The organism is Caballeronia sp. LZ003, from assembly GCF_031451465.1.
GTDB lineage: Bacteria > Pseudomonadota > Gammaproteobacteria > Burkholderiales > Burkholderiaceae > Caballeronia.
Genome location: NZ_JARUXJ010000004.1, coordinates 1337619 through 1452961, shown reverse-complemented (window position 1 = coordinate 1452961; position 115343 = coordinate 1337619). Strand labels below are relative to the sequence as shown.

Here is a 115343-nt window from a genome sequence, read left to right as displayed (position 1 = left end):
TGGCGGCTGGTCCAACTAAGACCGGCCGCTGCGTTTTCAACCTTTGCATTTCGAAACACGAGGATCTATTCAGATGAAGCTGCTTCGTTACGGCCCCAAGGGTCAGGAAAAACCGGGTTTGCTGGATGCCGAAGGCAAGATTCGCGATCTGTCGAAGGTCGTGGACGACATCTCCGGCGCTACGCTGACCGATGCGGGCCTGGCCAAGCTGCGCGCGACCGACCCGGCGTCGCTGCCGGTGGTGGATGGCAATCCGCGTATCGGGCCGTGTGTCGGACGTGTGGGCAAGTTCGTGTGTATTGGCCTCAACTACGCGGATCACGCCGCCGAATCGAATCTGCCCGTGCCGACCGAGCCGGTCATTTTCGGCAAGTGGACGAGTGCCATTTGCGGCCCGAACGACGACGTGGAAATTCCGCGCAATTCGAAGAAGACCGACTGGGAAGTCGAACTCGGCGTGGTGATCGGCAAGGAAGCCAAGTATGTCGATGAAGCCAACGCGCTCGACTACGTGGCCGGTTACTGCGTGATCAACGACGTCTCCGAGCGCGAATGGCAGCTCGAACATGGCACGCAATGGGACAAGGGCAAGGGCTTCGACACGTTCGGCCCGCTCGGCCCGTGGCTCGTGACGAAGGACGAAGTCGCCGATCCGCAGAAGCTCGATCTCTGGCTCGAAGTGGACGGTCATCGTTACCAGAACGGCAACACGAAGACCATGGTCTTCACCGTCGCGCAACTGGTCGCATATCTGTCGAAGACGATGAGCCTGCAGCCCGGCGATGTCATCTCGACCGGCACGCCGCCGGGCGTCGGCATGGGCGTGAAGCCCAGCGCGGTGTACCTGAAGTCTGGGCAGACCATTCGCCTTGGTATCGAAGGTCTCGGCGAGCAGCAGCAGAAGACGGTCGACGCGTAATAGCTTCGCGCCGTGAAAGTAAAAAACCTCGCTGCGGCGAGGTTTTTCGTCTTCAGGACGGAAGGTTGAATTCAGGCGTTATAGAGCGCTTCGGCCGCGCTTTCGCTGATGCGCGTGATCGTGCCTTGCGCCACCGCGACGAGCGTTTCGGCGTTGCCGTCGGTGACGAAGACATCGCACTGGCAGGTTGCCTGCGTCATGCCGGCATGCACCACGCGCGCCCGCGCCATTAGCGTGCCGGAAACCGCCGGGCGCAGATAGTTGATCTTGTATTCGCCGGTGACGACCTTCGGACCGAGCCTCAGCGCGCCTGCGAACGTCAGCGCGTTGTCCACGAGATAACTCACCACCCCGCCGTGCACGAAACCGTGTTGTTGCCTCAGCTCATCGCGGATCTGCAGACACAGCGTGAGACTCGCTGCATCGACCTGCATCAGTTTCGTTCCGAGCAAGGCGCTAAACGGTTGCGCATTCAGCGCACCGCGCGCGATATCGACTAATTCGGCCATTCGGACACTCCTTGGGGTGGGTTCGGCGCCGTCCTGCAAAGACAATAGGTAGGGTTTCTTCGCACTGCAAGGACGTTCGACAAAAATCGTGCGAACGCAGCATGCGCGCGCCCGCCGTTTCGGCAAGCGCGCCGGTCATCCCGCTCGCGCAAAGCGGCATCGACGCAAAACAATTCAAGCTGGCGCGCTTCATTGCCGTAAACCCGGACTTCCGCCGTAGTCATACGGCTCATTCGTTAGTTCGGGTTCTTGAGAAATGTTTGCAAAGATCAAGGTTTCATCCGGTTTGCTCGCCGTGCTGGTGGTGTTTTGCCTATTCCAACTGGTCACCGAAGGGCTTGGCTTCTGGTCGCTTTCGCGCACGCATGACGATGTGGGCAACCTGTCCGATATCGCGCTCAAGCAAGTCAACGCGGTCAATAAGACCACGCAGCATCTGATGGATGCGCGCATCAACCTGTCTCGCGCCGGCACGCGCATGGTGCGCGGCGGCACGGAGCCGGTCGAGATCGTGCAGCACGCGCGTGAGCAGATCGCGCAGGCGGACAAGTCGTTCGCGGCCTTCCTCGACGCGCCGAAGACCGGCGATGAGAACAAGGAGCGCATGGCCGCGCTTCAGGCCAAATACGCAGAGTATTCGAAGGCGCTCGGCGAGCTCGTCCAGTATCTGGATGCGGGCAACATTCAGGCGTTCCTCGATCAGCCGACACAGGGCTTTCAGGATCGCTATCTCGCCGAACAGCAGAACTTCGTCAACTTCGGCAATGCGGCGAGCAGTGCGTATCTCGAATCGATCGATACGCGCTACGCCTGGTTCCGCGCGGTCGGCATCGCCATTTTCGTGGCGCTGGTCGCGGGTGTCGCGGCGGTGCATTTTGCGCTGCGCCGTGGCGTGATCGCGCCGCTGGAAGAAGCGGGACGCCATTTCGAGCGCATTGCGCAAGGCCGCCTCGACGAACGTATCGCGGATCGCGGCAGCAATGAAATCGGCAGGCTCTTCGCGGGACTCGCGACGATGCAAGCAAGCGTCGCCACGACGGTAAAGACGGTGCGCGAGACGTCCGATTCGATCAACTTGGGCGCCGATGAAATCGCGAGCGGCAACGCCGATCTGTCCGCGCGCACGGAGAATCAGGCGGCATCGCTCGAGGAAACGGCGTCGAGCATGGAAGAATTGACGGCGACGGTGCGTCAGAACGCCGAGCACGCGCGCGAGGCCAACACGCTGGCGGGCGTGGCGCTCGAAGCGACTTCGCGCGGTTCCGGCGTGGTGGATGACGTCGTGGAGAAGATGCGCGGCATCGCGAAAAGCTCGGACAAGATCGCGGAAATCATCTCGGTCATCGACGGCATCGCGTTTCAGACCAACATCCTCGCGCTGAACGCGGCCGTCGAAGCGGCGCGCGCCGGTGAGCAAGGGCGCGGGTTTGCAGTCGTCGCGGGCGAAGTGCGCGGCCTCGCGCAACGCTCGGCGCAATCGGCGAAGGAAATCAAGGAACTGATCGGCGAATCGGTCGCGCAGGTCAGCGACGGCTCGACGCTGGTCGAACGCGCGGGCACGGCGATGCGCGAGGTATCGACCTCGATTTCACGCGTCACGCAGATGATGGCGGAGATCAGCGCGTCGTCGCTGGAGCAGAGCGTGGGAATCGAGCAGGTGAACCAGGCCGTGACGCAAATGGACGAGATGACTCAGCAGAACGCCGCGCTCGTGGAGCAGGCCGCGGCTGCCGCGCAGTCGCTCCATGAACAGACGCGGCAGTTGAAGGATGCGGTTTCGGTGTTTCAGGTGGCTTGACGAGTGGATGACTTCGGCGTCTGTCGGGCGCCTGAATTTTCACGGCCCTGACGCTTTCGCTCGTCGAATGCGCAGGGCGGCTATCGATTGCAGCCGTAAGCAATGCCGTGATGCGAAGGCGATCCAACCGCTCAATCCGGCAACGCCGCGTATGCCGTCGCCAAATGATACGGCGTGGTCGAAGGCATCTCCGACCTTGTGATCGCGCCGTCAGCCGAGCGGCACTCGATCCACCCGCGCGCATGTAGGAACCGTGCGCCGAAGCGTTCGATCTGTTCGCCGACGGCTTCGCCGCGCGTTGCCAGCGCGCGTAGATATTCGGTTTGCGCCCAGATGCGCTGCGTGCCGTCGATCACGCGTCCCGCTTCGTCCAGCGCGGCGCTCACGCCGCCAGTCGACTTGTCGACGCCATGTTCCCGCGCGAAGTCGAACGCCCGTTCGAGCCGCGCGTTCAGTCCCGCCGCCTCGAATGCGGGATGGCCGCTGCCGATTGCCAGGAAATACCACTCGAATTGATGTCCCGGCTCCAGGCGATTGCCCGGCGCGCCAATCGGCAATTCGGCGATACTGCCGGTCGCCTCGTGCACGAACGTGCGCGCGACCGATTGCGCCAGCACGGCGAGCCGCTCGTCGAAAGCGATGTTGCCCGTGGCATCGCGCGCGGCGAGCCACGCTTCGCTCAAATGCATGAGCGGATTTTGCAGCGGACCTTCGAGCATCGCGCCGAAGTCTTCGCTGTACGCGGCGTTCAGCAAGCCGCCATCGCTACCCGCGAACTTCGTTTCGATGAGCCGCGCGGTTTCATCGAGCAAGGCGAATGCGTCCGCCGATCCGCTCTTTTGCGCGAAATGCGCGCACGCATACGCCACGAACGCGTGCGTATAAAGGTCCTTCTGGCGCTCGTAGGGCGCGCCGTTTGCATCGACGCTATAGAACCATCCGCCGTTTTGCTTGTCCTGAAAATAGTGTCGCAACGATTCGAACAACACCGACGCGTGCGCGAGATCGCCTGCATCCGTGAAAGCGAACAACTGACGGGCGCATGCCATCGCGCGATAACGCTTGGGTGGCAACGGCGCGTGATCGTCGGGCGTAACGGCTTCGAATGGCAGGTGAAGCGCTGTGTTGAAGCCGGGACCGCGCCAAATGGGCAGCACGATGCTCGTGTAGTGTTCGCGCAATGAAGTGCCGTTTGAGTGCTGTTGCTGCATAAGACAAGTTCCAGCCTGATGGTTCGGAAGAGATGAGCCCTTTGAAAACGGCTCGGCACAGCCGGATAAGCATAGCAAAAGCGCTCCGGCAGGAGACCGGCCACGACGACAGGAGGTCAAAGATGTTGGGCAACGTAGAACTCGTTTCACGACTCATCATGGCCGCGGCGCTCGGCAGCGTGATCGGTTTCGAGCGCGAACGGCTTTCATGGGCGGCGGGCTTGCGCACGCACATGCTGGTGTGCGTTGGCTCCGCGCTCATCATGATCGTGTCTGCCTACGGTTTCGAAGAGGCGCTCAAGGCGGACCACGTCGTGCTCGATCCATCGCGGATCGCGGCGCAGGTCGTGTCCGGCATCGGCTTTCTCGGCGCGGGATCCATTCTGCTGCGCGGCGAGATCGTGCGCGGGCTGACCACCGCCGCGAGCTTGTGGTCGGTCGCCGCCATCGGGCTGGCGGTAGGCGGCGGGCTGTACACGGCATCGATCGCGGCGACGGCCATCATCCTCGTCATTCTGGCGGGACTCAAACCGCTGGAGCGGCGCTTCATCAGCGTCAAGCAGCAGCGGCAATTGACGATGCTGGTCGATCGCGGCTCGCTGTCCTTTCACGGCCTGCACGAAGCGCTCGGGCCAGGCAGCGTGCGCGTGAAGCAGTTCGTCGTGCAGCAAAGCGACGAATCGCCGGAACTCGATGAAGTGCAGGTCGTGCTTTCGCGGCTTTCGACGCAGGAATATCGGTCGATTTGCGAGCGGCTCAAGCATCTGAGCGTGGTGCGGGAATTCCACGAAGAGGATGGAAGCTGACGGCATCGCCCGCGCGACGCAAGACATGCACGAACACGATGTGGGATAAGCCGCCGCGCCGTGCGACAATGCCGCCTCTCGAAAATCATTGCCGAACCGCATGTGCGCGTTTCGCGCCGGTTGTCCCGGTCACCGCCTTTCGACCTATGCCAGATCCTGCTGTTAAGCGTCACCGCCATACCTTCGATACACCCGCCGACGCCGTCGCTCCTCTCACGCGACCGCGCCGTGGCCGCGCCGCCGAGGCGTCATCGGCCGACAGCGCCGACACCGAAAAGAAACTCGCGCGCGCCGTGCGTTCGGCGCAGCGTCTTGCCCAGTTGAGCGCAACGCAGCGCTGCGCGGGCGAGACGCTCGATCTCTTCGCCGAAGACGCCGAGCGCGCCAACCTTCAGGCGCTGAACACCGACATTCGCCAGGGCACGTTCGAAGGCTTCGAACTGCCGGACGTGTTTTTGGCGGCGGTGCAATCGAATGGCGCATTGGCCGTGAACAAGCGGACGGCGCCGCGTTCGGAAGCCGCGCCGCATCCGGCATCGGTTCAGGACGAGCTTCTCGTTGTGGCCGAAGGCGATGAAACCGACGCTGCGCCGCCAACTCATGCGCCAGGCGAACTTGCTGCATCGATCGACTCGCATTCCGCGGATATCGTCGCAGGTTCATTGAGCGCCGCGCTCGTTGATGCACGCATTGGGCTAGAGGACGCGTCCTTCGACCCGGTGCTGGATCGCGCACGCGTGACGGCGTTCACCGACACAATCGACGCGTTACGCGCCGTGATCTCGGAGCAGCGCGGATCGACTGCCGCGCACGCCCGCCGCATGAAGACGCTGCTGACGATCATCGTGTGCGTCACGCTGCTGACGGTGGCGACCGGCGTCGTGCAAACGGTCGTGCTGATGCGTATGGGTCGCGACACCACGTTGCAGCAGGAGCGCATGGAGCAACTCATGCTCAATCAGCAGGCGACACTTGCTTCTCTCTTCGATGCGCATTCCGAAACCGCCGCCATTAACGGCCCTACGAATAGAACGATGGCGCCTACGGTCCACTCGCAACGTCACACGCGCTGATTCCCGCCAAAAACTGTTACTTTGACGCGACATTCCGTCTCAAGACGGACTGTCGCGTAATTTTTTCCGTCACTTTCTGCGTGCTTGCTGGAAGGCCGTCTCCGAGCTGTCCCCGTTTTCGCGAGAAACAGTCACACTAAAGAATGTAGAAAAACTACCAATTTGTTCGGTCGTAAATGTTGCATTGCACTAGGAATAGCTAAGGGCAAACCCTATAATCGGTCCTAAAACCCTCTTATCACCAACCGGAGTTTGACATGAGCTACCTCTTCGCCTTGCTGCAAAAATTCGCTTCGCTGTTCGAATCGCCGCACCTGCCGATGGACAGCGACTACTCGTATCAAGCGCGTTTCCGTGAATCCGAGCGTCAACGCAAGTCACGCGGTACCGCTTTCGGCGTTCGTCTGTAATGCGTAACTAATGGCGGTGCGGGACAACCACAACTAGCAATGCGAGACGGCCTGACGCCGTAGACCCCGCCCGCCGATTAGTCTTAAGTTTGTAGTTTTTCTAGCAGATTCCCTCTAACTTTCCGCCTTTAAGATCGCCCCGACCGAGCAATTTGGCCGCACGATCATCCTTCTTCCCCGCATCTGCATTGCAAACGCGCGAACACTTGTTCTTGCGCGACACGCGCAATTCGCCGAATCTTGGCCATTCGACGCCAAAAAATCCTTGCGTCACAAGGGCTTACCCGCGCCCGTCCAGAATCCTCCTTATTCCATTGTCGTATTTCGACATGCAGTTGTCGCAAATAGTCGGCTAGCGATACTTTTTTCTGGCAACTATGTATGCACAGCGCGGACGCACGTCCGCCACGCTATGGAGATTTCGATGAATTCCCCAAAGGTAGTAGTCGAAGGGCTATGCAAGGTGTTCGGCAACAGCCCCAAGCAGGCGATCGACATGCTCGCCGGCGGCGCGACGAAAGAAGAAGTCTTTGCGCGCACCGGGCAGATCGTCGGCGTACATAACGTTTCCTTCGACGTCAAGGAAGGCGAGATCTTCGTGCTCATGGGCCTTTCCGGTTCCGGCAAATCGACGCTGATCCGTTTGATCAACCGTCTCGTCGATCCCACCGCCGGCAAGGTGCTGATCGATGGCCGCGACGTGGCGGCCGTGCCGCGCTCGGAACTCACGGCGCTGCGCCGCAAGGACATGAGCATGGTGTTTCAGTCCTTCGCGCTGATGCCGCAGCGCACCGTGCTTTCGAACGCCGCATTCGGTCTGGAAGTCGCGGGCGTCGGCAAGAAGGAACGCGAGAAGCGCGCGATGACCGTGCTCGAACAAGTCGGCCTTGCATCGTTCGCGCAGAAGTTGCCAGCGCAACTATCGGGCGGGATGCAGCAGCGCGTGGGGCTTGCGCGGGCGCTGGCGGTGAATCCCTCGCTGATGATCATGGACGAAGCGTTCTCCGCGCTCGATCCGCTCAAACGCAAGGAAATGCAGAACGTCCTGCTCGACTTGCAACGCGAGCAGCAGCGCACGATTCTCTTTGTCTCGCACGATCTCGAAGAAGCCATGCGTATCGGCACGCGCATCGCGATCATGGAAGGCGGCCGCGTGGTGCAGATCGGCACGCCGCAGGAAATCATCCAGAACCCCGCCGACGACTACGTGCAAGCGTTCTTCGACGGCATCGATACCAGCCGCTATCTAACCGCCGGCGACCTCATGCAGACCGATGTCGTGCCGCTCATGAAGCATTCGCCGCAGATCGACGCATCGAGCGTGGCGGAGACGCTCAACGGCAGCGCGGACTATGCGTTCGTGCTTGACGGCGAGCGGCGCATTCGCGGTTTCGTCGGCCGCGATTCGAACGGCAATCCAGTGCCGCAGATCAATCACATCGAGTGTATCGAGCGCAACATGACGCTCGATGACGTCGTGCACCGCGTGGTCGCGAGTCCCGCGCCGCTGCCGGTGGTCGACGCCGAGGGTTTCTATTGCGGTTCGGTCAACAAGTCGAACGTCCTGAAGGTCTTAACCCGCCATCGAGGTTCCCATGTCTGAAATCATTCCGCTCGGTAGCTGGGTCGATCACGGCGTCCATTACCTGCTCGACCACGACGCCAAGACGTTCGATTCAATCGGCAAGGTCATCGAGAGCTTCGCCGCTTTCATCGAACACAGCCTGCAGGCCGTCCCGATGTGGGCGCTCATGGCCATCTTCGTCGGCATCGGCTTGTGGCGCGTGGGCTGGCGCTTTGCCGCCTTCACGTTGCTCTCGCTGTTGCTGATCTACGCGACCGGCTTCTGGGATCAGATGGTCATCACGCTCGGTCTCACACTCTCGTCGACCTTCATCAGCCTGTTGCTCGGAATTCCGCTCGGTATCTGGACGGGGAAGAGCAAGGTCGTGGAGATGGCCGTTCGTCCCGTGCTCGACTTGATGCAGACGATGCCCGCCTTCGTGTATCTGATTCCCGCCGCGATGCTGTTCGGCCTCGGCCGCGTGCCCGGCATTCTTTCGACCGTGATCTTCGCGATGCCGCCCGCCGTCCGTCTTACGTCGCTCGGTATCAAGCACGTGAACCGCGAGATCGTGGAAGCGGGTCAGGCGTTCGGCTGCACGCCGTGGCAACTGCTCTACAAGGTGCAGATTCCCAACGCGCTGCCTTCGATCATGACAGGCGTGAACCAGACGATCATGATGGCGCTGTCGATGGTCATCATCGCGTCGATGGTGGGTGCGGGCGGTCTCGGCAACGACGTGCTCGCGAGCATTCAGCGTCTGGATATCGGCCTCGGCTTCGAGAGCGGCTTGTCCGTCGTGTTGCTGGCGATCATTCTGGACCGTATCACCGAGAGCTTCGGCCGTTCGCCCGGCATGGCGCGCGCCCCGCTTCTTTCGGGCATTCGCAGCGTCATGAAGGTGCGCCGCGCACCGGCCGCGCAACAAGGCTGATGCACTCATGAAACGCGACGCGCTCGTTCCGGCTGCCTCGGAATCGCCGTTGTCCAACCTCGCGCACTTCGGCTTCCTCACGCTGCCGAATTTCTCGATGATCGCGTTCACGAGCGCGGTCGAAGTGCTGCGCATGGCCAACTACGTCGGCCGCGCGCAGCACTACACGTGGTCGGTCATCACACCGGATGGCGAGCCTGCTCGAGCAAGCAATGGCATCACCGTGAAGCCGACCACGACGCTCGACGAAGCCGGCATGCCCGATGTGCTCATCGTCTGCGCGGGCTGGCACGTGACGGATCACGTGGACGATACGATCATCGAGCTATTGCAGCGCGTGCACGAAGCGGGCGTTCCGCTCGGCGGCATTTGCACCGGGCCTTATGCGTTGCTCGCGGCCAAGCTGCTCGACGGCTATCGCTGCACCGTGCACTGGGAAGACATGTCGCCGCTCAACAAGCGCTTCCCGCATGTGCGTTTTGCCGATGAGCTCTTCGTGATCGACCGCGACCGCATGACTTGCACGGGTGGCACGGCGCCGCTCGATCTCATGCTCAATCTCGTGAGCTTGCGGCTTGGCCAGGCGCATGCGTCGCAAGTGTCGGAGCAGTTCATCGTCGAACGCATTCGCTCTTCGACGGACTATCAGCACATTCCCGTCGATGCGCGCGTCGGCTTCTCGCGTGCCGAACTCGTCGAAGTGGTGCGCCTGATGGAAGCGAATATCGAAGAGCCGCTTTCGCTCGAAGAACTCGCGCGGCTCGTGCATCTGTCGCAACGACACTTGCAACGCATGTTCAAGATGTTCCTCAACGTATCGCCGACGCATTACTACTTGACGCTTCGCTTGCGGCGCGCACGCGAGTTGTTGCGCAACACGGATGCATCGATTGCACGCGTCACCAGCATCTGCGGATTCCATTCGCCTTGTCATTTCAGCAAGGCGTATCGCGCGCAATTCGGGCACGCGCCGAGTGTGGAGCGGCGTCTGTCTGCTTGACCTAATCGACATCGTTCTGGCTTCGCGCGTTCTTCATGGACCGCGCGTGAGCCTCTCATCGTCAATTGAAAACAGCAACGGGAGATAAGGCATGAATCGTTCGTGGATCGCATCGTTTGCTTTCGCGGTAACTTGCGCTGCGAATGCGGCAGAACCCGCTGCATGTAAGAACGTGCGTTTCGCCGATGTCGGATGGACCGACATTGCCGCGACCACCGGGCTTGCATCGACGGTCCTGCAGGGACTTGGTTATAGCCCGACGAAAACGATCGCATCGGTGCCGATCACCTTCGCTGGCGTGAAGAGCAAGCAGATCGACGTGTTCCTCGGCTACTGGTCGCCGACCATGGATCCGATGATCGATTCGTTCAAAAAAGCGAATCAGGTGAAGGTGCTGCCGACGCCGAATCTCATCGGTGCAAAGTACACGCTCGCGGTGCCGGAATACGCGTACAACGGCGGCATCAAGACGTTCAGCGATATCGCGAAGAACTACGACGAGCTCGACGGCAAGATCTATGGTATCGAGCCGGGCAACGACGGTAACGCGCTCATCAAGAAGATGATCGACAGCAATCAGTACGGGCTCGGAAAGTTCAAGCTGGTTGAATCGAGCGAGGCGGGGATGCTTGTCGAAGTGAATCGCGCCATTCGCGACAAGAAGCCGATAGTGTTTCTGGGCTGGGAACCGCATCCCATGAACGTCCAGATGAAGATCGATTATCTCTCGGGCGGCGACGATGTCTTCGGCCCCAACTACGGTGAAGCGCGCGTGCTGACCGTGACGCCGACCGATTACGACACACGTTGCCCGAATGTCGCGAAGTTCGTATCGAACCTGCGGTTCACGACGGACATTGAGAATCACGTCATGCTGCCGATCGTGAACAAAACCGACGCCAACAAGGCCGCGCGCGAGTGGTTGAAGCAGAATCCCGCGGTGCTCGATAAATGGCTCGCAGGTGTCAAAACCTTCGATGGCAAGGACGGGTTGCCGGCGGTGAAGGCTTATGTCGCCGGCAACTGAAGGTCAGGTGCGATAGTCCGTCTTGCCGCCCTCGATCATGCGCAAGGCGGCTTGCCATTGCAGCGCGATGATCCCTTCCGACTCGTCCCTGCGATACTGCGCGGCAGTCGTTTCGCAAACCTTCTGCGAAGGCAGATTCAGCTCGCCGCCGCCCGCGAGCGCACGCAATTGAATCTCGCAGGCGCGTTCGAGGAAATACATCTCCTGAAACGCCGAGGGAATCGACGGGCCGCAAGTGAGCAGCCCGTGATTGCGCAAGATCATCGCGTTATGCAGGCCGAGATCGTTGACGAGCCGGTCACGTTCCGCGAGATCGAGCGCAATGCCTTCATAGTCATGGTAAGCAATGTGCCCGTAGTACTTGAGCGCATGCTGGCTGATCGGCAAAAGCCCTTGTTTCTGCGCCGATACCGCCGCGCCCGCCGCCGTATGCGTATGCACGACGCACACGACATCGTGACGCGCCATATGAATGGCCGAGTGAATGGTGAAGCCCGCCGGATTGACGAGAAACCGCTCCGGATAATCCCGCGCCGCCGGATCCACCGCGCGTCCTTCGCTATCGATCAACACGAGGTCCGACGCGCGCATCTCGTCGAAGAGCACGCCGTATTTGTTGATGAGGAAGTGATGCTCCGGCCCCGGCACGCGCGCACTGATGTGCGTGAAGATCATGTCGGTCCAGCGAAAATGCGCAATCACGCGGTAGAGCGCCGCCAGATCGCAACGCAGCGCCCATTCTTCCTTCGAATAACCGTGGTTCTCCATGCCGTTCCTCCTTGGGTTGTAAGCCGCGGATAACGTGGATAGATCGTGTTAGATCGCCTGTGCGCGGCCCGGGAAAGTCTCGTCGTAGTCCAGCGTCTGATTCTCTTCTTCGGCGTTGCCAGAGCCGCCTTGTTCACGATACATCATCGGCGGAAGACCGTATTGCTTGCGGAATTCGCGGCCGAGATGCGAGGCATCGGAAAAGCCGCAACTCGATGCAATATCCGCTACCGTCTTGTCCGAACTCGTGAGCAGCCACGCCGCCGTGCGCAAACGCACTTGCTTTGCGTAGGCTTGCGGCGCCTTGCCGGTTTCCGCCTTGAACAGACGTTCAAGCTGACGCGTTGAAAGGTCAAGCTTGTGCGCGAGTTCGTCGAGCGTGAGCGAGCGTCCCACGTGCTGTTCCATCAGCAGAATGGCGCGCTTGACCTTGGGATGCGTCGCCGGCGCAAGTCCCGGCGGATGCGGCTGCGGCGCGTTGCCCTTCTGCATGTCGTCGACGAGGAGAATGCGCAATGCCTTTTGCACCGTCGCGGTCTCGAAGTGACGCAGCAGGATGGCCGCCGCGACATCGATGGATGCGCGTCCGCCCGAACACGTAATGCGCCGCCTGTCGATCACGAAGAGCCGGTCCGCCACGAGCGCCTGCTCATCGACGTGCGGAAAGCGTTCGACGAAATCCCAGTAGTGAAACCAGCTCACGCAGATTCGATGCCCTTCCAGCACGCCCGCACGCATCAGCGAGAAAACGCCCGTGCACATGCCGACGATGGTTGCATCGAGCGCGGCGGCGCGGCGGATGAACTGCAAGGTGGCATCGCTTGCGGAGGGCCCCGAGTGCAAGAGACCGCCGACCACGACGACGTAATCGAAGTGCTCGGCCTGATCGAAAGTCTCCCACGGCGTGATCTGGATGCCGCAGCTTGCGCGCACGGGTGCGAGCGTCTCGCCAATCACGCTCCACGAACAGCGCACGGGGCGGCTGAAATCGCCTTCATCGGCGGAAAGGCGCAAGAGATCGACGAAACCGGAGAACGCGGTCAGCGTGAAGTTCGGCAACAGCACGATGCCGAAGCGAATACGCGATTTGGATTGACCGTCGATGGAAAGCGGCGGAAGCGATTCTGCGGGGTTCATGCGCGTGAAGTGCGGCGGCCTGGAAGTATGCCGCGAGCATATCACTCGTGCGTGGAGCACGGGCGCATGGTCAGAAATGAGAAGGGCCGCAATACGGCGGCCCTGAAGGAAGACTAGTTGCCCAGCACGGCGATGGCCCAGGCGAACGCCGAGCCGACGAGTGCGCCGGTGGTTCGACCGAGCAGGCTTGCGACGGTGTAGTCGGCCCAGCGCTGTTCGACTTCGGCCTTCAATACGCCGAAGTAACGCAAGGCGGGATCGACGCAACACGCGATCATCAACGCGGCCCAGGTGGGCGCTTCGCGCGTGAGAACGTGTTCGGGAGAAATGATGTCGATGGCCTGAAGCAAGCCGACCACCGCGGCGCCGATAATGAAAGCAAGAGTCCAGGATTTGAAGAACTGATCGGGAAGAGCAGAGCTTTGCATGGATACAGAAGACGAAGGAACAACAGAGAAACGAGCGACGCGTCAAGCTTGAAGGGTGGCCGCTCACGGACCTAGGGAATATACCGAGACGTCCTCTTTCGGCCCGTAGGATCAGTCTCAAAAATCCCGCGATCTGCAACGAAGCTGCGCAAAAACGCGCCAACCTCGAAATGCTCTGCTACCGCCGCGTTCGCGTGGCGGACTCATGCGGCGACTTTCGATCAAACGTCATGAACCTTGGTAAATCCGTCATCGGGGCGAGCGTTCCCGCGCGCTGACGCCGCCATCCCATTTCGATGCCGCTTTTGTTCTATCGGACGGATTTGCGGTTTGGTGCAATGAGCACAGTCGCGAAAGGTGGGCAAGCGGCCCATGATCCAACCAGGAATGCACATGAACGTCAGCGTTTTCGATCTGTTCAAGATCGGCATCGGTCCTTCCAGCTCGCATACCGTCGGGCCGATGATCGCGGCGTGCCGCTTCGCCTCGCACATCGAGGACGCGAATCTGCTTGGCTTCGTCACGCGGGTGCGCGCTGAACTGTTCGGCTCGCTCGGCGCCACCGGCAAGGGCCACGGCACCGACAAGGCCGTGCTGCTCGGCCTGGAAGGCAATCTGCCCGATCTGATCGATCCCGACCTGATCGCGCCGCGCCTCAAAGAAATTCGCGAAACGAAGCGCCTGATGTTGCTCGGCAAGCATGCGGTCGCGTTCGAAGAGCGCGAACACATCGGCTTTTATCGCAAGCTGATGCCGGGCGCGCCGGGATCGAGCATCGTGCATCCGAACGGCATGCGCTTTCAGGCGTTCGACGAGAACGGCCAGCTGCTCGTCGAGAAAGAATACTTCTCGGTCGGCGGCGGTTTCGTCGTGAATCGCGAAGGCGATCGCGTCAACGGACTGCGCGCGGGCGGCAGCGTGCCGTATCCGTTTCGCACCGGCGACGATCTCATGCGCGTGTGCAAGGAGACAGGTCTGTCTATCGCCGAGATCACGCTGCAGAACGAATGCGCGAATCGCAGCGAACAGGAAGTGCGCGAGGGCATGCTCGCCGTGTGGCGCGTAATGGCGGCATGCGTCGAGCGCGGCTGCAAGGAGCGCGGCGAGTTGCCGGGACCGATGCACGTCAAGCGTCGCGCGGCGGATCTTTCGTCGCAACTGCGCTTTCGTTCCGAAGAGTCGTTGCGCGATCCGCTTTCGATGCTCGACTGGGTCAACCTCTATGCAATGGCCGTCAACGAAGAGAACGCGGCGGGCGGCCGCGTCGTCACCGCGCCGACCAATGGCGCAGCGGGCGTGATCCCCGCCGTGCTGCACTACTACGTGAAGTTCATGCACGGCTCGAACGACGATGGCATCGTGCGCTTCCTTCTTACGGCAGCCGCCATCGGCATCATCTACAAGGAAACGGCTTCGATCTCGGGTGCCGAAGTGGGCTGCCAGGGCGAAGTGGGCGTGGCCTGCTCGATGGCCGCCGCCGCGCTGGCATCGGTCATGGGTGGCACGCCCGCGCAAGTCGAAAACGCCGCCGAAATCGGCATGGAACATAACCTTGGCATGACCTGCGACCCGGTGGGCGGCCTCGTGCAGATTCCCTGCATCGAGCGCAACGCGATGGGCGCGATCAAGGCCATCAATGCCGCGCGCATGGCGATGAAGGGCGACGGCCAGCATTACGTCTCGCTCGATTCGGTCATCAAGACCATGCGAGAAACCGGTGCCGATATGAAAACGAAATACAAGGAGACGTCGCGCGGCGGACTGGCCGTCAACGTCATCGAATGCTGAATTCAGTACGTCACGAAGGAAAGGAAACACCATGACCCGCTATTCGATCTTCAGCCTCTTGCGCAACGGCATGTCGTATCACGAGAACTGGGAGCGCCAGTGGCGAAGCCCCGAGCCCAAGCGCGAATACGACGTGGTGATCGTCGGCGGCGGCGGGCATGGTCTTGCGACGGCGTATTACCTTGCGAAGGAACACGGCATCACGAATGTCGCGATTCTGGAGAAGGGATGGATAGGCGGCGGCAATACCGCGCGCAATACGACGATCGTGCGCTCGAACTATCTGTGGGACGAATCTGCGGCTTTATACGAAAAGGCAATGAAGCTGTGGGAAGGCCTTTCGCAAGACCTCAACTACAACGTCATGTTCAGCCAGCGCGGCGTGATGAATCTCGCGCATACGCTGCAGGACGTGCGCGATACCGAACGCCGCGTGAACGCCAACCGTCTCAATGGCGTCGATGCCGAGTTCCTCACGCCCGCGCAGATCAAGGAAATCGAACCGACTATCAATCTCAATAGCCGCTATCCGGTGCTGGGTGCGTCGATTCAACGGCGCGGCGGCGTCGCGCGTCACGATGCCGTGGCGTGGGGCTTCGCGCGCGGCGCGGATCAGGCGGGCGTGGACATCATCCAGAACTGTCAGGTCACGGGAATTCGGCGCGACGGCAGCCGAGTCACGGGCGTCGATACCACCAAGGGTTTCATCAAGGCGAAGAAGGTCGCGGTGGTCGCGGCGGGCAATACGACATCGCTTGCGGATATGGCCGGCGTGCGTCTGCCGCTCGAAAGCCATCCGCTGCAGGCGCTCGTGTCCGAGCCCATCAAGCCGGTAGTCAACACGGTCGTCATGTCGAACGCGGTGCACGCTTACATCAGCCAGTCCGACAAGGGCGATCTCGTGATCGGCGCGGGCGTCGATCAATACACGGGCTTCGGGCAGCGCGGCAGTTTTCAGATTATCGAAGGCACGCTGGAGGCTATCGTCGAAATGTTCCCGGTGTTCTCGCGCGTGCGCATGAATCGCCAGTGGGGCGGCATTGTCGATGTCTCGCCGGATGCTTGCCCGATCATCAGCAAGACGGATGTGAAGGGCCTCTATTTCAATTGCGGCTGGGGCACGGGCGGCTTCAAGGCGACGCCGGGCTCGGGCTGGGCGTACGCGCACACCATCGCGAAAGACGAGCCGCATGCGCTGAATGCGCCGTTCTCGCTGGAGCGCTTCTACACGGGTCATCTGATCGACGAACACGGCGCGGCTGCCGTGGCGCACTAATTGCACTTTAGGGAGTTAGGAACATGTTGCTGATCGAATGCCCCTGGTGCGGCCCGCGCGCCGAAAGCGAATTTTCCTGCGGCGGCGAAGCGGATATCGCGCGCCCGCTCGAAACGGACAAGCTCACCGACAAGGAATGGGGCGATTACCTCTTCATGCGCAAGAACTCGCGCGGCAAGCATCGCGAACAATGGATGCATGCGCAAGGCTGCCGTCGCTGGTTCAAGGCGCAGCGCGATACGGTTTCATACGAGATTCAGGGCTACGAGACGTTCGACCGTCCGCTTGCCGTGATGGACACGAATAACGGAGGCACGTCGAAATGAGCCAGAAAGACCGACTCGGCGCGGGTGGACGCATCAACCGCGCGATTGCGTTGACGTTCACCTTCAACGGCAAGACGTATCAGGGTTTTCAAGGCGATACGCTCGCCTCCGCGCTGCTCGCCAACGGCCAGCATTTCGTTGCGCGTAGCTGGAAGTATCACCGGCCCCGCGGCATCGTCACGGCAGGTGTGGAAGAGCCGAATGCCGTCGTGCAGCTCGAAACCGGCGCGTACACGGTGCCCAATGCGCGTGCCACCGAAATTGAGCTGTATCAGGGACTCGTCGCGACGAGTGTGAATGCGAAGCCGAGCATCGAGAACGATCGCATGGCCGTGAATCAGAAGATCGCGCGCTTCATTCCAGCGGGCTTCTACTACAAGACCTTCATGTGGCCGCGCAAATTCTGGCCGAAGTACGAAGAAGTGATTCGCGATGCAGCGGGTCTCGGCAAGGCGCCCGAGCAACGCGACGCGGATCGTTACGACAAGTGCTTCGCGCATTGCGACGTGCTCGTGGTCGGCGGCGGTCCTTCGGGACTCGCGGCGGCGCATGCGGCGGGTTTGTCGGGCGCGCGCGTTATTCTCGTCGACGATCAAAGCGAACTCGGCGGCTCGTTGCTCTCGTGCCGCGCGGAGATCGATGGCAAGCCCGCGCTGCAATGGGTGCAGAAGATCGAAGCCGAACTGCGCAAAATGCCCGACGTGAAGGTACTTTCGCGCAGCACGGCGTTCGGCTATCAGGATCACAACCTCGTGACCATCACGCAGCGTCTGACCGAGCATCTGCCGGTGTCGTTGCGCAAGGGCACGCGTGAACTGCTGTGGAAGGTGCGCGCCAAGCGCGTGATTCTCGCGACGGGCGCGCACGAGCGGCCTATCGTGTTCGGCAACAACGATTTGCCGGGCGTGATGATGGCTTCCGCCATATCGACGTATCTGCATCGCTATGCGGTGTTGCCGGGACGTCGCGCGGTCGTGTTCACCAACAACGATGACGCGTATCAGTGCGCGCTCGATCTGAAGGCGGCCGGCGCGGACGTCACGGTCGTCGATCCGCGGCCGGCGGAAACGAAAGGCGCGTTGCCTGCTGCCGCGCGTCGCTATGGCGTGCGCGTCATCAACGATGCGGTCATCACGGCGGCGCACGGCAAGCTGCGCGTGTCGTCAGTGGAAGTCGCGGCTTATGCGAAGGGGCAAGTCGGCGCGAAGCAGTCCGACCTGCAATGCGACCTCGTGGCGATGTCGGGCGGCTGGAGTCCCGTGTTGCATCTCTTCGCGCAATCGGGCGGCAAGGCGCACTGGCACGAGGATAAAGCCTGCTTCGTCCCCGGCAAGGCCATGCAACTGGAAAGCAGCGTGGGCGCGTGCGCGGGCGAGTTCTCGCTGGCGCGCGGCATCCGCTTCGCACTCGATGCGGGCGCCGACGCAGCGCGCGCGGCAGGGCTTATCGTCGCGCGGCCGAATCCGGTGCAAGTGGCCGAGATCACGGAAGCGCCGTTGTTGCCGTTGTGGCTCGTCGGTGGACGCGAACTCGCGACGCGCGGCCCCAAGCAGTTCATCGACTTCCAGAACGACGTCTCTGCTGCCGACATCTTTCTCGCGGCGCGTGAAGGCTTCGAATCGGTCGAGCACGTGAAGCGTTATACGGCGATGGGCTTCGGCACCGATCAAGGCAAGCTCGGCAACATCAACGGCATGGCGATTCTCGCGCAAGCTCTGAACAAGACGATTCCCGAGACCGGCACGACGACCTTCCGCCCGAACTACACGCCGGTTTCATTCGGCACGTTCGCGGGCCGCGAACTGGGCGAGTTTCTCGATCCGGTGCGCAAGACGGCGGTTCACGAATGGCACGTTCAGAACGGCGCCGCGTTCGAGGATGTCGGCAACTGGAAGCGTCCCTGGTACTACCCGAAGGCGGGCGAGGATATGTACGCGGCAGTCGCGCGCGAATCGCTCGCAGTGCGCGAAAGCGTCGGCATTCTCGATGCATCGACGCTCGGCAAGATCGACATTCAAGGCCCGGATGCGGCTCAGTTGCTGAACTGGGTCTATACGAATCCGTGGAGCAAGCTCGAAGTCGGCAAGTGCCGCTACGGTCTCATGCTCGACGAAAACGGCATGATCTTCGACGACGGCGTGACCGTGCGCCTGGCCGACCAGCATTACATGATGACGACCACCACGGGCGGCGCGGCGCGCGTACTCACGTGGCTCGAACGCTGGCTGCAAACCGAATGGCCCGACATGCGCGTGCGGCTTGCCTCCGTGACGGATCACTGGGCCACGTTCGCGGTCGTGGGACCGAACAGCCGCAAGGTGCTGCAAAAGGTGTGTCACGACATCGACTTCGCGAATGCCGCGTTCCCGTTCATGAGCTATCGCGAGGGCACGGTGGCGGGTGCATCGGCGCGTGTGATGCGCATCAGCTTCTCGGGCGAACTCGCGTATGAAGTGAACGTGCCGGCCAATGTCGGACGCGCGGTGTGGGAAGCCATCATGGAAGCGGGCGCGGAATTCGACATCACGCCCTACGGCACCGAAACCATGCACGTGGTGCGTGCGGAGAAGGGCTACATCATCGTCGGCCAGGATACGGACGGCTCGATGACGCCTTACGACCTCGGCATGGGCGGGCTAGTCGCGAAGTCGAAGGACTTCATCGGCAAGCGTTCGCTCACGCGTTCGGACACCGCCAAGCCGGGACGCAAGCAGTTCGTCGGTCTGCTCTCGGACGATCCTTCGTTTGTCATTCCGGAAGGCTCGCAGATCGTCGCGGGTCCGTTCCAGGGCGACTCGGCGCCAATGCTCGGTCATGTCACATCGAGCTATTTCAGCCCTATTTTGAAGCGCTCGATTGCGCTTGCCGTGGTGAAGGGCGGTCTCGACAAGATCGGCGAGGCGGTCACCATTCCGCTTTCGAGCGGCAAGCAGATCAACGCAAAAATCACCAGTTCGGTGTTCTACGACAGCGAAGGAGCACGTCAGCATGTGGAATGAAACCAGAGGTTCCTCGACGGTCGTCGATCGCGTCACGGTTGGACAAGGGGTGTGGCAGGAGTCACCGCTCGTCGGCGCGGATGCGTTGCTGAAGGCACATCAGGCGGGCTCGCCGAAAGCGTTTCGTCTTTCCGAGCGGCCGTTTCTCCAACTCGTCAACGTGCGTGGCGATACGCGCGATGCGGCCTTCGTGCAGGCCGTGCAAAGCGTGATTGGCTGCGCGCCGCCCGACAAACCGAACACCACCGCGCGCGGCAATGGCTACGACATGCTGTGGCTCGGCCCCGATGAATGGCTCGTGCGCTCACTGACCGCGCACGATGCCGCACGCCCCGCGCCGCTCGAAGCGAAGTTGCGCGACGCGTTCAAGGGCGCGTTCGCGGCAGCGGTGGATATCGGCAGCGGTTATACGGTGCTCGAAATCGATGGGCCGCGCACGCGCGATGTCCTTTCACGCGGATGCCCGCTCGACCTGCATCCGAAAGTATTCGGCGAAGGCCAGTGCGCGCAGAGTCATTACTTCAAGGCTTCGCTCACGCTCGTGCCGTTGGGCGGTGACCGCTTCGAACTGATCATCCGCCGCAGCTTCGCGGACTACTTCGTGAAGATCATGCTCGATGCCGCCGAGCCCTTGCTCGCATGAAGCCGTTCGAACTGCTTGCCATGGGCGGACAGGGCTGGCGCGTCGTCGTCGATGAACTGATGGTGACGACGCGCGTCGGCTTGTACGAACATGAGCATCGTGCGCCGCAGCCGGTTGCTATCGATGCAAGCCTGCGCTATCGAAGCACGCCGCATGAATCGACGGATGGTCTTATCGATTACGAAGCGTGGTGCGATCGCGTGAGTGCGTTTCTCGAAACGAAGCCGCATACGCGTTTGCTCGAAACGCTCGCGATGGAAATCGCCGCGTTCTCCTTCGATGAATGGCCCGCGCTCGACGGTCTCACGCTCGCGTTGCATAAGCCCAAGATTCGTGAAGGCACGCGCCGTCTTGCGTTGGAACTCGACTGGCGTCGTGCCGATTTCGACGCGTGGCGCGCACAGAACGCAGCCGCGCTTCAAGCTTCCTGACCTTCACGACGATGACTTCATCGCGCGACACGGCGGCGTTGCTTTCCGAGCGCGCGGTCAAGGAGCGCGATGCGAACGCGGCGCTCGCGCTTCTCGAACGCAGCATTGCGTTGAAGCATCGGCGGATTGCGTTGATTCGCTATCTGCATGCGCAGTATCTCGACGCGCCGCTCGATGCGCGTCACCACGAGTACGTGAAGAACATCGCTGCAAGGCTCAGCGTGGATGCGCTCATGCGTATTGCCGCGGCGGCGCGCGCACGCTATGACGCATGACGCGTACGTTCCATCCCGATGACGCGAATCTTCTATGTTGCGGATTTATGTCGGCGTCTACTGAAAACGCTTTGACTTCTGTACGCCACGTCCACGCGGTTAGCGCCGCATCGAGAGAGGGATGACATGTCCACCGCCACGCAATCGCGCGCGAGCGCTGCTGCACGGCTAGAACGCCTGCCGTTCTCCGGGTATCACCGCACCATTTTCATCATCATTGCCGTTGCGTTTTTCTTCGATTCGGTGGACCTCGGCACGATGACCTTCGTGCTCGGTTCGATCAAGACGGAGTTCGGTTTGTCGACCGCGACTGCGGGCCTCGTTGCAAGCGCAAGCTTCTTCGGCATGGTGCTCGGCGCGGCCGTCGCGGGCTTGCTTGCGGACCGCTTCGGACGCCGGCCCGTGTTCCAGTGGAGCATGGTGCTGTGGGGACTGGCGTCGTACCTGTGCTCGACGGCGCATTCCGTCGATGCGTTGATCTTCTATCGCGTGCTGCTTGGTATCGGCATGGGAATGGAGTTTCCTATCGCGCAGACGTTGCTCTCCGAGTTCGTGCCGACGGCTTCACGCGGCAGGCTGATTGCGTTGATGGATGGCTTCTGGCCGCTGGGATTCATCGCGTCGGGCGTGGTGTCGTACTTCGTGTTGCCGCAGTTTGGCTGGCGCACCGAGTTTGCGTTGCTCGCAATACCCGCGGTGTTCGTGCTGATCGTGCGGCGCGTGGTGCCCGAGTCGCCGCGATGGCTCGAACATCACGGACGTATCGAAGAAGCGGATCGCGTGCTCGATGAAGTCGAGGCGAAGGTCATGAGGGCTAGCGGCTTGCGTGCGTTGCCTGCGCCTTCGATGCTGGCGGAACCGCCTGTCAGGAAGGGATCTGGAGCGTTTCGTGAGATCTGGAGTGCGGCATACAGGCGTCGCACGATCATGGTTTGGGCGCTTTGGTTCTTTGCGTTGCTTGGCTTCTATGGATTGACGTCGTGGCTCGGCGCGTTGATGCAACAGGCCGGTTTTGCCGTCACGAAGTCCGTGCTTTATACGGTGCTGATCTCGCTTGGCGGCGTGCCGGGTTTCTTGTGTGCGGCGTGGCTCGTGGAACGGTGGGGACGCAAGCCGACTTGCATTGCATCACTTTTGGGTAGCGGGTTGATGGCGTACTTGTATGGCCAGACCGCGTTGCATGCCGAAACGCCGACGCTCCTGATCTGCGCGGGACTTGCCATGCAGTTCTTCCTCTTCGCGATGTGGGCCGTGCTTTATACCTATACGCCAGAGTTGTATGGGACCGGCGCGCGCGCGACGGGGTCGGGGTTTGCATCGGCGATCGGGCGTGTCGGGTCGTTGATCGGGCCTTATGTCGTTGGCGTCGTGTTGCCGGTCTTCGGACAGGGCGGAGTCTTTTCGCTGGGCGCCGCCTGTTTTGTGGTGGCGGCGTCGGCGGTTTGGATTCTTGGGATCGAGACGCGCGGGCTCGCGCTGGAGACGCTGGTTTCGGAGGCGGAGGTGGTGGAAGGGAGCGGGGTGCTGGTTTCGGCTCGGGAGTGAGGGATCGCGGCGTGGCCCACACCGATGATCCCGAAGGCCGATGGTACGATGTAAAAAAACGAACATCTCACTTCAAAACGAAAATCGGCGAGAGACGGGACAAAGCCAGCGTATGACACGTTTATTCTTGCCCGGACCCAAGCGGCAACCAGTCCCGCGCCATGTTGTTCGATCGACCTCGCGCGCGGGATTTCCCCGATGAACAAGCATCCCGCGCAGCCTGACATGCAGGCAATCACGCCGCCCGATCGCGCGACGCTCCTTCGCGAAATCGACCGGACCGCGTGCTGGGATATCGTGGTGATCGGCGGCGGCGCGAGCGGTCTAGGCACGGCTGTCGATGCCGCGTCGCGCGGCTATCGCACCTTGCTGCTCGAAGCGCGGGACTTCGCGAAGGGCACGTCGAGTAAGGCGACCAAGCTCGTGCACGGCGGCGTGCGTTATCTCGCGCAAGGCAACATCCCGCTCGTGCGCGAGGCTTTGCATGAACGAGGGCTGCTTGCACGCAATGCGCCGCATCTGGTGAACGCGCTGGGTTTCGTCGTGCCCGCTTACCGCTTAACCGACAAGCTGTTCTACGGCGCCGGCTTGAAGGTCTACGACTGGCTTGCGGGCGCATTGAATCTCGCGCCGAGTCGTGGTCTCGGTCTGCGCGAAACGCACGACAAGGCGCCCATGCTCGCCGGCAATCTGCAGGGCCGCGCGCTCCGTGGCGGCACGCTCTACTATGACGGCCAGTTCGACGACGCGCGCCTCGCCATTGCACTCGCGCGCACGGTTTTCGATCTCGGCGGCATCGCACTGAACAATGCGGCAGTGCGCGGTATCGAGGTGGATCGCGCGGACAGGACGCATCGGATTGCCTTCGAAGACACCGAAACGGGCGATGCCTTCTCAGTGCGCGCCCGCTGCGTGGTCAACGCAACCGGCGTCTGGGTGGATGCCATTCGCGCAATGGACGATCCCCGCGCGCGTCCCATCGTGGCGCCGAGTCAGGGCGTGCATCTCACGTTGCCCGGCCGCTTCCTCAAAAGCGATAACGCCATTCTCGTGCCGAAGACGAAAGACGGCCGTGTGCTGTTCGTGGTGCCGTGGCATGGGCAGACTATCGTCGGCACGACGGATACACCGCAGAGCGACGTGCCGCTCGAACCGCGTGCAAGCGACGCGGAGATCGACTTCATCCTGAGTTCGGCGGCAGATTATCTCTCGCTCAAACCGACGCGCGACGATGTCTTGAGCGTGTGGGCCGGCCTGCGTCCGCTCGTGAAGGGCGATAGCGGCGCGTCGACGGCGGCGCTGTCGCGCGAGCATACGATCGAATCGAGTTCCACCGGAATGATCACGGTGACGGGCGGCAAGTGGACGACGTATCGACTGATGGCGGAACAAGTGGTCGATCTGGCCATTGCAAACGGTCTGTTGGCGGCTGCGCCATGCCGCACGCGCTCGTTGCCCTTGCATGGCGCAACGGGCGTGCAAAGCGGGTACTACGGTTCGGATGCGGGGATCATTGAACGATTGCCGGGCGCGGACACGTTGCTCGTCGAAGCAGGCGGCCTGACCGAAGCGCAAACGCGTTTCGCGGTGCGCGCGGAGCTGGCGCGTTCGGTCGAAGACGTGCTTGCGCGCCGTAATCGCGCGCTCTTTCTGGATGCCGCCGCAGCACGTGCGGCGGCGCCCGAAGTGGCGCGCATCATGGCTCAGGAACTCGGCCGCGACGCTGCGTGGCAGTCCGCGCAAGTTGCCAGTTTCGAAGCCTTCGCCCGAAACTGGACCTTGCGTTGATGCGCTGAAGTGAGCGTCAGAACGCGTGCCGCATGCCGATCATCGCGATGAACTGCGACGGCCCGGACGACGGCGTGGTGTTCTGCGAATCGCCGACCACCGCGACTGCATCCGAAATTCTCACACGGCCCGCGCCATTTGCGATCAAAGACTGACCGCTCGCGTGCTGATAAGCCTGCAACGCGTAGAACGTGGTGCGCGCGGACAAAGCATACGTCTGCTCCAGCGAAATCTGTTGATAACGCGCCGGGTCATTCACGCCGTTCGACTTGCTGGCCCGTGTGTAGCTGTAGCCCGCCGCTGCGGCGAAAGCAGGCGTGAAACGATACGACGCAATCGCGCCGTACGAGTTGAACACGGCTTCGTCCGAGAACAATGAGTGCGCGCCCGGTGCGTATTGCACGTTCGAATAGTTCAGACCCACCATCAGGTCCTTGAGCGTGTAGCGCGCGGCAGCGGCGATCATCTGCACGCCGCCCGACGTGGCGTAGCCGTTGTTGATCGGCGAATTGTTGGCGAAGCTGCCGATGGCGCTGCTCGTCGCGACGTCTTTGAGGTGCACATAACCCGCCGCGATCGAGACGGGCTTGAAGTCGTAGCGCAACGCCGCGCTGAGGTTGGAGCCGCTCGCAATGCTGCCGGCTTCGCCGCCGAGCCCGGCTTGTGCGGCGAGCGTCAGACCCGCGACGTTTGGCGAGACATACGAGACCGAGTTATTGAAGCGCAGTGTGGTGTCGAGCGCATCGACATCGCCGGGATGTGCGCCGGTCGCGCCCGTGAGCGCGCTGGTCGGACCGAGCGCACCGACGAGATTGAAGTAGGGCGTGTATTGCCGCCCGAGCGTCAGCGTGCCGTAACGGTCGTTGGAGAGACCGGCATAGGCTTGTCGATTGAACATGCCCGCGGAGCTTGCCGCTGCGCCGTTCAGGGAATTGAAGCCGCTCTCCAGACGAAACACGGCTTTTGTGCCGCCGCCGAGATCTTCCGCGCCCAGCAGGCCAAACTTGCTCGCCTGCAAACTGCCTTGCGACATATACACGTTCGACGAGCCGCGCTGATTGCTGGCATAGGCGAAGGCATTATCGACTACGCCGTACAACGTGACGCTGCTCTGCGCTGCCGCCGATGCGGACACGACCGCCGCTGCGAGCGGCAGACACGCGATGGCAAGCGCGCGCGTGGATTGAAGCTTTGAGACTTGCATTGCTACTTCGGTCCTTCAGTTCAAAAGTGTTGATCAAATGTTGATGTTCAAGGTCAGATGTAGCCAACCCTGTTCGGTGCGCTCACTGATCACCGTGCCATTCGTGCATGAAGCACGGCGCGCGTCGGAAGCGGGCACGCTGATGCGCACTTCGTTCTGCGAGCGCGGCATGTTACCTGCTCGTTCGACGGCGATTCGCAACGTTTCGTGGTCGCTGTGTATTCGCACGCGCCAGCGGCCTTGTTCGCCGCGACGCCCTTCGCTTTAGCCGTCACATTTATTTCATTCGGTACGGCGACGGGAACGCTTCGGAATACGAATGGGCTGCGATCGTAATAATTGAGATGAAGACGAGGCACTAGGGAAAACCATGCGTCGGATGCAAAGGTCGCCGCCGGTTATCGAGCCGAAGAGTTCGGCTCGGAGGAGGTTTCTCTGGAAATGCTCAGATGCGCGAGGTGGCGGAGTCGCTCGTCACGTCACTTTTCGCACGCTCGACCAGTTCCTTCTGCAACCAGCCGCTGTCGCGCGCGCGCTTGCCGTTCGCCACGAAGTACGGCGTCTCGACGCGTGGCAAGGCTTCGCGCCCGCGAATGCGATCCGCGATCTTTTCCGCGAGCATGATGGTCGGCGCGTTGAGATTGCCCGTCGTGATCTGCGGCATGATCGACGCATCCACTACGCGCAAGCCTTCCATGCCGTGCACGCGTCCTTCGGCATCGACCACGGCCATATCGTCGTAACCCATCTTGCACGAGCACGACGGGTGATATGCGGTCTCCGCTTTCGCGCGGATGAAGGCATCCAGATCCCGGTCGCTCATGCGCTTTGCGCCGGGATTCAACTCGCGTCCGCGATACTTGCTGAGCGCCGGCTGCTGCATGATTTCGCGCGTGATGCGAAGCGCATCGCGGAACTCGCGCCAGTCGAGCGGATCGGCCATGTAGTTGAAGAGGATGCCCGGATGCGCGTGCGGGTCGCGTGACGTGAGCTTGACGCGTCCACGGCTGGGCGATCGCATCGACCCGACATGCGCCTGAAACCCATGCATCTCGATGGCGTTCGAACCGTTGTAATTGATCGCCACCGGCAGAAAGTGATACTGGATGTTCGGCCACGGATCGTCATCGCGCGTGCGGATGAAACCGCCCGCCTCGAACTGATTGCTCGCGCCTATGCCCGTGCCCTTCAGAAGCCATTCGAGCCCAATAGCAGGCTGATTACGCAGTTGCAGCGCAGGATAAAGCGAGACCGGCTCCTTGCATTCGTATTGCATGTACATCTCGAGGTGATCCTGCAGATTCTCACCGACTCCCGGCAGATCGTGCACCACGGGAATCTCGAGTTCCCTGAGCCAGCTCGAACGCCCGACACCGGAACGCTGCAGCAATTGCGGCGAAGCAATGGCGCCGCTGCATATGAGCACTTCACGCCGCGCATGCGCGCGCACGCGTTGCGCGCCATGCAGATAAGCCACGCCAGACGCGCGCTTGCCCGCGAACAACACACGGTCAGTAGTTGCATGCGTAACTATCGTGAGATTGCCGCGATGCTTCGCGTGATCCAGATAACCACGCGCCGTGCTCGCGCGCCTTCCGTTCGGCGTGACGGTACGATCCATCGGTCCAAAGCCTTCTTGCCGATAGCCGTTGAGATCGTCCGTACGCGGATAACCCGCCTGCACGCCTGCTTCGACCATCGCCGCGAAGAGTGGATTGTTGCCGGGTTTGCTGGTCGTGACATAAACGGGACCGTCGCCACCGTGATAATCGTTCGCACCGATATCGCGTGTCTCCGCTTTGCGGAAATACGGCAGACAGTCGAGATAGCTCCAGTTTGCAAGACCCGGCCGCGTGGCCCAGTTGTCGTAGTCGAGCGCATTGCCGCGTATGTAGCACATGCCGTTGATGAGCGACGATCCGCCGAGTCCCTTGCCGCGTCCGCATTCCATGCGACGATCGTTCATATGCGGTTCGGGCTCGGTTTCATACGCCCAGTTGTAGCGCCGCCCTTGCAGCGGATACGCAAGCGCCGCCGGCATCTGCGTGCGAAAGTCGAAGCGATAATCCGGGCCGCCCGCTTCGAGCAGCAGCACCGTCACGTCCTCGTCTTCGGTAAGACGCGAGGCAAGCACGTTGCCCGCCGATCCCGCGCCCACGATGATGTAGTCGTATTCCATCGCGCTCATCGAAAGCTCCTTAAAACACGGGCTGATAAGGCCCGAGCTCGACCTGCACGGACTTGATGCGCGTGTAGGCATTGAGCGTCACGATGCCGTTTTCGCGCCCCACGCCCGATTGCTTGTAGCCGCCCACGGGCATTTCCGCGGGCGATTCGCCCCATGTGTTGATCCAGCAGATACCCGCTTGCAACCGATGAATCACGCGATGCGCACGCGATATGTTCTCCGTGACCACGCCCGCCGCAAGTCCGTATTCGGTATCGTTTGCGCGCGCGATGACTTCGTCTTCGTCGTCGAAGGCAAGAATGCTCATCACCGGTCCGAAGATTTCCTCGCGCACGATACGCATGTCGTCGCGGCAATCGGCAAACACGGTCGGTGCGACATACTGGCCGCGCGCGAATGCACCATCGCTCATGCGCGCGCCGCCGGCGATGAGTCGCGCGCCTTCGCGCTTGCCGCTTTCGATAAAGCCGAGCACTTTATGCAGTTGCGCCGCGCTTGCAAGCGGGCCGAAGTTGGTGAGCGGATCATCCGGCGCGCCAATGCGAATGCGCTTTACGCGCTCCAGCACCAGCGCTTCGAAGCGTTCGATCACGCCGCGCTCGACGAACACGCGCGTGCCGTTCGTGCATACCTGTCCCGAGCTAAAGAAGTTCGCGCTCATGGCAATGTCGGCGGCGCGTTCGAGATTGGCGTCGTGAAATACGATGAGCGGCGACTTGCCACCCAGTTCCATCGTCACTTCCTTGAGCGTCGAGCCGCCCGCATGCGCCATGACCTTCTTGCCGGTTTGCACCCCGCCCGTGAACGATATCTTCTCGATACCCGCATGTTCCGCGAGCATGGCACCCACGCGGCCATCGCCTTGAACCACATTGAAGACGCCGGCGGGCACGCCCGCTTCGGTATAAATCTCCGCGAGCTTCAGCGCGGTGAGTGGCGTGATCTCGCTTGGCTTGAAGATCATCGCGTTGCCGGCCGCGAGCGCGGGCGCAGACTTCCAGCAAGCTATCTGGATCGGATAATTCCATGCGCCGATGCCCGCGCACACGCCAAGCGGCTCGCGTCGCGTATAGATGAACGACGATTCGCGCAGCGGTATCTGCGTGCCTTCGATGGCCGTCGCGAGTCCCGCGTAATACTCGATCACATCCGCGCCGGTGACGATATCCACGGCGCGCGTCTCCGCAATCGGCTTGCCGGTGTCGCGCGTTTCGAGCGCGGCGAGTTCGTCGTTGCGCGCGCGTAGCAGGTCGACGGTGCGTCGCAGGATGCGGGAGCGCTGCATCGCGGTCATGGCGGCCCATTCGCGTTGCCCTTCGTGTGCTGCGTGCACGGCGCGATCGACATCCGCTTGCGACGCCTGCTGCACATGCGCGATGGATTCACCGGTGGCGGGATCGAGCGTGACGAAGGTTTCGCCGCTCGTGGCATCGACGTATGCGCCGCCGATGTAAAGGCGTTGCTCTTCCAAGTCGTGCTCCTTTGAGGATGGAGGGTTTTAGCCGCGCGCTTCGAGCACCAGGTCGATGTAGTCGTAAGCGAGGCGCAACGCCGACTTCGTATCGAACGGTTCGCCTGCAAGCGCGCCGCGCAGCCAGAGACCGTCGATAAGCGCGGCAAGACCGCTGGCCGCACGGCGCGCGGCGGGCTTCGTCAAGGCGCGCGAGAAGTCCGCGCATAGATTCGAATAGAGTCGCCGCGTGTTGACACGCTGCAAACGCCGCAACTCGGGCTTGTGCATGCTTTCGGACCAGAACGCGAGCCATGTCTTCATGGCGGGGCCGTTCACCTGTTCGACATCGAAATTCGCGGCGACCACTGCGCGCAACTTCGCACGCGGCTCGGCTTTCGCGGCCTTGCGGCGACGCGACGTGGCCTGCCAGAGATTGCGCAGCACATGACGCATGGTGGCTTCAAGCAGCCCGTCCTTGTCGCCGAAATAGTGACTGACGATTCCCGTCGATGTACTCGCGCGCTGCGCCACCGAGGTGAGCGTCGCACCGCCGAGGCCCGCTTCGTCGATGGTCTGCAAGGTCGCGTCGATGAGTTGCGCGCGACGAATCTCGCGCATTCCGAGTTTGGGCATTGGTCGCTTCTGCTGTCAGTTCGATTCGATGTTAGGCGTTTTTATATTGAACGGTCAATCAATAAAAACCGCCGAGGAACGTCATGTCGGTTTGAGTCAAACCCGCGTCGCATTGGAGATCGGTCGTGCGCGACTAGCGGCGCTACGCTCGACGAACGGGCGCGATGAACCGTGACGGTGCATCGCGCGAGCCGTCCACGAGACATGGAGACGATCAATGAGCAGCAATCGCGGCGTCGTATATCTGGGGCAGGGCAAGGTGGAAGTGCAGTCCATCGACTATCCGAAGATGGTCGATCCACGCGGGCGCGACATCGGCCACGGCGTCATTCTTCGCGTAGTCAGTACCAATATCTGCGGCTCGGATCAGCATATGGTGCGCGGCCGCACGACGGCGGAAGTCGGCCTCGTGCTCGGGCACGAGATCACGGGCGAAGTGATCGAAATCGGCCGCGATGTGGAGACGCTTGCCATTGGCGATCTCGTTTCGGTGCCGTTCAACGTGGCATGCGGGCGCTGCCCGACCTGCAAGGCGCAACATACGGGCGTGTGTTTGAACGTGAACCCGTCGCGTGCTGGCGGCGCGTATGGTTATGTCGATATGGGCGGCTGGATAGGCGGCCAGGCGGAATACGTGATGGTGCCGTATGCCGATTTCAATCTGCTGAAGTTTCCGGACAAGGCACAGGCCATGTCGAAGATACGCGACCTCACGTGTCTCTCCGACATCTTGCCGACGGGTTATCACGGCGCGGTGATGGCGGGCGTGAAGCCGGGTGCGACGGTCTATATCGCGGGCGCGGGACCGGTTGGAATGGCGGCGGCGGCATCGGCGCGCATCTTGGGCGCGGCGTGCACCATCGTCGGCGACATGAACGAAGAGCGCCTGGCGCACGCGCGCAAGATGGGTTTCGAGACCATCGATCTCTCGAAGGACGCGACGCTCGGCGAGCAGATCGAGCAGATTCTCGGTAAGCCGGAAGTGGATTGCGCGGTCGATTGCGTGGGCTTCGAGGCACACGGTCACGGCAGCGGCAGCGGCGAGGAAGCGCCGGCCACCGTGCTCAATTCGCTGATGGAGATCACGAAGGCAGCGGGCGCCATTGGCATTCCCGGCCTCTATGTCACCGATGACCCCGGCGCCGCCGATGCCGCCGCGCGCAAGGGCAGTCTCAGCATTCGCTTCGGCCTTGGCTGGGCGAAGTCGCATTCGTTCCACACGGGACAGACGCCGGTGATGAAGTACAACCGCAATCTGATGCAGGCCATCTTGTGGGATCGTTTGCCGATTGCGGATATCGTCAACGTGTCCGTGATTTCGCTCGATGAAGCGCCCGAAGGCTACAGAAAGTTCGATGGCGGCGCGCCGAGGAAGTTCGTGCTCGATCCGCACGGATTGTTGAAAGCGGCGTAATCGGCCTGGAATGAAGAGAGCCGTTGGCTGTTGCAAGCCAACGGCTCTTTTTGTTCGAACCGATATCAGGCAACCAGCGCCGAAGGTGCAACCGCCGCAAGTGAAGGCGCTTGCTTGCGGCGTTCGCGCGTGGGCGCGGTTCCGAAGGCATCGCGATAACTCTTCGAGAAGTGGCACGCCGACTGGAAGCCGCAAGCCATGGTGATATGCATGATCGACATATCGGTTTGCAGCAGCAGTTCGCGCGCGCGCCGCAGACGCAGCGTGAGATAGTAGTGCGTCGGCGTCATGCCGAGATGCTCGCGAAAGAGCCGCTGCAATTGCCGTTGCGACATGCCGGCAAGGCGCGCCAGTTCCTCGCGCGACAGCGGCTCCTCGATGTTGTTCTCCATGAGCGAGATCACTTCGAAGAGCGACTTGTTGGCCGATCCGAGTCGTGCAACGAGCGGCATGCGCTGCTGCGCGCTCGTATCGCGTACATGTTCGACGATGAATTGCTCGGCGATCTGCGTCACGCGCGCCGTACCCACGCGGGATGCGATGAGATTGAGCATCATGTCGAGCGGCGCGACGCCGCCGGTACACGTGACGCGATCGCGGTCGATCACGAACAGTTCCTTCAGGAAGCGCGTGTCGGGAAACTCTTCCTTGAGCGCCGACATGTTCTCCCAGTGGATGGCGCACGCATAGCCCGCGAGTAAGCCCGCACGAGCCAGTGCATAAGTGCCGGTGCAGAGGCTGCCGAGCACGCTGCCCATGCGGGCGAAGCGGCGCAGCGCGGCGAGATGTGCGGGCGTGGTCGCGCGCTGCACATCGATGCCGCCGACCACGAACACGATATCGGGTTGTCCCACGCATTCCACCGGACCTGTATCGACGGACAAGCCGTTGCTCGCGGTGACGGGACCGCCATCGGGACTCACGATCGACCAGCGATACAACGGCTGCCCCGTCAGATAGTTCGCCATGCGCAGGACTTCGATCGCGTTGGTGAAAGCGATCATGGTGAAGTTGGGAAGCGGCATGAAAGCGAAGTGCGACAGCGACGCCGTGCGATCGGGGGACATGTGAGGGATGATTCCTTCGAATCTATTGTTTGACGCCGTCAGATGCGGCGCTTTGCCACTTTTGCATTTTGGTTTCGTTTGCAACTACCATGCCATCAGGCTAAACCCTGAGCCTCGCGAGGCATCGTGCATGCTTCATATAGACGCGATTTCCTCGCCGACCCTCCACGAGCAAGGGCGCGCACCTTCGAAGCGCACGGGCGTTCCGCGACAGTGCAGCGGCGCACCGAATAAATCGCTACACCGAAATCCATCGGGCCACTTGTCGAAAAAAGACGCGCATGTCGGAAAAGGCCAAGAACACGTCTAAATTCGTAAATTGACCGGCAGGACGAAAGTCAAGAATAGACGCAACGATTACGGCCGCGACGGCAAACGGAAAAGTATCCGAAGAGCCACCCGCACCGCCGTCGAACGACCGTCACACTTGACCCACGGACCTGCCAATGTCGAACTCGAATCCCTTCTTCGAAGCCCCGCTTGCATCCAGCGACGCTTCGGTGCGCGGCGCGATCCTGAAAGAACTGGAGCGCCAGCAATCGCAAATCGAACTGATCGCGTCGGAAAACATCGTGTCGCGCGCCGTACTGGAAGCGCAAGGCTCGGTGCTCACGAACAAGTACGCGGAAGGGTATCCGGGCAAGCGCTATTACGGCGGCTGTGAATTCGTCGATGAAGTCGAGGCGCTCGCCATCGATCGCATCAAGCAGCTCTTCAACGCGAAGTTCGCCAACGTGCAGCCGCATTCGGGCGCGCAGGCCAACGGCGCCGTGATGCTTGCGCTCGCCAAACCCGGCGACACCATTCTCGGCATGTCGCTCGATGCGGGCGGTCACCTCACGCATGGCGCGAAGCCCGCGCTTTCGGGCAAGTGGTTCAACGCGGTGCAATACGGTGTGAACCGCGACACCATGCTGATCGATTACGAGCAGATCGAGGAACTCGCGAAGCAACACAAGCCGTCATTGCTGATCGCGGGATTCTCGGCGTATCCGCGCAAGCTGGACTTCGCGCGTCTGCGCAAGATCGCCGATAGCGTCGATGCGAAGCTCATGGTCGATATGGCGCATATCGCGGGCATCATCGCGGCGGGGCGTCACGATAACCCCGTGGATCATGCGCACGTGGTCACGTCCACCACGCACAAGACCTTGCGCGGTCCGCGCGGCGGTTTCATCCTCACGAACGACGAAGACATCGCCAAGAAGATCAACTCGGCCGTGTTCCCCGGCCTGCAAGGCGGCCCGCTGATGCATGTGATAGCAGGCAAGGCGGTGGCCTTCGGCGAAGCGCTGCGGCCGGACTTCAAGACGTACATCGACAACGTGCTCGCAAATGCGCAAGCGCTCGGCGAAGTGCTCAAGAAAGGCGGCGTCGATCTCGTCACCGGCGGCACGGACAACCATCTGCTGCTCGTCGATCTGCGCCCGAAAGGCCTCAAGGGCAATCAGGTCGAGCATGCGCTGGAACGCGCGGGCATCACCTGCAACAAGAACGGCATTCCCTTCGATACCGAAAAGCCGACCGTCACCTCGGGCATTCGCTTAGGCACGCCGGCAGGCACGACGCGCGGCTTCGGCGTCAACGAGTTCCGCGAGACCGGCCGCCTGATTCTCGAAGTCTTCGAATCGCTGCGCGAGCATCCGGAAGGCGATCCGCAAACCGAACAACGCGTGCGCCGCGAGATCTTCGCGCTGTGCGAACGCTTCCCCATCTACTAAGCACACGGAGTTATAAACGATGAGCACTCTGCACGACAACAGCATCATCATCGACGGCCTGAACATCTCCAAGTTCGAGCGCTCCGTGTTCGAGGACATGCGCAAAGGTAACGTCACCGCGGTGAACTGCACGGTTTCGGTCTGGGAAGACTTCCAGAAGACGATCGACAACATCGCCGAGATGAAGCAACAGATTCGCGAGTACAGCGAGATTCTCACGCTCGTGCGCACGACCGACGACATCCTGCGCGCGAAGAAGGAAAACAAGACAGGCATCATCTTCGGCTTCCAGAACTCGTATGCGTTCGAGGACAACCTCGGCTATATCGAAGTGTTCAAGGAGCTCGGCGTGAACGTGGTGCAACTCTGCTACAACACGCAGAACCTGGTCGGCACGGGCTGCTATGAACCGGACGGCGGACTCTCGGGTTATGGCAAGGAAGTGATCCACGAGATGAATCGCGTCGGCATCATGGTCGATCTTTCCCACGTGGGCGCGAAGACTTCTTCCGATGCCATCGCCTGCTCGAAGAAGCCTGTCACGTACTCGCACTGCTGTCCCTCAGGACTCAAGGACCATCCGCGCAACAAGACCGACGATCAGCTGAGAGAGATCGCGGACGCCAACGGCTTCGTCGGCGTGACCATGTTCTCGCCGTTCCTGAAGAAAGGCCCGGACGCGACCGTCGACGATTATCTCGAAGCCATCGATTACGTGATCAACGTGATCGGCGAAGACAAGGTGGGCATCGGCACGGACTTCACGCAAGGCTACAGCACCGAGTTCTTCGACTGGATCACGCACGACAAGGGCCGTTATCGCCGTCTGACGAACTTCGGCAAGGTCGTGAATCCGGAAGGCATTCGCACGATCGGCGAGTTCCCGAACCTCACGGCCGCGATGGAAAAAGCGGGCTGGGGCGAGACGCGTATCAAGAAGGTGATGGGCGAGAACTGGATGCGCTTCTTCGGCGAAGTTTGGAGCGTCTGACTCCAACAAGAACAGGGAACCCGCGATGCAACCGCAACTGCCTATCGACGTCGATCAAGAAACGGGCGTCTGGACTACCGACGCGCTGCCCATGCTGTATGTGCCGCGCCACTTCTTCACTAACAACCACGTGGCCGTGGAAGAAGCGCTCGGCCGCGAAGCTTACGCCGCGATTCTCTACAAGGCGGGCTACAAGTCCGCTTATCACTGGTGCGACAAGGAGGCGGACAAGCACGGCATAGCGGGCATGGCGGTGTTCGAGCATTACCTGAAGCGCCTGTCGCAACGCGGCTGGGGTCTCTTCGATATCGTCGAATCCGACCCGCAGAGCGCCATGGCGCGCGTGCATCTGCGTCACTCGTCCTTCGTGCTCGCGCAACCGGGCAAGCACGGCAAGCTCTGCTACATGTTCGCCGGATGGTTCGCCGGCGCGCTGGACTGGGTCAACGACACCGCACCCGACAGCACGAAGAAGGGGCCGCGTTCGCACTCGGTCGAAACGCAATGCGCCGCGGAAGGCTGCGAGCATTGTGTGTTCGAAGTGTCGCCGCTCGCATCGAAATAAAGGCTTCAAAGCAAAACCTTTCCGAGGTCGCCCGCAATGCGTTACCCGAACCTTTTCAAGCCACTCACGCTGAACAAGCTGACCTTGCGTAACCGTATCGTCAGTACCGCGCATGCCGAGGTCTATGCCGAGCCCGGCGGTCTGCCCGGCGACCGGTATATCCGCTATTACGAAGAGAAGGCGAAGGGCGGCGTGGCGCTAGCCGTTTGCGGAGGTTCGAGCCCGGTGTCGATCGACAGCCCGCAAGGCTGGTGGAAGTCGGTGAACCTGTCGACCGACAAGGTCATCGACCCGCTCTCGCAGCTGGCCGAAGCGATGCATCGGCATGGCGCGAAGATCATGATCCAGGCAACGCACATGGGCCGGCGTTCGGCGTGGCACGGCGAGAGCTGGCCGCATCTGATGTCGCCTTCGGGCGTGCGGGAGCCAGTGCATCGCGGCAACGCGAAGATCATCGAAGTGGAAGAGATCAAGCGCATCATTCAGGATTTCGCGGCGGCCGCGAAGCGCGTGAAGGATGCGGGCATGGATGGCGTCGAGATCTCGGCGGCGCATCAGCATTTGATCGATCAGTTCTGGAGTCCGCGCACTAACTTTCGTACGGACGAATGGGGCGGTTCGCTCGAAAACCGTCTGCGCTTCGGTAAGGAAGTGCTGCAGGCCGTGCGCGAAGCCGTGGGCGCCGACTTCGCAATTGGCTTGCGCATGTGCGGCGACGAATTCCATGAAGACGGTCTCGATCACGAACAATTGAAAGAGATCGCTCAAGCGATGGCTGAAACGGGCCTCATCGATTACGTCGGCGTGATCGGTTCGGGCGCGGATACGCATAACACGCTCGCCAACTGCATGCCGCCGATGGCGCTGCCACCCGAGCCTTTCGTGCATCTCGCGGCGGGCATCAAGTCGGTCGTGAAGCTGCCGATCATGCATGCGCAAAGCATTCGCGATGCGGGTCAGGCGGAACGTCTGCTCGCCAACGGCATGGTCGATCTGGTCGGCATGACGCGTGCGCAGATTGCGGACCCGCATATGGTGATCAAGATTCGCGATGGCCGCGAGGACGAGATCAAGCAGTGCGTCGGCGCGAACTACTGCATCGACCGGCAGTACAACGGACTCGATGTGTTGTGCGTGCAGAACGCGGCGACATCGCGTGAAGCGACCATGCCGCATGTCATCGAAAAGACGCGCGGGCCGAAGCGCAAAGTCGTGGTGGTCGGCGCAGGGCCCGCGGGACTCGAAGCGGCGCGCGTGGCGAAGTCGCGCGGTCACGATGTCGTGCTGTTCGAGAAGAACGATTACGTCGGCGGTCAGATCATGCTTGCCGCGAAGGCACCGCAGCGCGAGCAGATGGCGGGCATCGTGCGCTGGTTCGACATGGAAACGAAGCGGCTCGGCGTGGATCGTCGTCTCGGTGTCGCCGCCGACGACAAGGCCATCATGGCCGAGAAGCCGGACATCGTCGTGCTCGCGACGGGCGGCTCGTCGTTCACGGATCAAGTGCCTTCATGGGGCGTCGAACGAGGTCTCGCGGTGAGCGCCTGGGACATTCTCTCGGGCAAGGTCGAGCCGGGCAAGAACGTGCTCGTTTATGACGGCGTGAGCACGCATGCGGGCGCGGGCGTCGCGGACTTCATCTCGAGCCGTGGCGGCAATGTCGAGATCGTGACGCCGGACGTGAAGGTCGCCGATGACGTCGGCGGCACCACGTTCCCCATCTTTTATAGAAGGCTCTACGCGCAAGGCGTGATCCATACGCCGAACTACTGGCTCGACAAGGTGTACGAGGAAGACGGGAAGAAGATTGCCGTGATCCGCAACGAGTACACGGAAGAACAGGAAGAGCGCGCGGTGGATCAGGTCGTGATCGAGAACGGCAGCACGCCCAACGATTCCCTGTACTGGAAGCTGAAGCCCGAATCGCTCAATCGCGGCCAGGTGGATGTGCACAAGCTCTTTGCATCGGAAGCGCAGCCGTGTCTTTCGGAGGAGCTTGGAAACGGGCGTTTCCTCTTGTTCCGCGTCGGCGACTGCATCTCCATGCACAACATCCACGGCGCGATCTACGACGCGCTGCGTCTTTGCAAAGACTTCTGACGAGGGCTCTAGACGATGAACCCCGTGTTTGTCATCACCGTCTTGCTGTGGGTATCGGTGGCGGGTCTCGCCTTCGCCGTGGTGAAGCGCGCGGCCTATTGGCGAGAAGGACGCGCCACGACTGCCGGTGCTTATGGCTGGGCTAACCTGCTGACCATCCCGAAGCGTTACTTCGTGGACTTGCATCATGTGGTCGCGCGTGATCCGTATATCGCAAAGACGCACGTTGCAACCGCTGGCGGCGCCATTCTCGCGATGGCGCTCGTATTCCTCAACTACGGCCTCGCCATTTATTCGCCGTGGCTCGACAAGCTGATCTTCCTCGCGGCTATCGTCATGCTGGTGGGCGCGGTGTTCGTGTACCGTCGCAGACACGGCGCGAAGGAAGTGCCCGCGCGTTTGTCACGCGGACCGTGGGACAGCCTGCCTTTACTGCTCGGTTCATTCGCGCTTGGTCTTGCATTGTTCATGCTGTTGCCGGCTTCGTGGATGTCGGGTGCACTCGCGATCATCGTTGCATTGCTGATCGCGGCGGGCGCATACACGATGACCTTCGGCGCGGCGCAAGGCGGCCCGATGAAGCATGCGATGGCGGGCTTGCTGCATCTCGCGTTTCATCCGCGTCAGGAGCGCTTTGCAGCGAAGAACGAGCATGATGTCGTGCCACCCACCGCGCTCAAAGTGCCCGTACTCGATGCGCAGGAATATGGCGTGAGCAAGCCCATCGAGTTTCGCTGGAACCAGTTGCTGAGTTTCGATGCCTGCGTGCAATGCGGCAAATGCGAAGCGGCGTGCCCTGCATTCGCATCGGGACAACCGCTCAATCCGAAGAAGCTGATTCAGGATCTCGTCGTCGGCATGGTCGGCGGTTCGGATGCGCTCTACGCCGGCAGCCCGACCCCCGGCATTTCGGTTGGCAGGCATTCGGGCGCACCGGGCAAGCCGCTCATCTCCACGATGATCGAAGCCGATACCATCTGGTCCTGCACCACGTGCCGCGCCTGCGTGCAAGAATGCCCGATGCTGATCGAACACGTCGATGCCATCGTCGATATGCGCCGCAATCAGACGCTCGTGGAAGGCAACGTCCCGGGGAAAGGTCCGATCACGCTTGCGAATCTGCGTGAAACGGGCAGCGCGAACGGGTTTGACATCGGCGCGCGTTACGACTGGTCGGTGGATCTGCAAGTGCAGGTCGCGCAACCGGGTCGTCCCGTCGATGTCTTGTTGATCGCGGGCGAAGGCGCGTTCGACATGCGTTATCAACGCACGCTGCGTGCGTTGGCGAAGGTGCTGAACAAGGCAGGCGTGGATTACGCGGTGCTCGGCGGCATTGAAACGGACACCGGCGATACGGCGCGTCGTCTCGGCGACGAAGCCACCTTTCAAGCATGCGCGAAGAAGCTCATAGGCACACTTTCGCAGTATTCGTTCCGGCGCATCGTGACGGCGGACCCGCATGTGCTGCATAGCTTGCGCAACGAGTATCGCGCGCTTGGCGGCTTCTATGAAGTGCAGCATCACACGGCGTTGATGGCAGAACTCGTCGCGAACGGCAAGCTCTCGCCGAAGGCCGCGACCGTGCTCGCCGACAAGAAGATCACGTATCACGATCCGTGCTATCTCGGCCGCTATAACGGCGAAACCGAAGCGCCGCGCAAGCTGCTGAAGTCCATCGGCATCAAGGTGGTGGAAATGGAGCGTAACGGCATGCGCGGACGGTGCTGCGGCGGTGGCGGCGGCGCGCCCCTGACCGACATTCCCGGCAAGCAGCGCATTCCCGATATCCGCATTGCCGATGCCCGCACGATAGGCGCGGAAGTGGTCGCCGTGGGTTGCCCGAATTGCACCGCGATGCTCGAAGGCGTGGTCGGCGCGCGTCCCGAAGTGCTCGACGTGGCGGAGCTGGTCGCCGCGGCGCTGGAGTAACACGATGAACGACAACATCAAACGAATCGATCCGCGCAGGCCGTTTATCGTCACGAGCGCGGGGCTCAAGCGCATCACGCTCGGCGAGATCGGCAGCGGCGCGCTGCTTGACTTCGTAGCAACACACCATGATGCAGCGAAGCCGCGCCGCACGGCGAAAGCGTCGCGTCGCGCGGTGCTGGTGGCGGCGCATACGGATCGCGGCGCGCTCGACGATCACGGCCGTCAGGCACTGGCCGCCGCCGCGTTGCTCGCGGACGATGAAACGGAAGTCGTGTTGATCGCGTTCGGCGCGTTCAGTGACGATGCGGCGTCGCTCGGCGCGGATCGTTATATCGAGCTGCCCGGCTTCGATCGCCGCCATTTCGCACCGGATGAAGAACTGCGCGCGCTCGCTGCCTGCGTCGCGGCGTTCACGCCCGTGCATGTCTTCATGCCCGACAACGCAACCGGCGACGGCGATCTCGGCCGGCGTTACGCGGCGCGCGCCGGTGCGAGTATCGCCACACACGTGGTGGAACTCGACCTTCAGCACGTCGCTGCGTATGCGCATGCTGGCCGCGCGGTGGCATTGCGTGCGCTACCCGATGTGATCTTGCTCGCACCGAATGCGGTCGATGCCAAGCTGCCTTACGTCGGCGCAGGCGCGCGCGTGAATAGCGAAGACGTCGTGCCCGCGACGATGCCGAGCGCGTATGTCGATCTCGGCATCGAGGAAATGGACGCGGCCCAAGTCGCGCTCGAAGAAGCGGACTTCATCATCTCGGCGGGCAACGGCGTGACGGACGTGCCCGCATTCGAAGCGTTGGCAAGCACCTTGGGCGCGGCTATCGGCGCGAGCCGGGTGGCCGTCGACGACGGCAAGTTCTCGCGCGACAAGCAGATCGGCGCCACGGGCAAGACGGTGGAAGCTAGCGTGTATATCGCGTTCGGCATCTCGGGCGCGGTGCAGCACCTGCAAGGCATCAAGGATTGCCGGCATGTCATCGCGGTCAATCTCGATGCGAGCGCGCCCATTGCCAAGCGTGCGGATCTGACCATCGTCGCGGATACGCAAGAGACCATCAAGGCGCTGACGGACGCGGCGTCGGCCGCGCGTGCATCGCGTACCAATGGCAGCCCGATCCTGCAGACGGCGACGCTTGCCGAAGGAGCGTACGCATGAAAATAGCCGTTCTCGTTTCTACTGGCCGGCATCCTATTAGCGGCACGGCGCGTTATAGCCGCAACGACGCGGCCGCGCTCGCCCTCGGTATCGACATTGCAAAGGAACACGGCGCGCAACTCGATGTGCTGCATGCAGGCGACCCCGCCAATCCCGCGCTTGCCGAATATCTCGCACTGGGCGCGCCGCGCGTCGAAGTGCTCAACACACCGGGCGATGCCTGCGCGGCACTCGCGCAACGTCTCGCGGGTTATCGACTCGTCTTGACCGGCACGCGTGCCGAAGGCGCGTTCGATAGCGGCACGTTGCCGTATCGGCTTGCCGATGCGTTGAACGTCGCGCTAGTCGGCTCGGCTGTCGATATCGACGTGACGAACGAAGGCGTCGAAGTGCGCCAGTTCATGCCGAAGGGCTTGCGTCGCCGTGTGCGCGTGCAGTTGCCCGCGCTCATCGCCGTGCATCCGCTCGCCAACGCGACACCGCGCTACGCGTATGCGCGTATGCGCGAAGGACGCGTCGCACCGGTTGCAGCGGCCGCGCCTGTCGATCCGGAAGCGAGCGCATGGAGCGTCGGCCCCGTGAGCGCGAAGCCCAAGCGCCTCGCCGCGCCCGAAAAGCGCACCGGCCATGCCCGCATGCTTTCCGCGACCACGACCGAAAGCCGTGGCGGAAGCGTCGTAATTGAAGGGAGTTCCGTCGAAAAAGCACAAGTGATCCTGGCGTATTTGCGCGAGCATCAACTGGTGGATTATTAAGTTCAAAGCGCAGCAAGCCCGCATTTCAGGGGTGTTGGCGGGGCACCAGACGTGACGCACAACGGAGCACACGATGAAAGTTTCGGCAGACGTTCGCGCAATGATCGAACGCCGCAAAAAGGGCCACACGCTCGAAGCGCCGTTCTACACGAGCGACGAGATTCACGCGCTCGACCTGGACGCGATCTTCCGGCAGCACTGGATACAGGTTGCGATCGAGCCGGACGTGCCGGAGCCGGGCGACTATACGACCGTCGATATCGGCCACGATTCGATCCTGATCGTGCGCGACGACGACATGCAGATTCGCGCGTTCCACAACGTCTGCCGTCATCGCGGCGCGCGTCTTTGCAATCAGGAGAAAGGCTCGCTCGGCAATATCGTGTGCCCGTATCACAGCTGGACCTATAACCTCAACGGCGACCTCATGTTCGCCGAACACATGGGCGAACAGTTCGACCGCTGCAAACATAGCCTCAAGAAGGTTCATGTGCAGAACCTCGCGGGCCTGATCTTCATCTGTCTCGCCGATGAACCGCCCGCCGATTTCTCCGTGCTGCGCGAGTCGATGGAGCCGTATCTTTTGCCGCACGGTCTCGCCGATTGCAAGATCGCGGCGAGCATCGACATCGTGGAAAAGGGCAACTGGAAGCTCACGATGGAGAACAACCGCGAGTGCTATCACTGCGTGGCAAACCATCCCGAGTTGACCATTTCGCTCTATGAATACGGCTTCGGTTATCAACGCACCCCTGCGAACGAGGACGGCATGGCCGCGTTCGAACGCACGGTGAGCGAACGCACGAAGCAATGGGAAGCAATGAACCTGCCTTCCGCCGAGATCGAACGTCTGGCGGATCTCGTCACCGGTTTTCGCACGCAACGTCTGCCACTCGACCGCGATGGCGAATCGCAGACGCTCGACGCGAAGGTGGCATCGAAGAAGCTGCTTGGCGGATTCGAGCGCGCGGACCTGGGCGGCTTGTCGTTCTGGACGCAACCGAATTCGTGGCATCACTTCATGAGCGATCACATCGTCACGTTCAGCGTGATTCCGCTGTCCGCGGGCGAAACGCTCGTGCGCACCAAGTGGCTCGTGCATAGGGACGCGCGCGAAGGTATCGATTACGACGTCGACAATCTCACCGCCGTGTGGCGCGCAACGAACGAACAGGACCGCACGTTGGTCGAGTATTCGCAGCTGGGTGCAACGAGCAGCGCTTACGAGCCGGGCCCGTATTCGCCGTTCACCGAAGGGCTCGTGGAGAAGTTCTGCGAGTGGTATATCGGCCGCCTCGATAACTATGCGAACACGCCCGACAAGGACGTGGTCACGCATGGCGAGAAAGTCGTTTCCTTCATGCGCTAAGCGCGTTCGAGAGGCAAAACATGATGCGCGATCAGGCCACGTTCGAGCCGACTGCAAGCCGTGTCACCCAGCCGCGGTTCTGGGGGGCGCTGCCCGCGCGCTGGAATAGCGATACCGACGACACACTCGTCTGCTGTCACGTCCGGCAGGAAACGCACGACGTGAAGAGTTTTTTCTTCAAGGCGCCGAGCGAACGCAGCTTCGTGTTCGAACCGGGGCAGTTCATTACACTGGAACTCGATATCGACGGCGAGCAGATCAATCGCTGCTATACGATTTCCTCTTCGCCCACGCGGCCGCACACCATTTCGATCACGGTCAAGCGTGTACCGGGCGGAAAGGTTTCGAACTGGCTGCATGACAACGTAATTGCGGGATCGCGCGTGCGTGTGCTCGGACCTTCGGGCGAGTTCACCTGTGCGCGGCATCCGGCGCGCAAGTTCCTGTTTCTTTCGGCGGGGTCGGGTATCACGCCGCTCATGTCGATGAGCCGCGCGCATCACGAACTCGGCGAGGACGCGGATATCGTTTTCGTGCACAGCGCGCGCACGCCCGACGACATCATCTTCTCGCGCGAGCTGGATCTCATTGCATCGAATCAGACGAACTTTCGCACGGCCTTCGTTTGCGAGCGCGTGGGCACGCGCACGAACTGGGCCGGTGTGACGGGCTTTCTCAGCTTGCCGCTACTGAAGCTGATTGCACCGGACTATCTCGAACGCGAAATCTTCACGTGCGGTCCAGCGCCTTATATGAAGGCGGTCCGCGATCTTCTCGATGAAGGCGGTTTCGATCGCAAGCATTATCACGAAGAGAGCTTTTCGTTCGAGACCATTGCGGAGGTCGCATCGCAGTTGACGACCGCGCACGTTGCCGACGCCATCGCCACACAGACCGATTTCGTCGAAGCGCGTGAAGAGGCAGTCGGCTTTGCGCCTCGACCAGCGGCGCCTGTCGATACGACATACAAAGTCAGCTTCGCCAAGATCCGGCGCGACATCGAATGCGGTAGCAACGAGAACGTGCTCGATGCCGCGAAGAAAGCCGGGGTGCGTTTACCCTCATCGTGCACGCAAGGCATGTGCGGCACATGCAAGGTCAAGCTCGTATCGGGCGAAGTGAGCATGAAGCACGCAGGCGGCATTCGTCAGCGCGAAATCGATCAGGGCATGGTGCTGTTGTGCTGCAGCAAGCCCTTGAGCGACCTCGTGGTGGATAAATAAAACTCGGCGTCGCTTCTGGACAATTGAGTGTCGGAAAAGTGCGTTACTGGCCAATTCTGGCTGGTGATTCTGGACGCTACGGCGTGGGGCCGCAAAGGGGAAATCAAATGAAAGCGATGAGAAGACTGTTCGTGCTGAGCGCCATGGCTGCGGCACTGGCCACCAGCATGGGCGCAAACGCCGAAGATAAACCGACCATCAAGATTGGCTACGTCGAAGGCTGGGACGACAGCGTGGCAACGTCGAACGTGGCGGCGCGCATCATCGAAAAGAAGCTGGGCTATCAGGTGCAACTCGTGCCGGTGGCGGCAGGCGTGATGTGGCAGGGCGTGGCGCGCGGCGATCTGGATGCGACGCTGTCCGCGTGGCTGCCGGTGACGCACGGTGCGTATTGGAACAACTTCAAGACGAAGGTCGTCGACCTCGGACCCAACTTCAATGATGCGAAGATTGGTCTGATCGTCCCTGAAAACGTCGATGCCAACAGCCTGACCGACCTCGAAGCGAAGAAGGCCGAATTCGATTCGCGCATCGTCGGTATCGATGCGGGCGCGGGCGTGATGCAAAAGACGAGCGAAGCCATCAAGGCTTATAACCTCGACTACAGGCTGATGCCGAGTTCGGGCAGCGCGATGACCGCTGAACTTGCGCGTTCGGAAGCGGCGAAGAAGCCGATCATCGTGACGGGCTGGAAGCCGCACTGGATGTTCGCGAAGTACAAGCTGAAATTTCTCGAAGATCCGAAGAAGGTCTTCGGCGAAGCGGAACACGTCGATAGCGTGGTGAATCCGGAACTCGAAAAGAAGGCTCCGCCGGTCGTGGCCTTCCTGAAGAAATTCCAGTGGAAGCCGGGTGAAATCGACAGCGTGATGCTCGCGACGCAAAACGGTGAGAAGCCGCAAGCCGCCGCCGATGCATGGATCGGCGCGCATGGCGATCGCGTGGACAGCTGGGTGAAGTAAGTCTCAGCGCCTGGATCAAGAAGGGGTGCCGCGAATCCGCGGCACCCCTTTTTTGTGCTTACCGTAGAACGACAGTGCGTTCGCCGTTGATGAACACGCGCCGTTCCGTGAACGCCTTGATGGCGCGCGCAAGCGTGATGCATTCGACATCGCGTCCCGTTGCAAGCAGGCGCTCGGGGCTATAGGAGTGATCCACGCGCTCCACTTCCTGTTCGATGATCGGGCCTTCGTCGAGATCGTCGGTGACGAAGTGCGCAGTGGCGCCAATCAGTTTTACGCCGCGCGTATGCGCCTGGTGATAGGGCTTTGCGCCCTTGAAGCCAGGCAAGAACGAATGATGGATGTTGATCGCGCGGCCTTTGAGTTTGCGGCTCGTATCGCCGGAAAGAATCTGCATGTAGCGCGCGAGAATCATCAGTTCCGCACCGGATGTCTCGAAGAGATCGAGCAGACGCGCTTCCTGCTGCGCCTTGGTATCGGCCGCGATCGGCAGATGATGAAAGCGCAGACCGTGTTGTTCCGCAAGCGGCGCCAGGTCCGGATGATTCGACGCAATGCCGACAATATCCATCTTCAGTTCGCCCATGCGCCAGCGGAACAGCAGGTCCGCGAGGCAGTGTTCGAGCTTCGACACCATGATGAGCACCTTGGGCCGCGCGTTGAGATCGTGCATCGACCAGTTCATCGAGAAGCGTTGGGCGATGGGTTCAAACTCGCGCTGCAGCATCGGCAGATCGAGCGTGTCGTCTCGGCTTGCGCCATGAAACACGCAGCGCACGAAGAAGCGTTCGCTCAGGTCGTCGTCGAACACGGTGAGTTCGTCGATATAACCATGATGGCGTTCGAGAAAGCCGACGATGGCGGCGACTTGCCCCGCCGCGCTCGGACACGCAACGGTCAGCACCAGTTGATTGGGACGGGTTTCAGCGGACATGCACGCTCCACATTCGATAAAGGTCGCCACGCCGCTCGTGCGGCGAACGTTATCGCTAGTAGAGCAAATGCGCGGGCACGACGGATAGAAGCGAAGCGCCGTCGCGCTGGTATGCAAGCGTCAGGCGATCACGTCGCATTCATCGAGCAGCCAGTTGCTGAACGCGCGCACGACGGCAGACGGCTCGCGTTGCGTGACGAGCACGTAGCCGCGATCGGTGACGAGCGGAGTATCGTCTAGCGCGATGAGATGACCTTTGGCGATGAGGTCATCGACGAGCGGCGCCCAGCCAAGCGCGACGCCCTGGCCCATTACGGCCGCATGCGTGACGAGCGCGTAACTGTTGAAGGTGAAGCCGCCTTGCGCCGGCGGCGCGCTCAGCCCATGCGCCTCGAACCAGCCGGCCCATGAAAGCCAGCGTTCGGGCAACGTAGCCTGCAGATGCAAGAGCGGCAAGTCGAGCAGATCGGCGGCACTCGACGGCTTGTTGCGTGCCACGAGCGCCGGGCTGCATACCGGCACGACGCTTTCAGGAAAGAGCCGGATGGCGTGCGGCGAACTCCACTGCGCGCGCGAGCTGCCGAATGCGATCACCACGTCCGCCGGTTCGCCGTCGGCATCGGATACATTTTGCGAGGTGACGATCTTCACATCGACATCGGGCATCAGCGCCTTGAATTGCGGCAGGCGCGGCATGAGCCAGTAAGTCGCGAAGCCGAAATCGGTCAACAGCGTGAGCGTGCGCTGAGCGTTACGCGCGCGAATCTCGCCGGTAGCCGTGCGGATGATATCGAGGCCTTGACGGACCGCTTCGAAGAGACGCGCGCCGTCTTCAGTCAAGGTGACGCCCCGGTGCCCGCGCTCGAAAAGCGGCACGCCGAGCGCTTCTTCGAGTTGCACCACGCGCTGGCTCACGGCGGGCTGTGTCGAGCCGAGTTCACGCGCGGCGGCAGTGAAGCTCGCGAGACGCGCGGCGGACTCGAACATCGAGAGCGCCTGCATGGGCGGTAGACGGTCCTGGCGCGGCATAAATCCCCCTTATGGGCGCATAACGATTTGCTCTCTTCACAGCGGCCATTTGAACGGCAATAGTCACATGAAGCGAACCTGCGTCGCCATGCGCGTGTCCGCTGTCGATTCTATTCGAGGTATGCATTCATGCTTGAGACAAAACAAAATATCCTTATTCTCATGGCCGATCAGCTCACGCCGTTCGCGCTTGCGGCATACGGCAACGGAGTGACGAAGACGCCGTGCATCGACGCGCTCGCGCGTGAAGGCGTGGTGTTCGAATCGGCCTACTGCGCGAGTCCGCTCTGCGCGCCGTCACGCTTTTCGTTGCTCGCGGGTAAGCTGCCTTCGCAAATCGGCGCTTATGACAACGCGGCCGAGTTCCCTTCGGAGACGCTCACGTTCGCGCACTACTTGCGTGCCGAGGGATATCGCACGATTCTTTCCGGCAAGATGCATTTCTGCGGCGCGGACCAGTTGCACGGCTTCGAGGAGCGGCTGACGACCGACATCTATCCCGCCGATTTCGGCTGGACGCCCGACTGGGAGAATTTCGAGGCGCGTCCCTCGTGGTATCACAACATGAGTTCCGTGATCGACGCAGGTCCGTGCGTGCGCACGAATCAACTCGACTTCGACGACGAAGTGACCTTCACCACGCTTCAGAAGCTGTTCGATATCGCGCGCGAGCGCAATGCGGGCAAAGACGTACGACCGTTCATGATGGTCGCGTCGCTGACGCATCCGCATGACCCGTATGCCATTCCGAAAAGATATTGGGACCTGTATGGCGATGACGACATCGACATGCCTTCGTATCGCGATTCGCTCGAAGCCAGCGATCCGCATTCGCAGCGCCTGCGTCATGTCTGCGAGACGGATCGCACGCCGCCAACCGAGAGACAGATTCGCAATGCTCGCCGTGCGTATTACGGCGCGGTGTCGTACGTGGACGATCAATTCGCATCGATACTCGAAGCGCTGGAACAGGCGGGTCTCGCAAATGACACAACCATCGTCGTGACGTCGGATCACGGCGAGATGCTCGGCGAGCGCGGCCTCTGGTACAAGATGACGTTTTTCGAGGGCGGCTGCCGTGTGCCCTTGATCGTGCATGCGCCGAAGCGTTTCGATGCGCATCGCGTGAGCGCTTCGGTATCGCATCTCGATGTGTTGCCCACGCTCGTCGAACTTGCGCGCGGCGATGCGCCTTCAGCGTGGCCGGATAGCATCGACGGGCAAAGCCTCGTGCCACATCTCGCGGGCGCGGACGGCCATGACGAAGCCATCGGCGAGTTCCTCGCGGAAGGTGCAATCGCGCCTATCGTGATGATCCGGCGGGGGCGCTACAAGTTCATCCATACGAGTGTCGATCCCGATCAACTCTACGATGTCGCCGCCGATCCCCTCGAACGCAATAACCTCGCGAGCGATGCGCGGCACGCGTCGCAGGTCACCGCGTTCCGCGATGAGATCGCGCGACGCTGGGACCTGGAAGCGCTGCATCGCGATGTGCTCAAGAGTCAGCGCCGCCGCCATTTCCATTTCGCCGCGACCACGCAAGGTGCGATCCAGTCGTGGGACTGGCAGCCGCATGTCGATGCGAGCCAGCGCTACATGCGCAATCACATCGACCTCGATACGCTCGAAGCCATGGCGCGCTTTCCAGCGGTCGAGCGCTAGTCCCGCGCTAGTCACCAGCAACTCCAACGACAGGAACGCCCCATGAAAAAGCCCTTGTTTCATGCGCTCATTGTTGCCGCGCTCGTCGCCGTGGTCTCGCCCACATTCGCCGCCGATCCCTCGACCTGCACGCAGGTGCGCATGGCAGGTCCGGGATGGACCGACATCGACGCCACCAATGCGATGAGCGGCGTCATTCTGAAAGCGCTCGGCTACAGGCAGAACGTGGCGAACCTGTCTGTGCCGATCACGTATCAAGGCCTCAAGAACGGCCAGATCGACGTGTTCCTTGGCAACTGGATGCCGGCGCAGGCGCCGCTCGTGAAGCCGTTCATCGACGACAAATCGGTGCAGGTGTTGCGCGCCAATCTATCCAACGCGAAGTTCACGTTGGCCGTGCCCGACTATGTCGCCGCAGCCGGCGTGCATTCGTTCGCCGATCTCGCGAAGAACGCCGACAAGTTCGATGACCGCGTCTACGGTATCGAGCCGGGCGCGCCCGCGAATCAGAACATCAAACGCATGATCGACGACAAAGCCTTTGGGCTGGGCGGATGGAAGCTCGTGGAATCGAGCGAGACGGGCATGCTCACGCAAGTGGATCGCGCGGTGCGGGACAAGAAGTGGATCGTGTTTCTGGGCTGGGAGCCGCATCTCATGAACACCAAGTTCAAGCTCGCCTACCTCGATGGCGGGGATCGATACTTCGGCCCGAACTTCGGCGGCGCGACGGTCAACACGGTGGCTCGTAACGGCTACGAGCAGCAATGCCCGAACGTCGGCCGCCTGTTCAAGCAGATGGCGTTCAACGTAGATCTGGAAAACGGCGTGATAACCGACGTGCTGGAGAAGGAGACGCGCGTCGATACAGCCGCCACGGACGCATTGAAACGGCATCCGGAACTGCTGAAGACGTGGCTCGATGGTGTGACGACTGCGAGCGGCGGGAACGGCCTGGAAGCCGTTCAGACCGCGCTCGGGGTGAAGTGATCGAAAACGATCAGTTGAGTTGCAAGCTGACGCGTTCCTGCTGCGACATCAGCATGGCGCGCATGGGCGACTGGATGGCGAGGAAGTGGACCATCAGGCTGGAAGGCTGCTGAAAATACCACGGCGTATTGATGCCGATGCAGTCCAGTCCGTCCTCGAGCGCCCAGTCGAGACGTTCGCGCAAGAGGTTTGCAATGATCGTCTGATCGCCGCCGTTCGCATACGTGCTCGACTTGTCGGGCGCGGCGCTCACGGCGCGATAGATCTCTTCGACGAACTCGACATTGTGGTCCGTGCGTTTGAAACCGAGCACGCCTGCATTGATGATCCAAGGACCGATGTCGTGCGCGGCGAGAAGATCGCGATTCGCGAAGAGCGGTTCTAGCGGCTTGGATTGATCGACGAAAAGAATGTCGGCATCGACCCACATGACCCATTCGTGATGCGGCAGATATTTGCGCAGGAACCACGGCTTGAGCCAGGTGCCCGTCGTGCCTGGTTCCACCTCGGCGGGCGTATCGCGATAGACGTAGAGCGTGTAGCCGTGACGCTCGCAATAACGCTTGAAGTTCAATTCGGCGATTGCGCCGTACTCGCGCACGTTAGCCGTGTAGTAGGTCACGAGCGCGATGGGCTGGCCGGGGTTGTAGACGCTGAAGGGTTCGGCGGGCACATTCGCATGGGCTGAAAAATCGAGCAGGCGCGCGCCTTTTTGCTGGCAATCGTTGATGTGCTCGGCGAGCGCGTTGCGAAAGCTCGGATGAATGTAGCCGTACATCTTCTCTTCGTCCATCACGATGGTCCACAGATTCGGATACGTAGCCCAGACAGGCGTGAAGCGTGGATTGCAGAACATGGCGCACGTGACACCACCGCGCTCGCCCATCGGTTCGATGACGTCGAGCGGGGCGAGCAAGGTTTCTTCGTCATCGGTTGCGCCGCCGATCTTGCATTCGCCGATGCAACGAACGATGAAGTTGCGAATGTCCTTCGTGTTACGCCAGACCTGCACGGCGGCCTGATGACTGCCCGTGTTGCCGTTGAGCGAAGGAAGCAGATGTTGCCTTCCTTCGGCCATGGGTTCGACGGGATACATGTTCAGCACGAGGCAGTCTTCGCTGAAGCAGACGAGCAAAGCCATTTCAGGCATCTGCCGCAAGTGATGCAGCACGAGTTCGTACTTGAGAAGCGTTCGTTGGGCTTTGCCCTGCATACCCGCCATGGAAACAGCGGTGTGCTCATAGCCCATGCGAGAGCTGTAGTGCTTGTGATTGGCAAGAACGTGAGGGGCGTCGACGTGGAAGATGCTCAGGCAGCGAGTGGTCATGTTCGATCAGTGGTTGATGCAGATGGTGCGATGTAGCGCTTTTTTACAGATTCGGAAGTATGGGTAGGGACAGAGGAATCCGATATCGGGCATGTCCGAAATAGAAGGGCTGCAAATGAGCGCGAGTCGCAACTGGACATGTTTGCGTCGCACCGGGTCGAGCCGTGGCTTATATGTGGCCTTACTTTTACGACGTTGGCGCACGCACGCCGATGCATCGAAATGCAGCGTTTCAGCGGCAGTCTTTAGCACTTTCAGCAGGACACGACGAACGATCAGCAACCTTCAACGACACGACAATCCACAAGAAGAGGAGCAGCAGATGAGAAGAGGACATGCCGCACGAAGCGTTTCGAGACTCGCCCGCGGCCGTCGTGCCAGTCTTGCGGGACTCGCGCTCGCGGCGAGCGCGGCAGGCGCGCCGGCCCTATCGCACGCGCAGAGCAGCGTGACGCTCTACGGCATTCTCGATGCAGGCATCACCTATGTGAACAACACCGGTGGCTCGCATGTCGTGAAGTTCGACGATGGCGTGTCCTACGGCAACCGCATCGGCTTTCGTGGCGTGGAAGATTTGGGCGGCGGACTGCAGGCGATCTTCGCGCTGGAATCGGGCTTCCGCCTCGGGACCGGGCGCTATGCATTCGGTGGCGCGGAGTTCGGACGGCAAGCCTATGTGGGCCTCAAGAACCCGTGGGGGCAAATCTCGTTCGGTAATCAGCTAGATATGACCGAGGAGATGGTCTACCTCTACAACATCTCGGCATGGGGAAGCGGCTATGCCATCCATCAGGGCGACTTCGATCGGATGAACGGCGACCGCTTGCCGAACTCGGTCAAGTTCCTCTCGAACAATATCGCGGGCTTCACCTTCGGCGGCATGTATTCGTTCGGCAATAACGCGGGCGACTTTCATCGCAACAGCGCGTGGAGCGTGGGCGCGCACTATGCGGCCAACACCTTTAGCGTGGGCGCGGCCTATACGCAACTGAACAACCCGTTCGGCATTTACGCGTTCGATCCCTACGCGATGATCGGCGCGCGCACGTTCTTGGGCCAGCCGACGGTATCGGTCGATCCGGCCACGGGCGCAGTCACGGACCTCTACAGCACGAATTCGTTTCCCGTCGATAAACAAGGCGCCTTTGCAGTCGGCGGCGCGTGGACGCTCGGCGACCTGATGCTCTCGGGCAACTTCACGTACACGACCATCAAGGGCCTCGGCGTGACCTCGCATATGCAAGTCTACGAAGGCGGCGCGTCGTATTCGTTCAGGCCGGATCTCGCGCTTTACGGCGGTTATCAGCACACGCGCTTCGAAGGCAATCACTGGAACCAGGGTTCGCTCGGACTGCACTATCTGCTTTCGAAGCGTACCGACGTCTATGTATCCGGCGATTATCTGCGTGCGTCGGGTCCGATCGATGCCGTAATCGGTTATAGCTTCACGCCGTCGACTTCGAATACGCAGTCGGATGTGCGCATCGGCATGCGGCACTCGTTTTAGGCGAGACGAAGATCATGCGGCGGCAGGCACGGCGCGCAACGCGCTGCGGTCCTGCCGCGGACTTGCATTGAAGCGCGCGCGATACGTCCGCGAAAAGTGCGACGGCGATTCGAACCCGCACGCGACACACACGGCAAGTATCGACATATCGGTTTGCTGCAGTAGTTCGCGTGCGCGCGTGAGACGCAGCCCGAGATAAAAATGCGTCGGCGTGTCCTTTAGCGCGGTGCAGAACAGGCGTTCGAGCTGACGTCGCGTGACGCTGATGGATTGCGCGAGCTCATCGGGCGAGAGCGGCTCTTCCATATGCTGCTCCATCACGCCGATCACCTGAATCAACTTGCGATTGTGAATGCCATAGCGCGCCGCGATCTTCATGCGCTGATGGTCCGAGCGCTGCCTGATGCGCCCCAGCACGAACTGCTCCGACACTTGCGCCGCGAGTTCCGCGCCATGATCGCGCGCGATCAGATCCAGCATGAGGTCGATGGACGCAGTGCCGCCCGCGCACGTAATGCGCCGCGTATCGATCTCGAACAACTCCTGGCTCGTTTCTATCGCGGGATAGCGCTCGGCGAAGGCCGCCGCCGCTTCCCAGTGCAACGTCGCGCGCTTGTCCGCGAGCAGGCCGGCTTCGGCGAGTATGAAGCTGCCCGTATCGATGCCGCCAAGCGTCGCGCCCGCGCGATCCAGCCGCTTCAACCACTCGCCGATGCCGCGTGTATAGCGCGCGAGCGGCTCGAATCCCGATACGACGAACACGGTATCCGCATGTGTCACGCTGTCGAACGCGCTTTCCGCATTCAGCGAGATGCCGTTGCTCGCGGCCACCGGCCCGCCATCGGGCGACAGGATATGCCAGCGATACAACTCGCCGCTGAAGCGATTCGCAACCCGCAAGGGCTCGATCGCCGACATGAAGCCAATGGACGAGAACTCGGGCAGCAGCAGGAAGTGGAAGTCTTGGGGAACGGGCATCGAATGGCGTGTGGCGCTTTGGACGAACGCTCCACGCTAGCAAGCACAAAAAGCCCGCGCAATCCGGCGTGGCCCGTATTCGCAGGCCTTTCTTCTAGCACGTCGCATGCGGTCAAGTCGCGGTCGCAAGCGGTCGTTCGTTCGCCTTTATGCGGCGTTACTTTTGATGCACGCCGGCACGACGAACCGGCATCCAATGAACCCTCACCGGAACAGCACGCCATGAGACATCGCCTGGTTTCGAAACTGCTCCTGACCGGCGTCTGTGCCGCGACCGCACTGACTCACGGCGCCTTCGCGCTTGCCGCCGATGATGCGAGCTGCCGCAACGTGCGCTTCGTGGATATCGGCTGGACCGACATCACGTCGACGACCGCGCTCGCTTCCGTCGTCTTCGAAGGGCTCGGTTATGCGCCGAAGACCACGGTCGCCTCCGTGCCCATTTCGCTCGCGGGTCTGAAGAGCAAGCAGATCGACGTGTCGCTCGGCTACTGGTGGCCGGTGCAGGAAAAGGCGGTCGAGCCGTTCCTCGAATCGAAGAGCATTCAGAAGCTCGATCCGCCGAATCTCTCTGGCGCGAAGGCCACGCTTGCCGTGCCGAGCTATGCGTATGACGCGGGCATCAAGTCGTTCGCGGATATCGCCAAGCATCGCGATGAGCTCGACGGCAAGATCTACGGCATCGAACCGGGCAGCAGCGCAAACGCCAAGATTCAGAAGATGATCGACACGAATCAGTTCGGGCTCGGCGGATTCAAGCTCGTGCAATCGAGCGAGGCGGGCATGCTGGTGACGGTGGAACGCGCCATTCGCGACAAGAAGCCGGTCGTGTTTCTTGGCTGGGAGCCTCATCCTATGAACATTCAGATGAAGATCAACTATCTCGCTGGCGGCGATGAAGTCTTCGGCCCCAACTATGGCGAAGCGCGCGTCTACACGCTCACGAATACCGACTTCCTCACACGCTGCCCGAACGCCGGCAAGTTCGTATCGAACCTCAAGTTCAATACCGATCTCGAAAACCGTCTCATGGAACCGGTGATGAAGAAGGAACGCCCCGCCGAAGCGGCAAAGGCGTATCTCAAGAAGAATCCGCAGGTGCTCGATTCATGGCTTGCGGGCGTGAAGACCGTCGATGGCAAGGATGGTCTGCCAGCGGTGAAGCAATACCTCGGACTTTGAACTGAATAAGGACAAGCGCCACCATGAACCATGACGTGATCGTGACCTGCGCGGTAACGGGAGCAGGCGACACAACGGCCAGACATCCGGCAATACCCGTCACGCCCAGGCAGATTGCCGAAGCGGCTATCGAGGCCGCGCGTGCGGGCGCGACCGTGGCGCATTGCCATGTGCGCGATCCGCAAACCGGGCGCGGCAGCCGCGACCCGGCGCTGTATCGCGAAGTAGTGGATCGCATTCGTTCATCGGATGTCGATGTCATCATCAACTTGACGGCGGGCATGGGCGGCGATCTGGAAATCGGCGCGGGCGAAGAGCCGATGCGCTTCGGCAAGGGCACCGATCTCGTCGGCGGTCTCACGCGTCTTGCGCATGTCGAGGAACTGCTTCCGGAAATCTGCACGCTCGATTGCGGCACCCTCAATTTCGGCGATGGCGACTACATCTACGTCTCGACGCCCGCGCAACTCCGAGCCGGGGCAAAGCGCATCCAGCAGCTTGGCGTGAAGCCGGAACTCGAGATTTTCGATACCGGTCATCTCTGGTTCGCGAATCAGTTGCTGAAGGAAGGCCTGCTCGATGCGCCGCCGCTTTTTCAGCTTTGCATGGGCATTCCTTGGGGCGCGCCGCCCGACACGGGCACCATGAAGGCCATGGTCGATAACCTGCCGCCTGGCGCGCATTGGGCGGCCTTCGGCATCGGCCGCATGCAGATGCCGATGGTCGCGCAAGCCATGCTACTCGGCGGTCATGTGCGCGTGGGTCTCGAAGACAATCTGTGGCTCGATCGCGGCGTGCATGCGAGCAACGGTTCGCTCGTGCAGCGCGCGGTGGAGATCATCGAACGTCTTGGCGGACGCGCGCTCACGCCGGCGGAAGGGCGTCGCAAGCTCGGTTTGCCGGCGCGCGGCGAACGCTTGCTGGAGCGTCGCGCGCTCGGGCAGTTGGCATAGGATCAGGATCACTACATTCGGATGGACGATATGCAAGTCAGGCAATTCGCCGCGCTCGGCGCGGGTGTGATCGGCAGCGGCTGGGTGGCGCGCGCGCTTGCGCATGGGCTAGATGTCACCGCGTGGGACCCGGCGCCTGGCGCTCAAGCGCAGTTACGCGCGAACGTCGCCAATGCGTGGCCGGCGCTGGAACGCGTGGGACTGGCGAAAGGCGCGTCGCAGGATCGCCTGCGCGTGGTGGAAACTGTCGAGGAGTGCGTCGCCGATGCGGATTTCATTCAGGAGAGCGCGCCCGAACGCGAGGAACTGAAGCTCGCGCTGCACGAACGCGTGAGCCGCGCGGCGAAGGCCGATGCGATTATCGCGTCATCCACTTCGGGCCTTCTGCCCAGCGATTTTTACGCACGCGCCGTACATCCCGAGCGCTGCGTGGTCGGGCATCCGTTCAATCCGGTTTATCTTTTGCCGCTCGTCGAAGTGCTTGGCGGCGAGTTGACTTCCGGCGACGCGATCGATACCGCGATGAGCTTCTACGCATCCATCGGCATGAGGCCGCTTCGCGTAAAGAAGGAAGTGCCGGGCTTTATCGCGGACAGATTGCTCGAAGCGTTGTGGCGCGAGGCGTTGCATCTGGTGAACGAAGGCGTGGCGACGACCGGCGAGATCGACGATGCAATTCGGTACGGCGCGGGCATTCGCTGGTCGTTCATGGGCACGTTCCTGACCTATACGCTGGCGGGCGGCGAAGCGGGCATGCGACACTTCATGCAGCAATTCGGCCCCGCGCTCGAATTGCCATGGACGAAGCTCGTTGCGCCGACGCTCACCGATGAACTCATCGACCGCGTGGTGGACGGCACGTCGCGGCAGACGAACGGACGCGGCATCAAGGAACTGGAGCGGTATCGCGACGACTGCATCACGAGCGTGATCGAGGCGATTGCGCAGGCGAAGGCACGGCACGGTATCGAAGACTAACGGGGCGAGATTCATGAGCACGATTTATCGCGACACCGTGAAGGCCGAATGGGTCGATTACAACGGCCATCTGCGTGACGCGTACTACATGCTGATCTTTAGCCTCGCGACCGATGCGTTCATGGACGGCATCGGTCTGGACGACGCGGGCAGGCGCGCGCGGCAGCGCACGCTCTACACGCTCGAAGCCCATGTGAGCTATCTGCGCGAGATCAAGGAAGGCGCGGCGGTGCGAGTGGACGCGTGGGTCGTCGCGCGCGACAAGAAGCGCGTGCATCTTTATCTGGAGATGTTCGAAGCGGACGAGGCGGAGCCGGTATCGGCGTGCGAGCAGATGATGATGCACATCGATTCGAGCGGCGCGCCGAAGTCGGCTTCGTTCGATGAAGACGTGGCGCGAAGTATCGATATGCACGCGGTGATTGCCGCGTGCGATGCGCGTTATGCGGGGCGGGTGATTGGTTTGCCCGCGCGTTCCGCTGGCACCTCGGTTCCCGCCTGAGCACGCCAGCGCCGCAACAACAACGCGTTCGCCACCACGCTCACGCTCGAAAACGCCATCGCCGCGCCGGCGAACATTGGGTCGAGCATGCCGAATGCGGCAAGCGGAATGCCGATCAGGTTGTACACAAACGCCCAGAAAAGATTCTGCTGAATCTTGCGATACGTCCGGCGCGAAATGTCGATGGCATCCGCCACGAGCGCCGGGTCGCCACGCATGAGCGTGATGCCCGCCGCTTCGATCGCCACGTCCGTGCCGCTGCCCATCGCGATGCCGACATCGGCGGCGGCGAGCGCGGGTGCGTCGTTGATGCCGTCGCCCGCCATCGCCACGATGCCGTGGTTCGATGCCTTCAATTCCGCGATCACGCGCGCCTTGTCCGCGGGCAAGGTCTGCGAGAAAACCAGCGCCGACGGAATGCCCAGCGCGCGCGCAACCGCCTGCGCGCTACCCGCGTTATCGCCCGTAACGAGCGCGGCCTTCACGCCCAGTTGCGCGAGTCTTTCGATGGCGGCCCGCGCCGTCGGCTTGATCGTGTCGCCGAACGCGAGCAGGGCAAGGACGGTCGCCTTGCCGTCAGCGCGGTCCAAGAGCCATGACACCGTGTTGCCCTGCGCTTCGAGGTTGCGCGCCTCGACGGCAAGCGCTTCGGGCACGGCCGCATGCAATTCCTCGACCCAGCGCGCACTGCCTATCGCCACGTTGCGCGCGCCGATGAAAGCCTCCGCGCCGCGTCCGGCAATTGCTTTCGCCGACGTCGCCTCGTATCGCGCAATGTCCGGCGTGCTATCGGCGAAACCGACTACCGCTTTCGCCAATGGATGCTCGCTCATTCTTTGCACCGCCGCCGCCAGCGCGAGTGCTTCCGCGCGCTCGAATCCCGGCGCGGCTTCGAACGCGACGGGACTCGGTTGGCCGGCCGTCAGCGTGCCGGTCTTATCGAACGCAACGACGCTAATGGCATGCGCCTGTTCCAACGCCTCCGCGTCCTTGATCAGGATGCCGTGACGCGCCGCGACGCCCGTGCCGGCCATGATGGCGGTCGGCGTGGCGAGGCCGAGCGCGCACGGGCAGGCGATCACGAGCACGGCGACCGCGTTGAGCCAGGCGGTCTCGGCATCCGCGCCATGCAGAAGCCAGCCCGCCAGCGTGATGAGCGCGATAACCAGAATTGCCGGTACGAAAACGGCGGACACGCGATCGACCAGGCGCTGGATCGGCGCTTTTTCCGCTTGCGCCGATTCGACCAGCCGGATGATCCGCGCGAGCGTCGTTTCCGCGCCAATGGCCGTCGTTTCGATCGCGATCGCGCCTTCGCCGTTGATCGATCCGCCCGTCGCGCGCGCGCCCGGCTCTTTCGCAACCGGCAGACTCTCGCCCGTGATCAGCGATTCGTCGACATGCGTGCGTCCCTCGCGCACGATGCCATCCACCGGCACGCGCTCGCCCGGCCGCACGATGGCGATGTCGCCCACGCGCACATCGGCGAGCGCAATCTCGCTTTCATGCGAAGGATCGGCGCGATCGCGCACGCGCGCCGTGGTCGGACGCAGCGCATTCAGGGCGCGGATGGCGTCGGTGGTCTGGCGTTTGGCGCGCGTCTCCAGCCATTTGCCAAAGCGCACCAGCGTGATGACGACCGCCGATGCCTCGAAGAACAGATGCATCGGCATGCCGCCGTGCGCGAACATCTGATAGACACTCAGCGCCCACGCCGCCGATGTCCCCAGCGCCACGAGCAAATCCATGTTGCCCGCGAACGCCCGCAGCGCGCGATAACCGCCGACGTAGAAACGCGCGCCGAAGCCAAACTGGACGATGCTCGCGAGCGCCAGTTGCAGCCACGGCGAGAGCGCTGCGCCGAACATCGGCGCAAGCAAGGGCAGCGTGACGAGCGCGCTCGCGACCACCGCGACGAGTTCGGCATCGAGCGCTTGCGGCGTTTTCGCATCGACAGGCGGCGCGTCCGGCTCAACCTTCGCCGCTTCATAACCGGCTTTCGTAATGGCCTCGACCAGTTGTTGGTCGGTGACGGCATCGTTCGTATGGACGGTGGCTTTTTCGGTCGCGAGATTCACGGCGACCGATTCCACGCCCGGCACGCGTCCGAGCATTTTCTCGACGCGCGCGACGCACGACGCGCACGTCATGCCGCTCACGGCGAATACCGCGGTTCTGGTTTGATTGACTGGTCCCGATGACATGATGAAACGCTCCTTCTGGCCACGCATGAAGCCAGTATCGACCTTCCAACGATTGGAAGGTCAAGAGCGCATTTCAGTCGCGAGGCGGTTCGATCGAGCCGAACATGGCGTCGGCGAGCGCGCCGGCTTCCTCGCCGCCGCGCTGACGCAAGCCCTCGACCGTGCCGATGCGGTCTGCTTCAGCCTTGTTCTGCGAAAGCTTTGCCTTGCCGACCAGCCGCGTCACCTCGATTTCGATGCCGACGATCGCGCCCAGCAATTGATCGATGAAATCGCGCGGCGCGTCGCCCATTTTCCACGGCATTGCTTCGCCCGCTTCCATCTTGCGCGTGAGTTTCGCAACGACGCCGCGCACGTAGGCTTCGTCGTCACGCACGGTGATTCGGCCATGCGCATGCACGACGAGGTAATTCCACGTCGGCACTTGACGGTGGGTTTCCTGCTTGCTCGGATAGAAAGTCGGCGAGATATAACCTTCCGCGCCCTGAAAGATCACCAGCACGTCCTCGCGCGCCCCGACTTCGCGCCACACGGGATTTGCACGTGCCACGTGCGCGCGCAAGGTGCCGTGTTCGCCGATGGCGGGATCGAGTTCGAAAGGAATGTGATTGGCGTCGAGCCCATTCGGGCCATGCGTGACCAATGCGCCAAAAGGATGCGCGGCGATCAGCGCGCGCAGGGCTTCCGGGCGGTTTTCCTCGAAATGGGCGGGAATATACATGCGTCGGACTCGTTCGAAAGGTTCTAAAACATTCATGTTACGCGATGCCGTGAAGCGAGTCTCGACGAGTGGTCAGACGTATTTGCGCGACGAGTAGCGCCTTTTATGCGTGTTGTCTTGCCTATCATCAGCGGATACGTTAAAACCCCAATTTCGAGATCGAATTTTCGGCGCGCTACCTCGGGGATCAGGACGGCGGCGGGCTGCTCGTCTGCGAACCCATCGAAATAAAACCGGATTTCCATTCGAATGAATAAGCACCGACGCTGGACGCTTCCGCTCAACGCCGCTTTATGGGTCAGCACGAGCCTTTCTGCCGCGGCCTTGCTCGCCGGCTGCGCGGGAACCGCGACGCCCGAGGCGGCAAATACGGGCGGCTGGGTAAAAAACCAGGTCGTCGATGCCTACACGTTCGGCTTTCCGCTCGTCGCGTCGGACATCGCGCGGGAACGTGCAAGCGGGGCGGCGCGGCCGGGTCAGGCGCCGCTCAACACGTTCCGCCACGCCATCGCGTTGCCGCCCGCGGGCGCGACCGGCTGGCCGAGCGTCGATACACTCGATTCCTCCGCATGGCTCGATGTCTCCGCCGATCCCGTGATCGTGACCGTGCCCGCCGCGCCGCGCGCACGCTATCTCGATACCCGCGCGTTCGATGCATGGAGCAACGCGCTGTATTCGAGCGCCGACACGACGCCGTTTCCGAAGGCGCAGCTCATCGCCTTCGTGCCCGCCGGCTTTACGGGCACGTTGCCCGCCGGTGCAACGCGCGTCGAAACGCGCACGCGCTACGTCTGGCTTTCGGTGCGCGTGCGGGTGAACGGCATGCGCGACGTGCGCGAAGTCAGAAAGCTGCAGACGTCGATGCGCATCGATACGCTTACGCCCACCAAGGGCTCGCTCGCCGATCCTACTTCGACCGTGACGGGCGCGTGGCCGGGCAATGCCACGGGCCAGACGCCTAGCGTGCCGCCTTTGCCGAGCGCGGCGCCGACGGCATCGCCCGGCGCGCAGGCCGAAGCGCTCGATGCCAACGCGTTTTTCGCGCGCCTTGCCCGCTCGCTCGACGACAATCCGCCCGCCGCCGACGATGCGCCCGCGATGTCCCGCCTCGCCGATCTCGGCGTGAAGCCGGGCGAACCGGTGCAGTTCAAGAAGGCCGACGCGCCGCTTCTGGCGTCCGGTGTCGCGGATGGCCGCGCGCATCTCGCGACGGCGCCATCGAACGCGATCACGAAGAACGGCTGGACGTGGTTCGGCGACGATGTCGGCAACTACGGCACGGATTACATTCTGCGGGCTTATCTCGCGCGCTATCAGCCGTTTTCGGGGACGAAGGCCGGCGAAGCGAAGCCGGTTGCGCGCGTGGACAGCGACGGCCATCCGCTCAACGGCGCGAACACCTACGTGCTGCACTTCGCGCCCAATCAGTTGCCGCCGGTGCGCGGTTTCTGGACGCTCGCGGCCTACACGAAGGATGGCGCGTTCGCCAACGGCAAGCTGCCGCGTCTGTCGCTAAGCGACCGCGACCGCCTCAAGAAAAACCGCGACGGTTCGGTCGATGTCACCGTATCGGCCGAAGCACCGCCGCGTGCGCGCGCATCGAACTGGCTGCCCGCGCCCGACGGCGACTTTCAGCTGACGATGCGCCTCTACGCGCCCAAACCGCAGGCAAGCGACGGCACGTGGACGCCGCCAGCCGTCGAACGGCAGTGAAGCATTTGATGAACGTTTGCGCGATGCCTCGTCGTATACTTGAAGCATCCTCTATCTGACAGGGCGATGCGCCGCCGCGCGTCGCAGCGCGCATCGAATGGCAAGCGTCACCAAGTCTTCACTGGCCTCGGCCGGGCAAACCCTGCGCGGCGTCGTGCATGCACGGCGTACGCGGCGAATCGCGATTGGCCTGATCGTCTTCGTGGTGGTCATCGGCCTTCTCGGCTTCTTCGTCGCGCCGCCGGTCATTCGTCATATCGCCGAGCAACAGCTTGGCAAGCAACTCGACCGGCCGGTGACCATCCGGCGCATTTGGCTCAATCCCTATTCGCTCGATTTCGAAGCTGATGACGTGCATATCGGCGAAGCGCCCGCGAATCTCGCGAAAGCGCCCGGCGCGGCGGCCGGTTTCGTCGATGTGTCGCGGCTCGTCGTGCGCACGTCGTGGTCGTCCATCTTCCGGCTCGCGCCCGTCGTCAATGAACTGAAGATCGATTCGCCGCGCATCAGCATTGTGCGTTTCGACGGCGAGCATTTCAATTTCTCCGATCTGATCGAGAAATTCTCGAAGCCTTCGTCGCCGCCATCGGACAAGCCGGCGCGCTTCTCCGTGTCGAACATTCGCGTGGAGAACGGCCGGATCGTGTTCGACGACCGGCTCCTGAAGGCGAAGCACACCATCGACCAGTTCGCGCTCGGTATCCCCTTCATTGCGACGCTGCCCTCGGCCACCGATATTTTCGTGACGCCGTTATTGCAGGCGCACATCGACGGCTCGCCGCTCGTCGTGAAGGGCCGTACGAAGCCGTTTTCGGAGTCGCGCGAGTCGGAGATCGCGCTCACGCTCGACGGGCTCGACGTGCCGCAGATGGCGTCTTACGCCCCGGCTTCCGTGCCCGTCGCGGTGAAGAGCGGCAAGCTCACGACCGACCTCAACGTGCGCTTTGCCATTGCCGGCGATGCACCGACCATTCGTATCGACGGCACTGCGGATCTGGCCGATCTCGCCGTCACCGATAAAGCGAACGCACCGCTCGTCGCCGCGCGCGCGTTGCATGTGAAGATTGCCAACGCCGAGCCGTTGCGCGATATCTATCATCTCGACGAAGTGACGCTTGCGGGCCCGGATGTACGGCTCGCGCGCGATCCGTCCGGCACGCTCAACGTGCAGAAACTCGCGCCGCCGCCCGCGAAGGCCGAGGTGAAGAAGCCCGAAGCGAAGGACGCGCCGCCGCTCGATCTGGCCATCAAGCACGTTGCCATCGACCACGGCAAGATCGCGTTCGACGACCAGTTGATGAAGCAGCGCGTGCAGGAAACGCTGACAGGTCTAGCCGTCACGCTCGATGGTTTTTCGACGCTCGACAAGACGCCCGCGCGCTACACGCTCAAGACGGCGTTCGGTCACGGCGGTTCGCTCGGCGCTTCCGGCAACGTCGCGCTCGCCGCCAAGACCGCCGACGTCAAGTTGGCGCTCGAAGCATTGGCGCTGCCGCCGTTGCAGCCTTATATCGCGAATTCGCTGGCGGCGCGCGTGACGAGCGGCACGCTCGGCGCGAATCTGCCGGTGTCGGTCGATTGGTCGAAGCCGGATGCCAACGTGCAGGTCGGCGCGGGCGATGTGAAACTCGACGCGCTCACGCTTGTGCCGAATGCATCGAATGGCGCGGATGCCGCCGCGCCCATCAAGCTCGATGCCGCGCTCGCGAAGATCGTCAAGGTGGATGTGCCCGCGCGTCAGATCGCGCTCGACAGCGTGCAGTTGAAGGGACTTTCGCTCGATGCCACGCGCCGCAAGGACGGCAGTATCGACCTGGCCGCGCTCGCTGGAGCGCATGAGGTTGCGCCGGAGCCGAGCGCCACGCGCAAGATTCAGAAGGCGCAGGAAGCGGGACCGGCGTGGCGCTATCAAATTGGCCAGATCGCGCTCGATAACGCCTCGGCTAATGTCACCGACTTGACGCCCACGACGCCCGTGAAGCTGCGCATTGCGCCGATGTCGGTTGCCGTGAAGCAGTTCAGCGACGATCTCTCGAAACCGCTCGATGTTACCGGCAAGCTCACGCTCAACGGGCGTGGCGCGCTCGATATAAATGGCACGGTCACGGTCACACCGCTCAAGCTCGCGCTGCATGTGAAGGGCGATCAGGTCGATGCCGCCGCCTTCGAACCGTATTTCGGCGACAAACTCAACGTCGATATCGCAAGCGCGTTCCTCAACGCCAATGGCGATGTCGGCTTGTCGGGCAGTGGCAAGACGCTCGCGGCTTCCTACAAGGGCGATGTTTCGCTGACAGACGTGCGCATGCAGGACAAAGCGACGTCCGACCGTTTCGCCGGCTGGAAACTGCTCGGCCTCACTAACGTAAAGGTGAACTATGGCGAGCGCGGCACGGACGTTGACGCGGCGCGCGTGACCTTCGCGAACTTCTACGGCCGCGTGTTGCTCGACGCGCAAGGCAAGCTGAACCTGAAGAGCGTCGTGGCAAGCGACAACGGCCCGCGGCAATCGGTGACGCGCGATCAGTCGAAGCCCGAGGCCTCGGCGGCGGCATCCGCGCCGGTCGCGGCGAGTGCGCCGGTCAAGACGGCGGCTGCCTCCGGTCCTCCGGTGAACATGCGCTTCGGCCAGCTCGTTCTGCAGAACGGCCGTGTGACCTACACCGACAACTTCATCAAGCCCAACTTCACGGCGAATCTCGTGTCGATCAACGGGACCATCGGCGCATTCGGCACACATTCGACGACGCCCGCGCCCGTCGATGTCGCCGCCAAGCTCGCCGCGAACGGACCGGTTTCGATCAAGGGACAGGTGAATCCGCTCATCGAAAAGCCCGCGCTCGACTTGACCGCGAGCGCGCACGACGTCGAACTCACCAACCTCACGCCGTATTCGTCGAAGTACGCGGGCTATCCGATCACGAAGGGCAAGCTCAACGTCGATCTGCATTACATGCTCGGCGACGACAAGCTCACGGCGAACAACCACCTGTTCATCGACCAGTTGACGTTCGGCGATCACGTCGACAATTCGACGGCGACGAAGCTGCCGGTGCGGCTCGCCGTGTCGTTGCTAAAGAATTCGCGCGGCGAGATCGACGTGAACATTCCCATTTCGGGATCGCTTTCGAATCCGGAGTTTTCTATTGGCGGGCTCGTCTGGCAAGCCATATTGAATCTGGTGCAAAAGGCGGTGACCGCGCCGTTCTCGCTGCTCGCGCATGCGTTCGGCGGCAGTGGCGAGGAGTTGAATTACGTCGAATTCGACGCAGGCTCGGCGACGCTCAACGATGCCGCGCAGAAGAAGCTGGAGACGATTTCGAAGGCGCTCGCGGATAAGCCGTCGATCAGGCTGGATGTGACGGGGCGAGTCGATCCGAAAGTCGATGAGCCCGCGTTACGCAGCGCTTGGCTGGATGGCCAAATCAAACGCGCGAAGGTCCGCGACATGTCGGATGGCGGCGAGAATGTGGACTGGCAGTCGGTGAAGGTATCGGATGCGGATTACGACAAGTATCTGACGAAGGTTTATAAGTCGGCGGATTTCAAGAAGCCGAAGAACTTCATCGGCTTGACGAAGTCGGTGCCGGACGCGGACATGAAGAGCGCGCTGACTGAAAACGCACCGGTCGATGAAGGCGCGTTGCGCGATCTGGCGCAGCGCCGCGCGCAGGCGGTGAAGGAGTACTTCGACGGAAAGATCGACAGCAGCCGGATTTTTGTCGTCGCGCCCAAGCTGAACGCGGACGGGATCAAGGATAAGGGCGCGGGGGAGCGGGTGGAGTTGGGGTTGAAGGGTTGAAGTGAGCGTGCTTTAGAATCGGCGTGCCTCGCGTAATGAATTTCAACAGTCGTGTCTCGACACAGGTAGACAATTGCAGGTTTGCACCGGTGTGTGTGCGCTACTCAGAAATTGCAATGGCCGAAACATCACGACAGCGCATGGGCGAACTGTTAAGGAAACTGTTTGAGATTCTGAAGGCGCAACCGGAGGGCTTAGGCGCAGCCCAAGCACTCAAGACGCTCGCTTCTAGCGTGACTCTTTCTCCATATGAAGCGAGCTTCTATGAGAACTCCGGCGCAAGACGCTTCGAGAAGACGGTGCGCTTTGCGACTATCGCCTGCGTAAAAGCTGGGTGGCTCACCAAGCACAAAGGCATTTGGTCTATCACTGACGAGGGCTTGTCCGCGTATGACCGTATTAAAGAGCCCGCTGCGTTTCGTCGCGAATCGGATCGACTCTACGCCCAATGGAAAGCGGCTCAACTGCGTGATCCGAGCGGGTTGAGTTATGCATCGGCCAAACTCAGCGAGCAGTCCGACTTGACGTTTGATGTTGACGCCGAAACTGCGAGCATGACTTACGAGCAGGCAGAGGAGCAGGCTTGGGGCGAGATTGAGCAGCATCTTCTGAAAATGCCGCCTTACGATTTTCAAGATCTTGTTTCAGACCTGCTGCGAGCAATGAGCTATCACATCGGCTGGGTATCGCCACCGGGCAAAGATGATGGTGTTGACATTATCGCAAACAATGACCCTCTTGGCACTCGGCCACCACGCATTAAGGTGCAAGTGAAGCGCGTCGCACATCGGGTAGATACGGACGGCCTCAAATCCTTTATTGCGATTATCAACGAGGACGACGTCGGCTTATTCATCTCCACCGGCGGCTTTACTCGCGACGCCCAATCTTTTGCACGAAATCAAGAGCGCCGCAAGATTACGTTGATCGACTCCGAACGATTGATCGAATTATGGATTCAGTTTTACAGCAAGCTTGATGATAAGGCGCGCGCCCGTATGCCGCTGACGCCCATTTACTTTTTGACGCCGCAAAGTTGAGTACCGCGTGCCGTCCATTAGTAACGGCACGCGAAAAATCTCAATGCGCCCCCGCCGCCGCCCCACCGCCGCCACCCTTCGCCACCTTCGTAATCCAGATCAGCGGAATGATCAGAATGAAGATGACCGCTGAAATGAGGAAGATATCGTTGAGCCCCATCATCGCGGCTTGAGTGTTGACGGTGAAGTTGAACATCCCACGCGCCTGGGCTTCACCGATATTCAGCGTCGATTGCGACATGCCGAGCGACTGCAAGAACGCCGGGTTATAAATATTCGCCTGCTCCGTCAGCCGCTCGTGATGCAGCGCGATCCGATGATCCCACTCGTTGCCCGCAAGCGATGTCCCCACCGCGCCGCAAAACACCCGCGCGAAATTCGACAAGCCTGCCGCCGCCGGTATTTTCGATGGCGGCAAGCCCGACAGCACGATGGCCGTGAGCGGCACGAAGAACATCGCCATCGGAATGCCTTGCAGGAGCGTCGGCAGCACGAGATGCCAGGTATCGATCTCGATCACATACTTCGAGCGCAGCCAGAATACGAACGCGAAGCCCACGAACGCCATGGTCGCGATCACGCGTGCGTCGCTGCGCGGCAGCACCTTGCCCATTACCGGCGCAAGAATCACGGCGAAGATGCCGAGCGGCGCGGTGACGAGACCCGCGTCGACGGAACGGTAGTTCAAATACTGCTGCATCCATTGCGGCAACAACACGAGATTGCCGAAAAACACGCCATAAGCGACCGAAATGGCCACCGTGCCGCCGAAGAAATTGCGTCCCGCGAAGAGCCGCAAATCGACGACCGGATTCTCCGCCGTCAGCTCCCACACGACGAAAAACGCGAATGAAATGGCTGCCGTTATCGCGAGAATGACGATGACCGGCGACTGGAACCAGTCGAGATCGCGTCCCTTGTCGAGCATGATCTGCAAGGACGCGACCCACGCGATCAGCAGCCCGAGCCCGACGATATCGATAGGCGCCTTGCGGCTCGGCGACTCGCGGTTGCGGTAGATGATCCACGTCACGCCCGCCGCGAAAATGCCGACCGGGATGTTGATATAGAAGATCCACGACCAAGAATAACTATCCGTGATCCAGCCGCCGAGCGCGGGACCGGCGATCGGGCCGACGGTCGCGGTCATCGCCCAGAGCGAGAGCGCCATCGACGATTTCTCTTTCGGATACGAGCCGAGCAGAATGGCTTGCGAGAGCGGAATCAGCGGCCCGGCCACCGCGCCCTGCAAGACGCGCGCGAAAAGCAGCACAGGCAAATTGGGCGCAAGACCGCACAACCACGAGGAGAGCACGAACATGAGGATCGCGCCGACGAACAGATGAATTTGCCCGAGTCGCTGCGTGAGCCAGCCGGTTAGCGGAATGGAAACCGCGTTCGACGCGGCGAACACCGTAATGACCCAGGTGCCTTCGTTGACCGAGACGCCGAGATTGCCGGAGATGGTCGGAATCGCGACGTTGGCGATCGACGAATCCAACACGTTCATGAACGTAGCGAGCGCCACGGCGAAAGTGGCGAGCACCAGTTGCCCGCCTTGCAGTGGTGCGGGCGCGGCCGGTTGTCCAGGGGCGGCGGGGTTCGTTCGAGGCGGCGTGCTCAATGCTTTTCCTGTGAGGGCGCCGCGGCGCTTCAACTCGCCGCGGTGGTGAATCAAGCCGCCAGTGTGCCTGTGCCGTGGGAAAGTTGCTGAACGCCCGCTCATCCCTCATTTCGCCGAAATATCGATTTCCCCCAAATACTTCTTCGCGAACTTGTCGATCGTGCCGTCGGCCTTCACCTTCGCGATGGCCGCGTTGAGTTTGCTCTTCAGCGCATCGTCGCCCTTGCGCACGCCGTACGCAATGCCGCTGCCGAGAATCTTGTCGTCCCGCACCGGCGCGCCGACGAACGCAAAGCCGTTGCCGTCGGGCTTCGACAGAAAGCCGGTTTGTCCCGCAGGCGCGAGCACCAGCGTGGCATCGAGGCGGCCGGACTTGAGGTCCGTGTAGACCTGGTTCTGATCTTGATACGGCACGACCTTCACGCCTTCGTTTTCCCAATGCGCCTTGGCAAAGGTCTCCTGGATCGAACCCTGCAACACGCCCACGCTCTTGCCCTTTAGCGACGCGGGCGTCGGTTCGAGTCCACTGCCCGTTTTCGCGATGAGTTGCGTCGGCACGCGATACACCACCGTCGTGAAGTCGATGGCCTGACGGCGCTGGTCGGTCGCGTTCATCGCCGAATTGATGGCGTCGAACTTGCGGCCCTGCAGCGCGGGAATCAACCCGTCGAAAGAGGTCTCGACCCACTTGCAGCTCATCTGCGCCGCCACGCACACGGCGTTGCCGACATCGATATCGAGTCCTTGCAATTCGCCCGTCGACGCCTTCGACTCGAACGGCGGGTACTGCGCTTCGAGCCCGAAACGCAAGGTATCGGCGGCGAACGCCGCGCCGCTCGCGAACGAGCAGGCAAGGAATAGGGCGGTGGCGGCGTATTTGATCTTCATCGTGTCGTGTCTCGAATGTTTTTAGATGGAGCAAAGGCGGCGCGCGCCTTCGATCAGCGTGTCGTCGTCCTTCGCGAACGAAAGCCGGATCACGCGGTTGTCGGTGCCGTCGGTATAAAACGCGGACAACGGAATGGTCGCCACGCGCGCCTCGCGAATGAGGCGCAGCACGAAGTCGCTGTCGCTTTCATCCGAAATCGCGCTGTAGCGTGCGAGCATGAAGAAACTGCCCGCGCTCGGCAGCAATTCGAAGCGCGATCCCGCGAGCGATGTCGCCAGCAAATCGCGCTTGTGCTGATAGAACGGTCCGAGGTTGAGATAGCTCGATTCGTCGGCGAGCGCTTCGGCGAAAGCCATTTGCATCGGCGTATCGGCGGAAAACGTCATGAACTGGTGAATCTTGCGGATCTCGGCAGTCAACGCGGCGGGCGCGAGACAGTAGCCAACGCGCCAGCCCGTCACGTGATACGACTTGCCGAACGACGACACGATCACGCTGCGCTCGGCCAGTTCCGGGTAGCGCGCCATGCCGTGATGCGGCGCGCCGTCGAACACTACGTGCTCGTAGACTTCGTCCGACAGCACGATGATCTTCGTGTCGCGCGTGAGCGCCGTGAGACGCGCGATGTCTTCATCGGCGAAGGCGCTGCCGGTCGGATTGTGCGGCGTGTTGACGAGGATCATGCGCGTTTTCGGCGTGATGGCCGCCGCGACTTCGTCCCAGTCGATCTGAAAATTCTCCGCCGATAGCTGGATGGCGATAGGCGTCGCACCCTGAAGCTGCACGATCGGCGCGTAACTGTCGAACGACGGCTCGAAGTAAATTACCTCGTCGCCGGGATGCACGAGCGCGCTGATGGTCGCGTAAAGCCCCTCGCTCGCGCTCGCCACGACCGTCACTTCCGTGCCCGGATCGTACTGCGCGCCATACAGCTTGTGCGTCTTGTCGGCGATGGCTTCACGCAGCGCCAGCACGCCCGACATCGGCGAATATTGGTTATGTCCTGCTCGCATGGCTCGCTCGACGCCTTCGATCAGGCGCGGATCGCATGCGAAGTTCGGCGCGCCTTGAGAAAGATTGAGCGCGTGATGTTCGTCGGCAAGCTGGCCGATCACGGTGAAAATAGTCGTGCCGACGCTCGGCAGCTTCGACTCGGGGATGCAGGCGCTTTGCACGGCAAATGTCTCCGGTATTGCAGTTCGTCGATTGAACCGCGGCAATAAAGCCGGAACAATCGAAACTTTGTCATACTAGCCATGCTTCGAATTCATGGCTACGTAGATAAACCCGCGAACGACCACATGAAACCCTTGCCATCCCTGGACGTGCTGAAAACCTTCCTCGTGGTCGCGCGCAAGCTCAATTTCACGCGCGCCGCCGATGTGTTGAACGTGACGCAAGGCGCGGTGAGCCGCCAGATTGCCGGACTGGAGGCGCATCTCGGCTATGCGCTCTTCGTGCGGCAGGCGCGCGGCCTCGCGCTCACGCATCATGGCGCGTTGCTCATTGCGCCGTTGCAGCAGGCTTTCGAACAGATCGCCGATGCGCTCGCGAAAGGTGGCGCACAGTCCGGAACACTGCGTCTGAAGTGTCCGACCTGCGCCATGCGCTGGGTCTTGCCGCGTGTCATTCGTCTGCAGAACGAGCGTCCGGAGCTGGTGATCGAAGTGACAGCAGCCGTGTCGCACAGTGTCGAGTTCAACGCCGAACAGTTCGATGCAGCCATCGTGTTTGGCGCGCCGGCGCCAGCGCAGAAGGGTGTTAGCTCGCACCATCTGTTCGATGAAGTGTTGACTCCCGTCTGTGCGCCCGAGCAGTTCAAGGTTCGGCGGGACCGCGCGCCGACGCCCGACGATCTGGCCGGCAAGACGCTTTTGCATCCCACACGCGACCGGCGCGACTGGCTCTTGTGGCTCGGCGCTTATGGTTACGCCGGCCTGCCTTCGATGAAGGCGCAGCATTTCGACACGCTCGATCTCGCCATCACATCGGCGATGCAGGGTCTCGGCGTAACCATCGGCGACTTGTCGCTGATCGAGGACGACTTGCGCGCGAAACGCGTGATCGCGCCGTTTTCGCTGTGTGTGCCGAGCGGCGCGGCGTACTACCTCGTCTACCCCGAGCGGCCCGCGCCGTCGCCGACCTTGCAGCAGTTCGCGAAATGGCTGGAAGGGGAGGCGGCACAGACGCGTGAGACGCTCCAGGCTTACACGAACGCCGTGCAAGCCTGAGCACGTGCAACGCTTACATGCCGTGCTTCGTCACCACGGTGTCCCACTGGCCGTTCTTCACCTGATAGAGCGTCGATGACGCGTTCTTCAACGCGCCGTTGTCATCGAATGCGATCGGGCCGGTGATGCCATCGAAGGAGATCTTCTTCAACGCCGGCCGATACACCTTGGGATCGGCGGAACCGGCCTTCTCCATTGCGTTGATCGCGGCCCACGCGGCGTCGTAGCCGAACGGCGCATACGAGAGAATCGCCACCCCGAAGCGTTTCTGGAACTTGTCGCTGAACGCCTTGCCTTGCGGCAGCTTGTCGAGCGGGCTGCCGTATTCCCACGCCTGCGCGCCTTCGGCCGCATCGCCGGCGAGCTTGAGGAAGTCGGCATCCATCACGCCGCCGCCGCCCACGAACTGCGCGGTCATGCCGAGCTGCTTCATGCGCTTGACCACGGCTGCCGCTTGCCGATCCAGTCCGCCGAAGAAAATCAGATCGGCGTTGGCCGCCTTCAGACGCGTGAGCTGCGCGCTGAAGTCGACCGTCTGGTTGTCGCTGAATTCGCGCGCGACGATCGTGCCGCCTTTCGCTTTCACCGCTTTCTCGAACTCGTCGGCTTCGCCCTGACCGAAGGCCGTGCGGTCGTCGATGATGCCGATCTTCTTCGCCTTCGTCGTCGTCACCGCGTAGGCGCCGGCGTTGCCCGCGTTCTGCGCATCGCTCGAAATGACCGTGAAGACGTTTTCCAGGCCACGCGTGGTAATGGTCGGGTTAGTCGCCGCGGGGTCGATCAGCGGAATGCCGGCGGTGTTGTAGATCGGCGATGCAGGCAGCGTCGTGCCCGAGTTGAAGTGTCCGACGACCACGGCCACGCCGTCATCCACGAGCTTCTGCGCGGCCTGCACGCCGATGCGCGGGTCGGCCTGATCGTCTTCCGCCGCGATTTCGAACTTCGCCGTCTTGCCGCCGATGCTGATCTTTTTGGCGTTCGCTTCATCGAGCGCGAGTTGCACGCCGTTCTGGAGATCTTTGCCGTAGCCCGCGTTTGCGCCGGTGAGCGGCGCGGCAAAGCCGACTTTCACCGTCATGTCCTCGGCGGCCGCGGCGAACGGCAGCGCGGCAAGCGCGACGGCGGCGCAGACTAGCTTGAGGCTCGTGTGGATACGCATGGTTTCCTCTCCTTGTTGGTCTGACTGACTGTTTCGACTATCGAATGGGACATCGCCACAAGTGCGCCGGCAAGAAGGGCTTTCCCCTCGCGCGCATCCGGCGCACGGTGAACGAGGCGGGACATGCGCAATTTAGGGAGCCAAATTCGCCGCGTCTTGTTGTTAAGTCGCGTGACGGATGCGGATTTCGGCATAGCGTCGGCGGACCGAATACCCAAGCGGGATGCGGCACTGCGGGATTTGAAGCAACTAGCGCCACGACGATTCGCGCCGCGTCCCGAGAGCCTCCTGTCGCGTCGATGAAAACGCGGCCCTTGACAGAGTGCATATGCACAAATATGCTAAACGGCATGGCTACGAATCCGAACTCTTCTCTCTTCGATTGCAACTGCTTTGCTATCCGTCAGGCCGCGCGCTATGTCTCGCAGTTGTACGAGCGGCATCTGAACGTGGCCGGCATCACGGCCGCGCAATACACGCTCATGTTGGCTATCGCGCGCCGGCCCGATGTGTCGATGGCGGATCTCGCCGACGCCATGGTCATGGACCGCACCACGCTCGTTCGCGCGCTCAAGCCTTTGCAACGCGATGGCATCGTCGAAGCGGAGCAGCAGGCGGCGAGTTCGCGTGCAGTCGGGCTGCGGCTGACGTCGCAAGGCAAGGAGACGCTCAAGAAAGCGGTCGAGCAATGGCGCATCGCGCAGGCCGAGTTCGAAGCGAAGTTCGGCGAGAAGCGCGCGAAGGCCTTGCGTCAATCGCTATTCGAACTGACCGCGTCGGCTTGAGGCGAAAGCACGAATGCTCCGCGTCTGGCTCAAGAGCGCGGCTTGTTCTGCGCTTCATCGAAGCCCGCCGCCGCTTCCTGCACGTCGGGCGGAAAGTCGCCGAACTCCATGACTTGCCGCACTTCGATCACCTCGTTGTCCGACGCGGGACAACGCTTCGCCCATTCGATCGCCTCTTCGCGCGATTTGACCTGCAGCATCCAGTAACCGCCTAGCACTTCCTTGGCTTCGGCGAAAGGGCCGTCGACGACGCGCGGCTTGCCGCCTTCGAACGAAACGCGCGCGCCCATCGAAGGGGGATGCAGTCCGTCGAGCGCGAGCAACACGCCTGCCTTCTGCAGTTCTTCGTTGTACTTCATCATTGAGGCGACGGCTTCGGCGGAGGGCAGCGTGCCCGGTTGCGCGCTTTCGTAGCCGCGCGGGATCATCAGCATCATGAAACGCATGGAATGCTCCTCGATAAGTTGCAAGCGTGGCCTTTCCCCGCTCACACCCTACGACGAGCCAGCCGCAAGCAAATCGACAGACGCGCGCCTTAAGCGTTTATCCCTAGCCGATTCCGGTTGCTTTAAGCGCGTCTCGCGCCGAATAATGTAATCCATTACATCCCGTTCGCCGCGGTGGCGCGCAGCATGTCGGATACGGTTCGTACACGCGAGGAAGTATCGATAGCGGATGTCGCCGAGCGCGCGGGCGTGTCCGTGGCGACGGTATCGCGCGTGCTCAATGGCCATGCGAACGTGCGCGATACGACGCGCGAAAAAGTGCGCGTGGCGGTCGCTGCGAGCGGTTATCGCATCAACGAACTTGCGCGCAATCTTCGCACGGCGGAAAGCCGTCTGCTGCTCACCATGGTGCCGGACTTCGGCAATCCGTTTTATGCGGCTATCGTACGTGGCATCGACAGCGTGGCGCGACAAAACGGCTATTTCATGCTGATGTGCGATACCGGCGCCGACCCCTTGCGCGAGCGCAGTTACTTCGACCTGTTACGCGGACGCCGCGCGGATGGCGCAATCTGTCTCGACCCCGCCGCCGTGCAAAAGGCGCTTGCCGAAGAGGCCTCGACCTTGCCGTGGGTAGCGTGCTGCGAATTCGATCCGGGCGCGGGCGTGCCTTACGTGGGCATCGACAATCATCTTGCAGCGGGCGATGTCGTGCGGTATCTGCTTGGCAAGGGACACGAACGCATCGCGCTCATCAACTCGGGACACGGCTATCTGTACGGACGCCAGCGGCTGGCCGGTTATCGCGATGCGCTTCGGGACGCGGGTATCGAAGCCAATCCGGCGTGGCAGGTCGAACTCGAAAGCCTCGATTACGACGCCGGCGAACGCGCGGCCACGCAGCTGGCCTCGCTTGGCGAGCGCACAAGACCGACCGCGATCTTCGCCGTTTCTGACACGCTCGCCATCGGCGTTATGAACGGTTTGCGCGGCGTCGGCCTGCGCGTACCGGAAGATGTCGCGGTAGTGGGCTTCGACGATATCGCGGTGGCCGCGCATGTCTATCCGCCGCTTACCACTGTCTCGCAGCCCATGCAGGCGCTCGGTGAAACGGCGGCGGAACTGCTGCTCAAGCGCCTGCGCGATCCACGCGCGGACGTGCCGGGCGTGCTGCTGCCGCATCGACTCATTCAACGAAGGAGCGCGTGAAAATGAGCCTTGCCGTGCGCTTCGAGGGAATCGAAAAACAGTTCGGGCCGGTGCGCGTGCTGCACGGCGTGAGCTTCGATCTGAAGCCGGGACGCATCCACGGCTTGCTTGGCGAAAACGGCGCGGGCAAGTCCACGCTCATGAAAATCCTCGCTGGCTACGAGCGCGCCAACGCAGGCGAGATGGTGATCGACGGAAGACGAGCCGACTTCAGAAGTTCGCGTGAAGCGGAACATGCCGGCATCGTGCTGATCCACCAGGAACTGAACCTCGCGGATCATCTCAGCATCACGCAGAACATGTTTCTCGGGCACGAGTTGCGGCGCGGCTTCTTTCTCGATGAACCGGCCATGCGCGATGCCGCCCGCGACGCGCTCACCGAAGTCGGCCTGCACAAGAACCCGGACACGCGCGTGCGCGACTTGATCGTCGCGGAAAAGCAGTTGGTCGAGATTGCCAAGGCGATGCTGCGCAATGCGCGCCTGCTCATCATGGACGAGCCCACCGCGACGCTCACGCCTTCGGAAACGCAGCGTCTTTTTGCGCTGATGGCACGGCTGAAGGAAGCGGGCGTGACCATCGTCTATATCTCGCACAAGCTCGACGAAGTGGAGCGCGTGACCGACGAAGTGATCGTCATGCGCGATGGCCGCTTCGTCGCGCGCTCGCCGACCGATGAAATCACGCGTCATCAAATGGCGAACCTGATGGTCGGCCGCGAAGTCTCTGACATGTTCCCGGACAAGCCGCCGCTCGCCGCCGATGCGCCCGTCGCCTTCAAGGTCGATCAAGCGTCGGTGCCGGGCTGGGCGGAAGGCGTGAGCTTCTCGGTGCGCGCGGGCGAAGTGTTCGGCTTCGCGGGTCTCGTCGGCGCGGGACGCACGGAACTCTTCGAAGCGCTCGTGGGTTTGCGGCCGCTGAGCGCGGGAACCATCGCGATTAAAAATGGCACCGTGAAGCTCAAAAGCCCGCGCGACGCCATGCGTCACGGCATCACTTACTTGAGCGAAGACCGCAAGGGACGCGGCCTGCATGTCGACATGGCGTTGAAAGACAATCTCACGATGATGACGCTGGAACGCTACGCGCATCCCCTCGTCGACATGCACGCGGAACGCGTGGCGCTCGATGTCGCCGTGAAGGACTTCGGCATACGCACGGGCAATGCGAAGAGCCGCGCGCGCATGCTCTCGGGCGGCAATCAGCAGAAGCTCGCGCTCGCCAAGTTCCTGCATCCCGATCCGCGCGTGATCGTGCTCGACGAACCGACGCGCGGCGTCGATGTCGGCGCCAAACGCGACATCTATTTCCTGATCCATCGCCTGGCCGCCGAAGGCCGCGCGGTGATCGTGATCTCTTCCGAGCTGATCGAACTCATCGGGCTTTGTCATCGCGTCGCGGTGATGCGCGCGGGCGAGCTCGTCGCGACGCTCGGCATGGAACTCCTGACCGAAGAGAGGTTGATCGCGCATGCGACCGGCACACACTGAAGACACCGCGCAGGAAAGCCGCCTCGCCGCCTACTCACGCATACTGTTCGGCGTCGGGCCGCTGATCGGGCTGATCGCGCTTTGCGTCGGCGGAACCATGCTCAACGGCGACTTCGCCACTTTCGACAACGCCATGAACGTGCTTACGCGCACATCGTTCATCGGCATCATCGCGGTGGGGATGACCTTCGTCATCATCTCGGGCGGGATCGACCTGTCGGTCGGGTCAATGGCCGCGCTCATCGCGGGCAGCATGATCTACATGATGAACGGGCTGCTGCAGGGCGTGCGCGGACATGCCGTGCCGCCGCTCGCGATTCTCGCGCTCGGCATCGTGCTGGCGCTCGTGCTCGGTGCGTTGTTCGGGCTCGCGCATGGCTTGCTCGTGACCAAGGGGCGCATCGAGCCGTTCATCGTCACGCTGGGAACGCTCGGCGTGTTTCGCGCGCTTCTGACATGGCTCGCGGATGGCGGCGCGCTCACGCTCGACAATTCGCTCGTCGATCTCTACGGCCCGGTCTATTACGCGAGTCTCTTCGGCGTGCCCGTGCCGATCTGGGTGTTCCTGATCGTCGCGGCGGGCGGCGCTATCGTGCTCAATCGCACGGTGTTCGGGCGTCACGTGCAGGCTATCGGCTCGAACGAACAGGTTGCGCGTTATGCGGCCATTCGCGTGGATCAGGTGAAGATCGCGACCTACGTGCTGCTTGGACTGTGCGTCGCGGTCGCGACCGTGCTCTACGTGCCGCGGCTCGGTTCGGCCACGCCGACCACCGGCCTCTTATGGGAGCTCGAAGCCATCGCGGCCGTGGTGGTGGGCGGCACCGCGCTCAGAGGCGGCGAAGGGCGCGTGATCGGCACGGTCATCGGCGCGATTCTGCTTTCGGTCATCAACAACATCTTGAACCTGACGAGCATCATCAGCGTGTATCTGAATGCGGCGGTGCAGGGCGCCGTGATCATTTTCGTGGCCTTCCTGCAGCGTGGACGTCGATAGAAGTATCTAAAACACAGGAGACATCGTCATGAAACTCGTGCTTCGCGCGCTCGCCGCGCTTACCTTGACGGCGAGCGCGTTCGCCGTTTCCACGTCCGTATCCGCCGCCGATAAAGTCGTGCTCGGCGTCGCCATTCCGACCGCGACGCACGGCTTCACGGGCGGTATCGTCTGGTGGGCCAACGAAGCGAAGAAGGAACTGGAGAAGGCGCATCCCGACCTCAAGGTGATCGTGAAGACGGCGGCCGGCGCGCCCGAACAGGCCAACCAGTTGCAGGATCTCGTGACGGTCAACAAGATCAATGCGCTCGTGATTTTCCCGTTCGAATCGGCGTCGCTCACGCAGCCGGTCGCGCAGGTGAAGAAGAAAGGCGTGTACGTGACGGTCGTGGATCGCGGCTTGACCGACACCAGCGCGCAGGACGCGTACGTCGCCGGCGACAACACTGCGTTCGGCAAGCTGCCCGCCGAATATCTCGCGAAGACGCTGGACAACAAGGGCGATATCGTCGCGTTGCGCGGCATTCCGACGACCCTCGACAATGAACGCTGGGCCGCGTTCGAAGGCGTGATCAAGCAGCATCCGGACATGAAGATTCTCGATGCGAAATACGCCAATTGGAATCGCGACGACGCCTTCAAGACCATGCAGGACTATCTCACGCGCTTCAAGCACATCGACGCCGTGTGGGCCGCCGACGACGACATGATGATCGGCGTACTGAAGGCGATCGAGCAGGCAAAGCGCACCGATATCAAGGAAGTGTTCGGCGGCGCGGGATCGAAGGAAGCGGTCAAGCGCATCATGGATGGCGACAAGCTCGTAAAGGCCGACGTCTCGTACTCGCCGAAGTTCATCTACGACGCAATCAAGCTCACCGCCGAAGCGCGCCTGAAGGGCGACAAGCTGCCGCCGACCACGATCATTCCCTCGGTGCTCATCACGAAGGAGAACGCCAAGCAGTTCTATTACCCGAACTCGCCGTTCTGAGTGGCGGGCCGGTTTCGACCGGCCCTTCGCGTTGTTCAAATATCGAGGCGAAAGATGAAGACCATCAAGGGCCCCGCGATCTTTCTCGCGCAATTCATGGGCGACGACGTGCCGTTCGACTCGCTCGCGCATCTCGCGTCGTGGGCGAAAGGACTCGGCTACGCGGGCATTCAGGTGCCGGCGGACCCGCGTCTCATCGATCTGGAGAAGGCCGCATCCAGCGATGCCTATTGCGACGACATTCGCCGCACCGTCGAGGATGCGGGCGTCGCGATCACCGAACTGTCTACGCATCTGCAAGGGCAACTGGTCGCGGTGCATCCGGCCTACGACACCTTGTTCGATGGCTTCGCCGCGCCCCATGTGCGAGGCAATCCGGCCGCGCGCACCGAATGGGCGACCGGGCAATTGAAGTACGCGGCGGCGGCATCGAAACGGCTCGGGCTTGCTGCGCATGTGACCTTTTCGGGCGCGCTCGCGTGGCCGTATTTCTATCCGTGGCCGCAGCGTCCGGCGGGTCTCGTCGAAGCCGCATTCGAGGAACTTGCCGCGCGCTGGCGACCGATTCTCGATGAGTTCGAGCACGCGGGCGTCGACGTGTGTTACGAACCGCACCCCGGCGAAGACCTGCACGATGGCGTGACCTTCGAGCGCTTTCTCGCGGCGGTGGATGACCATCCGCGCGCGAATATCCTGTTCGATCCGAGTCACTTCGTTTTGCAGCAACTCGATTATCTGGCGTTCATCGACATCTATCACGCGCGCATCAAGGCGTTTCATGTGAAGGACGCGGAGTTCCGGCCGAATGGCCGCCAAGGCGTGTACGGCGGATATTCGGGATGGGTCGAGCGCGCCGGGCGCTTTCGCTCGTTAGGCGACGGGCAGATCGACTTCAAGGCGATCTTCTCGAAGATGGCGCAATACGATTTCCCAGGCTGGGCCGTGCTTGAATGGGAATGCGCGTTGAAGCATCCGGAAGACGGCGCGCGCGAAGGCGCGGTGTTTATCCGCGATCACATCATCCGCGTGGCCGAACGCGCCTTCGACGACTTCGCGGGCAGCGGCGCGAATCGCGAGCAGTTGCGCGGCGTGCTCGGCATGGGAGAAACGCGATGAAGCGCGTGCGGCTGGGCATGGTAGGCGGCGGCGAGGGCGCGTTCATCGGCGCGGTGCACCGGATCGCGGCGCGGCTCGACGACCGTTATGAGTTGGTGGCGGGCGCGTTGTCATCGGACCCGCAGCGCGCGGCGGCGAGCGCATCGGCAATCGGTTTGCCGCGCAGCTATGGCGATTATCGCGAAATGGCGCGAGTCGAGGCGGGGCGTTCGGACGGCGTGGAAGCGGTGGCTATCGTCACGCCGAATCATCTGCATGCGCCCATTGCCACGGCGTTTCTCGAAGCCGGCATCCACGTGATCTGCGACAAGCCGCTCGCGGTATCGCTGGCCGAAGGCGAGGCGCTGCAAAAGCTCGCGCGCGACAAGGGGCTGGTGTTCGCGGTGACATACACGTACACGGGCTATCCGCTCGTGCGGCATGCGCGCGGCATGGTGCGGCAGGGATTGCTCGGCGATATCCGCGTGGTGCAGGTCGAATATGCGCAGGACTGGCTTTCGTTGCCGGTGGAAACGCAGGCGAACCGTCAGGCCGTGTGGCGCACCGATCCCGCGCTCGCGGGGCCGGCGGGATGCCTCGGCGATATCGGCACGCACGCGTATCAGCTTGCCGACTACGTGACGGGGATGCGGCCGTCGGAGTTGGCGGCGGAAGTGACGACGTTCGTGCCGGGGCGGCGTATCGACGATCACGTGCAAGCGATGCTGCGCTACGCGAACGGCGCGCGCGGCATGTTGTGGGCGAGCCAGGTCGCGGCGGGCGAAGAGAACGCGTTGCGCCTGCGCGTTTATGGCACGAAGGCCGGTTTGATGTTCGATCAGCAGGAGCCGAACGAATTGTGGTTCACGGCGGTGGGCGGCGCGTCGCAGCGAATCACGCGCGGACGCGTGCAAAGCGCCGAGGCGCTGCACGCGACGCGGGTTCCGGCGGGGCATCCGGAAGGGTATCTAGAGGCGTTCGCGCAGCTTTATACGGATGCGGCGGCGTGTATCGCTAGCGGGACGACGCAGGGGGATGACTGGTTGACCACGGTCGAGGATGGCGTCGCGGGGTTGAGGTTCGTGGAGGCGGTGTTGAGGAGTAGTGGGAGGGATGGGGCTTGGGTGGGGCTCGATTGAATCCGTTGCGCAAAAAAAAAGCGGCTCCAAAAGAGCCGCCCCGCTTCAACTCAAACCAGCACCCTCAAGCCCAGTTAGCGTGAAAGCTTCCCGGCTTATCCGTGCGCTCGAACGTATGCGCACCGAAAAAGTCCCGCTGCGCCTGCACGAGATTCGCCGGCAGTGTTTCCGACCGGTAGCTGTCGAAATACGCCACCGCCGATGAAAACGCCGGCACCGGCACGCCCGCCTTCACCGCCGCCACGACGACATCGCGCAATGCGTCCTGGTACTTCGCGGCGATATCGCTGAAATACGGATCGAGCAGCAAATTGGCTAGCCCCGCGTCCTTCTCATATGCGTCCGTGATCTTTTGCAGGAAGCGCGCGCGGATAATGCAACCCGCCCGGAAAATCTTGGCGATGGTGCCGTACTGCAAGTTCCAGTCGTATTCGTCCGATGCCGCGCGCAACTGCGCAAAGCCCTGCGCGTAGGAAACGATCTTGCTCAGATACAGCGCGCGCCGCACCGATTCGATAAATGCTTCACGGTCGCCGTCGAACTTCGGCGACGGACCGGTGAGGACCTTGCTCGCCTTCACGCGCTGATCCTTCAGCGACGACAAAACACGCGCGAACACCGCTTCGGTAATCAGCGGCAACGGTGCGCCGAGATCGAGCGCGTTCTGGCTCGTCCACTTGCCCGTGCCTTTCTGCGCCGCGCGATCCAGAATGACATCGACGAGATCCTTGCCGGTTTCGTCGTCTTTCTTCGAGAAAATCTTCGACGTGATTTCGATCAGGTAGCTGTCCAGCTCGCCCTGATTCCACTCGACATACACCTTGCCGAGTTCTTCGTTCGACAGACCCGCCACGCGCTTCAGCACGTCGTAGCTTTCGGCGATCAATTGCATATCGCCATACTCGATGCCGTTGTGCACCATCTTCACGAAGTGACCCGCGCCGTCCGGGCCCATGTACGCGACGCACGGTTCGCCGTCCGGCGCCTTCGCGGCGATCTCGGTGAGGATCGGTGCGACGAGTTCGTAGGCTTCCTTCTGGCCGCCCGGCATGATCGACGGGCCCTTGAGCGCGCCTTCCTCACCGCCCGACACGCCCGTGCCGATGAAATGCAGCCCCGACTTCGCGAGGTCCTGATTGCGGCGGATGGTATCGGTGAAATGCGTATTGCCGCCGTCGATGAGAATGTCGCCCTTGTCCAGCAGCGGACGCAGCGCGTCGATGGTGGCATCCGTGCCGGCACCGGCCTTGACCATCAACAGAATGCGGCGCGGGGTTTCGAGCGACTGGACGAACTCTTCGAGCGTGTACGCGGGCACGAGCTTCTTGTCGGGATGTTCGGCAATCAGTTCATCGGTTTTTTCGCGGCTGCGGTTGTAGACCGAAACGGCGTGGCCGCGGCTCTCGATATTCAAGGCCAGGTTGCGGCCCATGACGGCGAGGCCCACTACGCCGATAGCTTGCTTGCTCATTGCTTGATCTCCGGATGGCCGAAGCCCGCGGCTCGTGGCGCAAGGCTTCGGGGATGAAACGTATCGATAAATGCGGCGTTCGCAGGATGAAGAGATCGTCTTCACGCGCGGATCGCGCCGGGGCCGGCTGAAGGCCCGGTGCGACGCGCTGCGGCGCGGCCGGAATTTTACCGGCGGCGCGGCCGCTGACGCGAACGCAGACCGACCCGAATTTACCACTTTGAGCGCCATCCGGCAGGGAAAGCGCGCTCTCGGCAGGGCGTTCGGGCAGCGCACGCGGCGCCGTCATAGAATGACCAGCCCAACGAGCACGCCGCGAGGCAATTCATTCATGGCGCAGGCCCGGCGCGCGCGAGCGCATCATTATTCGGTCTACGTCGTCGAGCTGGCGGACGCAGTCTGGAACGAGGCGCGCTTTCGTCGTGCGAATCCGGATTATGTGTTGGGCAAGCCGTTCGTCTATGTCGGCATGACGGGAATCGATCCCGACGTGCGCTTCGACAAGCACAAGGCGGGCATTCAGTCGAACCGCTTCGTGCGCGATTTCGGCTTGCGGCTCTTGCCGCAACTGTATGAGATGTACAACCCGATGCCCTACGAGGGCGCGCGCGAGATGGAAGTGGAACTTGCAATCGGCTTGCGCGAAGCGGGTTATGGCGTCTGGCAGGCGTGAAGACCGATCACGAACACGAGCACCATCAACGACACGGAGCGTGACATGCGGATTCTGGTAGTGGGCGCGGGCGCCATCGGCGGATACTTCGGCGCGCGGTTACTCGAAGCAGGCAGGGACGTGACCTTTCTGGTGCGCGAACGCCGCGCGCAAAAGCTGCGCGAGAGTGGCCTCGTGGTGAAAAGTCCGGCCGGCGATCTCCATTTCGACGCGCCGCCGCTCGTGCTGGCAAAGGACATCGATAAGCCGTTCGATCTCGTCATCTTGAGCTGCAAGGCTTATGACCTGGCCAACGCCATCGATTCGTTCGCGCCCGCGGTCGGACCGGACACCGCCATCCTGCCGCTTTTGAACGGCATGGGCCATCTCGACGTGCTCGATGCGCGCTTCGGCACGGCAAAAGTGCTCGGCGGGCAGTGCGTGATCGGCGCGACGCTCGGCGCTGAAGGCGAAGTGCTCCATCTGAACGACATGCAGTCGATGACCATCGGCGAGCGCGCGGGCGGGCGTTCGGCGCGCATCGACACAATCGCCGCGCAATTGAGCGACGCGCGGTTCGATCTGCAGGTGAGCGAGGACATTCTCCAGGCGATGTGGGAGAAGTGGGTCTTCCTGGCGACGCTCGCTACGGGAACGTGCCTGATGCGCGCGCCCGTTGGCGACATCGTGAGCGCGCCGGGTGGCGATGATGTGTTGCGTCGTCTCTTCGACGAATGCAGAGGGATCGCGGCCGATAACGGTCATTCGCCGGGCGAGGCGCTCGTCACGCGTGCACGCGGTTACTTCACGGACCGCGGTTCGCTGATGACGGCGTCGATGCTGCGCGATCTGGAAAACGGCGCGCGGATCGAAGCGGATCATATCGTCGGCGACTTGCTGGCGCGGCGCAAGACGCCGGTGGATGGCGCTTCCGTGCTGGCAATCGCGTTTGCGAATCTGAAGGCTTACGAAGCGCGGCGGGCGCGGCTGGCTGGCTGAGGACGGCGATGCGCCGCGTTCGCCTTCGCCTTCGCAGCGGCGAACCGCCATGCGTACCGCATCGCTTTCAATCAACCCACAACGATAAACACCTCTTCTGGCGCACATCGGGACGCTGTACCCTTTCGGCTTTCCCGATGAACGTTCACGCCCGCGCCTCATGTCATCCGATCCCGCTCTCACCGGCCGCACCGCCGCGCCGCCCACCGTCTCGCAGATCTTCACCGGCTTTCTCACGCTCGGCCTCACCGCGTTCGGCGGCGCGTTGCCGCTCGCGCGGCGCGAGATCGTCGAACGCCGCAAATGGCTGACTGCCGACGAGTTCACCGATCTCCTCGGCCTCTGCCAGTTCCTGCCGGGCGGCAACGTGATCAACCTGTCGGTGGCTATCGGCATGCGCTTTCGTGGCCTGGCCGGCGCGTTCGCGGGCCTGCTCGGGCTGATCGGCGGGCCGTCGCTGATCGTGATCGCGCTGGGCGTGATCTATCAGCGCACGCATCAGGACCCTCGTATCGCGCATCTGTTCGCGGGGCTTGCGGCGGCGGCGGCCGGGCTGCTGATCGCGATGGCCATCAAGATCATGTGGCCGCTGCGCAAGAAGCCCGAGGCGGCAGTCATCGCGCTCGTCATGCTCGCGGCCATCGCGTTCCTGCGCACGCCCTTGCTTCCGTCGATGCTCGTGCTCACGCCGATCTCGGTCCTCATTGCGTGGAAGGTGCGCCGATGATCGCGAATCTGCTTTCGCTCGCCGCCATCTTCAGCCAGCTCTCGCTGCTCGCGTTCGGCGGCGGCAACACCATTCTTCCCGAGATGCAGCGGCAGGTCGTGCAAGTACACGACTGGATGACGAAGGCCGACTTTTCCGCGCTCTTTGCACTGGCGCAGGCGGCGCCCGGGCCGAACATGATGGTCGTCACGCTGATCGGCTGGCATGTCGCGGGCTGGCCGGGCGTGCTGGTCACGTCGATCGCGAAGTTCGGGCCGTCATCGCTCGTGACGATTGCCGCGCTGCACGCGTGGGAGCGGTTCAAGGACCGGCCGTGGCGGCGCTATGTGCAACTCGGTCTCGTGCCGATCACGGCGGGCCTCGTGGCGGCGAGCGCGCTGCTGATCGCCGAGGCATCCGATCAGACGTGGATGCTGGTCGCGATCACCGCTGTCGTGGCGGTCGTGTCGTACAAGACGAAACTGCATCCGCTGTGGTTGCTGGCGGGCGGAGCGCTGATCGGGCTGACGGGGATCGGGCAGTGAACGGGCTGTAAGCGCGATCCGCGAAGGCCGGCTCAAGCACGCGGGCGCACTTTCTGCTGAAATCGAACCGGACAAGACAGCCAGGACGAAGCCATGACCATGACCACCGAATACGCGAAGACCGCGCCGGAACGCGCTGAACTCGATGCATCGACGGCGCCCGTCGTCATCGAATTCGGCACCGACTGGTGCGGCTTCTGCCGCGCCGCGCAGCCGCTGATCGCGCAGGCGTTCCAGGATCATCGCGATATCCGTCACATGAAGATCGAGGACGGCAGCGGCCGACCGCTCGGCCGCTCGTTTCGCGTCAAGCTTTGGCCGACGCTCATTTTCATGACAGGCGGCAAGGAAGTCGCGCGGCTGGTCCGTCCCGGCGACGCGTCCGAAATACGCGATGCGCTGGCGCTGATCGACGATCCTTTGGAGCAGTAGCCGCTTCCCGGCTAGGGGTTAAAGCTGATACGATCTCGGCCACGCAAACTTGTATGATGACCCGATGACCGTACAAGAGCCGTCCATCCGCATGTTCGAAAAGATTCCGTCCCGCGCACTGAGCGATACGGTCGCGCAGCAATTGCAAAAGCTTATCGAGAAAGGCAGTTTCACTGCCACCGGCAAGCTACCGACCGAAGCCGTGCTCGCGCAGGAGTTCGGCGTGAGCCGCACGGTGATCCGCGAGGCCATTTCGCGGCTGAAGAACGAAGGCATGGTCGAACCTCGGCAAGGCAGTGGCGTCTTCATCGTCGAGCGCGCGGGCATTCGGCCGTTGCGGATCGACTACGCGCAGGCCGTCGAGCCGGGCTCCGTGCTGCATATCCTCGCGCTGCGCCGGGCGATCGAAGCCGAAGTCGCGTCCGAAGCCGCGATGCGCCGCACCGACGAACAAATGGCCGCCATCGACGCCGCGCTCGTTCGTATCGACGAAGCCGTGCGCGACGGCCAGAACGGCGTGGCGGAAGACGTGGCGTTCCATCGCGAGATCGCGACCGCCACGGGCAATCCTTATTTCCTCAAGACGCTCGCTTTCCTGAGCCAGTACCTCGAAGCCGGAACCATCGTCACGCGCGGCAACGAAGCGCTGCGCGAAGACTTCTCGCGACAAGTGCGCGAGGAACACGCCGCCATCGCCGAAGCCATTCGCGCCGGCGACCCCATGGCCGCGCGCAACGCCGCTCAGACACATCTCTACAACGCCGCGCGCCGACTGGCGGAAGCGGGCCTTTGCTAACCGCTTCATCGAAAATCAAGAGAACGCTATGTCAAGAAACGTGGGAGTCATCGGGCTGGGCGCAATGGGTCTGGGCGTCGCGCGCTCGCTATTGCGCGCGGGCTTCGCCGTGCATGCATGCGATGTCCGCCAGCAAGCGCTCGATTCGTTCGCGGCCGAAGGCGGCATTGCATGCGCGTCGCCGGCCGAAATGGGCGGCAAGTGTGAGGTCGTCGTCACGCTGGTCGTGAACGCCGCGCAAACCGAAGCCGTTCTGTTCGGCGATAACGGCGCGGTCCCGGCGATGAAACCGGGCAGCGTCGTGCTCGCCTGCGCGACGGTCGCGCCGGGTTTCGCGGTGGAGCTCGGCAAGCGCGTCGCGGCAACCGGCGTGCTGATGCTGGACTCGCCGGTATCGGGCGGCGCCGCCAAGGCCGCATCCGGCGAAATGACGATGATGACCTCCGGCCCCGCCGATGCCTACGCCGCCTGCGAAGACGTGCTCGATGCCATCGCGGGCAAGGTGTATCGGCTGTCGGAGGAGCACGGCGCGGGCTCGAAGGTAAAGATCATCAACCAATTGCTGGCGGGCGTGCATATCGCCGCCGCCGCCGAGGCCATGGCGCTCGGCCTGCGCGAAGGCGTGGACCCGGACGCGCTCTACGACGTCATCACGCACAGCGCGGGCAATTCGTGGATGTTCGAGAACCGCGTGCCGCACATTCTCTCGGGCGACTACACGCCGCTATCCGCCGTCGATATCTTCGTGAAGGACTTGGGCCTCGTGCTCGATACGGCCCGCACGTCGAAGTTTCCGCTGCCGCTTTCGGCGGCCGCGCATCAGATGTTCATGATGGCCTCGACTGCCGGACACGGCGGCGAGGACGATTCCGCAGTCATCAAAATTTTTCCGGGCATCGAAGTCCCGAAGGGAGCGAAATAATGGCGCAGGCCTTGCTTGGCTGCATCGCAGACGATTTCACCGGCGCGACCGATCTCGCCAACATGCTCGTGCGCGGCGGCATGCGCACGGTGCAAAGCATCGGCGTTCCGGCAGCCGGGACGAAGATCGAAGCCGACGCGTTGATCGTCGCGCTGAAATCGCGCACGATTCCCGCCGAGGACGCCGTGCGTCAGTCGCTCGAAGCGCTCGAATGGCTGCGCGCGCAAGGCTGCCGCCAGTTCATCTTCAAGTATTGCTCGACCTTCGATTCCACCGACAAGGGCAATATCGGCCCGGTCGCGGACGCCTTGCTCGAAGCGCTGAACGACGACTTCACCATTGCCTGCCCCGCGTTTCCAGAGAACGGCCGCACGATCTTTCGCGGCAACCTCTTCGTCGGCGACGTGCTGCTGAATGAATCGGGCATGGAGAACCATCCGCTCACGCCAATGACCGATCCCAACCTCGTGCGCGTGCTGCAACGGCAAACGAAGTCGAAGGTCGGCCTGATTCGCTACGACACGGTCATGAAGGGCGCGGATGCGGTACGCGCGCGCATCGCCGAACTGAAGAAGGATGGCGTGCGCCTGGCTATCGCGGATGCCATTTCCGACGCCGATCTCTTCGTACTCGGCGACGCCCTCGGCGACCTCAAACTCATCACGGGCGGCTCGGGTATCGCGCTTGGACTGCCGGAAAATTATCGCGCGGCGAATTTGCTTGCTCATGCGGAAGATGCGGGCGAGCTGCCGAAGATCGAAGGCAGGTCGGTGGTGCTCGCGGGCAGCGCGTCGAAGGCCACGAATGCGCAGGTCGCGGAGTGGCGCGCGTCGAAGCCGAGTTTTCGCGTCGATCCGCTGGCGCTGTCGCGCGGCGAAGCGGTCGTCGATCAGGCGCTGGAATTCGCGCGCAGTCATGGCGATGAAACCGTGCTCATCTACGCAACGTCTTCGCCGGATGACGTAAAGGCCGTGCAGAAGGAACTGGGCGTGGAGAAGGCGGGACAGCTGGTTGAAGACGCGCTCGCCGCGATTGCGCGGCAACTGCGCGACGCAGGCGTGCGCAAGTTCGTGGTCGCGGGCGGCGAGACATCGGGCGCGGTCGTGCAGGCGCTCGACGTGCGTTCGTTGCGTATCGGACCGCAGATCGATCCGGGTGTGCCCGCGACGCAATCCATCGGCGCCAATGCAGACGATGCGCCGCTCGCGCTTGCGCTCAAGTCGGGCAACTTCGGCACGACGGATTTCTTCGCGAAGGCCTTGAAGGCGCTGGACGGGGTGGCGTGATGTCGTCGAACGAAAACCGTATCCGCGAGGAAATCTGCGTGACGGGCGCGAGCCTGTACGAACGTCGCTATACCGTGGGCAGCGCGGGCAATATCAGCGCGCGTCTCGACGATGGCTGGCTCATCACGCCGACCGACGCGTGCCTCGGCCGGCTCGATCCGGTGGATATCGCGAAGGTGGATCTGGAAGGCAAGCATGTGTCGGGCGGACGTCCATCCAAGACGCTGGCGCTGCATCGGCGCATCTACGAGAACAATGCGGATGCGCACGGCGTCGTGCATACGCATTCGACGCATCTCGTCGCGCTGACGCTCGCGGGCGTCTGGAAAAACGAGGACGTGTTGCCGCCGATCACGCCGTACTACGTCATGAAAGTCGGCCATGTGCCGCTGATTCGCTATCGACGTCCGGGCGATCCGGCCGTGGCGGAAGAAGTGGCGGCGCTGGCATCGACGGTGCGCGCGGTCTTGCTTGAGCGGCTCGGACCGGTGGTGTGGGAAAAGTCGGTGGCGCATGCGTCGTATGCGCTGGAGGAACTGGAGGAGACGGCGCAGCTTTACTTATCGACGATGCCGAGGCCTGCGCCGTTGCCCGACAGCGCGCTCGAGGATTTGCGCACGACGTTCGGTGCGCGTTGGTGAGAGCCGTGCGACGTTGCGAAGGCCGCGCGCGGTAACGACGCCGCAGCGGCACTCGGCGACCGCAACCAAGAGCAATTAACGCGCTGACTTTAGTGGTCAAGACCCGGAATCGAACGCATTGAAAAGGAGACAACCGCAATGCCCCGCTTTGCAGCCAACCTCACGATGATGTACCCGGAACACGAGTTCCTCGACCGCTTCGGCGCAGCCGCGAAAGACGGCTTCAAGGCGGTCGAATTCCTGTTTCCCTATGACTTTTCGGCATCGGACATCAAAGCCCGATTGCAGGACAACAACCTCACGCAAGCGCTTTTCAACGCGCCGCCGGGCGACTGGGCCGCGGGCGAACGCGGCATCGCGTCCTTGCCGGGCCGCGAGGACGAATTTAAGAAGAGCGTGGACAAGGCGCTCGAATACACCGCCGCGCTCGGCAATAAGAAACTGCACTTCATGGCGGGACTCATCAAGCCCGGCGAGTCGCGCGAGGAGCGCAAGGCGATCTACCTGAAAAATCTCGCGTATGCGGCGAAGCAGGCGGAATCGGCGAACGTGGATGTCGTGATCGAGCCGATCAACACGCGCGACATTCCCGGCTTCTTCCTCAATCGTCAGGACGAAGCACAGGCTATCTGCGATGAAATCGGCGCGCCGAATCTGCAAGTGCAATTCGACATCTATCACTGTCAGATCGTGGAAGGCGATGTCGCGGTCAAACTCAAGCGCGACATGAAACGCGGGAACGCGGGCATCGGCCATATTCAGATTGCGGGCGTGCCGGATCGACACGAGCCGGATCTGGGCGAACTCAACTACCCGTATCTGTTCGATCTCATCGATTCGCTGGGCTACGAAGGCTACATTGGCTGCGAGTATCGCCCGAAAGCGGGTACGTCCGCGGGCCTCGGCTGGCTCAAGCCTTACCTATAAAAAAGGAGACGACATGAAGGTTCTGATCACGGGAGGCGCAGGCTTCCTCGGGCAAAAGCTCGCCAAACGTCTGCTGGAAAAAGGCGAACTCGACGGCAAGCCGGTCACCGAGCTCGTACTGCTCGATGTCGCGCGCCCGAGCGATGCCGCGCTTCTCGACGACAAGCGCGTCAAAGCCGAAACCGGCGACATCTCGGACAAGGCCACGCTCGAGCGCTACATCGATACGAAGACGGAGGCGATTTTTCATCTCGCGGCCATCGTGAGCGGCCAGGCGGAAGCCGACTTCGACCTCGGCATGAAGATCAATCTCGATGCCTCGCGCGCGCTGCTCGAAGTGTGCCGCGCGCGGGGCCACGTGCCGCGCGTCGTGTTCACGAGTTCGGTCGCGGTGTATGGCGGAACGCTGCCGGAAGTCGTGCAGGACGACACCGCGCTCAACCCGCAATCGTCGTATGGAACGCAAAAGGCCATCGCGGAATTGCTGCTGTCCGATTTCTCACGGCGCGGTTTCGTCGATGGCCGCGTGCTGCGCCTACCGACCATCAGCGTGCGGCCGGGCAAGCCGAACGCGGCGGCGTCGTCGTTTGCGAGCGGCATCATCCGCGAGCCGCTCAATGGCGAGCGCTCGGTATGTCCCGTCGATGGCGACACGCGCGTCTGGCTGCTCTCGCCGAAAAGCGCGGTGGATGCGCTCATCGCCGGATGCGAGATCGAGCGCGCGAAGCTGGGTCTTCGGCCGGTGATCAATCTGCCGGGGCTTTCGGTGAGCGTGAACGAGATGGTCGCGGCGCTGCGTGAAGTCGCGGGCGATGAAGTCGTGGCGCGCATCGACTTCGAGCCGGAGCCGCGCATCGAGAAGATCGTGGGAAGCTGGCCGGGCGCGTGGAATCCAGCGCGCGCTGAAGAACTCGGGCTCACGGGCGACAAGTCTTTCGCCGATGTGATTCGCGCGTATATCGCCGATCAGCGCGTTTGAATGAGGCAGGGCGCCGTGTTTTCACGGCGTCCGCGCGAGCCAACCCGCAGCGCACCCGGCAACCGCCCCAAAGGTTGCACGATGCAAGCTTGTATCCCCTTTCCGCGCTACACTCCTCCCTTAAATGTGACGAACGCCGGTCCGGCGCCGCGTGCACCGCAGTGAACCACGAGCGGTAGCCTGCTCGTTTCTCATTCCAGCGCCGATCCGCGCTGCCGCCACGCGCAAAACCCGTCGTCTCGTCAGGCTGCCCCTTGCGCGGAGAATCCCATGTTGCTCCACCAGCTCGTCGATCGATTCGGCCCGTTGATCGTATTCGTCAATGTGATGGGCGCGGCGCTCGGGCTGCCCGTGCCCGCCATGCCAACGATGATCGTCGTCGGCGCGTCCATCGCGCTAATGGCGGTGAATGGCGCGGCGTTCTGGCCACCGCTCATCGGTGTTCTGTGCGTGGCGGTCGCGGGCGGCGTGATCGGCGATCTCGTCTGGTTCCAAGGCGGCCGCAAATACGGCGACCGCACGCTCAAGACCATCTGCAAGCTCTCGCTGTCGCGCGATACCTGCGTCAAGAAAACCGAGCGCTTCTTCGGCCGGTGGGGCGTGCGCATTCTGCTCGTGGCGAAGTTCATTCCCGGTTTGTCGCTCGTGTCCGTGCCGCTCGCGGGCGCCATGGGCGTGAAGCTGCGCAGCTTCATTACCTGGGACGGTCTTGGCATTGCGTTGTGGGGCACAGTTGGCCTTACGGTCGGCGTGCTGTTCGCGGCCGAACTGGAAATGGTCTTCGCCATGATTTCGCAGCTCGGCCGGCAGGCCATCATGGTCGTCGCGGTGCTGCTCGCGGTGTATGTGGCGTATCGCTGGTGGCGTCGCCGCGCGCTCATGGCGACGCTGGAAAAAGCGCGCATCAGCGTGGACACGCTTTACACGATGATGCGCGACGAACCCGTGCCGGTGATCTTCGATATCCGCTCGCCGGAAAAGCGCATGCTCGATCCGTTCACGATTCCCGGCTCCGTGTTCGCCGATGAACGCGAGCTGGCGAAGATCATTGAAAACTACGACAAGTCGCGCAAGATCGTCATCTACTGTTCGTGCCCGAATGAAGTGTCCGCTGCGTGGATGGCGAAGACCATGCGCAACGCGGGCTTCAACGATGTCGTGCCGCTCACGGGCGGGCTCGATGCCTGGCGTCTCGCCGGCTTCGATGTCGCGAAGCTGACCGAGTTCGGCCAGATCGTCGCGGCCACGCCGGAAGAAGTCGCCGAGATGGCGGCAATGTGCCCGTGGCCCGTGAAACAGGCGTCGGGCGCATCGGCTGCGGCGTCTTCCGCGACGGCGGCATCCACGGGCTCCGCATCCTTGCATGAAGCTGGTTTTCCACACGGAGATCGCGCATGAGTACAACCCCGAACAACGAGCACGGCGCGGATATGCCCAATGTCGTGGCATGGAGCGCGCGCGTGCCGTCGTCGGAAGATCCGAACGTCGTTCCGTCGACGACCGTCGTCGAGCCTGCGGCAGCGGATGAAAACGCGCCATATTCGCCGCTGAATTCGCGCATGCATCAGATGTTCCCCATTCTCACGGCGAACGAGATCGAACGCATGAGCCGCTTCGGCAGCGCGGCGCGCTGGCGCAAGGGCGAGTGGCTCTTTCGCACGGGCGATCTCGGGCGCGGCATGGTGATCGTGCTGAGCGGTTCGGTGCGCGTGACGCGGCGCGATGCGCTCGACCGCGTGCATTTGGTTGTCGAGCATGGTCCGGGCAATTTTCTGGCGGAAGTGGCGCAGCTTTCGGGCAAGCCATGTCTCGTCGATGGCATGGCCGCCGAGGATGTCGAAGGCGTGGTGATCCCGCCCGAGCGTCTGCGCGCGCTGCTCGTCGCGGAAGCGGAACTGGGCGAGCGCATCATGCGGGCGCTGATTCTGCGGCGCGTCGGCTTGATCGAAAAAGGCAGCGGACCGGTGCTGCTCGGCCAGTCCGACGATGGGCGTCTGGTTTCGCTGCAAGGTTTCTTGCGGCGCAACGGCCATCCGCACACGGTAATCGACGCGTGTACCGATCCCGATGCCATCGCGCTGCTCGAACGCATCTCGGCTTCGAAAGCCGACTTTCCCCTGGTGATCTGCCCGGACGGCACCGTATTGCGCGCGCCGTCCGAGAACCAGGTGGCGACGCAACTCGGCTGGCTGCCGGAATTCGATCCGAGTCATGTCTACGATGTCGCGATCGTCGGCGCGGGACCGGCCGGGCTCGCCACGGCGGTGTATGCGGCGTCGGAGGGATTATCGGTTGCCGTGTTCGACTGTCGCGCGCCGGGCGGACAAGCGGGCGCGAGTTCGCGTATCGAAAACTATCTCGGTTTTCCGACCGGTATTTCAGGGCAAGCGCTTGCCGGACGCGCGTTCGTGCAGGCGCAGAAGTTCGGCGCGCATATCGCCATTCCCACGCGCATCAAGGCGCTGCATTGCGGTGCGACGCCCATTCGGATCGAACTCGAGAACGGCACGTGCGTGGCGACGCAGACGGTGGTGATTGCATCGGGCGCGGCATATCGGCGGCCGGCCATCGCCGGGCTCGAAAAGTACGAAGGGCATGGCACGTATTACTGGGCGTCGCCGGTCGAGGCCAAGTTGTGCAAGAACTCGGAAGTGGTGCTGGTCGGCGGCGGTAACTCGGCGGGACAGGCGGCCGTGTATCTCGCTTCGCACGCAAAGCACGTGGATGTGCTGATTCGCGGCGCGGGGCTCGCGGCCAGCATGTCGCATTATCTGATCGAGCGCATTGCGTCCTTGCCGAACGTGACGGTGCGCACGCATACGGAGATTACCTCGCTCGAAGGCGACGATCGCATGTTGAGCGCCGTCGTCTGCAAGACGCCGGAGGGGCCGTTGCGGCTCGAATCGCGGCATCTGTTTCTCTTCACGGGCGCGGACCCGAACACGGACTGGCTGACCAATTGCAACGTCAACACGGACGAAAAGGGTTTCGTGCTGACCGGGCCGGAAGCGCACGAGGGCCGCACGCAAGGCGTGATGATGCTGGAGACGAGCGTGCAGGGCGTGTTCGCCATCGGCGATGTCCGCTCGAGTTCGACCAAGCGCGTGGCGGCCGCGGTCGGCGAGGGTGCGGCGGTCGTCGCGCAGATACACGGCTTGCTCGCACGGCGACAGGCGGTGCCTGCACCGGTTGCTTGATGAAAAAGCCCCGCATTCGCGGGGCTTTTCGTTTGAGGCAGGCTCGAAAGCCGGTCAGAACCGATGCCGCAAGCCGACGCGCGTGACGAACTGCGTGTTCGCTCCGGCACTCTGGCCGATAAAGGCCGTCGACGAGGCAATTTCCGCTTGCACCGGCACATTGCGGCCGGCAACCGTGTTGCTGCCCGACGCCTTCTGATAGATGCCGAGCAAATACACATCGGTGCGCTTGGACAACGCGTAATCCACCGCGCCGTTGATCTGATGCCATTTGCCTTCGAAGTTGTCGTCGAGCTTTGAGAACGTATAGCCGAGACCCGCGCTGAACGCCGGCGTGATGTTGTACTTGCCGCCGATTTCGTAGTTGTTCAACTTCGACGATGCCGCGACCAGCGGTTCGAACGTCGTATGCGTCCAGTTCGCCCAGACCGTGGCCGCGGAGAACGTGTAGCGCGCGCCGACGCCATAGGTTTCGAGATCGCGCAGGCCGCCCGTGGCGATGTTCGCGATGTTCGTGCTGAATGCAGGCGTCGCGCCATTCGGGAAGCGGATGTTGGTGTACGCCGCGCCGATGCCGAACGGTCCCTGGTTGTAGTTCAAACCGAAGCTGTACGTGCTCGACGAACCTTGCGTCGCGCCCGCGCCCGTGGTGGTCGGCGTGCCTGCGAATTGCGTTGAATTGGAGAAGCCGTACATGGCGCCGAAGGTTACGCCATAGAAGCTCGCGCTGTTGAACTTCACCGAGTTGTTGATACGGCTCGAAGTCAACTGATCCAGATCGTTGATGTGGTACGCATAGTTGCCGGCGGGCGTTTGGCTACCCATCGTGTAATTGCCGCCGATGACATCGGTGGAGAACGAATACTGGCGACCGAAGGTCAGCGCGCCGACATCGTTCTTCGACAGACCGACGAAGGCTTGCCGGCCGAATTCCGCGCCGCCTTGGCCGAGCGTGCCATCGCCGCTATTGAAGCCGCTTTCCAGGACGAAGATGGCCTTGAGCCCGCCGCCCAGGTCTTCCTGTCCGCGCAAACCCCAGCGGCTGCCTGATGCAACGCCGTCGCCGTATTTCACGAGGCTGTCGTGGCTGTTCGGTCCGGTCGAAACCTTGTTCGCATAGGTGATACCGGCGTCGATCAGGCCGTAAAGCGTGACGCTGCTTTGCGCATGCGCGGCCATGCCGAAGGTCCCGAGGATGGCGAGCGCCAGGATTTTCTGCTTCATCGATCTTTCCTTGTTATTTGCTGTTCGCGAGTGACGATTTGCCACGCGAAGCGGCGCCGCTTGTGCGGCTGTTGTGTTCACGCCGAAGGGTTTCGTCGGACATACCGTTGCGCGATGAACGCCATCGTTATGTCGCGTGGAATATAGCGAAATGTCAGCTAGCGGTAAACGCTTCGAGGGGAAGCTGTAGCCTTTCTTCCACAATACTTGCTATAAGAATTTTTATAGCTTGAGCAAGGATGAGGCAGGAAAGCGCAGTTCGAATTCGATCCAGCCGTTCTGCGTGCAACGCGCCGACGCGCTGCCGCCATGCATGCGCATGATTGCCTGGACGATGGAAAGGCCCAGCCCGCTGGACTCCGTGAACTCGCTACGAGCCGCATCGCCACGATAGAAGCGGTCGAAGAGACGCGTCAGTTCGGCGTCTTCTATACGCGCGCCGCGATTGCCCACGACGATGCATGCGTCGTCCGCATCCGCGTGACCTGACAGGCGCACGACCGTGCCTGCGCTCGCGTAACGCACCGCATTGACGACCACATTGCCGATCGCGCGGCGGCACATGATTGCGTTTGCAACTATCTGGCCGCTTGCCTCGATATCGAAGCTGATGTGCCGTTCTTCCGCGATGCCTTCGAAGTAAGCGGCGAGGTTGTCGAGTTCGTCGCGGATATCGAGCTTCTCGCATTCGATGCGTTGCGTTTCGTGATCCGCTTGCGCCAGAAACAGAATGTTCTGCGCAATGCGCGCGATTCGCTCCAGTTCCTCCAGATGCGATTCGAGCACGGTGCGATACTCCGCCACGCTGCGTTCATGCGCGAGCGTTACCTGCGTCTCGCCGATCAACACGCCAATCGGCGTACGCAGTTCGTGCGCGAGATCGGCGGAAAACTGCACGAGGCGCGCATAGCCGTGTTCGAGCCGGTCGAGCATGGCGTTGAACGAAGCCGCGAGGCTTTGGAGTTCCTGCGGCGCGTGCGCGACGTCGAGTCTCGCCGACATGCTGTCCGGCGCGATCTCGGCGGCTTTGTCCGCCATGAGCCTGAGCGGCATCAACCCGCGGCTCGTGACCCAGTAAGCGAGCAGCATCGTGACGAGCACGGCGGCGATCATGGTGATCCAAACGCGCACGAGATACGCCGACAACACGTGCGCTTCCTGCGTCATCACGTGCGCGGCCATGATCTCAACCACTTCACCGCTTTCGCCGATACGCGCCTGCGCACCGAGCCAGCGCATGCGCACGCCATCGGCGCGCGTGCCTTCGTAGAGATCGTCGAGCGCGACTGCGCGTGTCACGGGCACGGTCTGCAGCGGCGGCAGCGGCATGTTCTCGGGATTGACGGCGATGAACGGCGCCGCGCCCGCACGCCGGAAGATGATCACGTCCTGCCGGTCGCCGAGCATGGTTTCGAAAAGCCGCGGCCGCGCTTCGATTTCCTTGATCGTGTAGAGGTCGTGCAGCAGCGCGCGATAGTGTTCTACACGGGCGATCAACTGATAATCCGCACGCGTGGAGAGGGCGGAGTTGGTCGCGTGATAGAGCGATGCGCCGACCATGCCGACCACCACGCACACGATCAGCACGAACGACACGGCAATACGTACGGCAAGCGAGCGCGACGGCTGCGGCGGCAGCCAGCGCAAGACGGCGTCGTTCAAGGCTCTTCCCCAAACGAATAGCCGATACTGCGCACCGTATGAATCAGCTTCGGTTCGAACGGATTGTCGATCTTCGCGCGCAGACGCTTGATGGCGACATCGACCACGTTGGTGTCGCTATCGAAATTCATGTCCCACACTTCCGAGGCAATCTGCGTGCGCGACAACGCCTCGCCCTGATGCTTGCAAAAGAGATGCAGCAGCGCGAATTCCTTGTTCGTCAACGCGATATCCATGCCCTTGCGCGTCACCTTGCGGCGCAGCACATCGACGTGGAGATCGGCAATCTGGAACATGTCCGATTCGCGCATCACGCCGCGACGCAAGAGCGTGCGAATACGCAGCACGAGTTCGGTGAAGGAAAAGGGCTTGACGAGATAGTCGTCCGCGCCGAGTTCGAGACCGTGGATACGGTCCGTGACGTGGTCGCGGGCCGTGAGAAAGATGACAGGCAAGTCACGTTTCGCGCGCAACGCCGACATGACCTGCCATCCGTCGATGCCGGGCAGCATCACGTCGAGCACGATCAGCTCGTAAGAGTTCGCCAGCGCCTGATGCAGACCGTCGGTGCCGTTGCGCACGAGATCGACCTGATACCCGGACTCGATCAGCCCTTTTTTCAGGTAGTCTCCGGTCTTGCGATCGTCTTCTATAACGAGGATGGTCATGCGCGGCATTCTTGCTTTGTATTGCCGTCATTTTGCCAGTGCGCTTGAACGGTCCGTCGAAAATGACAAAAAAGTCATCGATGCGTCATGGATCGATCAGAGCGGGCTGGCTACCATCGGTCCTGTGTTTGCTCCGTGAGAAAGACGTGCAGAACAATTCGCGACATTCCGTGCAGCCGCTTTGGCTTCGCATCACACATTGGGTCAATGCCTTCGCCATACTCATCATGGTGACGAGCGGCTGGCAAATCTACAACGCATCGCCGATCTTCAAAGCGTTCACGTTTTATCCGGCCATCACGCTCGGCGGCTGGCTCGGCGGTGCGCTGCAATGGCATTTCGCGGCCATGTGGCTGCTCGTGGCGAACTTCATCGTCTATGTCGGGATGAACGTTGCGACGGGCCGTCTGCGCGAGCGCATGTTTCCGCTCAGCATCAAAAGCATCATTGCCGATGGCATTGCCGCCGTGCGCGGCAAGCTCGGTCACGACGATCTCACGCGCTACAACGCCGTGCAGAAGTTCGCGTATCTCGCGGTCATGGTGGATATCGTCGTCATCATTCTGTCGGGCCTCGTCGTGTGGAAGTCGGTGCAGTTCCCGCTTTTGCGCGCGCTGATGGGCGGCTACGACAACGCACGCGTCGTGCATTTCCTCGGCATGAGCTTTCTGGTGGCGTTCTTCGTCGTGCATGTCGCCATGGTCGCGCTCGTGCCGCGTTCGCTCGTGTTGATGATCAAGGGACGTTGATTCATGTCGCTCAAGCTTTTTAAAACACGAACGGACGCCGAACTTATCGTTAAAGATGCGGCGAAGGAATTAAAAGCCCCCGCGCGCCGTTTATTCGGCAAGCGCATTCTTTCGCTCGGCGGTCTCGCGATGCTGTCCGGCTGCAACATCACCGACGACAAATCCGTCAACGTGATGCTGCGCAAGATCTCGTCCTTCAACGACGACATGCAGGCGTTGCTCTTCGATCCCAAGCAACTCGCGCCGACTTATCCCGATTCGATGATTACGCGTCCGTTTCCCTTCAACGCGTTCTACGACATCGACGAAGTGCCCGAAGTGGACGCTTCGAGCTACAAGCTGCAGGTCGGCGGCCTGGTCAAAGGCAAGCGTATCTGGACGCTCGATGAGCTTCATGCCATGCCGCAAGAGAGCCAGGTGACACGGCACATTTGCATTGAAGGATGGAGCGCCATAGGCAAGTGGGGTGGCGTGCGCTTCGCGAATTTTCTGCTGCATGCAGGCGCGGATACGACCGCGAAATACGTGGCCTTTCACTGTGCGGACAATTACTCGACGAGCATCGACATGCCGACCGCGCTGCATGCACAAACCTTGCTCACGCTCAGCTACGACGGTCAGACCTTGCCGCCCAAATACGGTTTTCCGATGAAGCTGCGCATGCCGACCAAGCTCGGCTACAAGAATCCGAAGCATATCGTCGCGATCACCGTGACCAACGATTACCCCGGCGGCTACTGGGAGAACCAGGGCTATAACTGGTTCGGCGGTTCCTGAAGAAGTCTCTTCGCTTGACCCTTATCGATACCAAAGGAGAATCCATGTCGATTCGCATGAAACTCGGCGTCAGCATCGCGGCGCTCGCACTCACGAGCGCGGCCTTCGCGCAGACGCCCGCTGCCAAACCCACGCGTATTCGCGGCGATATCGTGTCCCTGTCCGGCGACACGATGACGGTGCATCGGCGTAGCGGCGACACGGTCAAGGTCGCGGTGAAGGCCGACACGCCAGTCACGGCGCTCAAGAACATCAAGCTCGAAGACATCAAGCCGGGGCAGTTCGTCGGCACGGCCGCGACCACGGGCACCGACGGCAAGATGACCGCAACCGAGGTGCTGGTGTTTCCGGAAGCGGCACGCGGCACGGGTGAAGGCCACTACGCGTGGGACCTCGGCCCGCAAAGCTCGATGACCAACGCGAACGTCGATCAGGTCGTGCAAGGCACGAGCGGACGCGATCTCAAGCTGTCGTACAAGGGCGGCTCGAACGCTGTCACCGTGCCGCCGAACGTGCCGGTCGTGACCTTCGCGCCCGCTTCGCATGACGACCTGAAGCCTGGCAAGAAGGTGTTCGTCGTGGCGAGTCCGGCAGGTGGCGACTTTGCCGCGCAGCGTATCGTCGTGGAAAAGGACGGCGTCGCTCCGCCGATGTAAGCTTCGATGTAACGTAAGACCCGCGCCCGCTTCAGAGCGGGCGTTTTCATTCCAGACTCGCGCGCACGTCTCTCACGTTCGACACCGTCTCGTCGAAGTGCGCGGACCCGAGTTTGCGCCTCATGCGCTTCGTGACCTCCGAGCTCATCGAGCCAATGCGCTTCATCAGCGCAGGCGCCGCGGCTGTCGGATGAATCGATGCCTCGCGTCCATCCCTGTCGGTCGACCAGCGTTCGACCAAGCCGAGCTTTTGCAAGCCGTCCAGCGTGCGCGTGGCCGTGGGTCGCGAAATGGCGAGCGCATCGGCAAGCTCGCCCTGCAGCAAGCCGGGATGCTCAACGATCGCGCGCAGCATGAAGCCTTGTGACGGCGTAAGGCCGAACGGCTTGAACGCTTTCGTCCACTCGCGCTCCAATGTGCGTGCAAGCGCCGTGGTGTTGAAGTAAAGGCATTGGTCGAACATGCGGCTTTCCTTTGAATCGAATTGATTTGCTCTGCAACTATCCGCGTGTCGTCGACGGACGGGGCAGCAGATTTTACGGGCTCGGGTTAACATCGTCGTTTGCCGCGAACCACTCGTCAGGAGAACATGCATGAGCAATACGCGTTCCGACCTTCCGTCATATCCGAACACACAACTTTTTATCGATGGCGAATGGCGCGCCGGCTCGCGCGACACCGCCGTGATCAATCCCGCGAGCGAAGCGGAAATCGGCCGTCTCGCGCTTGCGGGCATCGACGAACTCTCGCTTGCCGCCGATGCCGCCGCGCGCGGCTTCAAGGAATGGCGCAAGGTTTCGCCGTACGAGCGCAGCAAGCTGATGCGTCGCGCCGCGCAGAACATCCGCGACCGCGCGGAGCAGATCGCCGCCATCATGTCGATGGAGCAGGGCAAGCCGCTCGGGGAAGCGCGCATCGAGACGCTGTCGGCTGCGGACATCATCGAATGGTTTGCCGAAGAAGGGCGCCGCACGTATGGCCGCGTGATTCCGTCCCGTTCGGACGCGGTGCGCCAGATCGTGACGCGCGAGCCCGTCGGTCCGGTGGCCGCGTTCACGCCGTGGAACTTCCCGATCAATCAGGCGGTGCGCAAGGTGTCGGCGGCGCTTGCCTCGGGCTGCTCGGTCGTGTTGAAGGGACCGGAGGAAACGCCCGCGAGTTGCGCGGCGCTCGTGCAGGCTTATGCCGATGCGGGTTTGCCCAAGGGCGTGCTGAATCTCGTGTTCGGCGTGCCGGCGGATGTATCGAAATATTTGATCGCGCATCCGGCCATCCGCAAGATTTCGTTCACGGGTTCCACGCCGGTGGGCAAGCTGCTCGCATCGCTGGCGGGCGAGCATATGAAGCGCGTGACCATGGAGCTCGGCGGACATGCGCCCGCTATCGTCTTCAAGGACGCGGACGTGCCGCGCGCGGCGAAGATGCTGGCATCGGCCAAGTTCCGCAACGCCGGTCAGGTGTGTATCTCGCCTACGCGCTTTCTCGTCGAAGAAGCGGCGTATGAAGAGTTTGTGCATCACTTCGTCGCGACGGCGAGCGCGGTGAAGGTCGGCAACGGTCTCGACGACGGCGTGCAAATGGGCCCGCTCGCCAACGGCCGCCGTCTCGAAGCCATGGAACGCCTCGTCGCCGATGCCCGCGAGCACGGCGCAAAGGTGCTGACGGGTGGCGAACGCGTGGGCCGCGAAGGTTACTTCTTCGCGCCGACCGTGCTGGTGGACGTGCCCATGAACGCGCGCATCATGACCGAAGAGCCGTTCGGCCCGATTGCGCCTATCGCCTCGTTCAAGTCGTACGACGAAGTCATCGCCGAAGCGAATCGCTTGCCTTACGGTCTCGCCGCTTATGCGTACACGAGTTCGGCGGCGACCGCGGCGGCGGTATCGGACGATATCGAAAGCGGCATGCTGTCGATCAACCACCACGGGCTTGCCTTGCCTGAAACGCCGTTCGGCGGTGTGAAGGATTCGGGCTACGGTTCGGAAGGCGGCAGCGAGGCGATGGAAGCGTATCTCGTCACCAAGTTCGTGACCGAGCATCGTTGATGGAAACGCGCGGGCGTTATCACGACGCTCGCGCATCGACAGGAGAAGCAGGTGACGCGAACGGTCGTGGGTTTGCTCGGCGCGGGCAGCATGGGCGCGGCTGTCGGCCACAGGCTGACGCAGAAGGGCGCGCGTGTCTTGACGATACTCGAAGGGCGCAGCGAGGCCAGCATCGCTCGCGCGCGCGAGGCGGGGATCGAAGACGCAAGTCCCGACCGCTTCGCCGAGTGCGATTTCATTCTATCGATCGTGCCGCCCGCGGTGGCGGTCGAATCGGCGCACCGTCTGGCGCCCGTGCTTGCGCGGGCCGCCCGTAAGCCTCTCTACGTCGATTGCAACGCGGTCAGTCCGGCGACGGTCAAGCGCGTGGCAGGAGCGCTCGACGTTCCGTTCGTCGATGGCGCGATCATCGGTTTGCCATCCGCGCCAAAGTTCTATGTGTCGGGACCGCAAGCGCACCGTACGCTCGCACTCGCCGATGCGGGCCTCAACGTACACGTGCTCGATGGTCCTGTCGGCGCGGCTTCGGCGCTCAAGATGTCGTATGCGGGAATCACGAAGGGATTGACCGCGATCGGCGCGGCCATGTCGCTCGCCGCGCTTCGCAATGGCGCGGGCGATGCGCTCTTCGACGAGTTATCGGCGAGTCAGCCCGAGCTCGCCAAATGGCTTGCGAATAGCGTGCCGCGCATGCCGCCCAAGGCGTATCGATGGGTCGCGGAGATGGAAGAGATCGCGGGCTTTATCGGCGACGAACATGCCGAGCATCGCATCTATGAAGGCGCGGCCGGTCTCTACGAACGCCTGGCCCAGGACAAGGACGCCACCGACGCGCTCAAGCAGTTCTTCGAGCGTTAAGCCCTGGCCGTCTGCGTCATGTGTTCGAAAAAGCGTGCGGCGCGCCGGTCGCCTGCGTATGCCGAATTGATGCGCACCCACGCGCACGTCTCGCCGTTCGGCCGATAGTAATTCCCCGGCGCCAGCGTCACGCCGAACTTCAGCGCTTCACTCACGAGCTTCGTCGAGTCTTCGATACCCGGCACCTTCGCCCAGACGAAATTGCCGCCGCTCGGTTGATCGAATACGTCCCAGCCGTAGCTCTCCAACTGCTGCACCGCGCTCGAAAGCGAATCGCGCACGCGCTTGCGCAGCCGTTCGAGATACTTCCTGTACGTGCCGCGTTCCAGCAGACTTGCCGCAACGCTCTCTGCGAAGCGCGTGCCGCCGAGGCTCGTCAGGACTTTCACATCGACGAGATTCTTCACGAGCTCGCGATTGGCCGCGAGATAGCCGATTCTCAGCGACGACGACAGCGTCTTCGACAAGCCGCCCACATAAATCACGCGGTCGAACTGATCGAGCGATGCGAGCCGTTGCGTCGGCACGGTCTGAAAATCCGCATAAATGTCGTCTTCCACGATAGTGAAGCCGTGCTGCGTCGCAAGTTGCAGCAGCCTGAAAGCGATTTGCGGCGCGATGTTGGTCGCCGTCGGGTTCTGAAACACGGTGTTCACGAAGAACAATTTGGGCGTGTGCTGCTTCAGAAGCGCTTCGGCCATCTCGACATCCGGCCCGTTGGCCAGACGCGGCACGCCGACGAGCCGCACGCCTTGCAGCTTCAGCAAGCCAAACAGATTGTAGTAGCCGGGATCTTCGACGAATACCGTATCGCCGGGCTTGAGCATGTAGCGCACGACGAGATCGAGCGCCTGACTCGCGCCGCTCGTGATCATCACATTGGGCAAATCCGCGTTGATGCCGAGCGTGTTGAGGCGCATTTGGATCTGCTGGCGCAGGTTCGTGTCGCCGTGCGGAATGGCGTAATCGATCACGCTTGCGATGTCCGCGCGCGACGCCTGCCGCACCGCCTGCGTGAGGCCATCGACATCGCGCCATGCCTCGGGAATGAAGCCGCTCGACAGCTTGAGCGTCTCGCCGGGATAGTTGAACTGCGCGAGGATCTGGCTCGACTCCTCTTCCGCGAGACGCGGGTCGCAATTGCCAGCGTCGCGCGCGTGTTCGTCTACGTGATTCGCCACGTAAAAGCCCGAACCGTGACGCGGCTGGATCAGCCCGCGCGACGCAAGACGGTCGTACGCTTCGATCACCGGAAAGCGGCTGATGCTCTGTTCGGTCGCAAGTTGCCGGATCGACGGCAGTTTCGCGCCCGCCAGCACGCGGCGCGACCGGATCATGGTTTCGATCTGGCTGACGATCTGCTCGGTCAGCGGCACGCCCGTGGCGCCATCGATATTTAGCGGAAGTGCGTTCATCGTTTTAAGTGTTCGGTCGAACAGAGTGAACAGTTGCGATCAAGTGTTTGCGGAGTGATTTGAAGTATTCGAACGCATCCGAAAATCGCCGTCAACTAGGCTAAACGGCCATCCACACTGTTCTGCCCGAATACCGACAAAATTGTTCAACTCGAAGTGTTCGGTGTTTCTGGCTATACAGTTCCTGTGTAACTGTACGCAAGTGTTCATTCTAGATGTTCGGCACTGGCCGAATAATACGCTTAACGGCTGCGACACGCTTTTACATTCGCAGCATCCATCAAGCGATCAGGCGATCGAGCGACAGGGAGCGGCATCATGCGTGAAATCAGGACTTTTGAACTCGACGGGCGCGATGCGCCGACTAGCTGGTTTATCGACCGGCCGCAAACGCTGCGCGCTACGCGTGGCCAGATCTGGCTGACCATCGAGGGCGACGCCGGCGATTTTTGGCTCGATGCGGGCGAGTGCGTCGAACTTCAGCCGTTCTCGACGATATGGGTAAGCGGCGCGCGGGACGAAAGCGCTTTTTCGCTGGCGTCGGTTTCCACGCCGACGACCACATCGAGGCGCTTGATCGACGCAGCCCGCGCGTGGCTCGCGCGCCGCACGGCGCCTTCCGGTGCGGCGATCTCGAAGGCATAGGCGAAAAAAAACCCGGCCGAGGCCGGGTCCAATGTTCCCGCGCTCTTTCGAGCGCGGTCACCTGCAAAGCTACAGACTACTCGCTTACGCCGCCAGCAGCGAGCGCAACACGAACGGCAGAATGCCGCCGTGCTTGTAGTAGTCGACTTCGATCGGCGTGTCGATACGCAGCAGCACCTGCACGCGATCTTCCTTGCCGTCCTTCCGATGGATCACGAGCGTCACTTCTTGCTGCGGCTTGAAGTCGTCGCCCAGACCTTCGATATCGTACGTCTCTTCGCCCGTGATGCCGAGCGTCTGCACGCTGTCCGTACCCTTGAACTGCAGCGGCAACACACCCATGCCGACCAGGTTCGAACGATGGATACGCTCGAAGCTGCGCGCCACCACGGCCTTCACGCCGAGCAGTTGCGTGCCTTTCGCCGCCCAGTCGCGCGACGAACCCGTGCCGTATTCCTCGCCCGCGAAGATCACGGTCTGCGTGTTGTCGCCGATGTACTTCATCGCGGCGTCGTAGATGGACAACTGTTCGCCGCTCGGTTGATGGATCGTCAGGCCACCTTCCACGCGCGTGCCATCTTCCTTCAGCGGAATCATCAGGTTCTTGATACGCACATTGGCGAAAGTGCCGCGCATCATCACGTCGTGGTTGCCGCGACGCGAGCCGTAGCTGTTGAAGTCGGCCTTCTGCACGCCGTTCGCCTTCAGCCACACGCCCGCCGGCGACGTTTCCTTGATTGAACCTGCCGGGCTGATGTGGTCGGTCGTGACCGAGTCGCCGAAGATGCCGAGCGCGCGTGCGCCCTTCACGGCGGGAATCGAGTCGGCCGGGGTCATCGAGAAGTCGTGGCCGAAGAACGGCGGCTCCGCGATATACGTCGACTTCGGCCAGTCATAGACCTGACCGGTTTCGCCCGCGATCTTGCTCCACAGGTCGCCATCCTTCGTAAGCTGCGAGTAGTTCTCGCGGAAGGCTTCGGCGTTGAGCGCGTACTTGAGCAGCGAATGCACTTCCTCGCTCGTCGGCCAGATGTCGCCGAGATACACGTCGTGCCCGTCCTTGCCCTTGCCGACCGGCTCGGTCATGAGGTCGCGCGTGATGTTGCCCGCGATGGCATAAGCGACCACCAGCGGCGGCGAAGCCAGGAAGTTGGCGCGGATGTTCGGGTGAATACGCGCTTCGAAGTTGCGGTTGCCCGACAGGACGGCGGCCGCGACGATATCGTTCTTCACGATGGCGTCGTTCAGCTCCGGCGTCAGGTCGCCCGCATTGCCGATACACGTCGTGCAACCGTAAGCGGCGAGCGTAAAGCCGAGCTTGTCGAGATACTGCAGGAGATCGGTCTTCGTCAGATATTCGGTGACGATACGCGATCCCGGTGCCAGCGACGTCTTGATATGTGGCGCCACCGTCAAACCGGCCTCGACCGCTTTCTTGGCCAGCAGACCGGCGGCCAGCAGCACGCTCGGGTTCGACGTGTTCGTGCACGACGTGATCGCGGCGATCAGCACGTCGCCGTTCTTCACGTCGACGCCATCGGCGGTCTTGTAGTCGGCGGTCAGATCGGCGGGCTTCTTGGCAAAGCCGTTTTCGCCGACAGGCTTCGAGAAGAGGTCGGTGAACGTGCTCTTCACATTGCCGATTTCGATACGGTCTTGCGGGCGCTTCGGACCCGCCAGCGACGGCGCGACGGTGGACAGATCCAGCGTCAGCGTCTTCGTGAAGTCGATGTCGCCGGCCTTCGGCACGCCCCACAGCTTCTGCGCCCTGAAGTAGTTTTCGAAGGCGGAGATTTCGGCGTCGGTACGGCCCGTGCCCTTGAAGTAGTCGATGGTTTTTTCATCGACCGGGAAGAAGCCCATGGTGGCGCCGTATTCCGGCGCCATGTTGCCGATGGTCGCGCGGTCCGGCACCGCGATGGAAGCCGTGCCTTCGCCGAAGAACTCGACGAACTTGCCGACGACCTTCTCCTTGCGCAGCATTTCCGTGATGGTCAAGACGAGGTCGGTTGCCGTGCAGCCTTCGCGCAGCTTGCCCTTCAACTCGACGCCGACGACATCCGGCGTGAGGAAATACACCGGCTGGCCGAGCATGCCCGCTTCCGCTTCGATGCCGCCCACGCCCCAGCCCACCACGCCGATGCCGTTGATCATCGTCGTGTGGCTGTCGGTGCCGACGAGCGTGTCCGGGTAGTAGACCGTGTCGTTGCCTTCGGTCTTCTTGTGCACGCCGCGTGCGAGATACTCCAGATTCACCTGGTGGACGATACCCACGCCCGGCGGCACGACCTTGAACGTGTCGAACGCCTGCATGCCCCACTTCATGAACTGGTAGCGCTCGTTATTGCGCTGAAACTCCAGCTTCATGTTCAGGTCGAGCGCGTTCGGCTCGCGGAAGTGATCGATCTGCACCGAGTGATCGACGACGAGATCCACCGGCACGAGCGGCTCGATTGCCTTCGGGTCCTTGCCCGCGCGTTCGGCCACACCGCGCATGGCGGCGATGTCGGCGAGCAGGGGCACGCCGGTGAAATCCTGCAGCACGACGCGCGCGACGACGAACGGGATTTCATCGACGCGGGCCGCAGTCGGTTTCCAGTTCACGAGTTGCTCGATGTGCTCTTCGGAAATCTTCTTGCCGTCGTAATTGCGCAGCACGGATTCGAGCACCAGCCGGATAGACACCGGCAGACGTTCGATCTTGACCTTCAGGGCTTCGCCGAGTTGCGGCAGCGAGTAGAACTTGCCTTTGCCGGAACCACTGTCGAATTCCTTGAGCGTATTGTGAAGATTGTGGGCCATGGTTATTTTCCTTGGGCTGATCTGGGTTTGATGCAACGTTTCCTGAATCTGAAACCGGGTCGTGCCTGGTTTGACGCGCCGGCACGCGCGCACCGGCTCCAGGCGCTAGATCACATACAAATCGACGTATTCATTGACCGGCATGGCTTCGAGCTTTGCCTGATCGAGCGATACCGCGAGGATCGCCTGTTGCTGTTTTTGCGGGAACCGGCGCGCGAGATTGGTCTTGAACTTCTCGACGAGCAGCGGAATGCCGTCCTCGCGGCGGCGCTTGTGACCGATCGGATATTCCACCGCGATTTCATCGAGCTTCGAACCGTCCGTGAACTCGACGGTGAGCGCGTTCGCAATCGAGCGCTTCTCAGGGTCGTGGTAGTCGGTCGTGTATTGCGGGTCTTCCACGCATTCCATCTTCGCGCGCAAGGTGTCGATGCGCGGATCCTGCGCGATCGAATCTTCGTAATCGGCGGCGGTGAGACGGCCGTGGATGAGCGGCACGGCGATCATGTACTGAATGCAGTGATCGCGGTCGGCCGGATTGTTGAGCGGTCCCTTCTTGTCGATGATGCGGATAGCCGCTTCGTGCGTGCGAATGGTGATCTTCGCGATATCTTCGACACTCTTGCCCGCTTCCTTCAGCTTGCCGTGCAGCGTCATGGCGGCTTCGACGGCGGTTTGCGAATGGAATTCGGCCGGGAACGAAATCTTGAAGAGCACGTTCTCCATGACATACGAGCCGTACGGGCGTTGGAACTTGAAGTCGTTGCCCTTGAAGAGCACGTCGTAGAAGCCCCAGGTCTTCGTGGTCAAGACCGACGGATAGCCCATTTCGCCGGTCTTCGCGATCAGCGCGAGACGCACGGCGCGCGAGGTCGCGTCGCCCGCGGCCCACGACTTGCGCGAACCCGTGTTCGGCGCATGGCGATATGTACGCAGCGAATGACCATCGACGAAAGCGAGCGACACCGCGTTGATGAGTTCGTCGCGCGAGAGGCCGATCAACTGACCGACGACCGCCGTGGACGCGAGCTTGACCAGCAGCACGTGATCGAGCCCGACCTTGTTGAACGAGTTTTCCAGCGCGATACAGCCTTGAATTTCGTGCGCCTTGACCATGGCGATCAGCACGTCTTTCATGGCAAGCGGCTTCTTGCCGGTGGCGATTGCGTTACGTGACAGCCAGTCGGCGGTGGCGAGAATGCCGCCCAGGTTGTCCGACGGATGGCCCCATTCGGCGGCGAGCCATGTGTCGTTGAAGTCGAGCCAGCGGATCATGGCGCCGATGTTGAAGGCGGCCTGGACCGGGTCGAGCTGAAACTGGGTGCCAGGCACCTTCGCGCCGTTGGGGACGATCGTGCCGGGCACGATCGGTCCCATCAGCTTGGTGCAGGCAGGGTACGAGAGGGCTTCGAGTCCGCAGCCGAGGGTGTCGATCAGGCAGTTGCGCGCGGTTTCCAGCGCAAGCGTGCTCTCGACGCGATAGTTGAGAACGTAGTCGACTATGTCGACGAGTACCTGATCCGGCTCTGGCCGGACGTTCGAGATCGGTGCGGACATCGAGGATTCCTGTTTGATTGCAGACTTTGTTATTCGGCCTTCTTGAACAACGCTTCCGACTGCGTGGGAGCGGTTGCGCCCGCAGCCATTTCGGCGGTCATGCACTCGTCGGCCAGGCGCGACGAATCCTTGTCGGAGAACAGCATTGCCTTCGACGGGATCACGACGAGATCCATGCCCGTTGCCGCATCGTGGAAACGATCGGCGCCGGTCGTGGTGTCCTGACGGGGCAGCTTGTAGTCCTTCTTGGCCCAATTCACGGTGACGATGGTGTCACGCTTCATGTCGCCTTTCAGATAGAAAGACGCGCCTTCCTTACAGGTCCACTTGACGGCGCCTTCGGGAATCGGGTCGGTCTTCGCTGCCGCGGCCGCTTCGGCCTTGGGTGAGCGCTTGATGAGTCGACGTGCCGGAGCCGGGCGTTTGGCCTTTGCCGCCTTCGAGTCCGTGGTGGTCGTCGCGGCGAAGGCGTCGGCACTGACGAACACGCTGGTGGTAGCCAGTGTGCCGACGATTGCAGCGATCAGGAGTTTATTCATCGAAAAACCTTTCAAAACATGGAGGTTGGTAACGGTTGCCGCGCGGAGTGAATTTCGTCCTCGCGAAATTCGATCGCGCAGTCCGCTATTTTCGCTTATTTAGTGGCGTGAACTTCAAATTATCGGGACCCGTGTAGTTCGCACTCGGCCGGATGATTTTGTTGTCGATGCGTTGCTCGATGATGTGCGCGCTCCATCCCGCCGTGCGCGAGATGACGAAGAGCGGCGTGAACATGGCCGTGGGCACGCCCATCATGTGATACGAAACCGCGCTGAACCAGTCGAGGTTGGGGAACATTTTCTTTGCGTCGGCCATCACGGATTCGAGCCGTTCGGCGATGCTGAAGAGCTTGTTGTCGCCCGCTTCCTTCGAGAGCTTCTTCGCGACTTCCTTGATGACCTTGTTACGCGGATCGGAGATGGTATAGACCGGATGACCGAAGCCGATCACCACTTCCTTCTTCTCGACGCGTGCGCGAATATCGGACTCGGCTTCGTCGGGCGTCTGATAGCGCGATTGAATTTCGAACGCGACTTCATTGGCGCCGCCATGTTTCGGGCCGCGCAATGCGCCAATGCCACCCACGATCGCCGAATACATGTCCGAGCCCGTGCCCGCGATCACGCGAGTCGTGAACGTGGATGCGTTGAACTCATGTTCAGCGTAAAGATTGAGCGATACGTGCATGGCTTCGACCCACGATTTCGAGGGCTCCACGCCATGCAGCAAATGCAGAAAGTGTCCGCCGATGGAGTCGTCGTCAGTTTCGACTTCGATGCGCTTGCCGTTGTGCGAGTAGTGATACCAGTAGAGCAGCATCGAACCGAGCGAGGCCATCAGCTTGTCGGCGATATCCTTCGCGCCGGGAACGTTGTGATCGTCCTTTTCGGGCAGGATGGTGCCGAGCATGGATACGCCGGTGCGCATGACGTCCATGGGGTGCGCGGACGCCGGAATCCATTCGAGCGCGGCCTTGAGGTTTGCGGGCAAGCCGCGCAAAGCCTTGAGTTTTGTCTTGTACGCCTTCAACTCGGCGACGTTCGGCAGCTTGTCATGCACGAGCAGATACGCGATCTCCTCGAACTCGCTGGTGGTCGCGACATCGAGAATGTCGTAGCCGCGATAGTGCAGGTCGTTGCCGGTCTTGCCGACTGTGCACAACGCGGTGTTGCCAGCGGTCACGCCCGAAAGCGCGACGGATTTTTTTGGCTTGAATGCGCCCGCTGCGGCGGGTGCGTCGGTCGATACGGTATCGCTCATTGCTTCAAGTCTCCTTTCAACGCTCAGGGCGTGCGTTACTTCTTCTTGAAACGCGCGCTGCGTAACCGCTCGCGCGCGTGCTGCAAATGTTCTGTCATGCCTTGCCGCCTTGCGCCGGCGTGGCGAAGAGCGACGCGTAATCGCTTGGCATTGCCTGGCCGGTGGCCTCGGCGCGCCGCAGCACCGACCAGTAATAGCGATAGCTCGCGCGATCGTGCAAGGTATCGCGGTGACGCGTTGGGCCCCACTGTGCGCGTTGTGCGCCAAGCAGTATCTCGGCGGCGAGCGCGATTTCATCGGCACGTGGCGAGAAGGCTTCGACGACAGGCCGTATCTGCTCCGGATGAATGCTCCACATGCGCGTATAGCCGAACTCGTTGCGCGCGCGCCCGGCGTCGTTCGCCACGATGCCCATGTCGCGCACTTCCGTCGATACGTTGTGGGACGGCACCTTGCCGTGTGCATGACACGCCGCCGCGATTTCCAGCTTCGCGCGCCGCACGAGCGGATGTTCAAACTGGCCGGGCGAGCGCATGGCGGTATCTGGAATGGCGCCGTTGTGCGCCGAAACGAAGTCCATCAGACCGAAGCTCAGCGATTCGACGCCAGGCAGCGCCGCGAGCTCGAAGGCTTCGCGAAGCGCGCCATGTGTTTCGATCAACAGATGACAAGGCACCGGTTTCTCGATGCCGAACTCGCAACGCGATGCCTCGACGAAAGCCACCATCTCGGCGGCGTCGAAGACGCTGCGGATTTTCGGCAGCATGACGAAGGCAGGCGCTTTCCTCGCGTGACGCAGGATGATGCGCACGTCGTCGCGCCACGCGCGGTGATTGAAGTCGTGAATGCGCACGCCCACGCGCCCGAAGCGGTCTTCCTCGCCGCCGACGAACGACGCGACGAGTTCCGCATGCTCCGCCTCGCGGCCTACTTCCGCACCGTCCTCGCAATCGAGCGTGATGTCGAAGACCGGCCCGAGTTGCGCCTGCAACGCGAGCGACTTCTTCATCAGCTTTTCGCTGCCCGCGTAGTGATCGCAGGGCGGCAGGACAGCAGGCTGCGGGTCGCCGTCAAACAGCACTTCGGCGGGGGTGAGAGCGCGCATCGTCGGCGTCGGGTCCAATTGGGGGAAAAGGATGTCGATCTTGCTCAATGCTTCTGATTCGGCCGCGCTCGGGCTTCTTCCGTGAAAGCACGGCAAGCTCCAAACGCGTTCGAATCAGGCGCGATGCATCGGATGCATTCGCGCCAGCGGGAAGCCTCCCGGCTTCCCCGCGATACTTAAAATTACTTGCCCAGCAAATGCGCCACGCCGTCGCGCTCTTCTAGCAGTTCGTTCAGCGTGCCGTCCATTTTTTCGCGCGAGAACGCGTCGATTTCCAGACCTTCGACGCGTTTGTACTCGCCGTTTTCGCACGTGACCGGCACGCCGTAGATGATGTCTTCCGGAATGCCGTACGAGCCGTCCGACGGAATGCCCATGGTGACCCACTTGCCATTGGTGCCGAGCACCCAGTCGCGCACGTGGTCGATTGCAGCGTTAGCCGCCGATGCCGCCGACGACAGACCGCGCGCTTCGATGATCGCCGCACCGCGCTTGCCGACCGTCGGGATGAACGTGTTGCGGTTCCATTCGTCGTCGTTGATGAGCTTCGTCAGATCGTCGCCCGCCGCGGTGGCGAAGCGGAAGTCGGGGTACATGGTCGGCGAGTGGTTGCCCCACACAGCCAGTTTTTCGATCGATGCGACCGGCTTGCCCGACTTGGCCGCCAGTTGCGACAGCGCGCGGTTGTGGTCCAGGCGCAGCATGGCGGTGAAGTTCTTCTTCGGCAGATCCGGCGCCGACTTCATCGCGATATAGGCGTTCGTGTTGGCCGGGTTGCCGACCACGAGAACCTTGACGTCGCGGCTTGCGACTTCGTTGAGCGCCTTGCCCTGAACCGTGAAGATTTCGGCGTTGGCCGACAAGAGGTCCTTACGCTCCATGCCTTTCGAGCGCGGACGCGCACCGACCAGCAGCGCGACGTCGGCGTCCTTGAACGCGACTTTGGGGTCGTCCGTGACGACCACGCCTGCGAGCAGCGGGAACGCGCAGTCTTCCAGTTCCATCACGACGCCCTTGACTGCGCCTTGCGCTTGCGGCAAATCGAGCAACTGAAGAATCACGGGCTGGTCTTTGCCGAGCAGATCGCCATTGGCGATACGGAACAGCAGCGAGTAGCCGATTTGACCTGCGGCGCCGGTGACGGCAACGCGCTTTGCGGACTTAGCCATTGATAACTCTCCTGGACGGTGCGTGGAACGCTAGGGAAAGCGCCATTTTATGCGCGTTACGCAAAGCGTTGATGAAAGACATGCCTGTCATGCCGCCCGCGAAGCGGGGGAACGCCCGGCCGATGTCCTGCCGATGCGGCTTCGCGCCTGTATTGGCGCCAAGGCGAGCGGCGCACCGACGGGCGCGGCGTGACTGTCATGCCATGAATCTCTCATTCGAGCGAGTTGCTTGCGGGAGGTTTCTTGAAGGACGCGAAATTCGCTTGGGTCCTACGGCAACGCGCCCATACGAGACGGCGCTTGACGTTGCGAGGCGATAGGCAGGCAGCGGCGCGCGAATCGAGTGGTCGATCGGCGTAAGGCGAAAGCGAAAGGGCGTGCCTGGCGGTATGTCGCGCGGCCGAAGAACTGACGGCATCTGGCGAAAACCGCCAGGACAAACGCGCCGGTCAGCTCGGTTTCCGGTGTTACGACAACCCGCAAACCCTTGCTCGACAAGGAGTGTAGGGTTCGTCACAAACAAAGTCAACACTATCTTATGTCTTATATAAGACATAGGATTCTCAGGGAAAGCTCTGGACGCACGGCGCGGCTTTGTGTTGAAATGCGCGGCATGAATTCGAACCCGGCGAGCACGACGAACCCGAACGGCAGCGCGAGCGCGGCTGAGGCTGCCGCGAGTACGTCGTCGCCTACGTTCAGTCCGCTATATCAGCAAATCAAATCGCTCATCACGCAGGGGCTCGAAACGGGTGAATGGAAGCCCGGCGAAATCATCCCGAGCGAGGTCGAACTCGCCGCGCGCTATAAAGTCAGCCAGGGCACTGTCCGCAAGGCCATCGACGAACTCGCCGCCGACAATCTGCTCGTGCGCCGTCAAGGCAAGGGCACGTTTGTTGCGACGCACAATGAAGACCGCGTCCAGTTCCGCTTCCTGCGCTTGTTGCCCGACGACGGCGACGCTCATCCCCACGTCAGCCGCCTGCTCGAATGCAAGCGTCTGCGCGCGCCCGCCGAGATCGCGCGTCAACTCGATCTGAAACCGGCCGACCCTGTCGTTCTTATCAAGCGCCTGTTGCAGTTTGATGGCGTGACGACCGTTTTCGACGAAATCTGGCTGCCCGGCGCGGTCTTTCGCGGCCTGACCGCCGAGCGTCTCGCCGATTACAAGGGTCCGCTCTACGCAATGTTCGAGACGGAGTTTGGTACGCGCATGATTCGTGCGACAGAGAAGATCCGCGCCGTCGCCGCTGACCCAGCGGTCGCGCGCCTGCTCGATGTGAAACCGGACTTTCCGCTGCTGTCGGTCGAACGCGTCTCCTATACGTATGGCGACCGGCCGGTCGAAGTGCGGCGCGGCTGGTATGTCACGACCGGGTATTACTATCAGAACGACTTGAGTTGAGCGCCGAAAGCAGGCGGGAAATGCAGGGTGGCAAGCAGTGCGTAAGTTTCGCGCAAGCACGTAAGGGGTACTCTTTTCTTACACGCCTTAGAAGAGTGTTTTAGGCCGGTTTTCGCTGCAGCGCGGAATAAAAAGGCGCTAAAATCGCGGATTGGTGTAATAACAAGTTGGGGTCTAGCATGGCTGAAGCCGTAAAAAAACCAAGGCCCGAGTTCCGGAACATCGGGCTTGGTCAACTCGCGAAGTATCGCTTGCCGCTCGCGGGGAAGGTGTCCATCC

At 62.1% G+C, this 115343-nt stretch carries 104 protein-coding genes (1 of these 104 only partly in view); 69 read left to right on the top strand and 35 right to left on the bottom strand.

Translation table 11 applies throughout. The features are described 5' to 3' along the window. Positions 1–19, top strand: partial view of an SDR family oxidoreductase gene (locus QCE79_RS30425; RefSeq protein WP_244829007.1) — the final stretch only. Its footprint begins 725 nt before the window's first position; 19 of the gene's 744 nt are visible here — the last part of the coding sequence; its start codon lies beyond the left edge, outside the window; it ends in the stop codon at positions 17–19. Between the two features lie 54 nt (positions 20–73). After that, the gene (locus QCE79_RS30420; RefSeq protein WP_244829008.1) at positions 74–919 is read left to right on the top strand and encodes an ureidoglycolate lyase; all 846 of its coding nucleotides are present in this window, start codon (positions 74–76) and stop codon (positions 917–919) included. Positions 920–990: 71 nt separating this feature from the next. On the opposite strand, the gene QCE79_RS30415 is transcribed toward QCE79_RS30420, so the two are convergent. Continuing rightward, on the bottom strand, positions 991–1428 hold the full coding sequence (locus tag QCE79_RS30415; RefSeq protein WP_250466388.1) for a PaaI family thioesterase: 438 nt from the start codon (positions 1426–1428) through the stop codon (positions 991–993). A 256-nt stretch (positions 1429–1684) separates the two neighbouring features. On the opposite strand from QCE79_RS30415, the gene QCE79_RS30410 reads away from it, so the two are divergent. Beyond that, positions 1685–3226, top strand: a complete 1542-nt coding sequence (locus QCE79_RS30410; protein ID WP_309850265.1) for a methyl-accepting chemotaxis protein — start codon at positions 1685–1687, stop codon at positions 3224–3226. A 131-nt stretch (positions 3227–3357) separates the two neighbouring features. Here the strand turns inward: QCE79_RS30410 and QCE79_RS30405 are convergent, their stop codons facing one another. Beyond that, a complete protein-coding gene (locus tag QCE79_RS30405) occupies positions 3358–4437 on the bottom strand; it encodes an AGE family epimerase/isomerase (protein ID WP_250493033.1) in 1080 nt (359 codons plus the stop codon). A gap of 122 nt (positions 4438–4559) precedes the next feature. Between QCE79_RS30405 and QCE79_RS30400 the strand changes: the two genes are divergently transcribed. The 7 genes from QCE79_RS30400 to QCE79_RS30370 all read left to right on the top strand — a co-directional run bounded on the left by QCE79_RS30400 (position 4560) and on the right by QCE79_RS30370 (position 11251). Beyond that, entirely contained in the window at positions 4560–5243 is a 684-nt protein-coding gene (locus tag QCE79_RS30400) for an MgtC/SapB family protein (protein ID WP_244829012.1), read from the top strand. 146 nt (positions 5244–5389) lie between these two features. Further along, positions 5390–6316 carry a hypothetical protein gene (locus QCE79_RS30395; protein ID WP_309850259.1) on the top strand — a complete coding sequence of 309 codons (927 nt, stop codon included), beginning with the start codon at positions 5390–5392 and terminating at the stop codon, positions 6314–6316. Between the two features lie 257 nt (positions 6317–6573). Beyond that, positions 6574–6726, top strand: a complete 153-nt coding sequence (locus QCE79_RS30390; protein ID WP_250466395.1) for a hypothetical protein — start codon at positions 6574–6576, stop codon at positions 6724–6726. A 424-nt stretch (positions 6727–7150) separates the two neighbouring features. Beyond that, positions 7151–8329 (top strand): glycine betaine/L-proline ABC transporter ATP-binding protein, encoded by a 1179-nt coding sequence (locus tag QCE79_RS30385; protein WP_250466396.1) that lies wholly within the window; start codon positions 7151–7153, stop codon positions 8327–8329. Then, a complete protein-coding gene (choW, locus tag QCE79_RS30380) occupies positions 8322–9224 on the top strand; it encodes a choline ABC transporter permease subunit (RefSeq protein WP_309850253.1) in 903 nt (300 codons plus the stop codon). Before QCE79_RS30385 ends, choW begins: the two co-directional genes overlap by 8 nt. Before the next feature lie 7 nt (positions 9225–9231). Next, positions 9232–10224 carry a GlxA family transcriptional regulator gene (locus QCE79_RS30375; RefSeq protein WP_250466398.1) on the top strand — a complete coding sequence of 331 codons (993 nt, stop codon included), beginning with the start codon at positions 9232–9234 and terminating at the stop codon, positions 10222–10224. Between the two features lie 91 nt (positions 10225–10315). Next, positions 10316–11251: a choline ABC transporter substrate-binding protein gene (locus QCE79_RS30370; protein ID WP_309850249.1), complete on the top strand. Its 936-nt coding sequence runs from the start codon at positions 10316–10318 to the stop codon at positions 11249–11251. Between the two features lie 3 nt (positions 11252–11254). Here the strand turns inward: QCE79_RS30370 and QCE79_RS30365 are convergent, their stop codons facing one another. The 3 genes from QCE79_RS30365 to QCE79_RS30355 form a co-directional block, all read right to left on the bottom strand. Continuing rightward, a complete protein-coding gene (locus QCE79_RS30365; RefSeq protein ID WP_250466401.1) occupies positions 11255–12019 on the bottom strand; it encodes a class II aldolase/adducin family protein in 765 nt (254 codons plus the stop codon). Positions 12020–12067: 48 nt separating this feature from the next. Beyond that, on the bottom strand, positions 12068–13156 hold the full coding sequence (locus tag QCE79_RS30360) for a GlxA family transcriptional regulator (protein ID WP_244829020.1): 1089 nt from the start codon (positions 13154–13156) through the stop codon (positions 12068–12070). Positions 13157–13269: 113 nt separating this feature from the next. Further along, on the bottom strand, positions 13270–13584 hold the full coding sequence (locus QCE79_RS30355; RefSeq protein ID WP_309850247.1) for a hypothetical protein: 315 nt from the start codon (positions 13582–13584) through the stop codon (positions 13270–13272). Positions 13585–13977: 393 nt separating this feature from the next. On the opposite strand from QCE79_RS30355, the gene QCE79_RS30350 reads away from it, so the two are divergent. From QCE79_RS30350 to QCE79_RS30310, 9 genes are all read left to right on the top strand, one after another. Continuing rightward, positions 13978–15372 carry an L-serine ammonia-lyase gene (locus tag QCE79_RS30350; RefSeq protein ID WP_250509767.1) on the top strand — a complete coding sequence of 465 codons (1395 nt, stop codon included), beginning with the start codon at positions 13978–13980 and terminating at the stop codon, positions 15370–15372. 31 nt (positions 15373–15403) lie between these two features. Next, positions 15404–16648: a sarcosine oxidase subunit beta family protein gene (locus QCE79_RS30345; protein ID WP_309850246.1), complete on the top strand. Its 1245-nt coding sequence runs from the start codon at positions 15404–15406 to the stop codon at positions 16646–16648. A gap of 23 nt (positions 16649–16671) precedes the next feature. Continuing rightward, a complete protein-coding gene (locus QCE79_RS30340) occupies positions 16672–16974 on the top strand; it encodes a sarcosine oxidase subunit delta (protein ID WP_244829024.1) in 303 nt (100 codons plus the stop codon). Further along, entirely contained in the window at positions 16971–19973 is a 3003-nt protein-coding gene (locus tag QCE79_RS30335; RefSeq protein WP_309850243.1) for a sarcosine oxidase subunit alpha family protein, read from the top strand. The genes QCE79_RS30340 and QCE79_RS30335 overlap by 4 nt, the downstream gene beginning before the upstream one ends. Then, a complete protein-coding gene (locus QCE79_RS30330; protein WP_250466411.1) occupies positions 19963–20616 on the top strand; it encodes a sarcosine oxidase subunit gamma in 654 nt (217 codons plus the stop codon). Before QCE79_RS30335 ends, QCE79_RS30330 begins: the two co-directional genes overlap by 11 nt. Next, positions 20613–21047, top strand: coding sequence for a dihydroneopterin aldolase (locus QCE79_RS30325; protein WP_309850241.1), 435 nt, complete (start codon positions 20613–20615; stop codon positions 21045–21047). The genes QCE79_RS30330 and QCE79_RS30325 overlap by 4 nt, the downstream gene beginning before the upstream one ends. An 11-nt stretch (positions 21048–21058) precedes the next feature. Continuing rightward, entirely contained in the window at positions 21059–21322 is a 264-nt protein-coding gene (locus tag QCE79_RS30320) for a hypothetical protein (protein ID WP_309850239.1), read from the top strand. Positions 21323–21448: 126 nt separating this feature from the next. Continuing rightward, on the top strand, positions 21449–22867 hold the full coding sequence (locus tag QCE79_RS30315) for an MFS transporter (RefSeq protein ID WP_244829029.1): 1419 nt from the start codon (positions 21449–21451) through the stop codon (positions 22865–22867). Positions 22868–23065: 198 nt separating this feature from the next. Then, positions 23066–24655 carry a glycerol-3-phosphate dehydrogenase/oxidase gene (locus tag QCE79_RS30310; protein ID WP_250466417.1) on the top strand — a complete coding sequence of 530 codons (1590 nt, stop codon included), beginning with the start codon at positions 23066–23068 and terminating at the stop codon, positions 24653–24655. A 16-nt stretch (positions 24656–24671) separates the two neighbouring features. Here the strand turns inward: QCE79_RS30310 and QCE79_RS30305 are convergent, their stop codons facing one another. The 5 genes from QCE79_RS30305 to betI all read right to left on the bottom strand — a co-directional run bounded on the left by QCE79_RS30305 (position 24672) and on the right by betI (position 30133). Beyond that, positions 24672–25859: a porin gene (locus tag QCE79_RS30305; RefSeq protein WP_309850235.1), complete on the bottom strand. Its 1188-nt coding sequence runs from the start codon at positions 25857–25859 to the stop codon at positions 24672–24674. 33 nt (positions 25860–25892) lie between these two features. Then, positions 25893–26030: a hypothetical protein gene (locus tag QCE79_RS30300; RefSeq protein ID WP_244829032.1), complete on the bottom strand. Its 138-nt coding sequence runs from the start codon at positions 26028–26030 to the stop codon at positions 25893–25895. A 274-nt stretch (positions 26031–26304) separates the two neighbouring features. Further along, positions 26305–28047, bottom strand: coding sequence for a choline dehydrogenase (betA, locus tag QCE79_RS30295; protein WP_309850232.1), 1743 nt, complete (start codon positions 28045–28047; stop codon positions 26305–26307). Between the two features lie 10 nt (positions 28048–28057). After that, the gene (gene betB, locus QCE79_RS30290) at positions 28058–29518 is read right to left on the bottom strand and encodes a betaine-aldehyde dehydrogenase (RefSeq protein WP_309850230.1); all 1461 of its coding nucleotides are present in this window, start codon (positions 29516–29518) and stop codon (positions 28058–28060) included. Between the two features lie 27 nt (positions 29519–29545). Continuing rightward, entirely contained in the window at positions 29546–30133 is a 588-nt protein-coding gene (gene betI, locus QCE79_RS30285) for a transcriptional regulator BetI (protein WP_309850228.1), read from the bottom strand. Between the two features lie 217 nt (positions 30134–30350). Here betI and fdhA point away from each other — a divergent pair, with 217 nt between their 5' ends. Next, positions 30351–31547 (top strand): formaldehyde dehydrogenase, glutathione-independent, encoded by a 1197-nt coding sequence (fdhA, locus tag QCE79_RS30280; protein ID WP_244829036.1) that lies wholly within the window; start codon positions 30351–30353, stop codon positions 31545–31547. Positions 31548–31612: 65 nt separating this feature from the next. Here the strand turns inward: fdhA and QCE79_RS30275 are convergent, their stop codons facing one another. Continuing rightward, positions 31613–32614, bottom strand: coding sequence for a GlxA family transcriptional regulator (locus tag QCE79_RS30275; protein ID WP_244829037.1), 1002 nt, complete (start codon positions 32612–32614; stop codon positions 31613–31615). Between the two features lie 446 nt (positions 32615–33060). Between QCE79_RS30275 and QCE79_RS30270 the strand changes: the two genes are divergently transcribed. The 10 genes from QCE79_RS30270 (at position 33061) to QCE79_RS30225 (ending at position 45394) form a co-directional block, all read left to right on the top strand. Then, positions 33061–34335, top strand: a complete 1275-nt coding sequence (locus QCE79_RS30270; RefSeq protein WP_309850224.1) for a serine hydroxymethyltransferase — start codon at positions 33061–33063, stop codon at positions 34333–34335. 19 nt (positions 34336–34354) lie between these two features. Continuing rightward, the gene (locus tag QCE79_RS30265) at positions 34355–35326 is read left to right on the top strand and encodes a dipeptidase (protein WP_250493044.1); all 972 of its coding nucleotides are present in this window, start codon (positions 34355–34357) and stop codon (positions 35324–35326) included. Positions 35327–35351: 25 nt separating this feature from the next. Then, on the top strand, positions 35352–35891 hold the full coding sequence (locus QCE79_RS30260) for a DUF5943 domain-containing protein (RefSeq protein ID WP_250509779.1): 540 nt from the start codon (positions 35352–35354) through the stop codon (positions 35889–35891). Positions 35892–35927: 36 nt separating this feature from the next. After that, on the top strand, positions 35928–37991 hold the full coding sequence (locus tag QCE79_RS30255; protein ID WP_309850220.1) for an NADH:flavin oxidoreductase: 2064 nt from the start codon (positions 35928–35930) through the stop codon (positions 37989–37991). A gap of 15 nt (positions 37992–38006) precedes the next feature. Further along, positions 38007–39920 (top strand): (Fe-S)-binding protein, encoded by a 1914-nt coding sequence (locus QCE79_RS30250; RefSeq protein ID WP_309850217.1) that lies wholly within the window; start codon positions 38007–38009, stop codon positions 39918–39920. 4 nt (positions 39921–39924) lie between these two features. Continuing rightward, complete coding sequence (locus QCE79_RS30245; RefSeq protein WP_250466430.1) at positions 39925–41085, top strand: electron transfer flavoprotein subunit alpha/FixB family protein; 1161 nt, start codon at positions 39925–39927, stop codon at positions 41083–41085. Further along, positions 41082–41840 carry an electron transfer flavoprotein subunit beta/FixA family protein gene (locus QCE79_RS30240; RefSeq protein ID WP_250466431.1) on the top strand — a complete coding sequence of 253 codons (759 nt, stop codon included), beginning with the start codon at positions 41082–41084 and terminating at the stop codon, positions 41838–41840. The genes QCE79_RS30245 and QCE79_RS30240 overlap by 4 nt, the downstream gene beginning before the upstream one ends. Positions 41841–41913: 73 nt before the next feature. Beyond that, a complete protein-coding gene (locus QCE79_RS30235; protein WP_309850213.1) occupies positions 41914–43209 on the top strand; it encodes an aromatic ring-hydroxylating dioxygenase subunit alpha in 1296 nt (431 codons plus the stop codon). A 20-nt stretch (positions 43210–43229) separates the two neighbouring features. After that, positions 43230–44432, top strand: coding sequence for an FAD-binding oxidoreductase (locus tag QCE79_RS30230; protein WP_404989431.1), 1203 nt, complete (start codon positions 43230–43232; stop codon positions 44430–44432). Between the two features lie 107 nt (positions 44433–44539). Continuing rightward, complete coding sequence (locus QCE79_RS30225; protein WP_244829046.1) at positions 44540–45394, top strand: glycine betaine ABC transporter substrate-binding protein; 855 nt, start codon at positions 44540–44542, stop codon at positions 45392–45394. A gap of 58 nt (positions 45395–45452) precedes the next feature. Here the strand turns inward: QCE79_RS30225 and purU are convergent, their stop codons facing one another. Together purU and QCE79_RS30215 are read right to left on the bottom strand one after the other, a co-directional pair. Continuing rightward, a complete protein-coding gene (purU, locus tag QCE79_RS30220) occupies positions 45453–46328 on the bottom strand; it encodes a formyltetrahydrofolate deformylase (RefSeq protein WP_250466433.1) in 876 nt (291 codons plus the stop codon). A gap of 120 nt (positions 46329–46448) precedes the next feature. Then, entirely contained in the window at positions 46449–47357 is a 909-nt protein-coding gene (locus tag QCE79_RS30215) for a choline sulfate utilization transcriptional regulator (protein WP_244829048.1), read from the bottom strand. Between the two features lie 129 nt (positions 47358–47486). Here QCE79_RS30215 and betC point away from each other — a divergent pair, with 129 nt between their 5' ends. Both betC and QCE79_RS30205 read left to right on the top strand, forming a co-directional pair. Next, the gene (gene betC, locus QCE79_RS30210) at positions 47487–49022 is read left to right on the top strand and encodes a choline-sulfatase (protein ID WP_309850209.1); all 1536 of its coding nucleotides are present in this window, start codon (positions 47487–47489) and stop codon (positions 49020–49022) included. Between the two features lie 42 nt (positions 49023–49064). Beyond that, a complete protein-coding gene (locus QCE79_RS30205) occupies positions 49065–50012 on the top strand; it encodes a choline ABC transporter substrate-binding protein (RefSeq protein WP_309850206.1) in 948 nt (315 codons plus the stop codon). A gap of 10 nt (positions 50013–50022) precedes the next feature. On the opposite strand, the gene QCE79_RS30200 is transcribed toward QCE79_RS30205, so the two are convergent. Continuing rightward, the gene (locus tag QCE79_RS30200) at positions 50023–51339 is read right to left on the bottom strand and encodes a hypothetical protein (RefSeq protein ID WP_250493052.1); all 1317 of its coding nucleotides are present in this window, start codon (positions 51337–51339) and stop codon (positions 50023–50025) included. 322 nt (positions 51340–51661) lie between these two features. Here QCE79_RS30200 and QCE79_RS30195 point away from each other — a divergent pair, with 322 nt between their 5' ends. Then, positions 51662–52846 carry a porin gene (locus QCE79_RS30195; protein WP_309850202.1) on the top strand — a complete coding sequence of 395 codons (1185 nt, stop codon included), beginning with the start codon at positions 51662–51664 and terminating at the stop codon, positions 52844–52846. 12 nt (positions 52847–52858) lie between these two features. Here the strand turns inward: QCE79_RS30195 and QCE79_RS30190 are convergent, their stop codons facing one another. Then, positions 52859–53824 carry a GlxA family transcriptional regulator gene (locus QCE79_RS30190; RefSeq protein WP_244829053.1) on the bottom strand — a complete coding sequence of 322 codons (966 nt, stop codon included), beginning with the start codon at positions 53822–53824 and terminating at the stop codon, positions 52859–52861. A 222-nt stretch (positions 53825–54046) separates the two neighbouring features. On the opposite strand from QCE79_RS30190, the gene QCE79_RS30185 reads away from it, so the two are divergent. The 4 genes from QCE79_RS30185 to QCE79_RS30170 are packed head-to-tail and all read left to right on the top strand — an operon-like array spanning position 54047 to position 57439. Continuing rightward, positions 54047–55006, top strand: coding sequence for a choline ABC transporter substrate-binding protein (locus tag QCE79_RS30185; RefSeq protein WP_309850198.1), 960 nt, complete (start codon positions 54047–54049; stop codon positions 55004–55006). Between the two features lie 23 nt (positions 55007–55029). Then, on the top strand, positions 55030–55959 hold the full coding sequence (locus tag QCE79_RS30180) for a 3-keto-5-aminohexanoate cleavage protein (protein WP_309850195.1): 930 nt from the start codon (positions 55030–55032) through the stop codon (positions 55957–55959). A 30-nt stretch (positions 55960–55989) separates the two neighbouring features. Then, positions 55990–56937, top strand: a complete 948-nt coding sequence (locus QCE79_RS30175) for an L-carnitine dehydrogenase (protein WP_244829056.1) — start codon at positions 55990–55992, stop codon at positions 56935–56937. 13 nt (positions 56938–56950) lie between these two features. Continuing rightward, positions 56951–57439: a thioesterase family protein gene (locus QCE79_RS30170; protein WP_250526510.1), complete on the top strand. Its 489-nt coding sequence runs from the start codon at positions 56951–56953 to the stop codon at positions 57437–57439. On the opposite strand, the gene QCE79_RS30165 is transcribed toward QCE79_RS30170, so the two are convergent. Together QCE79_RS30165 and QCE79_RS30160 are read right to left on the bottom strand one after the other, a co-directional pair. Next, positions 57379–59643, bottom strand: coding sequence for a heavy metal translocating P-type ATPase (locus QCE79_RS30165; RefSeq protein WP_309850187.1), 2265 nt, complete (start codon positions 59641–59643; stop codon positions 57379–57381). The genes QCE79_RS30170 and QCE79_RS30165 overlap by 61 nt on opposite strands. A gap of 73 nt (positions 59644–59716) precedes the next feature. After that, a complete protein-coding gene (locus tag QCE79_RS30160) occupies positions 59717–60364 on the bottom strand; it encodes an FMN-binding negative transcriptional regulator (RefSeq protein ID WP_250509793.1) in 648 nt (215 codons plus the stop codon). A 249-nt stretch (positions 60365–60613) separates the two neighbouring features. On the opposite strand from QCE79_RS30160, the gene QCE79_RS30155 reads away from it, so the two are divergent. From QCE79_RS30155 to QCE79_RS30145, 3 genes are all read left to right on the top strand, one after another. Then, positions 60614–62077 carry a DUF1214 domain-containing protein gene (locus QCE79_RS30155; protein ID WP_309850183.1) on the top strand — a complete coding sequence of 488 codons (1464 nt, stop codon included), beginning with the start codon at positions 60614–60616 and terminating at the stop codon, positions 62075–62077. 97 nt (positions 62078–62174) lie between these two features. Then, positions 62175–65879 (top strand): DUF748 domain-containing protein, encoded by a 3705-nt coding sequence (locus tag QCE79_RS30150; RefSeq protein WP_309850181.1) that lies wholly within the window; start codon positions 62175–62177, stop codon positions 65877–65879. A 116-nt stretch (positions 65880–65995) separates the two neighbouring features. Further along, entirely contained in the window at positions 65996–66919 is a 924-nt protein-coding gene (locus tag QCE79_RS30145) for a restriction endonuclease (protein WP_250493062.1), read from the top strand. A 40-nt stretch (positions 66920–66959) separates the two neighbouring features. Here QCE79_RS30145 and QCE79_RS30140 read toward each other — a convergent pair whose 3' ends face one another. The 3 genes from QCE79_RS30140 to QCE79_RS30130 all read right to left on the bottom strand — a co-directional run bounded on the left by QCE79_RS30140 (position 66960) and on the right by QCE79_RS30130 (position 70607). Then, a complete protein-coding gene (locus QCE79_RS30140) occupies positions 66960–68543 on the bottom strand; it encodes a DHA2 family efflux MFS transporter permease subunit (RefSeq protein WP_244829063.1) in 1584 nt (527 codons plus the stop codon). Between the two features lie 105 nt (positions 68544–68648). Beyond that, entirely contained in the window at positions 68649–69431 is a 783-nt protein-coding gene (locus QCE79_RS30135) for an ABC transporter substrate-binding protein (protein WP_244829064.1), read from the bottom strand. A gap of 21 nt (positions 69432–69452) precedes the next feature. Beyond that, positions 69453–70607: a methionine aminotransferase gene (locus tag QCE79_RS30130; protein ID WP_250509797.1), complete on the bottom strand. Its 1155-nt coding sequence runs from the start codon at positions 70605–70607 to the stop codon at positions 69453–69455. A 126-nt stretch (positions 70608–70733) separates the two neighbouring features. On the opposite strand from QCE79_RS30130, the gene QCE79_RS30125 reads away from it, so the two are divergent. Next, positions 70734–71663 carry a LysR substrate-binding domain-containing protein gene (locus QCE79_RS30125; protein WP_309850176.1) on the top strand — a complete coding sequence of 310 codons (930 nt, stop codon included), beginning with the start codon at positions 70734–70736 and terminating at the stop codon, positions 71661–71663. 13 nt (positions 71664–71676) lie between these two features. On the opposite strand, the gene QCE79_RS30120 is transcribed toward QCE79_RS30125, so the two are convergent. Then, on the bottom strand, positions 71677–72822 hold the full coding sequence (locus QCE79_RS30120) for a branched-chain amino acid ABC transporter substrate-binding protein (RefSeq protein WP_244829067.1): 1146 nt from the start codon (positions 72820–72822) through the stop codon (positions 71677–71679). 350 nt (positions 72823–73172) lie between these two features. Between QCE79_RS30120 and QCE79_RS30115 the strand changes: the two genes are divergently transcribed. Continuing rightward, the gene (locus QCE79_RS30115) at positions 73173–73607 is read left to right on the top strand and encodes a MarR family winged helix-turn-helix transcriptional regulator (protein ID WP_250509799.1); all 435 of its coding nucleotides are present in this window, start codon (positions 73173–73175) and stop codon (positions 73605–73607) included. Between the two features lie 29 nt (positions 73608–73636). On the opposite strand, the gene QCE79_RS30110 is transcribed toward QCE79_RS30115, so the two are convergent. Further along, positions 73637–74053: a YciI family protein gene (locus QCE79_RS30110; RefSeq protein WP_309850174.1), complete on the bottom strand. Its 417-nt coding sequence runs from the start codon at positions 74051–74053 to the stop codon at positions 73637–73639. Positions 74054–74239: 186 nt separating this feature from the next. Between QCE79_RS30110 and QCE79_RS30105 the strand changes: the two genes are divergently transcribed. Genes QCE79_RS30105 through QCE79_RS30080 form a run of 6 tightly spaced genes read left to right on the top strand, consistent with a single transcriptional unit; the run spans position 74240 to position 80974 of the window. Continuing rightward, complete coding sequence (locus tag QCE79_RS30105) at positions 74240–75262, top strand: LacI family DNA-binding transcriptional regulator (RefSeq protein WP_309850172.1); 1023 nt, start codon at positions 74240–74242, stop codon at positions 75260–75262. Between the two features lie 2 nt (positions 75263–75264). Next, positions 75265–76752, top strand: a complete 1488-nt coding sequence (locus QCE79_RS30100) for a sugar ABC transporter ATP-binding protein (protein WP_309850170.1) — start codon at positions 75265–75267, stop codon at positions 76750–76752. Beyond that, positions 76733–77749: an ABC transporter permease gene (locus QCE79_RS30095; RefSeq protein ID WP_244829072.1), complete on the top strand. Its 1017-nt coding sequence runs from the start codon at positions 76733–76735 to the stop codon at positions 77747–77749. The genes QCE79_RS30100 and QCE79_RS30095 overlap by 20 nt, the downstream gene beginning before the upstream one ends. Before the next feature lie 28 nt (positions 77750–77777). Continuing rightward, positions 77778–78740 carry a substrate-binding domain-containing protein gene (locus tag QCE79_RS30090; protein WP_244829073.1) on the top strand — a complete coding sequence of 321 codons (963 nt, stop codon included), beginning with the start codon at positions 77778–77780 and terminating at the stop codon, positions 78738–78740. A gap of 54 nt (positions 78741–78794) precedes the next feature. Continuing rightward, on the top strand, positions 78795–79856 hold the full coding sequence (locus QCE79_RS30085; RefSeq protein WP_309850167.1) for a sugar phosphate isomerase/epimerase: 1062 nt from the start codon (positions 78795–78797) through the stop codon (positions 79854–79856). Beyond that, positions 79853–80974 (top strand): Gfo/Idh/MocA family oxidoreductase, encoded by a 1122-nt coding sequence (locus QCE79_RS30080; RefSeq protein WP_309850165.1) that lies wholly within the window; start codon positions 79853–79855, stop codon positions 80972–80974. Before QCE79_RS30085 ends, QCE79_RS30080 begins: the two co-directional genes overlap by 4 nt. A 64-nt stretch (positions 80975–81038) precedes the next feature. Here QCE79_RS30080 and gndA read toward each other — a convergent pair whose 3' ends face one another. After that, entirely contained in the window at positions 81039–82445 is a 1407-nt protein-coding gene (gene gndA, locus QCE79_RS30075) for an NADP-dependent phosphogluconate dehydrogenase (protein WP_244829078.1), read from the bottom strand. Between the two features lie 331 nt (positions 82446–82776). On the opposite strand from gndA, the gene QCE79_RS30070 reads away from it, so the two are divergent. From QCE79_RS30070 to QCE79_RS30010, 13 genes are all read left to right on the top strand, one after another. Continuing rightward, positions 82777–83118 (top strand): hypothetical protein, encoded by a 342-nt coding sequence (locus tag QCE79_RS30070; protein ID WP_250493069.1) that lies wholly within the window; start codon positions 82777–82779, stop codon positions 83116–83118. Positions 83119–83163: 45 nt separating this feature from the next. After that, complete coding sequence (gene panE, locus QCE79_RS30065) at positions 83164–84096, top strand: 2-dehydropantoate 2-reductase (protein WP_309850161.1); 933 nt, start codon at positions 83164–83166, stop codon at positions 84094–84096. A 160-nt stretch (positions 84097–84256) separates the two neighbouring features. Further along, a complete protein-coding gene (locus QCE79_RS30060; protein WP_244829081.1) occupies positions 84257–84823 on the top strand; it encodes a chromate transporter in 567 nt (188 codons plus the stop codon). Next, entirely contained in the window at positions 84820–85347 is a 528-nt protein-coding gene (locus QCE79_RS30055; protein WP_250493072.1) for a chromate transporter, read from the top strand. The genes QCE79_RS30060 and QCE79_RS30055 overlap by 4 nt, the downstream gene beginning before the upstream one ends. A 93-nt stretch (positions 85348–85440) precedes the next feature. Then, positions 85441–85779 (top strand): thioredoxin family protein, encoded by a 339-nt coding sequence (locus QCE79_RS30050; RefSeq protein WP_250466457.1) that lies wholly within the window; start codon positions 85441–85443, stop codon positions 85777–85779. Positions 85780–85870: 91 nt separating this feature from the next. Next, entirely contained in the window at positions 85871–86575 is a 705-nt protein-coding gene (locus tag QCE79_RS30045) for a FadR/GntR family transcriptional regulator (protein ID WP_309850665.1), read from the top strand. Positions 86576–86603: 28 nt separating this feature from the next. Continuing rightward, positions 86604–87497 carry an L-threonate dehydrogenase gene (ltnD, locus tag QCE79_RS30040; protein WP_250493074.1) on the top strand — a complete coding sequence of 298 codons (894 nt, stop codon included), beginning with the start codon at positions 86604–86606 and terminating at the stop codon, positions 87495–87497. Continuing rightward, entirely contained in the window at positions 87497–88783 is a 1287-nt protein-coding gene (gene otnK / locus QCE79_RS30035) for a 3-oxo-tetronate kinase (RefSeq protein WP_250466459.1), read from the top strand. The genes ltnD and otnK overlap by 1 nt, the downstream gene beginning before the upstream one ends. After that, on the top strand, positions 88783–89424 hold the full coding sequence (locus QCE79_RS30030; protein WP_309850152.1) for an aldolase: 642 nt from the start codon (positions 88783–88785) through the stop codon (positions 89422–89424). The genes otnK and QCE79_RS30030 overlap by 1 nt, the downstream gene beginning before the upstream one ends. Positions 89425–89562: 138 nt before the next feature. After that, positions 89563–90351, top strand: a complete 789-nt coding sequence (gene otnI, locus QCE79_RS30025; protein WP_309850150.1) for a 2-oxo-tetronate isomerase — start codon at positions 89563–89565, stop codon at positions 90349–90351. Between the two features lie 13 nt (positions 90352–90364). Then, positions 90365–91330, top strand: coding sequence for a D-erythronate dehydrogenase (denD, locus tag QCE79_RS30020; RefSeq protein ID WP_244829087.1), 966 nt, complete (start codon positions 90365–90367; stop codon positions 91328–91330). A 273-nt stretch (positions 91331–91603) separates the two neighbouring features. Next, positions 91604–92728 (top strand): DedA family protein/thiosulfate sulfurtransferase GlpE, encoded by a 1125-nt coding sequence (locus QCE79_RS30015; protein WP_404989448.1) that lies wholly within the window; start codon positions 91604–91606, stop codon positions 92726–92728. Next, on the top strand, positions 92725–94527 hold the full coding sequence (locus QCE79_RS30010; protein WP_309850142.1) for an FAD-dependent oxidoreductase: 1803 nt from the start codon (positions 92725–92727) through the stop codon (positions 94525–94527). The genes QCE79_RS30015 and QCE79_RS30010 overlap by 4 nt, the downstream gene beginning before the upstream one ends. A gap of 54 nt (positions 94528–94581) precedes the next feature. Here the strand turns inward: QCE79_RS30010 and QCE79_RS30005 are convergent, their stop codons facing one another. The 3 genes from QCE79_RS30005 to QCE79_RS29995 all read right to left on the bottom strand — a co-directional run bounded on the left by QCE79_RS30005 (position 94582) and on the right by QCE79_RS29995 (position 98081). Continuing rightward, a complete protein-coding gene (locus tag QCE79_RS30005) occupies positions 94582–95751 on the bottom strand; it encodes a porin (protein ID WP_309850139.1) in 1170 nt (389 codons plus the stop codon). A 222-nt stretch (positions 95752–95973) separates the two neighbouring features. Continuing rightward, positions 95974–97413, bottom strand: a complete 1440-nt coding sequence (locus tag QCE79_RS30000; protein ID WP_309850137.1) for a heavy metal sensor histidine kinase — start codon at positions 97411–97413, stop codon at positions 95974–95976. Then, entirely contained in the window at positions 97410–98081 is a 672-nt protein-coding gene (locus QCE79_RS29995; RefSeq protein ID WP_250466465.1) for a heavy metal response regulator transcription factor, read from the bottom strand. Before QCE79_RS29995 ends, QCE79_RS30000 begins: the two co-directional genes overlap by 4 nt. On the opposite strand from QCE79_RS29995, the gene QCE79_RS29990 reads away from it, so the two are divergent. From QCE79_RS29990 to QCE79_RS29975, 4 genes are all read left to right on the top strand, one after another. Next, positions 98080–98220, top strand: coding sequence for a hypothetical protein (locus QCE79_RS29990; protein WP_244829093.1), 141 nt, complete (start codon positions 98080–98082; stop codon positions 98218–98220). The genes QCE79_RS29995 and QCE79_RS29990 overlap by 2 nt on opposite strands. A gap of 88 nt (positions 98221–98308) precedes the next feature. Then, positions 98309–98830, top strand: a complete 522-nt coding sequence (locus QCE79_RS29985; protein ID WP_250466476.1) for a cytochrome b/b6 domain-containing protein — start codon at positions 98309–98311, stop codon at positions 98828–98830. 3 nt (positions 98831–98833) lie between these two features. Continuing rightward, positions 98834–99607, top strand: a complete 774-nt coding sequence (locus QCE79_RS29980) for a molybdopterin-dependent oxidoreductase (protein WP_309850133.1) — start codon at positions 98834–98836, stop codon at positions 99605–99607. 44 nt (positions 99608–99651) lie between these two features. Further along, positions 99652–100263, top strand: a complete 612-nt coding sequence (locus QCE79_RS29975; RefSeq protein ID WP_244829095.1) for a hypothetical protein — start codon at positions 99652–99654, stop codon at positions 100261–100263. Positions 100264–100309: 46 nt separating this feature from the next. Here QCE79_RS29975 and QCE79_RS29970 read toward each other — a convergent pair whose 3' ends face one another. Next, the gene (locus QCE79_RS29970; protein ID WP_244829096.1) at positions 100310–100726 is read right to left on the bottom strand and encodes a MarR family winged helix-turn-helix transcriptional regulator; all 417 of its coding nucleotides are present in this window, start codon (positions 100724–100726) and stop codon (positions 100310–100312) included. Positions 100727–100856: 130 nt separating this feature from the next. Between QCE79_RS29970 and QCE79_RS29965 the strand changes: the two genes are divergently transcribed. Both QCE79_RS29965 and QCE79_RS29960 read left to right on the top strand, forming a co-directional pair. Then, entirely contained in the window at positions 100857–102308 is a 1452-nt protein-coding gene (locus tag QCE79_RS29965) for an NAD-dependent succinate-semialdehyde dehydrogenase (RefSeq protein ID WP_250493082.1), read from the top strand. A gap of 51 nt (positions 102309–102359) precedes the next feature. Next, positions 102360–103166 (top strand): DUF1932 domain-containing protein, encoded by an 807-nt coding sequence (locus QCE79_RS29960; protein ID WP_309850129.1) that lies wholly within the window; start codon positions 102360–102362, stop codon positions 103164–103166. Here QCE79_RS29960 and QCE79_RS29955 read toward each other — a convergent pair. Beyond that, the gene (locus QCE79_RS29955; RefSeq protein ID WP_250466470.1) at positions 103163–104581 is read right to left on the bottom strand and encodes a PLP-dependent aminotransferase family protein; all 1419 of its coding nucleotides are present in this window, start codon (positions 104579–104581) and stop codon (positions 103163–103165) included. The genes QCE79_RS29960 and QCE79_RS29955 overlap by 4 nt on opposite strands. 318 nt (positions 104582–104899) lie before the next feature. Here QCE79_RS29955 and QCE79_RS29950 point away from each other — a divergent pair, with 318 nt between their 5' ends. After that, positions 104900–105226, top strand: a complete 327-nt coding sequence (locus QCE79_RS29950; protein ID WP_250493085.1) for a DUF2917 domain-containing protein — start codon at positions 104900–104902, stop codon at positions 105224–105226. An 84-nt stretch (positions 105227–105310) separates the two neighbouring features. Here the strand turns inward: QCE79_RS29950 and acnA are convergent, their stop codons facing one another. From acnA to QCE79_RS29920, 6 genes are all read right to left on the bottom strand, one after another. Then, positions 105311–108028 (bottom strand): aconitate hydratase AcnA, encoded by a 2718-nt coding sequence (gene acnA, locus QCE79_RS29945; protein WP_244829101.1) that lies wholly within the window; start codon positions 108026–108028, stop codon positions 105311–105313. 105 nt (positions 108029–108133) lie between these two features. Next, positions 108134–109585, bottom strand: a complete 1452-nt coding sequence (locus QCE79_RS29940) for a bifunctional 2-methylcitrate dehydratase/aconitate hydratase (RefSeq protein ID WP_244829102.1) — start codon at positions 109583–109585, stop codon at positions 108134–108136. 29 nt (positions 109586–109614) lie between these two features. Next, entirely contained in the window at positions 109615–110124 is a 510-nt protein-coding gene (locus tag QCE79_RS29935; protein WP_244829743.1) for a hypothetical protein, read from the bottom strand. Between the two features lie 85 nt (positions 110125–110209). After that, positions 110210–111385: a 2-methylcitrate synthase gene (prpC, locus tag QCE79_RS29930; RefSeq protein WP_309850123.1), complete on the bottom strand. Its 1176-nt coding sequence runs from the start codon at positions 111383–111385 to the stop codon at positions 110210–110212. A gap of 94 nt (positions 111386–111479) precedes the next feature. Then, positions 111480–112490 carry a CoA ester lyase gene (locus QCE79_RS29925; protein WP_244829104.1) on the bottom strand — a complete coding sequence of 337 codons (1011 nt, stop codon included), beginning with the start codon at positions 112488–112490 and terminating at the stop codon, positions 111480–111482. Positions 112491–112672: 182 nt separating this feature from the next. Continuing rightward, positions 112673–113659, bottom strand: coding sequence for a malate dehydrogenase (locus QCE79_RS29920; RefSeq protein ID WP_250493087.1), 987 nt, complete (start codon positions 113657–113659; stop codon positions 112673–112675). A gap of 613 nt (positions 113660–114272) precedes the next feature. Between QCE79_RS29920 and QCE79_RS29915 the strand changes: the two genes are divergently transcribed. Then, positions 114273–115064 carry a GntR family transcriptional regulator gene (locus QCE79_RS29915; RefSeq protein WP_244829106.1) on the top strand — a complete coding sequence of 264 codons (792 nt, stop codon included), beginning with the start codon at positions 114273–114275 and terminating at the stop codon, positions 115062–115064. Here the strand turns inward: QCE79_RS29915 and QCE79_RS29910 are convergent. Then, on the bottom strand, positions 115046–115343 hold a 298-nt coding region (locus tag QCE79_RS29910), incomplete at its 5' end, for a hypothetical protein (RefSeq protein WP_309850118.1). The two genes, QCE79_RS29915 and QCE79_RS29910, sit on opposite strands and share 19 nt — an antisense overlap.

Coding starts and splice junctions, on each gene's coding strand:
- QCE79_RS30420 (WP_244829008.1), top strand. CDS start 74: ATGAAGCTGCTTCGTTACGGCCCCAAGGGTCAGGAAAAACCGGGTTTG.
- QCE79_RS30415 (WP_250466388.1), bottom strand. CDS start 1,428: ATGGCCGAATTAGTCGATATCGCGCGCGGTGCGCTGAATGCGCAACCG.
- QCE79_RS30410 (WP_309850265.1), top strand. CDS start 1,685: ATGTTTGCAAAGATCAAGGTTTCATCCGGTTTGCTCGCCGTGCTGGTG.
- QCE79_RS30405 (WP_250493033.1), bottom strand. CDS start 4,437: ATGCAGCAACAGCACTCAAACGGCACTTCATTGCGCGAACACTACACG.
- QCE79_RS30400 (WP_244829012.1), top strand. CDS start 4,560: ATGTTGGGCAACGTAGAACTCGTTTCACGACTCATCATGGCCGCGGCG.
- QCE79_RS30395 (WP_309850259.1), top strand. CDS start 5,390: ATGCCAGATCCTGCTGTTAAGCGTCACCGCCATACCTTCGATACACCC.
- QCE79_RS30390 (WP_250466395.1), top strand. CDS start 6,574: ATGAGCTACCTCTTCGCCTTGCTGCAAAAATTCGCTTCGCTGTTCGAA.
- QCE79_RS30385 (WP_250466396.1), top strand. CDS start 7,151: ATGAATTCCCCAAAGGTAGTAGTCGAAGGGCTATGCAAGGTGTTCGGC.
- choW (WP_309850253.1), top strand. CDS start 8,322: ATGTCTGAAATCATTCCGCTCGGTAGCTGGGTCGATCACGGCGTCCAT.
- QCE79_RS30375 (WP_250466398.1), top strand. CDS start 9,232: ATGAAACGCGACGCGCTCGTTCCGGCTGCCTCGGAATCGCCGTTGTCC.
- QCE79_RS30370 (WP_309850249.1), top strand. CDS start 10,316: ATGAATCGTTCGTGGATCGCATCGTTTGCTTTCGCGGTAACTTGCGCT.
- QCE79_RS30365 (WP_250466401.1), bottom strand. CDS start 12,019: ATGGAGAACCACGGTTATTCGAAGGAAGAATGGGCGCTGCGTTGCGAT.
- QCE79_RS30360 (WP_244829020.1), bottom strand. CDS start 13,156: ATGAACCCCGCAGAATCGCTTCCGCCGCTTTCCATCGACGGTCAATCC.
- QCE79_RS30355 (WP_309850247.1), bottom strand. CDS start 13,584: ATGCAAAGCTCTGCTCTTCCCGATCAGTTCTTCAAATCCTGGACTCTT.
- QCE79_RS30350 (WP_250509767.1), top strand. CDS start 13,978: ATGAACGTCAGCGTTTTCGATCTGTTCAAGATCGGCATCGGTCCTTCC.
- QCE79_RS30345 (WP_309850246.1), top strand. CDS start 15,404: ATGACCCGCTATTCGATCTTCAGCCTCTTGCGCAACGGCATGTCGTAT.
- QCE79_RS30340 (WP_244829024.1), top strand. CDS start 16,672: ATGTTGCTGATCGAATGCCCCTGGTGCGGCCCGCGCGCCGAAAGCGAA.
- QCE79_RS30335 (WP_309850243.1), top strand. CDS start 16,971: ATGAGCCAGAAAGACCGACTCGGCGCGGGTGGACGCATCAACCGCGCG.
- QCE79_RS30330 (WP_250466411.1), top strand. CDS start 19,963: ATGTGGAATGAAACCAGAGGTTCCTCGACGGTCGTCGATCGCGTCACG.
- QCE79_RS30325 (WP_309850241.1), top strand. CDS start 20,613: ATGAAGCCGTTCGAACTGCTTGCCATGGGCGGACAGGGCTGGCGCGTC.
- QCE79_RS30320 (WP_309850239.1), top strand. CDS start 21,059: ATGACTTCATCGCGCGACACGGCGGCGTTGCTTTCCGAGCGCGCGGTC.
- QCE79_RS30315 (WP_244829029.1), top strand. CDS start 21,449: ATGTCCACCGCCACGCAATCGCGCGCGAGCGCTGCTGCACGGCTAGAA.
- QCE79_RS30310 (WP_250466417.1), top strand. CDS start 23,066: ATGAACAAGCATCCCGCGCAGCCTGACATGCAGGCAATCACGCCGCCC.
- QCE79_RS30305 (WP_309850235.1), bottom strand. CDS start 25,859: ATGCAAGTCTCAAAGCTTCAATCCACGCGCGCGCTTGCCATCGCGTGT.
- QCE79_RS30300 (WP_244829032.1), bottom strand. CDS start 26,030: ATGCCGCGCTCGCAGAACGAAGTGCGCATCAGCGTGCCCGCTTCCGAC.
- betA (WP_309850232.1), bottom strand. CDS start 28,047: ATGAGCGCGATGGAATACGACTACATCATCGTGGGCGCGGGATCGGCG.
- betI (WP_309850228.1), bottom strand. CDS start 30,133: ATGCCCAAACTCGGAATGCGCGAGATTCGTCGCGCGCAACTCATCGAC.
- fdhA (WP_244829036.1), top strand. CDS start 30,351: ATGAGCAGCAATCGCGGCGTCGTATATCTGGGGCAGGGCAAGGTGGAA.
- QCE79_RS30275 (WP_244829037.1), bottom strand. CDS start 32,614: ATGTCCCCCGATCGCACGGCGTCGCTGTCGCACTTCGCTTTCATGCCG.
- QCE79_RS30270 (WP_309850224.1), top strand. CDS start 33,061: ATGTCGAACTCGAATCCCTTCTTCGAAGCCCCGCTTGCATCCAGCGAC.
- QCE79_RS30265 (WP_250493044.1), top strand. CDS start 34,355: ATGAGCACTCTGCACGACAACAGCATCATCATCGACGGCCTGAACATC.
- QCE79_RS30260 (WP_250509779.1), top strand. CDS start 35,352: ATGCAACCGCAACTGCCTATCGACGTCGATCAAGAAACGGGCGTCTGG.
- QCE79_RS30255 (WP_309850220.1), top strand. CDS start 35,928: ATGCGTTACCCGAACCTTTTCAAGCCACTCACGCTGAACAAGCTGACC.
- QCE79_RS30250 (WP_309850217.1), top strand. CDS start 38,007: ATGAACCCCGTGTTTGTCATCACCGTCTTGCTGTGGGTATCGGTGGCG.
- QCE79_RS30245 (WP_250466430.1), top strand. CDS start 39,925: ATGAACGACAACATCAAACGAATCGATCCGCGCAGGCCGTTTATCGTC.
- QCE79_RS30240 (WP_250466431.1), top strand. CDS start 41,082: ATGAAAATAGCCGTTCTCGTTTCTACTGGCCGGCATCCTATTAGCGGC.
- QCE79_RS30235 (WP_309850213.1), top strand. CDS start 41,914: ATGAAAGTTTCGGCAGACGTTCGCGCAATGATCGAACGCCGCAAAAAG.
- QCE79_RS30230 (WP_404989431.1), top strand. CDS start 43,230: ATGATGCGCGATCAGGCCACGTTCGAGCCGACTGCAAGCCGTGTCACC.
- QCE79_RS30225 (WP_244829046.1), top strand. CDS start 44,540: ATGAAAGCGATGAGAAGACTGTTCGTGCTGAGCGCCATGGCTGCGGCA.
- purU (WP_250466433.1), bottom strand. CDS start 46,328: ATGTCCGCTGAAACCCGTCCCAATCAACTGGTGCTGACCGTTGCGTGT.
- QCE79_RS30215 (WP_244829048.1), bottom strand. CDS start 47,357: ATGCCGCGCCAGGACCGTCTACCGCCCATGCAGGCGCTCTCGATGTTC.
- betC (WP_309850209.1), top strand. CDS start 47,487: ATGCTTGAGACAAAACAAAATATCCTTATTCTCATGGCCGATCAGCTC.
- QCE79_RS30205 (WP_309850206.1), top strand. CDS start 49,065: ATGAAAAAGCCCTTGTTTCATGCGCTCATTGTTGCCGCGCTCGTCGCC.
- QCE79_RS30200 (WP_250493052.1), bottom strand. CDS start 51,339: ATGACCACTCGCTGCCTGAGCATCTTCCACGTCGACGCCCCTCACGTT.
- QCE79_RS30195 (WP_309850202.1), top strand. CDS start 51,662: ATGAGAAGAGGACATGCCGCACGAAGCGTTTCGAGACTCGCCCGCGGC.
- QCE79_RS30190 (WP_244829053.1), bottom strand. CDS start 53,824: ATGCCCGTTCCCCAAGACTTCCACTTCCTGCTGCTGCCCGAGTTCTCG.
- QCE79_RS30185 (WP_309850198.1), top strand. CDS start 54,047: ATGAGACATCGCCTGGTTTCGAAACTGCTCCTGACCGGCGTCTGTGCC.
- QCE79_RS30180 (WP_309850195.1), top strand. CDS start 55,030: ATGAACCATGACGTGATCGTGACCTGCGCGGTAACGGGAGCAGGCGAC.
- QCE79_RS30175 (WP_244829056.1), top strand. CDS start 55,990: ATGCAAGTCAGGCAATTCGCCGCGCTCGGCGCGGGTGTGATCGGCAGC.
- QCE79_RS30170 (WP_250526510.1), top strand. CDS start 56,951: ATGAGCACGATTTATCGCGACACCGTGAAGGCCGAATGGGTCGATTAC.
- QCE79_RS30165 (WP_309850187.1), bottom strand. CDS start 59,643: ATGTCATCGGGACCAGTCAATCAAACCAGAACCGCGGTATTCGCCGTG.
- QCE79_RS30160 (WP_250509793.1), bottom strand. CDS start 60,364: ATGTATATTCCCGCCCATTTCGAGGAAAACCGCCCGGAAGCCCTGCGC.
- QCE79_RS30155 (WP_309850183.1), top strand. CDS start 60,614: ATGAATAAGCACCGACGCTGGACGCTTCCGCTCAACGCCGCTTTATGG.
- QCE79_RS30150 (WP_309850181.1), top strand. CDS start 62,175: ATGGCAAGCGTCACCAAGTCTTCACTGGCCTCGGCCGGGCAAACCCTG.
- QCE79_RS30145 (WP_250493062.1), top strand. CDS start 65,996: ATGGCCGAAACATCACGACAGCGCATGGGCGAACTGTTAAGGAAACTG.
- QCE79_RS30135 (WP_244829064.1), bottom strand. CDS start 69,431: ATGAAGATCAAATACGCCGCCACCGCCCTATTCCTTGCCTGCTCGTTC.
- QCE79_RS30125 (WP_309850176.1), top strand. CDS start 70,734: ATGAAACCCTTGCCATCCCTGGACGTGCTGAAAACCTTCCTCGTGGTC.
- QCE79_RS30120 (WP_244829067.1), bottom strand. CDS start 72,822: ATGCGTATCCACACGAGCCTCAAGCTAGTCTGCGCCGCCGTCGCGCTT.
- QCE79_RS30115 (WP_250509799.1), top strand. CDS start 73,173: ATGGCTACGAATCCGAACTCTTCTCTCTTCGATTGCAACTGCTTTGCT.
- QCE79_RS30110 (WP_309850174.1), bottom strand. CDS start 74,053: ATGCGTTTCATGATGCTGATGATCCCGCGCGGCTACGAAAGCGCGCAA.
- QCE79_RS30105 (WP_309850172.1), top strand. CDS start 74,240: ATGTCGGATACGGTTCGTACACGCGAGGAAGTATCGATAGCGGATGTC.
- QCE79_RS30100 (WP_309850170.1), top strand. CDS start 75,265: ATGAGCCTTGCCGTGCGCTTCGAGGGAATCGAAAAACAGTTCGGGCCG.
- QCE79_RS30095 (WP_244829072.1), top strand. CDS start 76,733: ATGCGACCGGCACACACTGAAGACACCGCGCAGGAAAGCCGCCTCGCC.
- QCE79_RS30090 (WP_244829073.1), top strand. CDS start 77,778: ATGAAACTCGTGCTTCGCGCGCTCGCCGCGCTTACCTTGACGGCGAGC.
- QCE79_RS30085 (WP_309850167.1), top strand. CDS start 78,795: ATGAAGACCATCAAGGGCCCCGCGATCTTTCTCGCGCAATTCATGGGC.
- QCE79_RS30080 (WP_309850165.1), top strand. CDS start 79,853: ATGAAGCGCGTGCGGCTGGGCATGGTAGGCGGCGGCGAGGGCGCGTTC.
- gndA (WP_244829078.1), bottom strand. CDS start 82,445: ATGAGCAAGCAAGCTATCGGCGTAGTGGGCCTCGCCGTCATGGGCCGC.
- QCE79_RS30070 (WP_250493069.1), top strand. CDS start 82,777: ATGGCGCAGGCCCGGCGCGCGCGAGCGCATCATTATTCGGTCTACGTC.
- panE (WP_309850161.1), top strand. CDS start 83,164: ATGCGGATTCTGGTAGTGGGCGCGGGCGCCATCGGCGGATACTTCGGC.
- QCE79_RS30060 (WP_244829081.1), top strand. CDS start 84,257: ATGTCATCCGATCCCGCTCTCACCGGCCGCACCGCCGCGCCGCCCACC.
- QCE79_RS30055 (WP_250493072.1), top strand. CDS start 84,820: ATGATCGCGAATCTGCTTTCGCTCGCCGCCATCTTCAGCCAGCTCTCG.
- QCE79_RS30050 (WP_250466457.1), top strand. CDS start 85,441: ATGACCATGACCACCGAATACGCGAAGACCGCGCCGGAACGCGCTGAA.
- QCE79_RS30045 (WP_309850665.1), top strand. CDS start 85,871: ATGTTCGAAAAGATTCCGTCCCGCGCACTGAGCGATACGGTCGCGCAG.
- ltnD (WP_250493074.1), top strand. CDS start 86,604: ATGTCAAGAAACGTGGGAGTCATCGGGCTGGGCGCAATGGGTCTGGGC.
- otnK (WP_250466459.1), top strand. CDS start 87,497: ATGGCGCAGGCCTTGCTTGGCTGCATCGCAGACGATTTCACCGGCGCG.
- QCE79_RS30030 (WP_309850152.1), top strand. CDS start 88,783: ATGTCGTCGAACGAAAACCGTATCCGCGAGGAAATCTGCGTGACGGGC.
- otnI (WP_309850150.1), top strand. CDS start 89,563: ATGCCCCGCTTTGCAGCCAACCTCACGATGATGTACCCGGAACACGAG.
- denD (WP_244829087.1), top strand. CDS start 90,365: ATGAAGGTTCTGATCACGGGAGGCGCAGGCTTCCTCGGGCAAAAGCTC.
- QCE79_RS30010 (WP_309850142.1), top strand. CDS start 92,725: ATGAGTACAACCCCGAACAACGAGCACGGCGCGGATATGCCCAATGTC.
- QCE79_RS30005 (WP_309850139.1), bottom strand. CDS start 95,751: ATGAAGCAGAAAATCCTGGCGCTCGCCATCCTCGGGACCTTCGGCATG.
- QCE79_RS29990 (WP_244829093.1), top strand. CDS start 98,080: ATGCGCGGCATTCTTGCTTTGTATTGCCGTCATTTTGCCAGTGCGCTT.
- QCE79_RS29995 (WP_250466465.1), bottom strand. CDS start 98,081: ATGACCATCCTCGTTATAGAAGACGATCGCAAGACCGGAGACTACCTG.
- QCE79_RS29985 (WP_250466476.1), top strand. CDS start 98,309: ATGGTGACGAGCGGCTGGCAAATCTACAACGCATCGCCGATCTTCAAA.
- QCE79_RS29980 (WP_309850133.1), top strand. CDS start 98,834: ATGTCGCTCAAGCTTTTTAAAACACGAACGGACGCCGAACTTATCGTT.
- QCE79_RS29975 (WP_244829095.1), top strand. CDS start 99,652: ATGTCGATTCGCATGAAACTCGGCGTCAGCATCGCGGCGCTCGCACTC.
- QCE79_RS29970 (WP_244829096.1), bottom strand. CDS start 100,726: ATGTTCGACCAATGCCTTTACTTCAACACCACGGCGCTTGCACGCACA.
- QCE79_RS29965 (WP_250493082.1), top strand. CDS start 100,857: ATGAGCAATACGCGTTCCGACCTTCCGTCATATCCGAACACACAACTT.
- QCE79_RS29955 (WP_250466470.1), bottom strand. CDS start 104,581: ATGAACGCACTTCCGCTAAATATCGATGGCGCCACGGGCGTGCCGCTG.
- QCE79_RS29950 (WP_250493085.1), top strand. CDS start 104,900: ATGCGTGAAATCAGGACTTTTGAACTCGACGGGCGCGATGCGCCGACT.
- acnA (WP_244829101.1), bottom strand. CDS start 108,028: ATGGCCCACAATCTTCACAATACGCTCAAGGAATTCGACAGTGGTTCC.
- QCE79_RS29940 (WP_244829102.1), bottom strand. CDS start 109,585: ATGTCCGCACCGATCTCGAACGTCCGGCCAGAGCCGGATCAGGTACTC.
- QCE79_RS29935 (WP_244829743.1), bottom strand. CDS start 110,124: ATGAATAAACTCCTGATCGCTGCAATCGTCGGCACACTGGCTACCACC.
- prpC (WP_309850123.1), bottom strand. CDS start 111,385: ATGAGCGATACCGTATCGACCGACGCACCCGCCGCAGCGGGCGCATTC.
- QCE79_RS29925 (WP_244829104.1), bottom strand. CDS start 112,490: ATGCGCGCTCTCACCCCCGCCGAAGTGCTGTTTGACGGCGACCCGCAG.
- QCE79_RS29920 (WP_250493087.1), bottom strand. CDS start 113,659: ATGGCTAAGTCCGCAAAGCGCGTTGCCGTCACCGGCGCCGCAGGTCAA.
- QCE79_RS29915 (WP_244829106.1), top strand. CDS start 114,273: ATGAATTCGAACCCGGCGAGCACGACGAACCCGAACGGCAGCGCGAGC.